This is a genomic window from Pseudomonas sp. B3G-3 (assembly GCF_028640915.1).
Lineage (GTDB): Bacteria > Pseudomonadota > Gammaproteobacteria > Pseudomonadales > Pseudomonadaceae > Aquipseudomonas > Aquipseudomonas chlororaphis_I.
On the sequence record NZ_JAQZAB010000133.1, the window covers coordinates 171,319 to 285,488 of the forward strand.

98 protein-coding genes and 1 tRNA gene (1 of these 99 running past the window's edge) are annotated in these 114,170 nt (G+C 63.1%); 43 read left to right on the forward strand and 56 right to left on the reverse strand.

Annotated elements, in window-relative coordinates:
- Positions 1-71: 71 nt before the first annotated feature.
- The 4 genes from PVZ80_RS30895 to choX form a co-directional block, all read right to left on the reverse strand.
- A complete protein-coding gene (locus tag PVZ80_RS30895; RefSeq protein ID WP_273829764.1) occupies positions 72-548 on the reverse strand; it encodes a thioesterase family protein in 477 nt (158 codons plus the stop codon).
- A gap of 149 nt (positions 549-697) precedes the next feature.
- A complete protein-coding gene (locus tag PVZ80_RS30900) occupies positions 698-1,663 on the reverse strand; it encodes an L-carnitine dehydrogenase (RefSeq protein ID WP_273864972.1) in 966 nt (321 codons plus the stop codon).
- Between the two features lie 198 nt (positions 1,664-1,861).
- A complete protein-coding gene (locus PVZ80_RS30905; RefSeq protein WP_009051243.1) occupies positions 1,862-2,749 on the reverse strand; it encodes a 3-keto-5-aminohexanoate cleavage protein in 888 nt (295 codons plus the stop codon).
- Between the two features lie 73 nt (positions 2,750-2,822).
- Complete coding sequence (gene choX / locus PVZ80_RS30910) at positions 2,823-3,767, reverse strand: choline ABC transporter substrate-binding protein (protein ID WP_009051242.1); 945 nt, start codon at positions 3,765-3,767, stop codon at positions 2,823-2,825.
- Positions 3,768-3,960: 193 nt separating this feature from the next.
- Here choX and PVZ80_RS30915 point away from each other — a divergent pair, with 193 nt between their 5' ends.
- Positions 3,961-4,908 carry a GlxA family transcriptional regulator gene (locus PVZ80_RS30915; RefSeq protein WP_016704212.1) on the forward strand — a complete coding sequence of 316 codons (948 nt, stop codon included), beginning with the start codon at positions 3,961-3,963 and terminating at the stop codon, positions 4,906-4,908.
- A 98-nt stretch (positions 4,909-5,006) separates the two neighbouring features.
- Here PVZ80_RS30915 and PVZ80_RS30920 read toward each other — a convergent pair whose 3' ends face one another.
- The 4 genes from PVZ80_RS30920 to PVZ80_RS30935 form a co-directional block, all read right to left on the reverse strand.
- A complete protein-coding gene (locus PVZ80_RS30920) occupies positions 5,007-5,423 on the reverse strand; it encodes a DUF3010 family protein (RefSeq protein ID WP_025807273.1) in 417 nt (138 codons plus the stop codon).
- Positions 5,424-5,456: 33 nt separating this feature from the next.
- Positions 5,457-5,825: a helix-turn-helix domain-containing protein gene (locus tag PVZ80_RS30925; RefSeq protein ID WP_050899134.1), complete on the reverse strand. Its 369-nt coding sequence runs from the start codon at positions 5,823-5,825 to the stop codon at positions 5,457-5,459.
- Positions 5,764-6,018 carry a type II toxin-antitoxin system RelE family toxin gene (locus PVZ80_RS30930; RefSeq protein WP_009051238.1) on the reverse strand — a complete coding sequence of 85 codons (255 nt, stop codon included), beginning with the start codon at positions 6,016-6,018 and terminating at the stop codon, positions 5,764-5,766. Before PVZ80_RS30930 ends, PVZ80_RS30925 begins: the two co-directional genes overlap by 62 nt.
- A 230-nt stretch (positions 6,019-6,248) precedes the next feature.
- Positions 6,249-6,650: a lysozyme inhibitor LprI family protein gene (locus tag PVZ80_RS30935; RefSeq protein WP_273864973.1), complete on the reverse strand. Its 402-nt coding sequence runs from the start codon at positions 6,648-6,650 to the stop codon at positions 6,249-6,251.
- Between the two features lie 227 nt (positions 6,651-6,877).
- On the opposite strand from PVZ80_RS30935, the gene PVZ80_RS30940 reads away from it, so the two are divergent.
- The 6 genes from PVZ80_RS30940 to etfB all read left to right on the forward strand — a co-directional run bounded on the left by PVZ80_RS30940 (position 6,878) and on the right by etfB (position 14,743).
- Positions 6,878-7,855: a dipeptidase gene (locus tag PVZ80_RS30940; protein ID WP_007926352.1), complete on the forward strand. Its 978-nt coding sequence runs from the start codon at positions 6,878-6,880 to the stop codon at positions 7,853-7,855.
- A gap of 162 nt (positions 7,856-8,017) precedes the next feature.
- Positions 8,018-8,548: a DUF5943 domain-containing protein gene (locus PVZ80_RS30945; RefSeq protein WP_003228980.1), complete on the forward strand. Its 531-nt coding sequence runs from the start codon at positions 8,018-8,020 to the stop codon at positions 8,546-8,548.
- Between the two features lie 15 nt (positions 8,549-8,563).
- Positions 8,564-10,624, forward strand: a complete 2,061-nt coding sequence (gene dgcA, locus PVZ80_RS30950; RefSeq protein ID WP_038575195.1) for a dimethylglycine demethylation protein DgcA — start codon at positions 8,564-8,566, stop codon at positions 10,622-10,624.
- Between the two features lie 163 nt (positions 10,625-10,787).
- Complete coding sequence (gene dgcB / locus PVZ80_RS30955; RefSeq protein ID WP_016704210.1) at positions 10,788-12,737, forward strand: dimethylglycine demethylation protein DgcB; 1,950 nt, start codon at positions 10,788-10,790, stop codon at positions 12,735-12,737.
- Positions 12,737-13,957, forward strand: coding sequence for an electron transfer flavoprotein subunit alpha (gene etfA / locus PVZ80_RS30960; RefSeq protein ID WP_009051234.1), 1,221 nt, complete (start codon positions 12,737-12,739; stop codon positions 13,955-13,957). The genes dgcB and etfA overlap by 1 nt, the downstream gene beginning before the upstream one ends.
- Before the next feature lie 15 nt (positions 13,958-13,972).
- On the forward strand, positions 13,973-14,743 hold the full coding sequence (gene etfB, locus PVZ80_RS30965) for an electron transfer flavoprotein subunit beta (RefSeq protein ID WP_273864974.1): 771 nt from the start codon (positions 13,973-13,975) through the stop codon (positions 14,741-14,743).
- A gap of 842 nt (positions 14,744-15,585) precedes the next feature.
- Here etfB and gbcA read toward each other — a convergent pair.
- On the reverse strand, positions 15,586-16,881 hold the full coding sequence (gbcA, locus tag PVZ80_RS30970; RefSeq protein ID WP_009051232.1) for a glycine-betaine demethylase subunit GbcA: 1,296 nt from the start codon (positions 16,879-16,881) through the stop codon (positions 15,586-15,588).
- A 284-nt stretch (positions 16,882-17,165) separates the two neighbouring features.
- On the opposite strand from gbcA, the gene gbcB reads away from it, so the two are divergent.
- Entirely contained in the window at positions 17,166-18,266 is a 1,101-nt protein-coding gene (gbcB, locus tag PVZ80_RS30975; RefSeq protein WP_009051230.1) for a glycine-betaine demethylase subunit GbcB, read from the forward strand.
- Positions 18,267-18,394: 128 nt separating this feature from the next.
- On the opposite strand, the gene PVZ80_RS30980 is transcribed toward gbcB, so the two are convergent.
- From PVZ80_RS30980 to PVZ80_RS30995, 4 genes are all read right to left on the reverse strand, one after another.
- A complete protein-coding gene (locus tag PVZ80_RS30980) occupies positions 18,395-19,219 on the reverse strand; it encodes an SDR family oxidoreductase (protein WP_028684188.1) in 825 nt (274 codons plus the stop codon).
- Between the two features lie 137 nt (positions 19,220-19,356).
- Positions 19,357-20,181, reverse strand: a complete 825-nt coding sequence (locus PVZ80_RS30985; protein WP_273864975.1) for a nitrilase-related carbon-nitrogen hydrolase — start codon at positions 20,179-20,181, stop codon at positions 19,357-19,359.
- Positions 20,178-21,623, reverse strand: a complete 1,446-nt coding sequence (locus PVZ80_RS30990) for a purine-cytosine permease family protein (RefSeq protein ID WP_124314437.1) — start codon at positions 21,621-21,623, stop codon at positions 20,178-20,180. The genes PVZ80_RS30985 and PVZ80_RS30990 overlap by 4 nt, the downstream gene beginning before the upstream one ends.
- A gap of 167 nt (positions 21,624-21,790) precedes the next feature.
- Entirely contained in the window at positions 21,791-22,831 is a 1,041-nt protein-coding gene (locus tag PVZ80_RS30995; RefSeq protein WP_009051226.1) for a threonine aldolase family protein, read from the reverse strand.
- A 224-nt stretch (positions 22,832-23,055) separates the two neighbouring features.
- On the opposite strand from PVZ80_RS30995, the gene PVZ80_RS31000 reads away from it, so the two are divergent.
- The 9 genes from PVZ80_RS31000 (at position 23,056) to PVZ80_RS31040 (ending at position 34,233) form a co-directional block, all read left to right on the forward strand.
- Entirely contained in the window at positions 23,056-23,799 is a 744-nt protein-coding gene (locus PVZ80_RS31000; RefSeq protein WP_016704206.1) for a TraX family protein, read from the forward strand.
- A 298-nt stretch (positions 23,800-24,097) separates the two neighbouring features.
- Positions 24,098-25,351: a serine hydroxymethyltransferase gene (gene glyA / locus PVZ80_RS31005; RefSeq protein WP_009051224.1), complete on the forward strand. Its 1,254-nt coding sequence runs from the start codon at positions 24,098-24,100 to the stop codon at positions 25,349-25,351.
- Between the two features lie 23 nt (positions 25,352-25,374).
- On the forward strand, positions 25,375-26,625 hold the full coding sequence (locus tag PVZ80_RS31010; RefSeq protein WP_009051223.1) for a sarcosine oxidase subunit beta family protein: 1,251 nt from the start codon (positions 25,375-25,377) through the stop codon (positions 26,623-26,625).
- A 156-nt stretch (positions 26,626-26,781) separates the two neighbouring features.
- Entirely contained in the window at positions 26,782-27,111 is a 330-nt protein-coding gene (locus PVZ80_RS31015) for a sarcosine oxidase subunit delta (RefSeq protein ID WP_009051222.1), read from the forward strand.
- On the forward strand, positions 27,108-30,125 hold the full coding sequence (locus PVZ80_RS31020) for a sarcosine oxidase subunit alpha (RefSeq protein ID WP_053270099.1): 3,018 nt from the start codon (positions 27,108-27,110) through the stop codon (positions 30,123-30,125). Before PVZ80_RS31015 ends, PVZ80_RS31020 begins: the two co-directional genes overlap by 4 nt.
- 133 nt (positions 30,126-30,258) lie before the next feature.
- Positions 30,259-30,891: a sarcosine oxidase subunit gamma gene (locus PVZ80_RS31025; protein WP_009051220.1), complete on the forward strand. Its 633-nt coding sequence runs from the start codon at positions 30,259-30,261 to the stop codon at positions 30,889-30,891.
- Between the two features lie 160 nt (positions 30,892-31,051).
- The gene (gene purU, locus PVZ80_RS31030) at positions 31,052-31,909 is read left to right on the forward strand and encodes a formyltetrahydrofolate deformylase (protein ID WP_009051219.1); all 858 of its coding nucleotides are present in this window, start codon (positions 31,052-31,054) and stop codon (positions 31,907-31,909) included.
- A gap of 181 nt (positions 31,910-32,090) precedes the next feature.
- Positions 32,091-33,290 (forward strand): formaldehyde dehydrogenase, glutathione-independent, encoded by a 1,200-nt coding sequence (fdhA, locus tag PVZ80_RS31035; RefSeq protein WP_009045939.1) that lies wholly within the window; start codon positions 32,091-32,093, stop codon positions 33,288-33,290.
- A 370-nt stretch (positions 33,291-33,660) separates the two neighbouring features.
- Entirely contained in the window at positions 33,661-34,233 is a 573-nt protein-coding gene (locus PVZ80_RS31040; RefSeq protein ID WP_009051218.1) for a DUF2780 domain-containing protein, read from the forward strand.
- Here PVZ80_RS31040 and PVZ80_RS31045 read toward each other — a convergent pair whose 3' ends face one another.
- A complete protein-coding gene (locus PVZ80_RS31045; protein ID WP_028684192.1) occupies positions 34,234-35,121 on the reverse strand; it encodes an acyltransferase in 888 nt (295 codons plus the stop codon).
- A 325-nt stretch (positions 35,122-35,446) separates the two neighbouring features.
- Between PVZ80_RS31045 and rloA2 the strand changes: the two genes are divergently transcribed.
- From rloA2 to creD, 4 genes are all read left to right on the forward strand, one after another.
- Positions 35,447-35,947, forward strand: coding sequence for a retropepsin-like aspartic peptidase RloA2 (rloA2, locus tag PVZ80_RS31050; protein ID WP_007926027.1), 501 nt, complete (start codon positions 35,447-35,449; stop codon positions 35,945-35,947).
- A gap of 69 nt (positions 35,948-36,016) precedes the next feature.
- Positions 36,017-36,697, forward strand: a complete 681-nt coding sequence (creB, locus tag PVZ80_RS31055) for a two-component system response regulator CreB (RefSeq protein WP_041984848.1) — start codon at positions 36,017-36,019, stop codon at positions 36,695-36,697.
- Positions 36,697-38,118 (forward strand): two-component system sensor histidine kinase CreC, encoded by a 1,422-nt coding sequence (gene creC / locus PVZ80_RS31060; RefSeq protein ID WP_124302216.1) that lies wholly within the window; start codon positions 36,697-36,699, stop codon positions 38,116-38,118. Before creB ends, creC begins: the two co-directional genes overlap by 1 nt.
- 270 nt (positions 38,119-38,388) lie before the next feature.
- Positions 38,389-39,765, forward strand: coding sequence for a cell envelope integrity protein CreD (gene creD, locus PVZ80_RS31065; protein WP_101283779.1), 1,377 nt, complete (start codon positions 38,389-38,391; stop codon positions 39,763-39,765).
- 206 nt (positions 39,766-39,971) lie between these two features.
- Here creD and PVZ80_RS31070 read toward each other — a convergent pair whose 3' ends face one another.
- Complete coding sequence (locus tag PVZ80_RS31070; RefSeq protein WP_273864976.1) at positions 39,972-40,601, reverse strand: glutathione S-transferase; 630 nt, start codon at positions 40,599-40,601, stop codon at positions 39,972-39,974.
- Positions 40,602-40,712: 111 nt separating this feature from the next.
- Between PVZ80_RS31070 and PVZ80_RS31075 the strand changes: the two genes are divergently transcribed.
- Positions 40,713-41,135 (forward strand): hypothetical protein, encoded by a 423-nt coding sequence (locus PVZ80_RS31075; RefSeq protein WP_028684196.1) that lies wholly within the window; start codon positions 40,713-40,715, stop codon positions 41,133-41,135.
- On the opposite strand, the gene PVZ80_RS31080 is transcribed toward PVZ80_RS31075, so the two are convergent.
- From PVZ80_RS31080 to PVZ80_RS31110, 7 genes are all read right to left on the reverse strand, one after another.
- Entirely contained in the window at positions 41,113-41,301 is a 189-nt protein-coding gene (locus tag PVZ80_RS31080) for a hypothetical protein (RefSeq protein WP_273864977.1), read from the reverse strand. The two genes, PVZ80_RS31075 and PVZ80_RS31080, sit on opposite strands and share 23 nt — an antisense overlap.
- The gene (locus PVZ80_RS31085) at positions 41,298-42,431 is read right to left on the reverse strand and encodes a PepSY-associated TM helix domain-containing protein (protein ID WP_124309711.1); all 1,134 of its coding nucleotides are present in this window, start codon (positions 42,429-42,431) and stop codon (positions 41,298-41,300) included. The genes PVZ80_RS31080 and PVZ80_RS31085 overlap by 4 nt, the downstream gene beginning before the upstream one ends.
- Before the next feature lie 64 nt (positions 42,432-42,495).
- Positions 42,496-44,925, reverse strand: coding sequence for a TonB-dependent siderophore receptor (locus PVZ80_RS31090; RefSeq protein WP_053270092.1), 2,430 nt, complete (start codon positions 44,923-44,925; stop codon positions 42,496-42,498).
- A gap of 217 nt (positions 44,926-45,142) precedes the next feature.
- Positions 45,143-46,129, reverse strand: a complete 987-nt coding sequence (locus PVZ80_RS31095) for a FecR domain-containing protein (protein ID WP_273864978.1) — start codon at positions 46,127-46,129, stop codon at positions 45,143-45,145.
- Positions 46,126-46,644, reverse strand: a complete 519-nt coding sequence (locus PVZ80_RS31100; protein ID WP_273864979.1) for an RNA polymerase sigma factor — start codon at positions 46,642-46,644, stop codon at positions 46,126-46,128. The genes PVZ80_RS31095 and PVZ80_RS31100 overlap by 4 nt, the downstream gene beginning before the upstream one ends.
- A 274-nt stretch (positions 46,645-46,918) precedes the next feature.
- Entirely contained in the window at positions 46,919-47,626 is a 708-nt protein-coding gene (locus PVZ80_RS31105) for a 3'-5' exonuclease (RefSeq protein ID WP_273864980.1), read from the reverse strand.
- A complete protein-coding gene (locus PVZ80_RS31110) occupies positions 47,623-49,563 on the reverse strand; it encodes a putative nucleotidyltransferase substrate binding domain-containing protein (RefSeq protein WP_053270090.1) in 1,941 nt (646 codons plus the stop codon). The genes PVZ80_RS31105 and PVZ80_RS31110 overlap by 4 nt, the downstream gene beginning before the upstream one ends.
- Before the next feature lie 253 nt (positions 49,564-49,816).
- On the opposite strand from PVZ80_RS31110, the gene PVZ80_RS31115 reads away from it, so the two are divergent.
- Entirely contained in the window at positions 49,817-50,263 is a 447-nt protein-coding gene (locus tag PVZ80_RS31115; protein ID WP_009045922.1) for a response regulator, read from the forward strand.
- 117 nt (positions 50,264-50,380) lie between these two features.
- On the opposite strand, the gene PVZ80_RS31120 is transcribed toward PVZ80_RS31115, so the two are convergent.
- Positions 50,381-52,570 (reverse strand): malate synthase G, encoded by a 2,190-nt coding sequence (locus PVZ80_RS31120; protein WP_009051204.1) that lies wholly within the window; start codon positions 52,568-52,570, stop codon positions 50,381-50,383.
- Between the two features lie 495 nt (positions 52,571-53,065).
- Here PVZ80_RS31120 and PVZ80_RS31125 point away from each other — a divergent pair, with 495 nt between their 5' ends.
- A complete protein-coding gene (locus tag PVZ80_RS31125; RefSeq protein ID WP_009051203.1) occupies positions 53,066-53,584 on the forward strand; it encodes a glycine cleavage system protein R in 519 nt (172 codons plus the stop codon).
- A 225-nt stretch (positions 53,585-53,809) separates the two neighbouring features.
- On the opposite strand, the gene rarD is transcribed toward PVZ80_RS31125, so the two are convergent.
- The 5 genes from rarD to PVZ80_RS31150 all read right to left on the reverse strand — a co-directional run bounded on the left by rarD (position 53,810) and on the right by PVZ80_RS31150 (position 59,715).
- The gene (gene rarD / locus PVZ80_RS31130) at positions 53,810-54,697 is read right to left on the reverse strand and encodes an EamA family transporter RarD (protein ID WP_009051202.1); all 888 of its coding nucleotides are present in this window, start codon (positions 54,695-54,697) and stop codon (positions 53,810-53,812) included.
- Between the two features lie 220 nt (positions 54,698-54,917).
- Positions 54,918-55,892, reverse strand: coding sequence for a serine/threonine protein kinase (locus PVZ80_RS31135; RefSeq protein ID WP_009051201.1), 975 nt, complete (start codon positions 55,890-55,892; stop codon positions 54,918-54,920).
- Between the two features lie 148 nt (positions 55,893-56,040).
- The gene (locus PVZ80_RS31140) at positions 56,041-57,942 is read right to left on the reverse strand and encodes a PhoX family protein (protein WP_273864981.1); all 1,902 of its coding nucleotides are present in this window, start codon (positions 57,940-57,942) and stop codon (positions 56,041-56,043) included.
- A 203-nt stretch (positions 57,943-58,145) separates the two neighbouring features.
- Positions 58,146-58,910 carry a TOBE domain-containing protein gene (locus PVZ80_RS31145; RefSeq protein ID WP_273864982.1) on the reverse strand — a complete coding sequence of 255 codons (765 nt, stop codon included), beginning with the start codon at positions 58,908-58,910 and terminating at the stop codon, positions 58,146-58,148.
- 64 nt (positions 58,911-58,974) lie between these two features.
- Complete coding sequence (locus PVZ80_RS31150) at positions 58,975-59,715, reverse strand: ComF family protein (RefSeq protein WP_124315446.1); 741 nt, start codon at positions 59,713-59,715, stop codon at positions 58,975-58,977.
- Positions 59,716-59,806: 91 nt separating this feature from the next.
- Here PVZ80_RS31150 and bioB point away from each other — a divergent pair, with 91 nt between their 5' ends.
- The 10 genes from bioB to PVZ80_RS31200 all read left to right on the forward strand — a co-directional run bounded on the left by bioB (position 59,807) and on the right by PVZ80_RS31200 (position 72,271).
- The gene (gene bioB, locus PVZ80_RS31155; protein WP_007926062.1) at positions 59,807-60,862 is read left to right on the forward strand and encodes a biotin synthase BioB; all 1,056 of its coding nucleotides are present in this window, start codon (positions 59,807-59,809) and stop codon (positions 60,860-60,862) included.
- A gap of 134 nt (positions 60,863-60,996) precedes the next feature.
- Positions 60,997-62,175 carry an 8-amino-7-oxononanoate synthase gene (gene bioF, locus PVZ80_RS31160; protein WP_124302210.1) on the forward strand — a complete coding sequence of 393 codons (1,179 nt, stop codon included), beginning with the start codon at positions 60,997-60,999 and terminating at the stop codon, positions 62,173-62,175.
- Positions 62,168-62,899 carry an alpha/beta fold hydrolase gene (locus tag PVZ80_RS31165; RefSeq protein WP_009051196.1) on the forward strand — a complete coding sequence of 244 codons (732 nt, stop codon included), beginning with the start codon at positions 62,168-62,170 and terminating at the stop codon, positions 62,897-62,899. Before bioF ends, PVZ80_RS31165 begins: the two co-directional genes overlap by 8 nt.
- Entirely contained in the window at positions 62,892-63,704 is an 813-nt protein-coding gene (bioC, locus tag PVZ80_RS31170; protein ID WP_101283753.1) for a malonyl-ACP O-methyltransferase BioC, read from the forward strand. Before PVZ80_RS31165 ends, bioC begins: the two co-directional genes overlap by 8 nt.
- A complete protein-coding gene (gene bioD, locus PVZ80_RS31175; protein WP_016704081.1) occupies positions 63,701-64,381 on the forward strand; it encodes a dethiobiotin synthase in 681 nt (226 codons plus the stop codon). The genes bioC and bioD overlap by 4 nt, the downstream gene beginning before the upstream one ends.
- A 107-nt stretch (positions 64,382-64,488) precedes the next feature.
- Positions 64,489-64,785: a hypothetical protein gene (locus PVZ80_RS31180; protein ID WP_009051193.1), complete on the forward strand. Its 297-nt coding sequence runs from the start codon at positions 64,489-64,491 to the stop codon at positions 64,783-64,785.
- Between the two features lie 302 nt (positions 64,786-65,087).
- Positions 65,088-66,893 (forward strand): phenylacyl-CoA dehydrogenase, encoded by a 1,806-nt coding sequence (locus PVZ80_RS31185; RefSeq protein ID WP_009051192.1) that lies wholly within the window; start codon positions 65,088-65,090, stop codon positions 66,891-66,893.
- A gap of 218 nt (positions 66,894-67,111) precedes the next feature.
- Positions 67,112-68,404: a GGDEF domain-containing protein gene (locus PVZ80_RS31190; protein WP_016704080.1), complete on the forward strand. Its 1,293-nt coding sequence runs from the start codon at positions 67,112-67,114 to the stop codon at positions 68,402-68,404.
- Positions 68,405-68,494: 90 nt separating this feature from the next.
- Positions 68,495-70,291, forward strand: coding sequence for an acyl-CoA dehydrogenase C-terminal domain-containing protein (locus tag PVZ80_RS31195; RefSeq protein WP_273864983.1), 1,797 nt, complete (start codon positions 68,495-68,497; stop codon positions 70,289-70,291).
- A gap of 201 nt (positions 70,292-70,492) precedes the next feature.
- The gene (locus tag PVZ80_RS31200; RefSeq protein WP_016704078.1) at positions 70,493-72,271 is read left to right on the forward strand and encodes an acyl-CoA dehydrogenase C-terminal domain-containing protein; all 1,779 of its coding nucleotides are present in this window, start codon (positions 70,493-70,495) and stop codon (positions 72,269-72,271) included.
- Between the two features lie 237 nt (positions 72,272-72,508).
- On the opposite strand, the gene PVZ80_RS31205 is transcribed toward PVZ80_RS31200, so the two are convergent.
- Positions 72,509-73,417: a LysR family transcriptional regulator gene (locus PVZ80_RS31205; RefSeq protein ID WP_009051188.1), complete on the reverse strand. Its 909-nt coding sequence runs from the start codon at positions 73,415-73,417 to the stop codon at positions 72,509-72,511.
- A gap of 102 nt (positions 73,418-73,519) precedes the next feature.
- On the opposite strand from PVZ80_RS31205, the gene PVZ80_RS31210 reads away from it, so the two are divergent.
- The 5 genes from PVZ80_RS31210 (at position 73,520) to PVZ80_RS31230 (ending at position 76,734) form a co-directional block, all read left to right on the forward strand.
- Positions 73,520-74,218 (forward strand): MOSC domain-containing protein, encoded by a 699-nt coding sequence (locus PVZ80_RS31210; protein WP_041984805.1) that lies wholly within the window; start codon positions 73,520-73,522, stop codon positions 74,216-74,218.
- Entirely contained in the window at positions 74,215-75,498 is a 1,284-nt protein-coding gene (locus PVZ80_RS31215) for an aspartate aminotransferase family protein (RefSeq protein WP_041984803.1), read from the forward strand. The genes PVZ80_RS31210 and PVZ80_RS31215 overlap by 4 nt, the downstream gene beginning before the upstream one ends.
- Positions 75,499-75,775: 277 nt before the next feature.
- A complete protein-coding gene (locus PVZ80_RS31220; RefSeq protein WP_009051185.1) occupies positions 75,776-76,147 on the forward strand; it encodes a type II toxin-antitoxin system RelE/ParE family toxin in 372 nt (123 codons plus the stop codon).
- A complete protein-coding gene (locus PVZ80_RS31225) occupies positions 76,125-76,445 on the forward strand; it encodes a helix-turn-helix domain-containing protein (RefSeq protein ID WP_009051184.1) in 321 nt (106 codons plus the stop codon). The genes PVZ80_RS31220 and PVZ80_RS31225 overlap by 23 nt, the downstream gene beginning before the upstream one ends.
- 130 nt (positions 76,446-76,575) lie before the next feature.
- Complete coding sequence (locus PVZ80_RS31230; protein ID WP_003228885.1) at positions 76,576-76,734, forward strand: YqaE/Pmp3 family membrane protein; 159 nt, start codon at positions 76,576-76,578, stop codon at positions 76,732-76,734.
- A 50-nt stretch (positions 76,735-76,784) separates the two neighbouring features.
- Here PVZ80_RS31230 and PVZ80_RS31235 read toward each other — a convergent pair whose 3' ends face one another.
- The 10 genes from PVZ80_RS31235 to PVZ80_RS31280 all read right to left on the reverse strand — a co-directional run bounded on the left by PVZ80_RS31235 (position 76,785) and on the right by PVZ80_RS31280 (position 87,865).
- A complete protein-coding gene (locus tag PVZ80_RS31235) occupies positions 76,785-78,626 on the reverse strand; it encodes a S9 family peptidase (RefSeq protein ID WP_273864984.1) in 1,842 nt (613 codons plus the stop codon).
- Complete coding sequence (gene pqqE, locus PVZ80_RS31240; RefSeq protein WP_009051182.1) at positions 78,592-79,764, reverse strand: pyrroloquinoline quinone biosynthesis protein PqqE; 1,173 nt, start codon at positions 79,762-79,764, stop codon at positions 78,592-78,594. Before pqqE ends, PVZ80_RS31235 begins: the two co-directional genes overlap by 35 nt.
- Positions 79,736-80,011 (reverse strand): pyrroloquinoline quinone biosynthesis peptide chaperone PqqD, encoded by a 276-nt coding sequence (gene pqqD, locus PVZ80_RS31245; protein WP_016704072.1) that lies wholly within the window; start codon positions 80,009-80,011, stop codon positions 79,736-79,738. Before pqqD ends, pqqE begins: the two co-directional genes overlap by 29 nt.
- Positions 80,008-80,760 carry a pyrroloquinoline-quinone synthase PqqC gene (gene pqqC / locus PVZ80_RS31250; RefSeq protein WP_009051180.1) on the reverse strand — a complete coding sequence of 251 codons (753 nt, stop codon included), beginning with the start codon at positions 80,758-80,760 and terminating at the stop codon, positions 80,008-80,010. The genes pqqD and pqqC overlap by 4 nt, the downstream gene beginning before the upstream one ends.
- 136 nt (positions 80,761-80,896) lie before the next feature.
- Entirely contained in the window at positions 80,897-81,808 is a 912-nt protein-coding gene (gene pqqB, locus PVZ80_RS31255; protein ID WP_016704070.1) for a pyrroloquinoline quinone biosynthesis protein PqqB, read from the reverse strand.
- Positions 81,809-81,879: 71 nt separating this feature from the next.
- Positions 81,880-81,954, reverse strand: coding sequence for a pyrroloquinoline quinone precursor peptide PqqA (gene pqqA, locus PVZ80_RS31260; protein WP_009045898.1), 75 nt, complete (start codon positions 81,952-81,954; stop codon positions 81,880-81,882).
- A 156-nt stretch (positions 81,955-82,110) separates the two neighbouring features.
- Entirely contained in the window at positions 82,111-84,576 is a 2,466-nt protein-coding gene (pqqF, locus tag PVZ80_RS31265) for a pyrroloquinoline quinone biosynthesis protein PqqF (protein WP_273864985.1), read from the reverse strand.
- 48 nt (positions 84,577-84,624) lie between these two features.
- Entirely contained in the window at positions 84,625-85,419 is a 795-nt protein-coding gene (locus PVZ80_RS31270) for a carbon-nitrogen hydrolase family protein (protein ID WP_009051177.1), read from the reverse strand.
- A 104-nt stretch (positions 85,420-85,523) separates the two neighbouring features.
- Complete coding sequence (locus PVZ80_RS31275) at positions 85,524-87,221, reverse strand: flavin monoamine oxidase family protein (protein ID WP_009051176.1); 1,698 nt, start codon at positions 87,219-87,221, stop codon at positions 85,524-85,526.
- 182 nt (positions 87,222-87,403) lie between these two features.
- A complete protein-coding gene (locus tag PVZ80_RS31280) occupies positions 87,404-87,865 on the reverse strand; it encodes an Lrp/AsnC family transcriptional regulator (RefSeq protein WP_009051175.1) in 462 nt (153 codons plus the stop codon).
- 214 nt (positions 87,866-88,079) lie between these two features.
- Here PVZ80_RS31280 and PVZ80_RS31285 point away from each other — a divergent pair, with 214 nt between their 5' ends.
- Entirely contained in the window at positions 88,080-90,446 is a 2,367-nt protein-coding gene (locus PVZ80_RS31285; protein ID WP_273864986.1) for a glucose/quinate/shikimate family membrane-bound PQQ-dependent dehydrogenase, read from the forward strand.
- An 85-nt stretch (positions 90,447-90,531) separates the two neighbouring features.
- Here the strand turns inward: PVZ80_RS31285 and PVZ80_RS31290 are convergent, their stop codons facing one another.
- The 6 genes from PVZ80_RS31290 to rpsU all read right to left on the reverse strand — a co-directional run bounded on the left by PVZ80_RS31290 (position 90,532) and on the right by rpsU (position 100,130).
- A complete protein-coding gene (locus PVZ80_RS31290; RefSeq protein WP_080768765.1) occupies positions 90,532-91,335 on the reverse strand; it encodes a lipopolysaccharide biosynthesis protein in 804 nt (267 codons plus the stop codon).
- A 272-nt stretch (positions 91,336-91,607) separates the two neighbouring features.
- Positions 91,608-91,684, reverse strand: a tRNA-Ile gene (locus tag PVZ80_RS31295).
- A gap of 15 nt (positions 91,685-91,699) precedes the next feature.
- A complete protein-coding gene (locus tag PVZ80_RS31300) occupies positions 91,700-95,443 on the reverse strand; it encodes a bifunctional diguanylate cyclase/phosphodiesterase (protein ID WP_009051172.1) in 3,744 nt (1,247 codons plus the stop codon).
- A gap of 122 nt (positions 95,444-95,565) precedes the next feature.
- A complete protein-coding gene (rpoD, locus tag PVZ80_RS31305; protein WP_007926106.1) occupies positions 95,566-97,413 on the reverse strand; it encodes an RNA polymerase sigma factor RpoD in 1,848 nt (615 codons plus the stop codon).
- 67 nt (positions 97,414-97,480) lie between these two features.
- Positions 97,481-99,445 (reverse strand): DNA primase, encoded by a 1,965-nt coding sequence (dnaG, locus tag PVZ80_RS31310; protein ID WP_009051170.1) that lies wholly within the window; start codon positions 99,443-99,445, stop codon positions 97,481-97,483.
- Between the two features lie 469 nt (positions 99,446-99,914).
- The gene (gene rpsU, locus PVZ80_RS31315; RefSeq protein ID WP_002551877.1) at positions 99,915-100,130 is read right to left on the reverse strand and encodes a 30S ribosomal protein S21; all 216 of its coding nucleotides are present in this window, start codon (positions 100,128-100,130) and stop codon (positions 99,915-99,917) included.
- Between the two features lie 200 nt (positions 100,131-100,330).
- On the opposite strand from rpsU, the gene tsaD reads away from it, so the two are divergent.
- On the forward strand, positions 100,331-101,356 hold the full coding sequence (gene tsaD, locus PVZ80_RS31320) for a tRNA (adenosine(37)-N6)-threonylcarbamoyltransferase complex transferase subunit TsaD (protein WP_124315442.1): 1,026 nt from the start codon (positions 100,331-100,333) through the stop codon (positions 101,354-101,356).
- 41 nt (positions 101,357-101,397) lie between these two features.
- Here tsaD and plsY read toward each other — a convergent pair whose 3' ends face one another.
- Entirely contained in the window at positions 101,398-101,967 is a 570-nt protein-coding gene (plsY, locus tag PVZ80_RS31325; protein WP_009051169.1) for a glycerol-3-phosphate 1-O-acyltransferase PlsY, read from the reverse strand.
- 74 nt (positions 101,968-102,041) lie between these two features.
- Here plsY and folB point away from each other — a divergent pair, with 74 nt between their 5' ends.
- Complete coding sequence (gene folB, locus PVZ80_RS31330) at positions 102,042-102,395, forward strand: dihydroneopterin aldolase (RefSeq protein WP_007926118.1); 354 nt, start codon at positions 102,042-102,044, stop codon at positions 102,393-102,395.
- Complete coding sequence (folK, locus tag PVZ80_RS31335) at positions 102,386-102,904, forward strand: 2-amino-4-hydroxy-6-hydroxymethyldihydropteridine diphosphokinase (RefSeq protein ID WP_009051167.1); 519 nt, start codon at positions 102,386-102,388, stop codon at positions 102,902-102,904. The genes folB and folK overlap by 10 nt, the downstream gene beginning before the upstream one ends.
- Positions 102,905-102,986: 82 nt before the next feature.
- Here folK and PVZ80_RS31340 read toward each other — a convergent pair whose 3' ends face one another.
- The 10 genes from PVZ80_RS31340 to surA form a co-directional block, all read right to left on the reverse strand.
- A complete protein-coding gene (locus PVZ80_RS31340; RefSeq protein ID WP_124315440.1) occupies positions 102,987-104,216 on the reverse strand; it encodes a multifunctional CCA addition/repair protein in 1,230 nt (409 codons plus the stop codon).
- Between the two features lie 64 nt (positions 104,217-104,280).
- Entirely contained in the window at positions 104,281-105,843 is a 1,563-nt protein-coding gene (locus tag PVZ80_RS31345; protein ID WP_009051165.1) for a SpoVR family protein, read from the reverse strand.
- Entirely contained in the window at positions 105,840-107,111 is a 1,272-nt protein-coding gene (locus PVZ80_RS31350; protein WP_009051164.1) for a YeaH/YhbH family protein, read from the reverse strand. The genes PVZ80_RS31345 and PVZ80_RS31350 overlap by 4 nt, the downstream gene beginning before the upstream one ends.
- A gap of 188 nt (positions 107,112-107,299) precedes the next feature.
- On the reverse strand, positions 107,300-109,222 hold the full coding sequence (locus PVZ80_RS31355) for a PrkA family serine protein kinase (protein ID WP_007926124.1): 1,923 nt from the start codon (positions 109,220-109,222) through the stop codon (positions 107,300-107,302).
- Positions 109,223-109,517: 295 nt separating this feature from the next.
- Positions 109,518-109,847, reverse strand: coding sequence for a thiosulfate sulfurtransferase GlpE (gene glpE, locus PVZ80_RS31360; protein WP_009051163.1), 330 nt, complete (start codon positions 109,845-109,847; stop codon positions 109,518-109,520).
- 32 nt (positions 109,848-109,879) lie between these two features.
- Positions 109,880-110,761, reverse strand: a complete 882-nt coding sequence (locus tag PVZ80_RS31365) for a symmetrical bis(5'-nucleosyl)-tetraphosphatase (RefSeq protein WP_009051162.1) — start codon at positions 110,759-110,761, stop codon at positions 109,880-109,882.
- A complete protein-coding gene (gene apaG, locus PVZ80_RS31370; RefSeq protein ID WP_007926128.1) occupies positions 110,761-111,141 on the reverse strand; it encodes a Co2+/Mg2+ efflux protein ApaG in 381 nt (126 codons plus the stop codon). The genes PVZ80_RS31365 and apaG overlap by 1 nt, the downstream gene beginning before the upstream one ends.
- A gap of 122 nt (positions 111,142-111,263) precedes the next feature.
- Entirely contained in the window at positions 111,264-112,082 is an 819-nt protein-coding gene (gene rsmA, locus PVZ80_RS31375) for a 16S rRNA (adenine(1518)-N(6)/adenine(1519)-N(6))-dimethyltransferase RsmA (protein ID WP_009051161.1), read from the reverse strand.
- The gene (gene pdxA, locus PVZ80_RS31380) at positions 112,079-113,068 is read right to left on the reverse strand and encodes a 4-hydroxythreonine-4-phosphate dehydrogenase PdxA (RefSeq protein WP_273864987.1); all 990 of its coding nucleotides are present in this window, start codon (positions 113,066-113,068) and stop codon (positions 112,079-112,081) included. Before pdxA ends, rsmA begins: the two co-directional genes overlap by 4 nt.
- Positions 113,065-114,170 carry the 3' portion of a peptidylprolyl isomerase SurA gene (surA, locus tag PVZ80_RS31385; protein WP_273864988.1) on the reverse strand. The gene runs 211 nt beyond the window's last position, so only the last 1,106 of its 1,317 coding nucleotides appear in the window; its start codon lies off the right edge, out of view — the gene reads right to left on this strand; the stop codon is at positions 113,065-113,067. Before surA ends, pdxA begins: the two co-directional genes overlap by 4 nt.

Here is a 114,170-nt window from a genome sequence, read left to right on the forward strand (position 1 = left end):
CTCCGCTTCCTCGCCTGTTTTTGCCTTGCCTGACCTTCGCTCGCCGACTTTTCGTACAGACCCAGGGGTGGTTATTTTTCCGGCGGCAAGGCAATCACCCGGCCGATCCAGGCGGGGGCGGGGAGGTCGGCCTGCTCGGCGGCGATGGCTCGCAGCCTGTTCAGCACCGGCTCGCTGAACGGCGCCGAACGCGGGCCGGCGAGGTCGACGTGGAGCAGCATCTGCTCGTTGCCGGCCAGTTCCAGGTCGCCACCGACCTTGTGCAGGCTGTGGTACAGGTGCAGGCGCTTGCGGTCGTGGCCGATGATTTGGGTGCGCACTTCGACCTCGGTATCGAGCTTCACTTCATGCAGGTAATTGAGGTGCAGCTCCAGGGTGAACAGCGAGTTGCCGCTGGCTTCGCGGTGGTTGCTGTCCATGCCCAGCTGGTCCATCAGGGCGTCGGTGGCGTAGCTGAAAATCAGCAGGTAGAAGGCGTCCCGCAGGTGACCGTTGTAATCGACCCAGTCGGGGATGATGCGGGTGGTGTAGGTGGTGAGTGCAGGCATGTCATGGGCTCACGAAAATGGCGGGCTGAACCTGTAGCCGCTGCCGCAGGCTGCGATAAGGCTCGAAGAGCCTTCCGAGGGCCGCAAGAGCGCGTCTCCTTCGGAGTCGATCGCAGCCTGCGGCAGCGGCTACAGGGGGGGCGTCAGGGTTACTCGCTGAAGCTCATGCCGTGTTTGACCTTGGTGGTTTTCACCGCTTCGAGCACGGCGAGCAGGCAGTCATCACGATAGCGTTCCAGCGCCGAAATGCTGTGTGTGCCGAGCTGCTCGGCAGTGCCTTCGACCACGTCGTCGATCAGCTTGTCGGTCAGCTCCGGGGCCGGCAGGTAGGTCCACGGCAGCTGCAGGGCCGGGCCGAACTGGGCCATGAAGTGCCGCATGCCGGCATCGCCCCCGGCCAGGGTGTAGGTCAGGAAGGTACCCATGAACGACCAGCGCAGGCCGGCGCCGAAGCGGATCGCGTCGTCGATTTCGCCGGTGGTGGCGACGCCGTCGTTGACCAGGTGCAGGGCCTCGCGCCACAGCGCCTCCAAAAGACGGTCGGCGATAAAACCCGGGACTTCCTTGCGTACATGCAGCGGGCGCATGCCGAGGGATTCATAGACCTTGATCGCCGCCTGCACGGCTTCTGGCGCGGTGTTCTTGCCGCCAACCACTTCCACCAGCGGCAGCAGGTACACCGGGTTGAACGGGTGGCCGACCACGCAGCGTTGCGGGTGGGTGGAACTCTCGTAGAAGTCGCTCGGCAGCAGGCCGGAGGTGCTGGAGCCGATCAGCGCATCGGGCTTGGCCGCGGCGCTGATCCTGGCGTGCAGCTCGAGTTTCAGTTCCAGGCGTTCCGGGGCGCTTTCCTGGATGAAGTCGGCGTCTTTCACACACTCTTCGATGGTCGCGACAAAGCGCAGGCGATCCTGGGACGCGCCCGGTGCCAGGCCCTGTTTCTCCAGGGCGCCCCAGGCATTGGCCACGCGCTTGCGCAGGGCCGCCTCGGCGCCGGGCGCCGGATCCCAGGCCACCACGTCCAGGCCGTGGGCGAGGGCGCGCGCTACCCAGCCGCTGCCGATGACACCGCTGCCCAGGGCGGCGAAGGTTTTGATCTCGGTGATAAAGCTCATGACAGGTTTCCTGAAAGTCAAAAGTGAACATATCTGTCGCCGCTGCCGAGCAACGCGAGGCTGCGTACGGCTGCGCAGCAGTCGTAAGGCCGGTCGGCGCGGTGGATCAGGTAACTCGTGGTCGCCCTTGTGGCGGCTGCATTGCAGCCGTGCGCAGCCTCGCGGGCTCGGCAGCGGCTACAGGCAACCGCCTTCGGGTCAGCCGCGCTTGCTCAGGCCCATCTTGGCCCGGCCCTCGGCCGGGGTCAGGACGCGGGCGCCGAGGCGGCTGAGGATCTCGCTGGCGCGTTCCACCAACTGGCCGTTGGTCGCCAGCACGCCCTTGTCCAGCCACAGGTTGTCCTCCAGGCCGACCCGCACGTTGCCGCCCAGCAGCACCGCCTGCGCGGCCATTGGCATCTGCATGCGGCCGATACCGAAACCGGCCCAGACCGCGCCCGCCGGCAGGTTGTCGACCATGGCCTTCATGGTGGTGGTGTCGGCCGGCGCGCCCCAGGGAATGCCCAGGCACAGCTGGAACAACGGGTCGTCCAGCAGGCCTTCCTTGATCATCTGCTTGGCGAACCACAGGTGGCCGGTGTCGAAGATTTCCAGCTCGGCCTTCACCCCCAGTTCCTGGATGCGCTTGGCGCCGGCGCGCAGTTGCGCCGGGGTGGACACGTAAATGGTGTCGCCGTCGCCGAAGTTCAGGGTGCCGCAGTCCAGGGTGCAGATTTCCGGCAGCAGCTCCTCGACGTGGGCCAGGCGGGTCAGTGGGCCGACCAGGTCGGTATTGGGGCCGAACTCCATCGGGTTTTCGCCGGCGCCGATCTCCAGGTCGCCGCCCATCCCGGCGGTGAGGTTGACGATGATGTCGACGTCCGCTTCGCGGATACGCTCCATCACCTCCCGGTACAGCGCGACGTCGCGGCTGAACTTGCCGGTTTGCGGGTTGCGCACGTGGCAGTGGACCACGGTGGCGCCGGCCTTGGCCGCTTCCACCGCGGCGGCGGCAATCTGTTTCGGGGTGACCGGCACGTGGGGGCTCTTGGCGGTCGTGTCGCCAGCACCGGTGAGTGCGCAGGTGATGATGACGTCGTGGTTCATGGTGCGGGTTCCTTACAGGCGTGGTGAGTCGCTGCGCAGCGGTTTGGCGCTGCGCAGAGGGAGTTCGGGGTGGTTATTGGCTAGTCAGTTTCAGGTTGCCGGCGGCCGGCTTGCCATCGAAGGTGGTGACCCCTTCGAGCCAGCGCGCCTTGTCCTGCGGATGGTCGGCCAGCCATTGCCTGGCCGACTCCAGGGCGTCCTTGTGGTCGAGCAGCGGCTGCATCATGCGGCTCTCGTCCTCGGCGCTGAAGGTCAGGTTGCTCAGCAGCCGGCTGACGTTCGGGCACTGTTCGGCATAGGTCGGCGCGGTAACGGTCCATACCGTGGCCATGCCTTCGTTCGGGCCCAGGGCGTCGTCGCTGCCGGTGAGGTAGGTCATCTGCACATTGACGTTCATCGGGTGCGGCGCCCAGCCGAAGAACACCACGGCTTCCTTGCGTCGTACCGCGCGATCCACCGCCGCCAGCATGCCGGCCTCGCTGGATTCGACCAGTTGGAATTTGCCCAGGCCGAACTGGTTCTTGGTGATCATGGCCTTGATCTGGGTATTGGCGCCCGAGCCGGGCTCGATGCCGTAGATCTTGCCGCCCAGCTCTTTCTCGAACTTGGCGATGTCGGCGAAGGTCTTCAGGCCCTTGTCCGCCAGGTAGGTGGGTACCGCGAGGGTGGCGCGGGCGTCCTTGAGGCTGGGCTCGGCCAGCACCTTGACCTGCTTGGCGTCGACGAACGGGGTGATGGTCTGGGTCATCAGCGGGTTCCAGTAGCCGAGGAACAGGTCCAGGCGTTGGTCGCGGATGCCGGCGAAAATGATCTGCTGCGAGGCGCTGGTCTGCTTGGTCTTGTAGCCGAGGCCGTCGAGCAGCACCTGGGCCATGGCGCTGGTGGCGATCACGTCGGTCCAGTTGACCACGCCGAGGCGCACGTTCTGGCAGCTGGCGGCGTCGGCGGCCATCGCGCCGGAGCTGAGAAAGACGGTACCGCTGAGTGCAAGGACGCAACTGCTGATCAGTCGTTTCATGAAGGTTTCCTCGGCAGGTCGTTATTGTCGGTCCCGGCGTCTATGTGCGCCGGTGATGCCACGTTACGCAGCCGGCGGGCGCTGAAAACGCACAGCGGCGACCGGCTCTTGCACTGCAGCGACCTTCGTCTTGAACACGGCGTGGAAACGGCGTATCACAGTGGCCACGCTGCCCGTCATCCGAGTGCGTTCCATGTCCCAGGATTTCTATTTCTTGCTGATGCCGGGCTTCTCGGCCATCGGGTTCATCTCGGCCATTGAGCCGCTGCGGGTGGCCAATCGCTTTCGCGGCGAGCTGTATCGCTGGCATGTGCTGAGCGCCGATGGCGGCGCGGTATTGGCGAGCAACGGCATGTCGGTCAACGCCGATGCGGCGCTGGAGCCGTTGAAGAAGGGCGCGACCCTGCTGGTGGTGGCTGGCTTCGAGCCACTGAAGTTCGTCACCCCGGCGCTGGTGCACTGGTTGCGACGCCTGGATGTGGAAGGCGTGACCCTGGGCGGCATCGACACCGGCAGCGTGGTCCTGGCCGAAGCCGGGCTGCTCGAAGGCCACCGCGTGACCCTGCACTGGGAAGCGATCGAGGCGTTCAAGGAGTCCTATCCGCAGCTCAGCGTGACCCAGGAGTTGTTCGAGATCGACCGGCGGCGCATCACCTCGGCCGGCGGCACCGCGTCCATCGACATGATGCTCGACCTGATCGGCCAGGCCCACGGCCCGGAGCTGGCGATCCAGGTCAGCGAACAGTTCGTGCTCGGGCGCATCCGCCCGCGCAAGGACCACCAGCGCATGGAAGTCGCCACCCGCTACGGTATCCGCAACAAGAAACTGGTGCAGGTGATCGGCGAGATGGAGCAACACAGCGAGCCGCCCCTGAGCACCCTGCAACTGGCCGAGTCGATCAAGGTCACCCGACGCCAGCTCGAACGCTTGTTCCGCCTGCACCTGAACGACACCCCGAGCAACTTCTACCTGGGGCTGCGCCTGGAAAAGGCCCGGCAACTGCTGCGCCAGACCGACATGAGCGTGCTGGAAGTCAGCATCGCCTGCGGCTTCGAATCACCCTCGTATTTCACCCGCAGCTATCGCGCGCGTTTTGCCCAGTGCCCGCGAGAAGACCGGCGCCAAAGCCTGAAGGCCTGAGCGACCTGATCCTGTAGGAGCGAAGCTTGCTCGCGATGCAGGCAACGCGCAGCGTCAGACAAACCGCCATCGCGGGCAAGCCTCGCTCCTACGCAGGGTTATTTTTTCAGCAGCGCCGCACAGGCGGTCTTGTACGCCTCATGCTGATACTTGTTCAGCGTCGCCGGCAGGTCGAAGTTGTGCTTTTTGTTCTGCGCATTGATGGTCTGCGGCGACAGCAGGGTCACTTCGCAATTGTCCAGCAGCTGGAACACGCCTTCGATCTTGAAGGTGGTCGGGCCGCCGGCGAATTCGCCTTTTTTGCTGCGTTTCTTGATGGCGATGCGGCTGATGCCGTTGTCGCGGACGAAGGCGGCGACCTGGGTGGCGAAGGCTTTGACGTTGGCGGCCTCGTCATCGTCGTCCAGGGCGATTTTCTTGCAGGCGTTGGCCAGGTGCTGCGCCGTGCCGTCTTGCAGGGTGGCCATGGCGAAGATGGCTTCGCTGCCTTTGATTTCGATGCCGCAGATGCTCATGGAAAGACCTTTTCTCGGTGAATGGCGTGCAGCTTACAGTTCCAGCTGGTCGGCGCGAATGCCAAAGGCCGCGGCGATCTTCTCGCGGGTGGCGCGCCGGGGCTTGGCGACGCTTTCCTGCTGGGCAAAGGCCGGCTGGGAAATGCCCAGGCGCCTGGCGACCTCGTCCTGGGTCAGGTGCAGGTGTTCGCGCCAGGCGCGGATCGGCGTGGCGCCGTCAACGATGCGGCTGACCACGTCATGGGGGATCAGGTCCGGCTCCTGCTGTTGCGCCACATAGTGCGCATAAGGGATCACCACGAACGCCGGCTTGCCGTCCGTGCCATTGATGATCTGGATGTCAGTAGGTGCGTTCGTCACGTTTCTTGACCTCTTGGATACTGACCACTCGGATAGCGCCATCCCAGTCGAACAGGATTCGATAGTTGCCCACTCGCAGGCGGTAGGCATAGGTGTGGCCGCTGAGTGCCTTGACGTTGCCGGTATCGGGCATGTCGCCGAGCAAGGTCACCGCATCGCGGATCTGTACCTGATGGGCGCTGTGCAATCGCAGCAGTTGTTTGACGGCCTTGCGGGTCCACAGGATGCTGTTCATGAACGAATATAAGCCTTTTATAAGATTAAGCAATCTTTGCTTATATTCGCTTGCGGGCCAAGGCGAGAACCTTGTCCGGGTATTGCTCATGGTTTGTTACAGCTGGGGGGAGGGGAAGGTCAGGGGATTTTCGCGAGCAAGCTCGCTCCTACAGGCGTTGCGCCATACCTGTAGGAGCGAGCTTGCTCGCGATGACGTCATGACGGTTGCCGCAGAGGCATCGGTCGGGCCTATTCCTGCCCGATCGACTCCAGAAATTCCGACCGCTCATCGCTCATGCGCGCCAGGCAATCGGCCTGGGCAATGGCGTAGGCCTTGCTGCCGGGTTTGGCGGGGAAGGTGTCGATGGTGCAGTCGGCGTCGCGCTGTTTCTGCCACAACTGCTGGGCGTTCTGGACCTTGGCGGTGATGTCGGCCAGCTGCGCCTTGTCGCTGCCGTATTGCGTGCCCAGGCGTTCGAGCAGGCCCTGCAGGTTGTCGCTCAGCAGTTGCTCGGCGGTGGTTTTGTTGAAAGTGGCGCATTCCAGAGTCTGTTGGTCCTGTTCGACGCTGTCGCACGGGGAGTTGTCGGCTTCTTCAGCCGCCTGTGCGCCAGTCGCCAGCAGTGCCAAAGCCAGGAAGATCGATTTCATTGCGTCGCAGCCCCCTCTAATCCAGTGATGCGGCGGATTCTGGCCCATGCGCATGACAAAGAACAGATGGGGCAAGGGACGCCCGGCAGACCCTTTGTCGCGGATTGACGCTTTCGGCAATTCCCCTGTCGTTTTTGCACCCGGCTGCCCGGGCACCGAGGCATATGCTGACCCCAAAGCGCCGGCAGACGATTCGGCGCATGAATTGCCAATAAGGGGACTGCCTGATGAGCCCAGCCGAATTGCACGCCGACAGCATCGTTATCGACGGGCTGATCATTGCCAAGTGGAACCGTGAGCTGTTCGAAGACATGCGCAAGGGCGGCCTGACCGCGGCCAACTGCACCGTGTCGGTGTGGGAGGGCTTCCAGGCCACGGTCAACAACATCGCCTCCAGCCAGAAGCTGATCCGCGAGAACAGCGACCTGGTGATGCCGGTGCGCACCACCGCCGACATCCGCAAGGCCAAGGAGCTGGGCAAGACCGGCATCCTTTTCGGCTTCCAGAATGCCCACGCCTACGAGGACCAGATCGGCTACGTCGAGGTGTTCAAGCAGCTGGGCGTGGGTATCGTGCAGATGTGCTACAACACCCAGAACCTGGTGGGCACCGGCTGCTACGAGCGCGACGGCGGCCTGTCGGGCTTCGGTCGCGAGATCGTCGCCGAGATGAACCGCGTCGGCGTCATGTGCGACCTGTCCCACGTCGGCTCCAAGACCAGCGAGGAAGTCATCCTCGAATCGAAGAAACCGGTCTGCTATTCCCACTGCCTGCCGTCGGGCCTCAAGGAGCACCCGCGCAACAAGTCCGATGAAGAACTGAAATTCATCGCCGACCACGGTGGTTTCGTCGGCGTGACCATGTTCGCGCCGTTCCTGGCCAAGGGCATCGATTCGACCATCGACGACTACGCCGAAGCCATCGAATACACCATGAACATCGTCGGCGAAGACGCCATCGGCATCGGCACCGACTTCACCCAGGGCCATGGCCAGGACTTCTTCGAATACCTGACCCACGACAAGGGCTACGCCCGTCGCCTGACCAACTTCGGCAAGATCATCAACCCGCTGGGCATCCGCACCGTGGGCGAGTTCCCCAACCTCACCGAGACCCTGCTCAAGCGCGGTCACTCCGAGCGTGTGGTGCGCAAGATCATGGGCGAGAACTGGGTCAACGTCCTCAAGGACGTCTGGGGCGAATAACGCCAACCTTCCACTGCACACACCAGTAGCCGCTGCCGAAGGCTGCGATCGGCTCCGAAGGAGACGCGTTCTTGCGGTCCTCGGAAGGCTCTTCGAGCCTTATCGCAGCCTTCGGCGGCGGCTACAGATGCACCAATCCAAAGAATTCTGGAGTTTTTACCCATGGCCAAGATCGCCCCGCAACTGCCCATCGAAGTCGACAGCGAAACCGGTGTCTGGACCTCCGACGCCCTGCCGATGCTGTACGTGCCGCGTCACTTCTTCGTCAACAACCACATGGGCATCGAGGAAGTGCTGGGCGCCGAGGCCTATGCCGAGATCCTCTACAAGGCCGGCTACAAGTCCGCCTGGCACTGGTGCGAAAAAGAAGCCGAATGCCACGGCCTGGAAGGCGTCGCGGTGTTCGAGCACTACATGAAGCGCCTGTCGCAGCGCGGCTGGGGCCTGTTCAAGATCCAGGACATCGACCTCGACAAGGGCACCGCCAGCGTCAAGCTCGAACACTCGGCCTTTGTCTATGTGTACGGCAAGGTCGGGCGCAAGGTCGACTACATGTTCACCGGCTGGTTCGCCGGCGCCATGGACCAGATTCTGGCCGCCCGCGGTAGCAAGATCCGCACCGTCGCCGAACAGGTCTACGGCGGTTCCGAAGAAGGCCACGACGATGGCCTGTTCACCGTCAAGCCGTTGTAAGCGGAGTTAAGAAAAATGGCTTTCGAAGCGATGTTCCAGCCGATCCAGATCGGCAAACTGACCATCCGCAACCGGGTGCTCAGCACCGCGCACGCCGAGGTCTACGCCACCGACGGCGGCATGACCACCGACCGCTACGTGAAGTATTACGAAGAGAAAGCCAAGGGCGGTATCGGCCTGGCGATCTGTGGCGGCTCGTCCGTGGTGGCCATCGACAGCCCGCAGGAATGGTGGAGCTCGGTGAACCTGTCCACCGACCGCATCATTCCGCACTTCCAGAATCTGGCTGATGCCATGCACAAGCACGGCGCCAAGATCATGATCCAGATTACCCACATGGGCCGCCGCTCGCGCTGGGACGGTTTCAACTGGCCGACCCTGATGTCGCCGTCGGGCATCCGTGAACCGGTGCATCGCGCCACCTGCAAGACCATCGAGCCGGAAGAGATCTGGCGGGTGATCGGCAACTACGCCCAGGCCGCGCGCCGGGCCAAGGCCGGCGGCCTGGACGGCGTCGAGCTGTCCGCCGTGCACCAGCACATGATCGACCAGTTCTGGAGCCCGCGGGTCAACAAGCGGACCGACGAATGGGGCGGCAGCTTCGAAGGCCGGATGAAGTTCGGCCTGGAAGTGCTCAAGGCAGTGCGCGCCGAAGTCGGCGACGATTTCTGCGTGGGCATGCGTATCTGCGGTGACGAGTTCCACCCGGACGGCCTGTCCCATGAGGACATGAAGCAGATCGCCAAGTATTACGACGACACCGGCATGCTCGATTTCATCGGCGTCGTGGGTTCGGGTTGCGACACCCACAACACCCTGGCCAACGTGATTCCGAACATGAGTTATCCACCGGAGCCGTTCCTGCACCTGGCCGCCGGGATCAAGGAAGTGGTCAAGGTTCCGGTGCTGCATGCGCAGAACATCAAGGACCCGAACCAGGCTACCCGTATCCTGGAAGGCGGCTATGTCGACATGGTCGGCATGACCCGCGCGCACATCGCCGACCCGCACCTGATCGCCAAGATCAAGATGGGCCAGATCGACCAGATCAAGCAGTGCGTGGGCGCCAACTACTGCATCGACCGCCAGTACCAGGGCCTGGACGTGCTGTGCATCCAGAACGCCGCGACCTCCCGTGAATACCTGGGCGTGCCGCACATCATCGAGAAATCCACCGGGCCGAAACGCAAGGTGGTGGTGGTCGGTGCCGGCCCTGCCGGCATGGAATCGGCACGGGTGGCGGCCGAACGGGGCCATGACGTGACCCTGTTCGAGAAGAAAGAGGCCATCGGCGGGCAGATCACCACCGCCGCGAAAGCGCCGCAACGCGACCAGATCGCCGGTATCACCCGCTGGTACCAGCTGGAGCTGGCACGGCTGAAGGTCGACCTGCGCCTGGGCACCGCGGCCGATGCCGAGACCATCCTCGACCTGCGTCCGGACATCGTGGTGCTGGCCGTCGGCGGGCATCCGTTCCTCGAGCAGAACGAACACTGGGGCGCCGCCGAAGGGCTGGTGGTCAGCAGCTGGGACGTGCTCGACGGCAAGGTCGCGCCGGGCAAGAACGTGCTGGTCTACGACACCATTTGCGAGTTCACCGGCATGTCGGTGGCCGACTTCCTCGCCGACAAGGGCAGCCAGGTCGAGATCGTCACCGACGACATCAAGCCGGGCGTGGCCATCGGCGGTACGTCCTTCCCGACCTACTACCGCAGCATGTACCCCAAAGAAGTGATCATGACCGGCGACATGATGCTGGAAAAGGTCTACCGCGAAGGCGACAAGCTGGTGGCGGTGCTGGAGAACGAATACACCGGCGCCAAAGAGGAGCGGGTGGTCGACCAGGTGGTGGTGGAAAACGGCGTGCGGCCTGACGAAGCGATCTACTACGCGCTCAAGGAAGGCTCGCGCAACAAGGGCCAGGTCGACGTCGAAGCGCTGTTCGCGATCAAGCCGCAGCCTTCGTTGAGCCAGGCGGGCGACGGTTATCTGCTGTTCCGCATCGGTGACTGCGTGGCGCAGCGCAACACCCACGCGGCCATCTATGACGCCCTGCGGATCTGCAAGGATTTCTAAGCGCTTGTGGATAACCCTGTAGGAGCGAGGCTTGCCCGCGAAAGCAATGGATCTGCCGACATCCACGGTGAATGTCAGCACGTCTTCGCGGGCAAGCCTCGCTCCTACAGAGGACGAGCAAGTCATCCAGGTAGTTAAGCCCGAGGTCTTTGGGAGCTCCACCATGTTGAACACCCTTCTTCCCATCCTGCTGTTCGCAGCCATCGGCCTGGCTGTCCTGGGCGCGTTGCGGCGGGTGGCCATGTGGCGCCGGGGCCGTGCGTCCAAGGTCGACCTGATCGGCGGCCTGCTGGCCATGCCCAAGCGCTACATGGTCGACCTGCACCATGTGGTGGCGCGGGACAAATACATCGCCAACACCCACGTGGCCACGGCCGGTGGCGCGGTGGCGTCCATCGTGCTGGCGATTCTGGTGCACGGTTTCGGCCTGCATAACCGCATCCTCGGCTACGCCTTGCTGCTGATGTCGGCCGTGATGTTCGTCGGCGCGATCTTCGTCTACCTGCGCCGCCGCAACCCGCCGGCGCGCCTGTCGAAAGGCCCGTGGATGCGCCTGCCGAAAAGCCTGCTGGCGTTCTCGGCGTCGTTCTTCCTGGTGACCCTGCCAGTGGCCGGGATCCTCCCGGAAAACTTCGGTGGCTGGGTACTGGCGGTGATCCTCGGCATCGGTGTGTTGTGGGGCGTGTCCGAGCTGTTTTTCGGCATGACCTGGGGCGGCCCGATGAAGCACGCCTTCGCCGGTGCCCTGCATTTGGCCTGGCACCGCCGCGCCGAACGCTTCGGTGGCGGCCGTTCCACCGGCCTCAAGCCGCTGGACCTGGAAGACCCGAATGCGCCGCTGGGCGTGGAAAAACCCAAGGATTTCACCTGGAACCAATTGCTGGGCTTCGACGCCTGCGTGCAGTGCGGTAAATGCGAAGCCGCGTGCCCGGCCTTTGCCGCCGGCCAGCCGCTGAACCCGAAAAAGCTGATCCAGGACATGGTGGTTGGCCTGGCGGGCGGTACTGACGCCAAGTTCGCTGGCAGCCCGTATCCGGGTAAACCGATTGGCGAACACAGCGGCAATCCGCACCAGCCGATCGTCAACGGCCTGGTGGACGCCGAGACCCTGTGGTCCTGCACCACTTGCCGCGCTTGCGTCGAGGAATGCCCGATGATGATCGAGCACGTCGATGCCATCGTCGACATGCGTCGTCACCTGACCCTCGAGAAGGGCGCCACCCCGAACAAGGGCGCCGAAGTCCTGGAAAACCTGATCGCCACCGACAACCCGGGCGGTTTTGCCCCGGGCGGGCGGATGAACTGGGCGGCGGACCTCAACCTGGCGCTGCTGGGCGAGAAGAAGACCACCGACGTGCTGTTCTGGGTTGGCGACGGTGCGTTCGACATGCGCAACCAGCGCACCCTGCGCGCCTTCGTCAAAGTGCTGAAAGCGGCCAAGGTCGACTTCGCGGTACTCGGCCTGGAAGAGCGCGACAGCGGCGACGTGGCCCGGCGCCTGGGCGACGAGGCGACCTTCCAGCTGCTGGCCAAGCGCAATATCCAGACCCTGGCCAAGTACAGCTTCAAGCGCATCGTCACCTGCGACCCCCACAGTTTCCATGTGCTGAAAAACGAATACGGCGCCCTCGGTGGCGACTACGTGGTGCAGCACCACAGCACCTACATGGCCGAGCTGATTACCGCTGGTGCCCTGAATCTGGGCCAGCACAAAGGCAACAGCGTGACCTATCACGACCCGTGCTACCTGGGCCGCTACAACGGCGAGTACGAGGCGCCGCGGGAAGTGCTGCGGGCGCTGGGGATCGAGGTCAAGGAAATGCAACGTTCCGGTTTCCGCTCGCGCTGCTGCGGCGGTGGCGGCGGCGCGCCGATCACCGACATCCCGGGCAAGCAGCGGATCCCCGACATGCGCATGGACGACATCCGCGAAACCGGCGCCGAGCTGGTGGCCGTGGGTTGTCCACAATGCACCGCGATGCTCGAAGGCGTGGTCGAACCACGACCGCTGATCAAGGACATTGCCGAACTGGTGGCCGACGCCTTGCTGGAAGACGCCGCGCCCGGCAAGCCGGCGACCCCGGCCAAACGTGAACCTGCGGAGGCCCACTGATGAGCGACATTATCCGCCGCGACCCGCGGGCCGAATGGATCGCCCGTAACCGCCTGCACCCGCTGCACGCGGCCATGCAGCCGGCGCAGCACAGCTGGATGGGGCCCAACGGCATCATCCGCAAGAACCCCCACGGGGTCGGTTTCATCGGCCCCAACGGCATCAAGCGCATCGACCGCAGCGGCGCCCAGCAGGGCGGGGCGGTCAAGCGCAGTGCTGCGGTCGAAGTCCAGCTGCCGCTGCATCAGGTGGCGCAGCCGGCGTTCTACATCAGCGTGGTGCCGGACATGGTCGGCGGCCGCCTGAGCAGCCACGACCGCGACCTGCTGGGCCTGGCCCATCAGCTGGCCGGCAAGGACGGCGCGGTGCTGGCGGTGGTGTTCGGCGAGCACAAGGAAAACGCCTTCGCCACGGCCGGCGTCGACCGCCTGCTGGTGCTGGAAGGCAACGAATTCAGCGGTTATGCACCGGAACAACGGGTCCAGGGCCTGCGGGCTGTGGATAACCAGTTCAGCCCGCGCCACTGGCTGCTGCCCGACAGCCGCACCGGTGGCGGCGAACTGGGCCGACGCTTTGCCGCGGCCCTGGGCGAACGCCCGGCCACGCGGGTCTGGCAGGTCAAGGACGAGCAGTGCATCGGCCGCGCCGGTGCCGGCTTGCAGGACCTGGCCCGGCCGCTGGCACGCTTGATCCTGGCCGCCGCCGAATGCGCGGAACCGGTCAGCGAAACCCGCCACGAAGCCCTGCCGGTGGAGTTATCCACAACGGTGGCGCGCAGCCTGGCGCGGATCGAAGACCTGGGCGCGGTGGCGGTGGACCCGGCGGCGATTCCCATGGCCGAGGCCGAATTCATTTTCTCCGGCGGCAACGGGGTCAAGGACTGGGAGCTTTTCCACAGGACCGCCGCGGCCCTGGGCGCCACCGAAGGCGCGTCGCGGGTGGCGGTGGACGACGGTTTCATGGCCCGCGACCGTCAGGTCGGCGCCTCGGGCACCTGGGTTACCGCCCGGGTGTACGTGGCGGTGGGGATTTCCGGGGCGATCCAGCACCTGCAGGGCATCGGTGCCTGCGACAAGGTGGTGGCGATCAACCTCGATCCGGGCTGCGACATGATCAAACGCGCCGACCTGTCGGTGATTGGCGAAAGCGCCGAGCTTCTTCAAGCCTTGATCGCGGCGGTAGAGGCCTACCGCAACGGCGCCAAGCGCGATGCGGCTTAAGGGAAGGATAGGGTTATGAGTACTAATGTGATCAGCCTGGTGTCCATCGGCGCCCACCCGACTTCCGGCCGGCCACGGCGTGCCGAGCAGGATGCGCGGGCGGTCGAGCTGGGGCTGCAACTGGCCGGGGACAGGCTGCAGGTGCTGCATGCCGGCGATATCGCCGAACCGGCCCTGCGCGCGTACCTGGGCATGGGCCTGGAACAGATGCACGTGCTGGAGCAGTCGGCCGGTGCCGACGCGCTGCCGGCGCTGACCGATTATCTGCGCGATGCCGGGGCGCAAGTGGTGCTCACCGGCAGCCAGGCGGAAACCGGCGAAGGTTCGGGCATGCTGCCGTTCCTGCTGGCGGAAAACCTCGGCTGGCCGCTGGTGGTGGGCCTGGCCCAGGTGGAATCCATCGACAGTGGCGTGGCCCTGGTGCTGCAAGCCCTGCCGCGTGGCCAGCGCCGTCGGCTGAAGGTGCGCCTGCCGTTCCTCGCCACTGTGGATAACGCCGCGCCCAAGCCACGGCAGAGTGCCTACGGCCCGGCCCGACGCGGGGTGCTGCAGGCGCGGCAGGTGGAAGTGCTCGACGATGAGTTGTTCACCAGCGCCACCCTGCAACCGGCCAAACCCCGGCCCAAGCGCCTGAAAGTGATCAAGGCCAAGAGCGGCGCCGACCGCATGAAAGCCGCGACCGCCAAGGCCAGCGGCGGTGGCGGCCAGGTGCTCAAGGGCATCAGCGCCGAAGCCGGGGCCGAGGCCATCCTCAAGCTGTTGATCGAAGAAGGTGTGGTCCGTTAGGGCCAGGCCTGTCGCTCCACCGTTATCGCCAGCAAGCTTCGCTCCTATAGGGGCGCGGCTTGCTTGTGACTGATTCCCCTCCTGCATCCACGGTTACCCACAATCCCTGTGCGCGCCTCTGTGGATAAGATGTTCGTCCCTCTCTGCAAGCCTCGCCAATCAAGCGCTGCAGCGCGTTGTACGAAAAATGATCAAGCTAAGTCGAGGTTTTTCCGAAGGTTTTTCTGTGGATAAGGAATTCCCTCGCTCCTCTGCTGCTGCCGACTTGCCCCCAAAGTCTGTTGGCCTCTTTGTGGATAAGATGTTCGCTGTCCGCTGAGAGCCATATAAACAGCGGTCTGCAAGGGGTTGGTCAAAAAATAGGCAAATCCGGGGTTTTGCCTTGCCGGCGGTACTGAAGCCTCGATATTTCGCGCTATTCGGCGGTTTTCCACAGCCCGATGCCTTTCACTGCGAAGTTGCCCCCAAAGTCTGTTGGCGCTTCTGTGGATAAGGTGTTCGCCTTCGTCTATGGCCCTTTAAATACGTGGCTTACAGGCTGATGATCAAAAAACGATCAAAGCTGTATGGAAAAGGCCTTTCTGGATAAGTCACGGATTTTCTTCAGGTTCTGACAATGAATCAGCTGGCTGAAAGCCGAGTTGCCCACATTTGCTGTGGGTGGAGATGTGGATAACTTGTTCGCGGAAGGCTGGGGGCCTTGTCGGCCATGGCCGGGAAGGGGGTAGATCAGATTTTGTACAGCGACTTCGTCCTGGTAGGAGCGAAGCTTGCTCGCGATGAACGATAACCCGGTGTGTCAGATGCACCGTGTCGCGGTCATCGCGAGCAAGGACTCGGGGTCAGCCGTGAACCGGCACGCCCTTGAGGTACGGAGCCGGTTCGGCGCCGAGGTTGCTCAGCATGCGCTCGCTGTACCAGTCCACGAAGTTGACCACGCCGAACTCGTAGGTCTTGGAGTACGGGCCTGGCTGGTAGGCCGTGGAGTTGATGCCACGCTGGTTCTCTTCGGCCAGGCGACGGTCCTGGTCGTTGGTGGCGTCCCACACCTGGCGCATACGCTCGACGTCGTAGTCCACGCCTTCGACCGCGTCCTTGTGCACCAGCCACTTGGTGGTGACCATGGTTTCCTGGGCGCTGATCGGCCACACGGTGAACACGATGATGTGGTCGCCCATGCAGTGGTTCCACGAGTGCGGCAGGTGCAGGATGCGCATCGAGCCCAGGTCCGGGTTCTTGATCCGGCCCATCAGCTTGGCGCAGCCCTGCTTGCCGTCCATGGTCATGGACACGGTGCCCTTGAGCAGCGGCATGCGCACGATGCGGTTACGCAGGCCGAAGCTGGCGTGGGCGTAAGGGATCTTCTCGGCTTCCCAGGCGGTGGCGCAGGCGCTCACGTGGTCCTTGAACGCCTGGTCGGCGCGCGGGTCGGTGACGTCGTCCCACTCCAGCAGGGTTTTCAGCAACTCCGGGTGCGAACCGCCGCAGTGGTAGCACTCGCGGTTGTTCTCCAGCACCAGCTTCCAGTTGGCCTTTTCCATCAAGGTGGTTTGCACCGCCACCTTGGTGTTCTCCATGTCGTAGGGTTCCATGTAGTGCGTCAGGGTCGCCAGGAAGTCATCGATGGCCGGCGGGTTTTCCGCGAGGCTGATGAAGATGTAGCCACCGGCGGTCTTCACGTTCACCGGCTTGAGGCCGTACTGCTTCATGTCGAAGTCGGCGCCCATCTCAGTGCCGGCGAACAGCAGGCGGCCGTCCAGCTCGTAGGTCCACTGGTGGTAGTGGCAGACCAGCTTGGCGACCTTGCCCTTATCGCTGGTGCACAGGCGCGAACCGCGGTGGCGGCAGACGTTGTGGAAGGCATGGACCACGCCGTCGGCGCCACGGATCACGATGATCGGGTTCTTGCCGACCTGCAGGGTCATGTAGTTGCCCTTGGTCGGAATCTCGCAGGTCATGCCGGCGATCAGCCATTCCTTCTGGAAGATCTCCTGCATGTCGATATCGAACAGGCGCTCGTCGCAATAGAACGGCTGCGGCAGGGAAAAGGTCCGCTCGCGTTCTTGGAGCATTTGTGCGGTGGCCTTGCGTGCGGGTTCCAGCGGATCGCCCAGGCTCAGGGTTGCGGTGACGTCCATCGTTTTGGTCCTCATGGCCATCTGTGTGGCCGGCGAAAGTGACTACGGTTGCTACGCAAGGCTGAAAGAAAATCAGCGGTTATCAGTTGAGGCGAGTGTGGGGCCGGCGCGGTCCAGAACCTTATCCATGGGCGACATGGCCCAATCTGTTCCCGACGCGCAAGCCCCGGTGGTTGGGGGCTGGTCGCGATAAGTATGTGAATGTCGCAGATAGGTAAATGGGTGTTTATGGGCCTGCGCACAATCGCCACCATAAAGGCCGGCAGTCGGCCGTGGAGATCAGCATGTCCAACAACTTCCTGAACCCGGTAACCACCCAGACCTGGGCCAATGGCCGACACATCGTCCGTTGCGTCAAAGTCATCCAGGAAACCTGGGACGTGCGCACCTTCTGTTTCATGGCCGACCAGCCGATCATGTTCTTCTTCAAGCCGGGGCAGTTCGTCACCCTGGAGCTGGAGATCGAAGGCCAGCCGATCATGCGTTCCTACACCATTTCCAGCTCGCCCTCGGTGCCCTACAGCTTCTCGGTGACCATCAAGCGCGTCCCTGGCGGCAAGGTGTCCAACTGGCTGCACGACACCCTGCACGAAGGCCAGGAGCTGGCGGTGCACGGGCCGGTGGGGCTGTTCAACGCCATCGACTTCCCGAGCCCGAAAGTCCTCTACCTCAGCGGCGGCGTCGGCATCACCCCGGTGATGTCCATGGCGCGCTGGTTCTACGACACCAACGGCAATGTCGACATGGTGTTTATCCACAGCGCGCGCTCGCCGAAGGACATCATTTATCACCGCGAGCTGGAGCACATGGCATCGCGGATCGACAACTTCAGCCTGCACCTGATCTGCGAGAAACATGGCCTGGGCGAGCCCTGGGCCGGTTATCGCGGCTACCTGAACCACAAGATGCTGGAGCTGATGGCGCCGGACTTCCTCGAGCGCGAGGTGTTCTGCTGCGGCCCGACCCCTTACATGAACGCGGTCAAGCGCCTGCTCGAGGCCAGTGGCTTCGACATGTCGCGCTACCACGAGGAATCCTTCGGCGCGACGCCACCGGAAGCCCGTGCCGACGCCGTGGAACAGGCCGAACAGGCCGCCGAGGCGCCGGAAATCGACGTCGCCGACCTGCACCAGGTGGAGTTCACCGCTTCCGGCAAGAGCATCCGCGTGGCGCCGGGCGAGACCGTCCACGCCGCCGCGGCCAAGCTTGGCCTGATGATCCCCAAGGCCTGCGGCATGGGCATCTGCGGCACCTGCAAGGTGCTCAAGCTGGGCGGTGAAGTGGAGATGGACCACAACGGTGGCATCACCGAGGAAGACGAAGCCGAAGGCTACATCCTGTCCTGCTGCAGCGTGCCGAAGGGGGATGTGCGGGTCGAGTATTGAGCGAACGTTTCCGGTCCCGGGCGTGGCTTGGGATCGCGTTATCGTTCATCGCGAGCAAGCTCGCTCCTACAGGTTCTGCACCTGACCTGTAGGAGCGAGCTTGCTCGCGATTGGCGCCCTGCGTTTTTTCAATCGATAAACAGATCCGTCATCAGCGCTTCGCTGCTGTCGGGATCGAAGCGGTAATGGGCGAAATCGCTCACCCCCTGTTCGCGCAGTATTTCCTCGTCAATCAGCAAGCGCCCGGTGATGCGGCGCTGGCTGCTGGAGAGGATCGCATGAGCCGCGTCGGCCATGATCGCAGGCGTGCGCGCATGCTTGAACGACTCGCGCGAACCCAGCTGGAACTCGATGGCGGCGGTGGCGATCATGGTCTGCGGCCACAGCGAGTTGACGCTGATGCCGTAGTTCTTGAATTCCTCGCTCATGCCCAGGGTCAGCATGCTCATGCCGTATTTGGTCACGGTGTAGGGGCTGTACTGGGCGAACCATTTGCTCGCCAGGTTCAGCGGCGGCGACAGGTTGAGAATGTGGCCGCCGCTGCTTTTCAGGTAGGGCAGGGCCGCCTGGCTGCACAGCAGCACGGCGCGGGTGTTGATCTGGTGCATCAGGTCGAAGCGCTTGAGCTCGATGTGTTGCACCCCGGTCAGCTTGATTGCCCCCGCATTGTTGACCAGCGCATCGATGCCGCCGAACTGCTCGGCGGCCTTGGCCAGGGCCTGGCGCACCACCTCTTCGTCACGCACGTCCACTTGCAGGGCCAGGGCCTTGCCCCCCAGCGCCTCGACCTCGCGGGCCACGCTGAAGATGGTACCGGGCAGCTTGGGATGAGGGTCGGCGCTTTTCGCCGCGATCACGATATTGGCCCCGTCCCGCGCCGCCCGCAGGGCGATCTCGCGGCCGATGCCACGACTGGCGCCGGTGATGAACAGGGTCTTGCCTTGTAAGGACATGGAGACGCTCCTGATTATTGTCGTTATCCGAGCGGGTACAGCGGCTCGCCAGTCAATCTAGTTCATGTCTGGCGCGTGTGCGGGGCGGGGGCGAAAAGGCGCTGGGCCGCGGGCCTTGCCCGCGGCAGGGGGAGGACTCAGTACAGCGCCGGACGGCGATCCAGGTGCACGTGGTTATGGGCGCTGATGTGTTTGTGCCGGGCGTCCGCCAGGGGCAGCTCCGCCAGCAGCAGTTGCTGCTGGGGATGACGGGCGCTGCCGGCCAGCGGATAACCGTCGGCGTCGACGATCAGCGAGCCGCCGACCCAGGCCACGCCACGCTCGTCGCCGCAGCGGTCGCAGGCGGCGATGAACATGCGGTTGACCGCGGCGTTGGCCTGGACCCGGACCATTTCCGCCGGGCGTTCGCCCGCGGGGCGCGGCCCGTCCGGCCAGTTGACCGGGGCACAGAGCAGGGCGGCGCCGGCCAGCGCGGGCAGGCGCACCCATTCCGGGAACTCCAGGTCGTAGCAGATCAGCATCGCGATCGCGCCAAAACGGGTCTCGACCACCGGTGGCGGCTGGTCGCCGACCGTGAATACCAGCTTCTCCCGGTCCCACAGATGGGCCTTGCGATACACCGTCACCCGCCCTTCGGGCTCGACCAGCGCGGCGCTGTTGGCCACTTGCCCGGCATTCAGGCGCTCGCAGAAGCCGCCGACGATCACCACCTGCAGTTCCGCAGCCAGGGCCTTCCACAGGGTCAATGTCGGCCCGTCGAGGGGCTCGGACAGCGCCAGCGCCTCTTGCCGGTCGGCGAACACATAGCCGCTTTGCACCAGTTCCGGCAGCACCACCACCTGGGCGCCCTCGGCGGCGGCCTCGCGAATGGCCCGCTGGCCCAGGTCGCGGTTGTAGTCGAGCTCGCCCACTCGTGGGGCGAGCTGTTGACAGGCGACTTTCAGGGTAGGCAGTCCAGTCATTGGCCGGCTCCTTCCAGTTGGCGTTCGCTGGCCTGGATCGCCAGGCGCTCGGCGTCCAGGTCCAGGCCGCGGGTCAGCGCCCAGTAGGCCACGCCGGCCACGGCCAGGCCGATGACAAAGGCAATGTCCGCGCCCTCCAGCGCCCGGGAAACCGGGCCCTGGTAGAAGCTCAGGGACATGAACGGAATCATCGCGATCAGGCCGAGGAAATAGGCGACCAGCCCGGGCATGGCCCAGCGGCCATAGATGCCGGACGGGTTGAAGATGTCGCTGATGGCGTAGTGACCTTTGCGCACCACGTAGAAGTCCGCCAGGTTGACCGCGGTCCAGGGCACCAGGAAATACAGCATCAGCAGCACGAAGGTGTTGAAGCTCGCCAGGTAGCTGTCGGGGATGTTCATGGCGATCAGGAAAATCACCACCGCCACCAGGGCAATGCCCACCACCCGGCTCTTGAGGTTCGGCTGGATCTGCAGGAAACCGTCGATGGCACTGATGCCGGTGAGCATCGCGCCGTAGCAGTTGACCGCCATGATGCCGACCAGGGCGGGCACGGCGATCAGCACGGTAAAGGTGCCGAAGCCCGGGATCATCTGGTTGCCGACTTCGCGGACGCTGCCGATGGCGTCCGGGGACGGCAGGGCGGACGCCAGGAAGGCGCCCAGGGACATCAGCCACAGCGCCGAACCCGCGGCGCCCAGGTAGGTCCAGAAAATCACCTGGCGCGACGAGGTCTTGTGCGGCAGGTAGCGCGAGTAATCCGAGACATACACCGAGTAGCTGATCTGGTAGCCGGCGGCCGCCGACAGCTGGATCAGGAAGGCCGACCAGGAAAAATGCGCGTCGGCCACGGCGGCATCGGCCTGCAGGGTCATCAGCGCGCTGACGGTCAGTACGCTGAACACGCTGATCATGATGTAGGTCAGCCAGCGCTGCACGGCGTGCAGCAGGTCATGGCCGACCACGGCGATGATCACCGCGAGGATGATCATCAGGCTGTACCAGGGCGCCCGCGCGCCGGGTACCACAGTGTTGATCGCATCGGTGGCGAGGATCACGTTGAACACATTGAAGCCGATGTAGACGAAGACCACGGCGGTGAACGGCACGATGGCGCCGCGCAGGCCGAATTGCGCCCGCGACTGGATCATCTGCGGCAGGCCCATGCGGGGTCCCTGGTTGGCGTGGAAGGCCATGCAGAAGGTGCCCAGGCAGACGCCGAGGACGATGGCCAGGATCGAGTAGTGCAGGCTCAGGCCGAGGGCGGCGCCGGTGAAGCCGGTGACCATGGTGGTCAGGACGAAGTTGCCGGTGAACCAGAACGGTCCCTGGTGCCAGACCTTGCCGTGGCGCTCGTGGCGCGGCACGTAGTCGATGGAGCGGGTTTCGATCTTGAGGCTGGGTGACGGGGCTTTTTCCGTTGCCGCGGGCAGGCTGGTCATGGGGTATTGCCTTGTTTTTATAAATTGACCCCGGAGTCTCGGATATACGCCTGTGATGTTGAATCAGTGGAGGGAAATAATCAGTTCAGGAATCTGTGAACTGATGTCACGCAGCGCCGGCCCGCCGCTCCTGGTCGCGACAGGAAGCAGCGGGCCGGCGAAGGCGCTTAGCCGGCCATGACCTGGCGAATGTCCGCGGCCAGTTCGCGGACCCGCGCTTCTTCGGTGTCCCACGAGCACATGAAGCGCGCGCCGCCTTTACCGATGAAGGTGTAGAAGCGCCAGCCCCGGGCGGTCAGTGCGGCGATGGCCGGTTCCGAGAGTTGCAGGAACACGCCGTTGGCCTGCACCGGGAACATCAGCTCCACCCCAGGAATGTCCGCCACCAGCTCGGCCAGCAACTGCGCGCAATGGTTGGCGTGGCGGGCGTATTTGAGCCAGGCGTCGTTTTCCAGCAGGCCGACCCAGGGCGCCGACAGAAAACGCATCTTCGAGGCCAACTGGCCGGCCTGTTTGCAGCGGTAGTCGAAGTCTTCGGCCAGCTTGTGGTTGAAGAACAGGATCGCCTCGCCCACCGCCATGCCGTTTTTCGTGCCGCCGAAGCACAGCACGTCGACCCCGGCTTTCCAGGTCAGGTCGGCGGGCGAGCAGCCGAGGAAGGCGCAGGCGTTGGAGAACCGCGCGCCGTCCATGTGCAGGTTCAGCCCCAGCTCCTTGCAGGTGGCGCTGATGGCGCGGATTTCTTCCGGGGTGTAGACGCTGCCGACTTCGGTGGCCTGGGTCAGGGTCACCACCCGTGGCTTGGGATAGTGGATGTCCTGGCGCTTGAGGGCGATGTCGCGGATCGAGTCCGGGGTCAGCTTGCCGTTCTCGGTGCCGGCGATCAGCAGCTTGGAACCGTTGGAGAAGAATTCCGGAGCGCCGCATTCGTCGGTTTCGACGTGGGCGGTTTCCGAGCAGATGACGCTGTGGTAACTCTGGCACAGCGACGACAGGGCCAGGGAGTTGGCGGCGGTGCCGTTGAAAGCGAAGAACACCTCGCAGTCGGTCTCGAACAGTTTGCGGAAATAATCGGCGGCGCGTGCGGTCCACTGGTCGTCGCCGTAGGCGCGTTCGTGGCCGCGATTGGCCTGTTCCATGGCCGCCCAGGCCTCGGGGCAAATGCCGGAATAGTTGTCGCTGGCGAATTGTTGGCTCTTGTCGGTCATGGCCGTCTTCCGTGCTAAGGGTCCGAAAGGGGAGTCCTTCGATAAAGGGCTCCGGATAAGGCGCTCCTGGGTAAGGAGCCCTTGGGTAAAGCGTTTGCAACGAGGTCTGGGCCAGCAGGACAGCGCAGGCCTCGCAGAGATCGGTGGAGCGCCACTTTACCCAAGATTGACGGGGGAGCACACGCTCTGTTTATGGGTGAAAAATGCACAGGCCATGAGGATATATGCCAGACCCGATGCTGACCCCGCTGGCCGCCCGGCGCGATGGCGCCCTGGACCTGCTCAAGTGGCTGGCGCTGCTTTGCATGGTGCTCGATCACCTGCGCTACGTCGGCTGGAACCTCGATCTGCTGTATGTGCCCGGGCGCCTGGCGTTTCCCTGGTTCTGCCTGGCGCTGGCGGCCAATGTGGCGCGGGCCGGCGCGGTGGAGCGCGAGGGTGCGGGGCAATGGCGTTACCTGGGCTGGCTGCTGCTGTTCAGCCTGCTCAGCGAAGTGCCGTACCGGCTGTACATTCCCGACCCCGACACCCTGAATGTGCTGCCGACCCTGGCCCTGGGCCTGCTGGTGGCCCGTGCCTGGCAGCGCCGCGGTGGCCTGGCGCTGTGGCTGGGGATCGTCGCGGCCTTGCTGGGCGGGCTGTTCGACCGCTACCTGATGTTCGGCCTGTTTGGCGTATTGCTGCCGCTGGCGCTGTTAATAGTGCTGCAGCGCCGCTGGTACTGGGCGCTGCTGCCGGGGTTGCTGTGCCTGGCGGCCAATCAGTGGGAAAGCCTGCTGCCGGCGGCGCGCCAGGGCAACCAGGTGGCGGCCTGGGCCTTGGTCACCTGCGTATTGGCGCCGTGGCTGGGGCTGGCGATCCTGCGGCGGTTGCGCGGTTTTTCGCCGCCACCGATGCGGCGCTGGGCCTATCTCCTGTATCCCGGGCATTTTCTCCTGCTGCTGGCGCTGCGCAATCTCCTGGCCTGATGGCGAGCATTGTCGCTGCGGCTACAGGGGCGACGTGCGCGCAGGAAACCTGCAGCGCCACTGGTCGGCACCAGCGGCTTGCGGTCCGGGGCAAGCCGTGGATATAGAGCCTTCGGCTTGTGGCGCCGGGAAGCATTTGTCTCTCTGCGCCAGGCCATGTCGTAAACGCACCTTTGCGTGGCGTCCATAGGCATTTGACCGGTCAGCGCCGGTCATACCATCGCATCCAAAGGGCACTACCGCAGGGTACGTGCCTCACCGAGACGAAAGGCGCACCGCCGCCGCTGGGAGAGACGCGATGTTCAGCAAGCAAGACCAAATCCAGGGTTATGACGATGCACTGCTGGCGGCCATGAATGCCGAGGAGCAACGTCAGGAAGATCACATCGAGCTGATCGCGTCGGAGAACTACACCAGCAAGCGCGTGATGCAAGCGCAAGGCAGCGGCCTGACCAACAAGTACGCCGAAGGTTATCCGGGCAAGCGTTACTACGGTGGCTGCGAGCACGTGGACAAGGTCGAGGCCCTGGCCATCGAGCGCGCCAAGCAACTGTTCGGCGCCGACTACGCCAACGTCCAGCCGCACTCCGGTTCCTCGGCCAACAGCGCCGTGTACCTGGCCCTGCTGCAAGCCGGCGACACCATCCTGGGCATGAGCCTGGCCCATGGCGGCCACCTGACCCACGGCGCCAAGGTGTCGTCCTCGGGCAAGCTGTACAACGCCGTGCAGTACGGCATCGATACCAATACCGGGCTGATCGACTACGACGAAGTCGAGCGCCTGGCCGTCGAGCACAAGCCGAAGATGATCGTCGCTGGCTTCTCGGCCTATTCCAAGACCCTCGACTTCCCACGCTTCCGCCAGATCGCGGATAAGGTCGGCGCGCTGCTGTTCGTCGACATGGCTCACGTCGCCGGTCTGGTCGCCGCTGGCCTGTACCCGAACCCGCTGCCTTACGCCGACGTGGTCACCACCACCACCCACAAGACCCTGCGCGGTCCGCGTGGCGGCCTGATCCTGGCCAAGGCCAACGAAGAAATCGAGAAGAAGCTCAACGCCGCGGTATTCCCTGGCGCCCAGGGCGGCCCGCTGATGCACGTGATCGCCGGCAAGGCGGTGTGCTTCAAGGAAGCGCTGGAGCCTGGCTTCAAGGCCTACCAGCAGCAAGTGATCGAGAACGCCCAGGCCATGGCCGGCGTATTTATCAAACGCGGCTACGATGTAGTGTCCGGCGGCACCGACAACCACCTGTTCCTGGTCAGCCTGATCCGTCAGGGCCTCACCGGCAAGGATGCGGACGCCGCCCTGGGCCGCGCCCACATCACCGTGAACAAGAACGCTGTCCCGAACGATCCACAGTCGCCGTTCGTGACCTCCGGCCTGCGTATCGGCACCCCGGCGGTGACCACCCGCGGCTTCAAGGTTACCCAGTGCGTGGAGCTGGCCGGCTGGATCTGCGACATCCTCGACCACCTCGGCGACGCCGATGTCGAGGCCAATGTCGCTCGTCAGGTATCGGCCCTGTGCGCGGACTTCCCGGTTTATCGCTGAGTGCGGTTTTGGAGTAAATGACTATGCAACGCTACTCGGGCTTCGGCCTCTTCAAGCACTCCCTCAGCCACCATGAAAACTGGCAGCGCATGTGGCGCACGCCGACCCCGAAAAAGGTCTACGACGTGGTCATCGTCGGCGGTGGCGGGCATGGCCTGGCGACCGCCTACTACCTGGCCAAGGAGCACGGCATCACCAACGTCGCCGTGGTCGAGAAAGGCTGGCTGGGCGGCGGTAATACCGCGCGCAACACCACCATCGTGCGTTCCAACTACCTGTGGGACGAGTCGGCGCACCTGTACGAACACGCGATGAAACTGTGGGAAGGCCTGTCCCAGGACCTCAACTACAACGTGATGTTCTCCCAGCGCGGCGTCTACAACCTGTGCCACACCCTGCAGGACATCCGCGATTCCGAGCGTCGGGTCAGCGCCAACCGCCTCAACGGCGTGGACGGCGAGCTGCTCAACGCCAAGCAGGTGGCGGACGAGATTCCGTACCTGGACTGCTCCAAGAACACCCGCTACCCGGTGATGGGCGCCACCGTCCAGCGCCGTGGCGGCGTGGCCCGCCACGACGCCGTGGCCTGGGGCTTCGCCCGTGCCGCCGACGCCCTGGGCGTGGACCTGATCCAGCAGACCGAAGTGATCGGCTTCCGCAAGGAAAACGGTGTGTGCATCGGCGTGGAAACCAACAAGGGTTTCATCGGCGCCAAGCGCGTCGGCGTGGTCACCGCCGGTAACTCCGGGCACATGGCCAAGCTCGCGGGCTTTCGCCTGCCGATCGAATCGCACCCGCTGCAAGCACTGGTGTCCGAGCCGATCAAGCCGATCATCGACAGCGTGATCATGTCCAACGCGGTGCACGGTTACATCAGCCAGTCCGACAAGGGCGACCTGGTGATCGGCGCCGGTATCGACGGCTGGGTCGGCTACGGCCAGCGCGGTTCGTACCCGGTGATCGAACACACCATCCAGGCCATCGTCGAGATGTTCCCGATCCTTTCGCGGGTGCGCATGAACCGCCAATGGGGCGGCATCGTCGACACCACCCCGGACGCCTGCCCGATCATCTCCAAGACTCCGGTGCCGAACATGTTCTTCAACTGCGGTTGGGGTACCGGCGGCTTCAAGGCCACCCCGGGTTCGGGCAACGTATTCGCCGCGAGCCTGGCCAAGGGTGAAATGCACCCGCTGGCCGCACCTTTCTCCATCGACCGTTTCCACAACGGTGCGCTGATCGACGAACACGGCGCTGCAGCTGTCGCCCACTAACAAAGGCCTCATGAAAACTACTGCGCTCGGCAATACGGCGTTAAAAACAGGCTCGAAATGCTCACTTAGTAAACTAAGCTCCGCTTTCTCCCCTGTTTTTGCCTTGTCTTGCCTTCGCTCGCTACGTTTTCAAGAGGCTTGATAGGAGAAATCCCTATGTTGCACATCTTCTGTCCTCACTGCGGCGAACTGCGCTCCGAAGAGGAATTCCATTCGTCCGGCCAAGCGCATATCCCGCGTCCGCTGGATCCGAACAACTGCACCGACGAGGAGTGGGGCAACTACATGTTCTTCCGCGATAACCCTCGCGGTCTGCACCACGAGCTGTGGATCCACGCCGCCGGCTGCCGTCAGTACTTCAACGCCACCCGCGACACCGTGACCTACGAGATTCTCGAAACCTACAAGATCGGTACCAAGCCGCAATTCACCGACAAGACCGATAGCCCGAAAGCGGCCACGCAGGCTCTGGGAGAGAAGGTATGAGCCAGTCCAATCGCCTGTCCAACGGCGGACGCATCGACCGCAACAAAGTCCTCAGCTTCACCTTCAACGGCCAGACCTACAAAGGCTTCGAAGGCGACACCCTGGCCGCTGCCCTGCTGGCCAACGGCGTGGACATCATCGGTCGCAGCTTCAAGTATTCCCGGCCGCGCGGCATCTTCGCCGCCGGTGCCGAAGAGCCGAACGCGGTGCTGCAGATCGGCGCCACCGAAGCCACCCAGATTCCTAACGTGCGCGCCACCCAACAGGCGCTGTACCAGGGCCTGGTCGCCACCAGCACCAACGGCTGGCCGAGCGTCAACAACGACATGATGGGGATTCTCGGCAAGGTCGGCGGCAAGCTGATGCCGCCGGGCTTCTACTACAAAACCTTCATGTACCCGCAATCGTTCTGGATGACCTACGAGAAGTACATCCGCAAGGCCGCGGGCCTGGGTCGCTCGCCGACCGAGAACGATCCGGACACCTACGACTACATGAACCAGCACTGCGACGTGCTGATCGTCGGCGCCGGCCCGGCCGGCCTGGCCGCGGCCCTGGCTGCCGCGCGCAGCGGTGCGCGGGTGATCCTCGCCGACGAGCAGGAAGAATTCGGCGGCAGCCTGCTGGACAGCCGCGAAAGCCTGGACGGCAAGCCGGCGGCCGAGTGGGTCGCCACCGTGGTCGCCGAGCTGAAGTCGCTGCCGGACGTGACCCTGCTGCCACGAGCCACCGTGAACGGCTACCACGACCATAACTTCCTGACCATTCACGAGCGCCTGACCGACCACCTCGGCGATCGCGCGCCGATCGGCCAGGTACGCCAGCGCATCCACCGGGTGCGCGCCAAGCGCGTGGTGCTGGCCACCGGCGCCTGCGAGCGTCCGCTGGTCTACGGCAACAACGACGTGCCGGGCAACATGCTGGCCGGCGCGGTTTCGGTCTACGTGCGCCGCTACGGCGTGGCGCCGGGCAAGAAGCTGGTGCTGAGCACCAACAACGACCATGCCTACCGTGTGGCCCTGGACTGGCTCGACGCCAGCCTGCAAGTGGTGGCCATCGCCGATGCCCGTCACAACCCACGCGGCGCGCTGGTGGAAGAAGCCCGCGCCAAGGGCATTCGCATCCTCACTTCCAGTGCGGTGATCGAAGCCCGTGGCAGCAAGCATGTGACTGGCGCCCGCGTCGCAGCGATCGACGTCAAGGCGCACAAAGTCACCAGCCCGGGCGAGTGGCTGGACTGCGACCTGATTGCCAGCTCCGGCGGCTACAGCCCGGTGGTGCACCTGGCGTCGCACCTGGGCGGCAAGCCGATCTGGCGTGAAGACATCCTCGGTTTCGTACCGGGCGAAGCACCGCAGAAACGCGTGTGCGTCGGCGGCATCAACGGCGTCTACAGCCTCGGCGATTCCCTGGCCGACGGTTTCGAAGGTGGCGTGCGCGCGGCCAGCGAAGCGGGTTTCAAGGCCGTGGAAGCGGTCCTGCCCAAGGCCCTGAGCCGTCTGGAAGAACCGACCTTGGCGCTGTTCCAGGTGCCCCATGAAAAGGGCACCGCGCGGGCACCCAAGCAGTTCGTCGACCTGCAGAACGACGTCACCGCCGCCGCCATCGAACTGGCGACCCGCGAGGGCTTCGAGTCGGTCGAGCACGTCAAGCGCTACACCGCGCTGGGCTTCGGTACCGATCAGGGCAAGCTCGGCAACGTCAACGGCCTGGCCATCGCGGCCCGTTCGCTGAACGTGAGCATCCCGCAGATGGGCACCACCATGTTCCGTCCGAACTACACGCCGGTAACTTTCGGCGCCGTGGCCGGTCGTCACTGCGGGCACATCTTCGAGCCGGTACGCTTCACCGCGCTGCACGCGTGGCACGTGAAGAACGGCGCCGAGTTCGAGGACGTCGGCCAGTGGAAGCGCCCTTGGTACTTCCCGAAGAACGGCGAAGACCTGCACGCCGCGGTCAAGCGCGAGTGCAAGGCGGTGCGTGACAGCGTCGGCCTGCTCGACGCCTCGACCCTGGGCAAGATCGATATCCAGGGCCCGGACGCCCGTGAGTTCCTCAACCGCATCTACACCAACGCCTGGACCAAGCTCGACGTGGGCAAGGCGCGCTACGGCCTGATGTGCAAGGAAGACGGCATGGTCTTCGACGACGGCGTGACCGCCTGCGTCGGCGAGAACCATTTCATCATGACCACCACCACCGGTGGCGCCGCGCGCGTCCTGCAATGGCTGGAGATCTATCAGCAGACCGAATGGCCGGACCTCAAGGTGTACTTCACCTCGGTCACCGACCACTGGGCGACCATGACCCTGTCCGGGCCGAACAGCCGCAAGCTGCTCAGCGAAGTCACCGACATCGACCTGGACAAGGACGGCTTCCCGTTCATGACCTGGAAAGAAGGCCTGGTGGGCGGCGTGCCGGCGCGGGTGTTCCGTATCTCCTTCACCGGCGAGCTGTCGTACGAAGTCAACGTCCAGGCCGACTACGCCATGGGCGTGCTGGAGCAGATCGTCGAGGCTGGCAAGAAGTACAACCTGACCCCGTACGGCACCGAAACCATGCACGTACTGCGGGCCGAGAAGGGCTTCATCATCGTCGGCCAGGACACTGACGGCTCGATGACCCCGGACGACCTGAACATGGGCTGGTGCGTCGGTCGTACCAAGCCGTTCTCGTGGATCGGCTGGCGTGGCATGAACCGCGAAGACTGTGTGCGCGACCAGCGCAAGCAGCTGGTGGGCCTGAAGCCGATCGACCCGAACCAGTGGCTGCCGGAAGGCGCGCAACTGGTGTTCAACACCAAGCAGGCGATCCCGATGAGCATGGTCGGTCACGTGACCTCCAGCTATGCCCACAACTCCCTGGGTTATTCGTTTGCCATGGGTGTGGTCAAGGGCGGCCTGAAGCGGATGGGCGAGCGGGTATTCGCGCCATTGGCCGACGGCACGGTGATCGAGGCGGAAATCGTTTCTTCGGTGTTCTTCGATCCGAAAGGCGATCGCCAGAACGTTTAACCCTACAACCTTGTAGGAGCGAGGCTTGCCCGCGATAGGCATCACGCGGTGCCTCAGACAGACCGCGACGTATTCATCGCGGGCAAGCTCCGCTCCTACGGGTGTGATGCAAGAATTTGAAGACAGGTGCTCTATGACCGCAGTCAACGTTTACCAACAGCGCCCGACCACTGGCGCCAAAGCCGAGTCGTCGCTGCACCATGCCGACCTCGCCAGCCTGGTGGGCAAGGGCCGCAAGAACGCAGGCGTGACCCTGCGCGAGAAGAAACTCCTCGGCCACCTGACCATCCGTGGCGATGCCCATGACCCGGCCTTCGCTTCCGGCGTGCACAAGGCCCTGGGCCTGGAACTGCCGGTGGCCCTGACCGTGGTTGCCAAGGGCGAAACCAGCCTGCAGTGGATGGGGCCGGACGAATGGTTGCTGGTGGTGCCGAGCGGTGAAGAATTCGCCGCCGAGAAAAAACTGCGCGAAGCGCTGGGTGACCTGCATATCCAGATCGTCAACGTCAGCGGCGGCCAGCAAATCCTCGAGCTGTCCGGCCCGAACGTGCGCCAAGTGCTGATGAAGTCCACCAGCTACGACGTGCACCCCAACAACTTCCCGGTGGGCAAGGCCGTCGGCACCGTGTTCGCCAAGTCGCAACTGGTGATCCGCCGCATGGGCGAAGACACCTGGGAACTGGTGATCCGCCGCAGCTTCTCCGATTACTGGTGGTTGTGGCTGCAGGATGCCGCCGCCGAATACGGCCTCAGCGTTCAGGCCTGACGCGAATCCCTGTAGCCGCTGCCGCAGGCTGCGATCGACCCCGCAGGGGGCGTCGCTCTTGAGGGCGCTGGAAGGTCCTTCGGACCTTATCGCAGCCTTCGGCAGCGGCTACAGGGATGTGCCGCTTCACCGAGAGATCAATGAACAGGAGTCACCCCGCATGAGCCGCGCACCCGATACCTGGATTCTGACTGCCGACTGCCCCAGCGTGCTCGGCACGGTGGATGCGGTGACCCGCTTTCTGTTCGAGCAGGGCTGCTATGTCACCGAGCACCATTCGTTCGATGACCGGCTTTCGGCGCGTTTTTTCATTCGTGTGGAATTCCGCCAGCCCGAGGATTTCAACGAGCAGGGCCTGCGCGACGGTCTGGCCGAGCGCGCCCGGGCTTTCGACATGAACGTCGAACTGACCCCGCCGCAGCATCGGCCGAAAGTGGTGATCATGGTCTCCAAGGCCGATCACTGCCTCAACGACCTGCTCTACCGCCAGCGCATCGGCCAGCTGGCGATGGACGTGGTGGCGGTGGTGTCCAACCATCCGGACCTCAAGCCCCTGGCCGACTGGCACCAGATCCCGTACTACCACTTCCCCCTGGACCCCAACGACAAACCGTCCCAGGAGCGTCAGGTGTGGCAGGTGATCGAGGAGTCCGGCGCCGAACTGGTGATCCTTGCGCGCTACATGCAAGTGCTGTCGCCGGAGCTGTGCCGCAAGCTCGATGGCAAGGCGATCAACATCCACCACTCCCTGCTGCCCGGTTTCAAGGGCGCCAAGCCTTATCACCAGGCCTACAACAAGGGCGTGAAACTGGTGGGCGCCACCGCGCACTACATCAACAACGACCTGGACGAAGGCCCGATCATCGCCCAGGGCGTGGAAGTGGTGGACCACAGTCACTACCCCGAGGACCTGATCGCCAAGGGGCGCGATATCGAGGGCCTGACCCTGGCGCGGGCCGTGGGTTATCACATCGAACGGCGGGTGTTCCTCAACGCCAACAGGACGGTAGTGCTTTAACACAGGCCGCTGCGCGGCCATCGCGGGCAAGCCTCGCTCCTACAGATGCACGCAATCCTTTGTAGGAGCGAGCTTGCTCGCGAAGCGATTTTGAAGACGAAACAGCATCTGTACCCGAGCACTCTACGCGCTGCCTTTTTCCGGCAACGCGGTTTCATAAAAACAACAGCGAGGTGAAAGCATGTCTGGTAATCGTGGTGTCGTGTATCTCGGCAATGGCAAGGTCGAAGTACAGAAAATCGACTATCCAAAAATGCAGGACCCGCGCGGCAGGAAGATTGAGCACGGCGTCATCCTGCGCGTGGTATCCACCAATATCTGCGGTTCGGACCAGCACATGGTGCGTGGCCGTACCACCGCCCAGGTCGGCCTGGTCCTGGGTCACGAAATCACCGGCGAGGTGGTGGAGAAGGGCAGCGACGTCGAGAACCTGAAGCTCGGCGACCTGGTCTCGGTGCCGTTCAACGTGGCTTGCGGGCGCTGCCGTTCCTGCAAGGAGCAACACACCGGGGTCTGCCTGACCGTCAACCCGGCTCGCGCCGGCGGTGCCTACGGCTACGTCGACATGGGCGACTGGACCGGCGGCCAGGCCGAATACGTGCTGGTGCCGTACGCCGACTTCAACCTGCTGAAACTGCCGGACCGCGACAAGGCCATGGAGAAGATCCGCGACCTGACCTGCCTGTCCGACATCCTGCCGACCGGCTATCACGGCGCGGTGACGGCCGGCGTTGGCCCGGGCAGCACCGTCTACATCGCCGGCGCCGGTCCGGTAGGCCTGGCCGCGGCTGCGTCCGCTCGTCTGCTGGGCGCGGCGGTGGTGATCGTTGGCGACGTCAACCCGGTGCGCCTGGCCCACGCCAAGGCCCAGGGCTTTGAAATCGCCGACCTGTCCAAGGACACCCCGCTGCACGAACAGATCGCCGCGCTGCTCGGCGAGCCGGAAGTGGATTGCGCGGTCGACGCGGTGGGCTTCGAGGCCCGCGGCCATGGCCATTCCGGTGCCCAGCACGAAGCGCCGGCCACGGTGCTCAACTCGTTGATGGGCGTGGTGCGGGTCGCCGGCAAGATCGGTATCCCAGGCCTCTACGTCACCGAAGACCCAGGCGCGGTAGATGCCGCGGCCAAGATGGGCAGCCTGAGCATCCGCTTCGGCCTCGGCTGGGCCAAGTCCCACAGCTTCCACACCGGCCAGACCCCGGTGATGAAGTACAACCGCCAACTGATGCAAGCCATCATGTGGGACCGCATCAACATCGCCGAAGTGGTCGGCGTGCAGGTCATCAGCCTGGACGACGCCCCGCGTGGCTACGGCGAATTCGACGCCGGCGTGCCGAAGAAATTCGTCATCGACCCGCACAAGCTGTTCAGCGCGGCATAAGCCTTCAGCGCAGCAAAAAGGGCGACCCTTGGGTCGCCCTTTTTTATGGCTGACTCGGGCAAAGCCCGACCATGCACCCTGTAGCCGCTGCCGCAGGCTGCGATAAGGCCGGTAGGCCTTGGTTCCCGATTTTTAGCCAAACCCCCAGCACCCTTCAGATCGCTACGACCGTTCCGGTCGATCGCAGCCTGCGGCAGCGGCTACAGATATCGGCGTTGGAATAACGGTTGTCCATCTGCGAGGTTCCGGGTATATCCGGGTCGGCTAAATATGGATATGCCGGTGCGGAACATTGATCCGGTTTTCCCGGTCAAATCCGCAGTTTTCCCGCCGTTGTCACGATGTATTTCTGGTTCAAGAGGTTGTCTCGATGAAAATTTCCCGCAGTGTTGCACTGGCTACGTTGCTGACCCTGGGTGCCAGCCCGGTTTTTGCCGCAGGCTTCAGCCTGAGCGATGCCGCCAATGCGGTGTCCAGCATGCAGGGTGGCGACAAGGCCGCCGCTGCCGCTCCAACCTCGCAGACCGCCAATCTGCTCAGTGCGCTCTCGCAACTGGATGTCACGCCGGAGCAGGCCATCGGCGGCACCGGTGCGATGCTGGGCCTGGCGAAGAACCAGCTGAGCAGCACCGACTACTCGCAACTGAGCAAAAGCGTTCCGGGGCTGGACAAGCTCTCGGGCGGCAACGCGCTGGGCAGCCTGGGCGCCTTGAGTGGCCTGCTGGGGCAGAGCGGTGGCAGCAAGACCGCCGGCCTGGAGAGTGCGCTGGGTAACGTGCAGAACACCAATGACCTGAACAGCGCGTTCAGCGCCCTGGGCATGGACAGCGGCATGATCGGCCAGTTCGCCCCGGTGCTCCTGCAGTTCCTGGGTCAGCAGGGCGTGGGCGGTTCGCTGCTCAACAGCCTGGGCGGGATCTGGGGCGTCGGCAGCGGCAGCTGATCAACCGCGCTCGGCGCGCAAGGCGTCGATGCGCTGGTCCTTTTCGGTCCAGAGCTGGTTGACCCAGTTCTGGACGGTCTGGCGAAACGCCGGATCGTTTTCGTAATCTCCCTGCCACAACGCGGGATCCAGCTCACGGGTCTGGATATCGACGATCACCCGCGGCACGTTGCCGCTGATCAGGTCCCAGAACCCGGGAATTTTCTGCTGCGGATAGACCACCGTTACATCGAGGATGGCGTCGAGCTGTTCGCCCATGGCCGCCAGGACGAATGCCACGCCGCCGGCCTTCGGCTTGAGCAGTTGCTTGAAGGGGGATTGCTGCTGCTCGCGCTTGGCCGGTGTGAAACGGGTGCCTTCCAGGTAGTTGACCACGGTGACCGGCTGGCGCTTGAACAGCTCGCAGGCGGCCTTGGTGATTTCCAGGTCCTTGCCTTGCAGCTCCGGGTTCTTGGCCAGGAAGGCCTTGCTGTAGCGCTTCATGAAGGGGTAATCCAGGGCCCACCAGGCGAGGCCGAGGAAGGGCACCCAGATCAGTTCTTTCTTCAGGAAGAACTTGAAGAAGGGGGTACGACGGTTGAGGGTCTGGATCAGCGCCGGGATGTCGACCCAGGACTGGTGGTTGCTGATCACCAGGTAAGAAGTGTCGCCTCGCAGGTCGTCGCCGCCACGGATATCCCACTGGGTGGGAATGCACAGGGCGAAGATCAGCTTGTCGATTTCGGCCCAGGTTTCGGCAATCCACATCACCGCCTTCGATGCGTGGTCGCGCAGGCGCCCCGGCAGGACCAGCTTGAGCAGGGCGAACACCACCAGCGGCCCGAACAGGACCAGGGTGTTGAGCAACAGCAGCAGGGTGACGAAACAGCCGGTGAGCAGGCGGCGCATAAGGAACTCTTGCAAGCGTTTGGGCGCGCCATGATAAGCACCTTCGCCAGGCAGGCCAAATCCTGATGTGCTGACGAATGTTTCACTTCTATGGAGGTATGGTGCACTCAGCCGAACAGACCGCAGCTGCGCATCGCCACGAACCGGTAGGAGCGAGGCTTGCCCGCGATGGCGTCGGTTCAGACAGCGCGCGGCGTCTGTATCGCTGGCAAGTCGGATCGCCGCCCACTCGCTCCTACAGAAGCATGGCCAATAAACGGTAGCGAACCAATTGCCCGGCCACGGTCTAAAATCCTGCTGCCCACTTCCCAAGGAACCTGCTCACGTGAAATCCGTCCTTGCACTCCTGTCCCTGCTGGCGCTGCCGGTCATGGCCGCCGAGCCGACCCTCTACGGGCGCTACGAATACATTCAACTGCCGGAAATCGGCGAAACCCTCAAGGCCAAGATGGACACCGGCGCCCTGACCGCCTCGCTGTCGGCCAAGGATATCGAGACCTTTACCCGCGATGGCGAGGAATGGGTGCGCTTCCGCCTGGCGACCAAGGATGCCGACGGCAAGGTCTACGAACACAAGGTGGCGCGGATCAGCAAGATCAAGAACCGCGCCGATGAAGACGAAGACAAGGAAGAGGCCCAGGTGGCCAAGCGTCCGGTGGTCGATCTGGAAATGTGCCTGGGCAACGTCAAGCGCACCGTCGAAGTCAACCTGACCGACCGCAGCAGCTTCAACTACCCGTTGCTGATCGGCGCCAAGGCCCTGCGCGAGTTCGGTGCGGCGGTGAACCCGGCCCGGCGTTACACCGCCGACAAACCCGACTGCTGATCAGACCTGATTGACGGCGCATGAGGCATCCGGCACCGTTCTGGCACTTACTTCCCGTGCTTGGATGCCATGCCTCATATCCTGATTGTCGAAGACGAAGCGGCGATTGCCGATACGCTGATTTTTGCCCTGCAGGGTGAAGGGTTCAGCACCACCTGGCTGAACCTCGGGCAGGCGGCGCTGGACTATCAGCGCCATACGCCGGCGGACCTGCTGATTCTCGACATCGGCCTGCCGGACATCAGCGGCTTCGAAACCTGCAAGCAACTGCGGCGCTTCAGCGAGGTGCCGGTGATGTTCCTCAGTGCCCGGGACGGTGAAATCGACCGGGTGGTGGGCCTGGAAATCGGCGCCGACGATTATGTGGTCAAGCCCTTCAGCCCGCGCGAGGTCGCCGCAAGGGTCAAGGCCATCCTCAAGCGCATGGCGCCGCGGATGGTGGTCGAGGCGCCGGCTACGCCGTTCCAGGTCGATACCGACAAGTTCCAGATCAGCTACCGCGGCCAGTTGCTGAGCCTGACCCGCCACGAATTCCGCCTGCTGCATTGCCTGCTGGAGCAACCCGAGCGGGTGTTCAGCCGCGAGCAGTTGCTCGACGCCCTGGGGGTGGCGGCGGATGCCGGCTACGAGCGCAGCATCGACAGCCATATCAAGAGCCTGCGGGCCAAGCTGCGCCTGGTGGCGGCCGACGCCGAGCCGATCCAGACCCATCGCGGCCTGGGTTACAGCTACAGCCCGGGGCACAGCTGATGCCGTTGGGAATCCGGATTTTCCTGGTCTACGTGTTGTTCGTCGGCCTGACCGGCTATTTCGTGCTCAGCACGGTGATGGAAGAAATCCGCCCGGGCGTACGCCAGTCCACCGAGGAAACCCTGGTGGACACCGCCAACCTGCTGGCGGAAATCCTGCGTGACGATTTCAAGGCCGGCACCCTCAGCGAGAACCGCTGGCCGGAACTGCTCAAGGCCTATGGCGAGCGGCAGCCGGCGGCGACTATCTGGGGCCTGCCGAAAAACCAGGTCAACCACCGCATCTACGTCACCGACGCCGAGGGCAAGGTGGTGCTGGACTCCAGCGGCCTGGCGGTCGGCCAGGATTATTCGCGCTGGAACGACGTGTACCTGACCCTGCGCGGCCAATACGGCGCGCGTTCCTCGCGCAGCGTGGCCGATGACCCGAGCTCCTCGGTGATGCATGTCGGCGCGCCGATTCGCGACAACGGCCGGATCATCGGCGTGGTCACCGTGGCCAAGCCCAACAGTTCGCTACAGCCCTACGTCGACCGTACCGAGCGCCGCCTGCTGTGGTACGGCGCCGGCCTGATTGGCCTCGGCCTGTTGTTCGGCGCCTTGCTGTCCTGGTGGCTGAGCGTCGCCCTGCGCCGCCTGACCGGCTATGCCCAGGCGGTCAGCGAGGGTCGCCGCGCCGAGCTGCCGCACTACCGTGGCGGCGAGCTGGAGCAACTGGCCACGGCGGTGGAGCACATGCGCACCCAGCTGGAGGGCAAGGCTTATGTCGAGCGTTATGTGCACACCCTGACCCACGAACTGAAAAGCCCGCTGGCGGCGATTCGTGGGGCGGCGGAGCTGTTGCAGAGCGAAATGCCCGGCGAACAGCGCGCCCGTTTCGTCAGCAACATCGACAGCGAAAGCGCGCGCATGCAGCACCTGATCGAGCGCTTGCTGAACCTGGCGCAGGTCGAACAGCGCCACGGCCTGGAAGAGCGCGAGGCGGTGCCGCTGGCGGACCTGGCGAACCAGGTGCTGGACAGCCAGAAGGCGCGGATCGAGGGCAAGGGCTTGCAGGTCGAACAGCGCATCGAGCCGGGGCTGAAGCTGTCGGGCGAAGCGTTCCTGTTGCGCCAGGCCCTGGGCAACCTGCTGGAAAACGCCCTGGATTTCACCCCCGCCGGTGGCGTGTTGCGCTTGAGCGCCAGCAGAGCGGGCGACCAGCTGCGGTTCAGCCTGTTCAACCAGGCCGAGCCCATCCCGGATTATGCCCTGGCGCGCCTGACCGAACGTTTCTATTCCCTGCCACGGCCTGACAGCGGGCGTAAAAGCACCGGCCTGGGGCTGAACTTCGTCGAAGAAGTGGTGCAACTGCATGGCGGCCAGATGCGGATCGGCAATGTGGAAGGCGGTGTTGAAGTCAGCCTAGTGTTTCCCGCCTGATTCACCGGGTGCGCCGGTTGCGGGTGCTACGCCCCCGATCGCAGCCTTCGGCAGCGGCTACAGGGTACACGCAATCCATGTAGCCGCTGCCGAGCCCGCGAGGCTGCGATCGGGGGCGTAGCGACCGCAGACCCTGAATCCGCGATTTACCTGGAAAAACGCACCGGCTGCCTCCCACAAAGCCAATCTCCACACAGTCTCCACATTGCCCCCATAAAACCCCCACATGGGCTGCCCAGACTCTCCCTCATTCGAACAGGGAGAGACTCCATGAACCGCAATCTGACCATAAAGCTGGGGGCGATCGCCCTTTTGATCCTGGGGCTGCTGGTGCCGTTGTTGATGATCGACGGGCTGATCCAGGAGCGCCAGGAACTGCGCGACGGTGTGCTGACCGATATCGCCCGCAGCTCCAGCTACAGCCAGCAACTGAGCGGCCCGCTGCTGGTAGTGCCTTATCGCAAGGTGGTGCGCACCTGGAAAACCAACGAGAAGACCAACACGCGTTACCAGGAACAGGGTGAGAGGAGCGGGCAGCTGTATTTCCTGCCGGAGCACTTCGAACTCGATGGCCAGGTGCGGACCGAGTTGCGCGCCCGGGGGATCTACCAGGCCCGGCTGTTCCATGCCAACAACCGCATCAGCGGCCAGTTTGCGCTGCCCGAGCAATTGGGGATCAAGGAAGACTTCGCCGACTACAAGTTCGAGCAGCCGTTTCTCGCCGTGGGCATCAGCGACATTCGCGGCATCGAGCAGGCGCTGGCCCTCGAGCTGAACGGGCAGAACCTGCCTTTCGCGCCCGGCACCCGGGTTGACTGGCTGGGGGAGGGGGTACACGTCAACCTGCCGCTGCTGGACGGCAAGCGCAGCACCGACCTGGACTTCGCCTTCGACCTGCAATTGCAAGGCACCGGCCAGTTGCAGGTGCTGCCGGTGGGCAAGACCAGCAAGGTACGCCTGCGTGCCGACTGGCCCCATCCGAGTTTTATCGGCAACTACCTGCCGGCGCAGCGGGAGATTTCCGACCTGGGTTTCGCCGCCAACTGGCAGACCTCGTTCTTCTCCACCAACCTGGAAAGCGCCTTGACCAATTGCCTGGCCAGCGGACAGTGCAAGGAGTTCAAGAACCGCTCCTTCGGCGTGAGCTTCATCGATCCGGTGGACCAGTACCTCAAGAGCGACCGGGCGATCAAATATGCGCTGCTGTTCATTGCCCTGACCTTTGCCGGCTTCTTCCTCTTCGAGGTGCTCAAGAGCCTGGCGGTGCACCCGGTGCAGTACGCCCTGGTGGGCGTGGCCCTGGCGTTCTTCTATCTGTTGCTGCTGTCGCTGTCGGAACACATCGGCTTCGCCCTGGCCTACCTGCTGTCGGCTGGTGCCTGTGTGACGCTGATCGGTTTCTACGTCTGCCATGTGCTGCGCAGCCTGGGACACGGCCTGAGTTTCGCCGCCAGCCTGGCTGCCTTGTATGGCCTGTTGTACGGCTTGCTCAGCGCCGAGGATTACGCGCTGCTGATGGGTTCGCTGCTGTTGTTCGGCCTGCTGGGTGTGTTCATGGTGCTGACCCGCAAGCTCGACTGGTACGGCGTAGGCCAGGCCAAACCGGCCCAGCCGCTGACGTTCGAAGCGCAGGTGGCCCATGAGTAGGTCGTTGGGCTTGCGCGAGGACCAGCAGCAAGCAGAGGCCTTGTTGGCATGGATAGTCGGGTTGTTGCCTGAAGCACCGTGGGGCGACCATCGCGAGCAAGCTCGCTCCTACATAGGGCGCCGCGAAACCTGTAGGAGCGAGCTTGCTCGCGATAGGGCCGGCCCGGCCAGCACCCTGCTTCAGGTGATGGTCGCGCCCGGAGGCTTCAAGCCGGCGGCTGGGTCGCCAGCATCGAAGGGCGTTGACTGACCTCGGCGTACCAGGCCGCCAGTTGGGGCTGGGCATCGCGCCATTGCAGGTCGGGATGGCGGAAGTCGAGGTAACCCAGGGCACAGGCGACGCTGATGGCGGCGACATCGAAGTGGCTGGCCAGTTCGGCGATCGCATCGGCCTCGAGCACGGTCAGGGCGCGGCGGATCTTGTCGCGCTGGCCGTCGAGCCACAGCTCCCAGTGTTTCTCGGGGGCGCGCAGGGCCAACTCGTAACGGATCAGCACCGAGGCATCCATGACCCCGTCGGCCAGGGCCGCCAGGGTCAGGCGCCGCCAGCGCGCCGAACCTTCGCGGGGGATCAGCGGATTGCCGACATGCTGCTGGTCGAGGTAATCGAGGATCACCCGGCTGTCGTACAGCACGTTGCCGTCGGCCAGGCGTAGGGCGGGAATCTTGCCCAGCGGGTTGTCCTGGTTGAGGGCGGCGTCCGGATTCACCGGGGTCAACTGGCTGGCGTGCAGGGCCACGCGGTCCAGCTGGCCGGTCTCGTGCAGCAGCACCATGACTTTGCGCACATAAGGTGATGCCGGGTTGTGGAACAGCGTCATGCTGGGGGTGGACATGAATATTCCTCGCGGGTGGAAGTGGAGCGCAGGCTCGCAACCCGGGGGATCTTAACGCAGCCCCTGGCCCCGGCCACAGGGGCGGCATGCAGCACAGACAAGGAGTGATGAATGCGCAGGTCCTATCTTCGACACGGCTTGTACAGCCTGGCCCTGACCCTGTTGGGCGCGCTGGCGGTGTACCTGGCCTTGCAGTTCGAGTTTCGCCGCCACGGCGAGGGTGAGCCGGAGCTGATCATGGCGTTCGCCTACATGGCCTGGTACTGGGCGCTGCCGGCGCTGGCCCTGCCAGCCCTGGGCTGTGCCCTGCTGAGCCTGCGCGGCCCCGAACCGCTGACCCGGCCCTGGCGCTGGAGCCTGGCGGCAAGCTATGTACCGCTGCTGGGGCTGGCGCTGTTCTGCGTGCTGGTCGCCGCCGAGGCGCAGCAGGAAAACCGCGTGTTCATCCCGGTGCTGGCGATCGGCCTGGGGCTGTCGCTGTACCTGTGGCGCGGCTTCCCCGCCGCCGGGGTCAGGCCGGAGGCGGGCGGTTGAACAAACCCCGCAGGGCGATCAGCGCCGGAGCGCCCAGGCCGAGCCAGCTCAGGGCGTCCCAGATGCCGTCGCCGAGCAGCGCGGAGAACAGCCCCGCGGCACAGAGCACGGTGATGAACAGCGGCGCGCCGAAGACCTTCCAGAAGTTCGATTGCCGCGGCCTCATGGCGTCACTCCAGAGTGTTCACCCAGCGCCGGCCTGGCCGCGCGGCGGCGGACTATCCACAGGTACAGGCCGCTGCCCAGGACAATGATGGTCAGCCCATCCAGGGTCGCCCAGAGGATCTTCATCGGCATGCCGCCGTAGTCGCCGAAGTGCAGCGGTTGCGACATGCCCATGGCGTCCATGTACCAGGGACGTTCGGCCACCGCCGTGACCTCCAGGGTGCTGGCGTCGATCAGCACCGGGGTCAGCAGGTGCGAGGTCAGGTGGGTGCTGCCTTTCATGAACACCGCGTAGTGATGCTCGCTGGAAAAGCGCGTGCCGGGGAAGGCGATGAAGTCCGGCTGCATGCCCGGTGCCACCTCCTTGGCGATCTCCAGCAGGCGGCTGGCCGGGGCCAGTTGGGTCAGTGGCGGCGCATCGCGGTACGGCTCGATCATCGCGCTGAGGCTGTCGTTGCGCCAGGCGGCGATCAGCAGGTCGGCGCAGGCGCTGATCACCCCGGTGACGCCGACCACCAGGGCCCAGGTCAGGGTCACCACGCCGATCAGGTTATGCAGGTCCAGCCAGCGCAGGCGGGTGGATTTGTCCTGGCGCACCGTGGCGAATGCCAGCCGGCGCATGAACGGCAGGTACAGCACCACGCCGGAGACGATCGCCAGCACGAACAGCAGCCCCATGAACGCCAGCAGCAGCTTGCCCGGCAGGCCGGCGAACAGGTCCACGTGCAGGCGCAGGATGAACATCATCAGCCCACCGTTGGCCGAGGGCGTTTCCACGGCTTCGCCGGTGCGGGCGTCGAGCATGAAGGTATGGGACGAGTTGGGCTCGGTGCCGGCGGTCCTGGCCATGATGGTGAGCACGCCGTTGGGGTCTTCCTCGTCCCAGCCGAAATACTGCATGACCTCGCCCGGGCGATGGGCCTCGGCGGCGCGCACCAGCTGCTGCAGGTCGAGCTGCGGAGTGTCGGCGGGCATTTCCCGCAGCTGCGGCGCGTCACCCAGCAGGTGATCGATCTCGTGGTGAAAGATCAGCGGCAGGCCGGTCAGGGCCAGCATCAGCAGGAACACCGTGCAGATCAGGCTGGTCCAGGTGTGGATAAAGGACCAGCGGCGGATGGTTTTGCTTTTCATTTCTTAGCCTTCAGACACAGCAAAGCCGTCCTCGGCAGGACGGCCCGGTGGTTAACTCAGCCGATTACCACTGGTAGGTGGCACTGGCGACCACGCTACGCTGATCGCCGAAATAGCAGTAGGAACCATCGCAGGTGGACAGGTAGTCCTTGTCGAACAGGTTGGTGGCGTTGAGTTTCAGCGACGCGCCTTTGAGGCTGCTGTCCAGGCGGCCCAGGTCGTAATGCACGGCGGCATCGAACACCGTGTAGGCATTGGCCTTGCCCAGCCAGGTATTGGCCTGGTCGCCATAGGTATTGCCGGTGTAGCGGGCGCCGGCGCCAATGCCGAAACCGTCGAGCACGCCGCTGTGCCAGGTGTAGTCGGTCCACAGCGAGGCTTGCTGGTTTGGCATCAGTTGCAGGCGGTTGCCTTTATAGATGCCTTTTTGCACCTCGGACTTGGCCAGGGTGTAGGCGGCGATGACCTTGAGGTTGTCGGTCACGTCGGACACCGCTTCCAGCTCCAGGCCTTTGACCTTCACTTCGCCGGTCTGGTTGGTCACCGACTCGCCACCGGCACCGATGCTGGTCACCAGCACGTTTTTCTGCGTCAGGTCGTAGACCGCCGCGCTCAGCAGGGTGTTCGAACCAGGTGGCTGGTACTTGATGCCCAGCTCCCATTGCTTGCCCTCGGTGGGTTTATACGACTCGGTGGGGGAGACGCTGGCGTTGCTGGCTGGCTGGAACGATTCGGCGTAGGAGAGGTACGGCACCAGTCCCGAGTCGAACACATAGCTCAGCGCCGCGTTGCCGCTGAAGTTCTTGCTGCGGTCGGTGTTGGTCACGTCGTTCTTGTTGAAATAAGTGGTGCCCTGGTGCACCCAGTCTTCACGACCGCCCAGGGTCAGGCGCCATTGGTCCAGGGCCATCTGGTCCTGCACGTAGAGGCCGGTCTGCACGGTTTTCTGGTTGTAGTCGTAGTAGGCGCTGGAGCGCGCCGGGCGCACGATCGGCTTGCCATAGACCGGGTTGAAGATGTTGGTGGTCCCGCCGTCGCCGTAAATCGACAGATAGGAGGTGTCGGTGCGTTGGTGATCCAGGCCGATCAGCACGGTGTGGGTGATGTCGCCGGTGGCGAAGTCAGCCTGGAAGTTATTGTCGACCGCGAACTGGCTGATGTCCTCGTCCACATTGGTCGAGGTACGGCTGATATTGCCTGCCGCATCGGCCGGGGAGTAGGCGTAGGAGCCTACGGTCAGCTGCTGGAAGGACAGCTCCGATTTGGTGTAGCGCAGGTTCTGGCGGAACTGCCAGACATCGTTGAAGCGGTGCTCGAAGGCGTAGCCCAGGGCGTAGTAGGTGCGGTCGTAGAACTCGTAGTCCGGATCGCCCAGGTTCTTGTGATGGGAGACGTCGCCCAGTGGCGACTTGATCTTGGTGCCCTGGATCGGCATGAACTGGCTGGTCGCGCCGGTATCGTCGCGGGTGAACTGCGAGAGCAGGGTCAGCCTGGTATCGGTGTCGATGTTCCAGGTCAGGCTGGGGGCGATGTTGTAGCGCTTGTTGTCGATGTGGTCGACCTGGGTACCGGCGTCTCGCACCACGCCGCTGAGGCCGTAGAGGAACTGGCCTTCGTCGTCGATCTTGCCGGTGCTGGCGAAGTTGATCTGGCGGTAGTTGTCACTGCCGTACTGCAACTGGATGGCATGGCTCGATTCAGCGCTGGGGCGCCGGCTGACCATGTCCAGCAGGCCGCCCGGCGGGGTCTGGCCGTACACCGACGAGGCCGGGCCGCGCAGCAGGGCAAGGCGGTCGAGGTTCCAGGTTTCCGCTTTCGGGTTGGCATACACGCCGCGGGGCAGAGGCAGGCCGTCGAGGAACTGGGTGGGCTCGAAGCCGCGCACGCGCATCCAGTCATAGCGGGTGTCGCTGCCGTAGCTGGCGGAAACGATACCGGGCATGTAGCGCACGGCATCATCCAGGTTCTGCACGTTGCGGTCTTCCATCTGCTGGCGGGTGGCGACGGAAATCGAACGCGGCGCTTCAACCAGCGAGGTGTCGGTCTTGGTGCCGGCGGCGGTGCGCGTGGCGAGGTAACCGTCCACCGGCCCCCAGGCACTCTCATAAGCCTGCTGGCCAGTAATGCTGGTTTCCGGCAGGGCCACCACACCGTCGGGAATCGCCACTAGGCTGTAGGTGCCGGCGCTGCTTTGTTCCAGTTGCAGGCCGGTGCCGCGCAGGGCTTCGCGCAAGGCGCCGGCGGCATCGAACTGGCCCTTGACCGGGGCCGAGGTCTTGCCGGCGGCCAGGCTCGGGTTGAGGCTCAGGGCCAGGCCGGCCTGGCTGGCGATCTGGTTCAGGGTACTGGCCAGGGGCGCGGCCGGCAGGTTGTAGGCGCGCACGCCGGACGCCTGTTCGGCGGCGATCAGCGGGGTGCTGGCCAGCGGGGCGCAGAGGGCAATGGCCACGGCCAACAGGCTGGGGCGCAACAGGGTGTCTAGCGAGCGGGACATACGGCGGCTCCTGGATGGAAACATTTCTCAATTGCCTATGTGCCGGACGAGATTCAAAAAGTGATAGGGCGGATTGAAAATAATTTCGATTTACGAAAATAAGGGGGGTATTTCAGGTTGGGCAGGCGTTTTCGCGAGCAAGCTCGCTCCTACAGGAACGGCGCCACCCTGTAGGAGCGAGCTTGCTCGCGATAAAAACCGCACCGACACCGCAGGGTTATGGTTTGTCTCTACCCTCGGCCCGCGCCACCAGGGTGACCCACCAGGGTGTGTGCCGCTCGATGGCCACGGGCAGGGTGGGCAGCAGCGCGCTCAGGGCCAGGTCGGTGTCGTGCAGCGGGAAGCTGCCGGTGATGCGCAGGTCGGCCACCTCGTCGGCCACTCCCAGATGGCCACGGCGGTAGCGCCCCAGCTCGCTGACCAGGTCCGCCAGGCGCGCGTTGTCCACCACCAGCATGCCGCGGGTCCAGGCGTCGGCACCGGGGCTCAGGGCCAGCAGCGGGCCGAGGCCGTCGCGGCGCATCAGCACCTGCTGGCCCTCCTTGAGGATCTGTTCGTCCTGGCCGGACTCCGGCCGCGCGGCCACGGCCGATTGCAGCACGCTCAGGCGGGTGCCCTGTTCCTCGCGCTTGACCAGGAACCGTGTACCCAGCGCGCGCATATGGCCCTCGCGGGTCTCGACGATAAAGGGCCGGGCATCGTTGTGGCCGGTCTCGACCAGGATCTCGCCTGCCTGCAACACGATGCGCCGCTGTTTTTCGTCGAAACGCACATCCACGGCGCTGTGGGTATTGAGGTTGATCAGCGTGCCGTCGGCCAGGCGCAGGGTGCGTTGCTCGCCGGTGGCGGTGCGCTGGTCGGCGAGCCAGTAATCCAGCTGGCCGTAACGTTCGCCGGCGAACAGGGCCAGGCCCAGCAGCAGGGCGACGCTGGCCAGCCCGCTGCCGAGCTTGCGCACGCGGCGGCGGAGGCTGTCCCGCGATTGCAGCAGGGCGCTGCGGGCCGGGCCGCTGGCAACGCTGAAACGCTGGTCGAGCATGCCCAGCTGGCGCCAGGCGCGGGCGTGTTCTTCATCGGCGGCATGCCATTTGGCGAATTCTTCGCGGGCCATCGGGTTGCCTTCGCCGGAGTCCAGCGACAGCTGCCAGGCAATCGCCGCGTCCAGCACCCGGGCGGACACCGGCTTGGCGTTGAGCGGGCTCATAGCGGCTCACCGTACAGGGCGATGTAGCACTGGCGAATGCCCTGGGCCAGGTACTGCCTGACCCGCGGCACGGACACACCGAGGCGTTCGGCGATTTCCGCGTGGCCGAGGCCGTCGAGGCGGTTATAGAGGAAGGCCGCGCGAGCCTTGCTCGACAGCTTGCCCAGCAGGCGGTCGATGGCCTTGAGGTCTTCGAGGATCGATTGCTGTTCTTCCGGGGAGGGTTGTTCCTCTTCCGGGATCAGCATCAGTTCGGTGAGGTAGGCCTGTTCCAGCGCGGCGCGGCGGAAGTAGTCGAACAGCAGGCCCTTGGCGATGGCCACCAGGAACGCCCGCGGCTCGCGCGGGGCTTTCAGTTCGTCGCGGCCCAGCAGGCGGACGAAGGTATCCTGGCTCAGATCCTCGGCCCGTTGTGGGCAGGCCACGTTGCGTCGCAGCCAGGCCAGCAGCCAGCCGCGATGGTCGCGATACAACGCGCCAACGAGGTCACTGTGGGGGTTTTGGGCTGACGACACCTGGGTATCCCAATCGAGAAGTTGAAACTAACGAGAATTATTCGCGATTGTGGCAGGGCGCAAAGAGCCGCGCAATGGGCGCTGGTCGGCTGCGATTTATCGGATCCCTGTAGCCGCTGCCGAGCGCCAGCGAGGCTGCGATCGGTCTGGGCGGCATTCCGACGTAGTGGCCGCAAAGCCTGAGTTTGCAGTCTGTCAGGCGGAACGCGCTGTCTGGATGGCGAGCGCTACGCGCTCGATCGCAGCCTCGCTGGCGCTCGGCAGCGGCTACAGATCAGAAGGAGTGGGTTTGCTGCCGGCGCTTCCATTGGCTGAGCCGCTGTTGCAGGTTCAGCGGGCTGTGGATCTGCTGCTGGCGGGCGCGGCTGAACAGGATCAGCGCCAGTTCGGCGGTGGCCAGGGCGTCGGCGGCGGCATGGTGGCGTTCGCCGGCCTGCAGCTTGAAGTAACCCATCCAGTCATCCAGCCCGGCTTCGCGGATATGCGCCTGGGGGCAGAGCAGCGGGGCCATTTCGGCGACGTCGAGGAACGGATGCTGCAGGCGATAACCCAGGCTGTCCTTCAGGGCCCGGCCGAGCATGTGCTGGTCGAACGGCGCATGGAAGGCCAGCAGCGGGCTGTCGCCAACGAACTCCATGAAATCCAGCAAGGCCTCTACCGGGTCGCTGCCCGCGGCGATCGCGCTCGGGCCGAGGCCATGAATCAGCACACTGGGGCTGAGCTTGTGGTCGGTACGCTGCAAGGTGCGTTCGAACTGCTGGCCGAAGTCGATGGCGCCGTCTTCGATCACCACCGCGCCAATGGACAGCACCTGGTCGCGGTTGAGGTTGAGCCCGGTGGTTTCCAGGTCCAGCACCACCCAGCGCTGTTCGCGCAGGCTGCATTCGCCCAGCGGCGGTGCGACAGGCAGGCGCTCGCGGCGTTGTTGCTGTTCGGCGTTGAGCGCCGCGTTGGCCGGGCGCAACCAGGCGAACAGGCTCATAGCTGGTACCTCAGTGCCAGGCTGCTTTGCAGGCGCTGGGCCTGGCGCAGCGACTCGCGCAGGATGCGCCGGTCCAGGTGGTTGAGGCTGTCCGGGTCGACGCGGTTGGAGTAGGGCAGGTTCTGCCGGGTCTGCAATTGGTGCTGTTGCATGCGGGTCTGCTGGATGAAGTGATAGGCCTCTTCATACGCGGCGCCGTCGAGGGTTTCGATGACTTCCCTGGCCACCAGCTGGCGCAGGCGCTCCAGGGTGTTGTTGGCGTCGATGCCGTTGGCCAGGGCCAGCAGGCGGGCGCCGTCGACGAAGGGGGTGAGGCCCTGGACCTTGAGGTCGAGGGTGGCTTTTTCGCCGTTCTTCCTGGCCAGGACGAATTCACGGAAACGCCCTACCGGCGGGCGCTGGCGCAGCGCGTTCTCGGCCATCATGCGCTGGAACAGGCGGTTGTCGCCGACCTGGTCGAGGATGCCACGGCGCAGTTGGGCACAGCCTTGCTCGTCGCCCCAGACCACCCGCAGGTCGAAATAGATGCTCGAACCCAGCAGGTTCTCCGGCGTGGCCTCCCGGATGAAGGCGGCGAAGCGCCGTGCCCACTCGGCGCGGGACAGGCACAGCTCGGGGTTGCCGGCCATGATGTTGCCCTTGCACAGGGTGAAGCCGCACAGCGCCAGGCTCTGGTTGATCTGCTGCGCCAGGGGCAGCAGCTTGCCGCGGATCTGTGCCGCATGGGCCGCATCGCGGGCTTCGAACAGGATGCCGTTGTCCTGGTCGGTGTGCAGGGTCTGCTCGCGCCGGCCTTCGCTGCCGAAACACAGCCAGCTGAACGGCACGCCCGGGTCGCCCTTGTCGGCCAGGGTCAGTTCGATGACCCGGCACACCGTGTGGTCGTTGAGCAGGGTGATGATGTGGGTGATCTGGGTCGAGGACGCGCCATGGGCCAGCATGCGCTCCACCAGCTGGCCGATCTCGCCGCGGATCGCCACCAGGTTGTCGATGCGTGGCGCGTTGCGGATGGTCCGCGCCAGGTGCACCAGGTCGACCCGCTGCAGGGAAAACAGGTCGCGCTCGGAAACCACGCCGCACAGGCGCTGCTCTTTTACCAGGCAGACGTGGGCGATGTGCCGCTCGGTCATGGCGATGGCGGCGTCGAATGCGCTGTGGTCCGGCGAGAGGGCGAACGGTGCCTGGGTCATGTGCCGTTCGATGTCCTGGTTGAAGTCGCTGGTGCCGTCGGCCACCACCTGGCGCAGGTCGCGCAGGGTGAAGATACCGAGCGGTGCCTTGTGTGCATCCACCACCACGATGCTGCCGACCTGCTGCTCGTGCATCAGGCTCACAGCTTCGCGCAGCGGGGTGGATGGGCTGCAGGTCACCGGGTGGCGCATCGCCAGTTCGCCCAGCCGGGTGTTGAGGGAGTACTGGGTGCCGAGGGTTTCCACGGCCTTTTGCTGGACCTGCTGGTTGACCTGGTCCAGCAGGCTGCTGACACCACGCAGGGCGAAATCGCGAAACACCGCGCAGAGGGCGAACAGCTTGATGAAGGCCGGCTTGTTCAATTGCAGGCAGAAGGTGTCCTCGGCCGCCAGGTGTTCGGTGCGGGTGGCGCGCTCGCCCAGCAGCGCGGCGAGGGGGAAACACTCGCCGGCGGTGATCTCGAAGGTGGTTTCGGTACCGCCCTTGAGGGCGTGCTGGCGCTCGCCGACCACCCGGCCCTGCTTGACGATATAGAAGTGTTCGACCGGTCCGTCGGCGGGTTTGATGATGCTCTCGCCGGGGCCGTAGAAACGCAGTTGGCATTGCTCGACCAGGTACGCCAGGTGAGCGTTTTCCATCTGATTGAAAGGGGGGAACCGCTGGAGAAACTGCATCGTGCCGTGGATGTTCTGCAACACCGCGGTTTTCCCTGCCTGGGTGAAGGCATCCGCTTTACTCATAACCATTACCGCAGTCTTTTTGGATTTGTTGTGGTCGGGTCTTGGGTCATGGTCGGTCCCACGCTGCCGGGTGCCCATTGGACGTAAGTCTAGGTAGCGGGTCTGCACCTGTTAATTCGCTTCAAGCAGGTGTCAAAACCGTGAAAAAAGTACTTATCCGGCCTCTTGGAAAAAAATCCGACGAAGTGCACATTGGAGGCCTGCTTAGCGATGTCTGACCACTGTGCTAGGGGATCGATTTGAATATGTAGAGAACGCCATGTCCGACCACGATATTTTGAGTGATGCCGAGCGCGAGGCGCTGAACGCCGTGATGCTCGAGCCTGATCTGCCGCCCCAGCGCGTGTTGATTGCCGACGATGACAAGGATGCCCGTGAGTTGCTGTCGGAAATTCTGGGGCTGGATGGCATTCGCTGCATGACCGCAGCCAGTGGCAAGGCCGCACTTGAACTGTTGAACTCGAACAAGTCGATCGGACTGCTGATCACCGATCTGCGCATGGCCCCCTGCAACGGCCTGGACCTGATCCGCCAGGTGCGAGAGTCGGAGCGGGCGGCGCTGCCGATCATTATCATTTCCGGGGATGCCGATGTGCGTGACGCCATCGCGGCCATGCACCTGAGCGTGGTGGATTTCCTGCTCAAGCCGATCGACACCGGCAAGCTGCTGGCGCTGGTCAAGCATGAGCTGGGGGTGGTGCGCTAAGTATGTGCCCCACGTCCCCTGTAGGAGCGAGCTTGCTCGCGATAGCTGCCTCGGCCCCAAACAAAAAAGCCCTGATCGTGCGACCAGGGCTTTTTCTTTTACCGCGTTAACGCAGGATCACAGGCCGTTGCGGGCCTTGAACTCGCGACGACGACGATGCAGTACCGGCTCGGTGTAGCCGTTCGGCTGCTTGGTGCCTTCGATCACCAGTTCGACCGCCGCCTGGAAGGCGATGTTGCTGTCGAAGTTCGGGGCCAGCGGACGGTACAGGGTGTCGCCGGCGTTCTGCCGGTCCACCACGGGCGCCATGCGCTTGAGGCTTTCCATGACCTGGGCTTCGGTGACGACGCCATGGCGCAGCCAGTTGGCGATGTGCTGGCTGGAGATGCGCAGGGTGGCGCGGTCTTCCATCAGGCCGACATCGTTGATGTCCGGCACCTTGGAGCAGCCGACGCCCTGGTCGATCCAGCGCACCACGTAGCCGAGAATGCCCTGGGCGTTGTTGTCCAGTTCGTTCTTGATCTCTTCGGCCGACCAGTTGGTGTTGCTGGCCAGCGGAATGGTCAGGATGTCGTCCACCGAAGCGCGGGCGCGCTTGGCCAGCTCGGCCTGGCGGGCGAACACGTCGACCTTGTGGTAGTGCAGGGCGTGCAGGGCCGCGGCGGTGGGCGAAGGTACCCAGGCGGTGTTGGCGCCGGCCAGCGGGTGAGCGATTTTCTGTTCGAGCATGGCAGCCATCAGGTCCGGCATGGCCCACATGCCTTTACCGATCTGCGCGCGACCTTGCAGGCCGGTGCTCAGGCCGATATCGACGTTCCAGTTCTCGTAGGCGCCGATCCACTTGGCGGCCTTCATCTCGGCCTTGCGCACCACGGCGCCGGCTTCCATGGAGGTGTGGATTTCGTCGCCGGTACGGTCGAGGAAGCCGGTGTTGATGAACACCACGCGCTCGCTGGCGGCCTTGATGCAGGCCTTGAGGTTGACCGTGGTGCGGCGCTCCTCGTCCATGATCCCGACTTTCAGGGTGTTGCGCGGCAGTTCCAGCACGTCTTCGATGCGCCCGAACAGCTCGTTGGTGAACGCGGCTTCTTCCGGACCGTGCATCTTCGGCTTCACGATGTACACCGAGCCGGTGCGGCTGTTGGTGCGCGAGGTGTTGCCGTTGAGGTTGTGGATCGCCGCGAGGCTGGTGACCAGGCCGTCGAGGATGCCTTCCGGCACTTCGTTGCCTTGGCTGTCGAGGATCGCGTCGATGGTCATCAGGTGGCCGACGTTACGCACGAACAGCAGCGAACGACCGTGCAGCTTCACACTGCCGCCGTTGGGCGCGGTGTATTCGCGGTCGGCGTTCATGGTGCGGGTGAAGGTCTGGCCGCCCTTGGCCACTTCTTCGGCCAGGTCGCCCTTCATCAGGCCGAGCCAGTTGCGGTAGATCACCACCTTGTCATCGGCGTCGACGGCGGCGACCGAGTCTTCGCAGTCCATGATGGTGGTCAGGGCCGCTTCCATCAGCACGTCTTTTACGCCGGCGGCGTCGGTCTGGCCGACCGGGCTGCTGGCGTCGATCTGGATCTCGAAATGCAGGCCGTTGTGTTTCAGCAGGACCGCGGTCGGGGCCGCGGCATCGCCGTGGTAGCCGATCAGCTGGGCGTCGTCGCGCAGGCCGCTGTTGCTGCCACCCTTGAGGGCGACCACCAGCTTGCCGTCGACGATTTTGTAGCCGGTGGAGTCGACATGGGAGCCGGCAGCCAATGGCGCGGCCTCGTCGAGGAAGGCGCGGGCGAAGGCGATGACCTTGTCGCCGCGCACCTTGTTGTAGCCTTTGCCTTTTTCCGCGCCGTCGGCTTCGCTGATGGCGTCGGTGCCATAAAGCGCGTCGTACAGCGAGCCCCAGCGGGCGTTGGAGGCGTTGAGGGCAAAACGGGCATTCATCACCGGGACCACCAGCTGCGGACCGGCCGTGCGGGCGATCTCGTCATCGACGTTTTGCGTCGTGGCCTGGAAGTCCGCCGCTTCTGGCAGCAGATAACCGATGTCTTGCAGGAAGGCTTTGTAGGCGATCGGGTCGTGGGCCTGGGCTTTCTCAGGAGCTCTACGGGATTGGTGCCAGGCATCGATACGCGCCTGGAAATCGTCGCGTTTGGCGAGTAGGGCTTTGTTCTTCGGCGCCAGGTCGTGGATGACCTTGTCGGCGCCGGCCCAGAACTTGTCGGCGGTGAGGCCGGTACCGGGAATGGCTTCGTTGTTCACGAAGTCGAACAGGACTTTGGCGACCTGCAGGCCACCGACTTGAACGTGTTCAGTCATTGCTTGCCTCACTCTGCTCAGCTATTTCGCTTTTCAGCTCTTCAAATTAACAATGAAGCCTCTGGCCATTTAAACCACAAACCCCTCTACCAGTACATGCCATCGCGGGCGGCTGGGATGGTTCCAATCAACGGCTTGAAGCCTTGCTGACAGGGCTTTCAGGGTTGCGACTGCGCCTTGGCAGACATCGATCCAACGTTATGTAGTGCGCGCTGCGGCATACTACATGATGAATTGCGGTTGTGAAAATTAGACTAAATACGTCGTTCCGCGACCCAAGTTCGCGGAGCGGTCACGCTGGGGAACAGGATGTTCTCAAAAAACTATTGAATTGTTCCATATAAATCTAAGGAGTTGTACACGATTTATATTCCGGCAGCGGCAGCGCGCTGTTTTCATGCTTTGCGCCTTGCCTGTAGGCGCAAGGGAAGCGGCAGGACGAGCCTTGCCTATACTTGATTTTCTATAACAAAAGTCCTGACAGAGGGTTGCGCCATGGACCACCTCGTACTCACCGTATTCGCCCCGGACAAGCCCGGACAGGTCGAGCGCATCGCCCAATGCATCGCCGCGCACGGCGGTAACTGGCTGGAGAGCCGCATGTCGCGCATGGCGGGGCAGTTCGCCGGCATCCTGCGGGTCGGTGTGCCGGCGGAGGCCTACGACGAGCTGGTGGACGCCTTGCAGGGCTTGGCGGCCCAGGGCATTCGGGTGCTGATCGCCGAAAGCGGTATCGAACAGTCCTGCACCTGGAAGCCGATCTCCATGGAGTTGGTGGGCAACGACCGGCCGGGCATCGTGCGCGACATCACCCGCCTGTTGAGCGAGCAGGGGGTGAACCTGGAGCGACTGGTGACCGAAGTGCGCCCGGCGCCCATGAGCAGCGAGCCGCTGTTCCACGCCGAAGCGATCCTGGCGGTGCCGCTGACCTTGTCCCTCGACGTCCTGCAGTCGCGCCTGGAAACCCTGGCGGATGATTTGATGGTGGAGTTGGTGCTGCGCAGCGAGGTGTGAACCTGAAAGGGCAGGTTATCCAGTTTTAGCGTGCATGCGCCTGTGGATAACCTGTAGAGACTCGCCTCTGGCCCAAGCCGGCCGCGGCTTTTCAAAATCTGATCAAAAAACCAGCAGTTTCAAGGGCTTGTGCACAAACGGCGGGGATCACGCTGTGGATAACCTTGGGAAGGATAGATGCAGGCCACGCCAACCGTGGCCTGTAGAGGTTTGTACGTTTATTGATCAGCTGCGTTTGCGCAGGCTCAACCAGGCATCCACGCTGTACACCGCCAGGCCGGCCCAGATAAACATGAACGCCACCAGGGTGCTCGATGACAGGTGTTCGCCGAACAGCAGTACCGCCTGCAGCAGCACCAGGGTCGGCGCCAGGTACTGCAAGAAGCCCAGGGTGGTGTAGGGCAGGTGACGGGCGGCGGCGTTGAAGCACACCAGCGGCACCAGGGTGACGGGGCCGGCCGCCACCAGCCACCAGGCTTCGGAGCTGGTCCAGAAGGCCGCCTGGGCACTGGTGGCGGTGGGGTTGAACAAGAGCCAGGCGAAGGCGATCGGCACCAGCATCCAGGTTTCCACCACCAGCCCCGGTAGCGCCTTGACCGGCGCCTGCTTGCGGATCAGCCCGTAGAAACCGAAGGTCAGCGCCAGTACCAGCGAGACCCAGGGCAGGCTGCCGACCTGCCACACCTGCTGCGCCACGCCGACCGCCGCCAGGCCCACCGCCAGCCACTGCAGGCGCCGCAGCCGCTCACCGAGGATCAGCATGCCCAGCAGCACGTTCACCAGCGGGTTGATGTAGTAGCCCAGGCTGGCTTCGAGCATGCGCCCGTTATTCACCGACCAGACATAAGTCAGCCAGTTGGCCGCGATCAGGGTGCCGCTCAGGGCCAGGATCGCCAGGCGCTTGGGGTTGTCCCGCAGCTCGCGCCACCAGCCGGGATGCTTCCAGACCATCAGCAGCAACGCGCCGAACAGCGCGGACCAGAGCACCCGGTGGATGATGATTTCCACAGCGGGCACGTTGGCGATGGCTTTGAAGTAGATCGGGAACAGGCCCCAGATGATGTAGGCACTCAGGCCCAGGATGTACCCGCGACGCGGGTTGGCGGCTTGCATGCAGAATCCTTGCTTAGGCAGCTAACAAAGGCAGTGATTGTAAGGAGGTTTATCAGGCTGTGTCTTTGTCGGCGTAATCGCGGAGACCTGCTTTGGTGATCGATCCGGTTTCTGTAGGAGCGAGGCTTGCCCGCGATAGGTTCGCCACGGTGGATCTGATGCACCGCGGTGTCTTGATCGCGGGCAAGCCTCGCACTTACAGACCCGATAAAGGCTGGGCTCAGAACAGCTTCAAGGGTTCTTCGTTGAGCGCCGAAAGTTGTTCGCGCAACGCCAGCACCTGGTCGCCCCAGTAACGCTCGCTGCCGAACCAGGGGAAGCTGCGCGGGAACGCCGGGTCGTCCCAGCGCCGCGCCAGCCAGGCGCTGTAGTGCATCAGGCGCAGGGCGCGCAGCGGTTCGATCAGCGCCAGCTCGCGCGGGTCGAAGTCGTGGAACTCGCTGTAGCCATCCATCAGTTCCGACAGCTGCCCCAGGCATTCCTGGCGATCGCCGGCGAGCATCATCCACAGGTCCTGTACCGCCGGGCCCATGCGGCAGTCGTCGAGATCGACGATATGGAACACCTCGTCGCGGCACATCATGTTGCCGGGATGGCAGTCGCCATGCATGCGGATGTTCTGGTGCGGCGTGGCCTGGTAGACCTCTTCTACCCGCTTGAGCAGGTCGCGGGCCACCGACTCATAGGCCGGCAGCAGGCTCTTGGGCACGAAATCGCCTTCCAGCAGGGTGGTCAGCGAGTCGTGGCCGAAGTTCTTCACCCCCAGCGCTTCGCGATGCTCGAACGGGCGGGTGGCACCGACCGCATGCAGGCGGCCGAGCAATTGCCCCAGGCGATACAACTGGTCGAGGTTGCCGGGTTCCGGCGCCCGGCCGCCACGGCGCGGGAACAGGGTGAAGCGGAAGCCTTGATGCTCGAACAGGCTTTCGCCCTGGTGAATCAGTGGCGCCACCACCGGTACTTCGCATTCGGCGAGTTCGAAGGTGAAGCGGTGCTCTTCGAGAATTGCCTCGTTGGTCCAGCGCTGCGGACGGTAGAACTTGGCGATCAGCGGCTCGCCGTCTTCGATGCCGACCTGGTAGACACGGTTTTCGTAACTGTTGAGTGCCAGGACACGGGCGTCGCTGAGAAAACCGATGCTTTCGACGGCATCGAGGACTAGATCAGGGGTAAGGGTTTCGAACGGGTGAGACATGCTGACTCCTGCGCGCAGCAGGCTGCTGCGTCCGGCCAAGCATGGTAGCGCACGAAGGATGACAGGTGGTGACTGTGAGGTCGCTATCGCGGGCAAGCCTCGCTCCTGCAGGTCGGTGCAGGAGCGAGCTTGCTCGCAAAGCGGTGGATCAGGCGCCGACGATGCCGCCGTCTTCCCGGGTGATCACCATCACCGAGGAGCGCGGCTTGCCGTTGGGCAGGTGCTCGGGGAAGGTCGAACCGCCGTTCTCGCCCGGATGCTGGATGCCCACGAACAGGCTGCGCTGATCCGGCGAGAAGGTGATGCCGGTGACTTCGCAACCCACCGGCCCGACCATGAAGCGGCGGATCTCACCGGTGTCCGGGTCGGCGCAGAGCATCTGATTGTTGCCCATGCCGGCGAAGTCGCCGGCGTTGCTGGAGTCGCCGTCGGTGAGGATCCACAACCGGCCGGCCTTGTCGAAACCCAGGCCGTCGGGGCTGTTGAACATGTTCTGCGGGGTGATGTTCGACGAACCGCCTTTCGGCTGGCCGGCATGCACGGCCGGGTTGCCGGCGACCACGAACAGGTCCCAGGTGAAGTCCATCGAACCGTGGTCGCCACGGCCGGTCTGCCAGCGCAGGATCTGCCCGTAGACGTTTTTCTCCCGCGGGTTCGGGCCGCCCACTGGCTGGCCGTCTTCACCGCGTTTGGAGTTGTTGGTCAGGGTGCAGTAGACCTGGCCGTCTTTCGGGCTGACCACGATCCATTCCGGACGGTCCATGCGCGTGGCCTTGACCACGCTGGCCGCCAGGCGGGCATGGATCAGCACTTCGGCCTGGTCGGCAAAACCGCTGCTAGCGTCGATGCCGTTCTTGCCATGGCTCAGCTCGACCCATCTGCCCTTGCCTTTCGGGTGGTCCGGGTTGCCGTCGCCATTGTCGAAGATCGCCACGTACAGGGTGCCGTGATCCAACAGGTCGCGGTTGGCCTTGGGGTTGCGGTGGTTGATGCGGTCGCGGCTGACGAACTTGTAGATGAACTCACCACGCTCGTCGTCGCCCATGTAGACCACGGCGCGTCCGTCGCGGGTTTCGGCCAGGGCGGCGTTTTCATGCTTGAAGCGGCCCAGGGCGGTGCGCTTGATCGGTTTGGACTGCGGGTCGAACGGGTCGATCTCCACGACCCAGCCATGACGGTTGAGCTCGTTGGGGTTTTTCGCCAGGTCGAAGCGCGGGTCGAACTGATGCCAGTTGATGTCGCGGCTGCTCGCCGAAGCGCCATAACGCTTCTGCGCGGCATCGAAGGTCTGCTGGGCGTTGCTGCTGCCGAAGCAGTCGGTGAAGTTCTCTTCACAGGTCAGGTAGGTGCCCCATGGCGTCTTGCCGTTGGCGCAGTTCTGGAAGGTGCCGAGGACTTTCCTGCCGCTCTTGTCGGCTCTGGTTTTCATCAGCGCGTGGCCGGCGGCCGGGCCGCTCAGGCGAATCGGCGCGTTGCCGTGGATGCGCCGGTTGTAGCGTGAACCCTGGACGAACTGCCATTGGCCGCTGCGGCGCTGCACTTCGATCACCGACACGCCTTCGCTGGCCAGGGCCTTGCGCACGTCTTCCGCCGACTGCGGCATGCCGCCGTGGGGGTAGAGGTAGCGATAGTTGGTGTATTCGTTGTTGATCGCCATCAGCGCGCGATTTTTGTCGTCCGGGAAGGCGAACAGGCTCATGCCGTCGTTGTTGTCACCGAACTGCACTTCCTGGGCCGCGGCGGTGCCATTGCCGCTCGGGTCGAAGGCCGGGCCGTTCTTCTGCAGGGGCTGGCCCCAGCTGATCAGCACCGAGGACTTGTAGCCCGGCGGCAGGGTGATGGTGTCGCTGGTGGCGGCGGCAATGCCTTCAAAACCCAGCAGCTTGCTGGAGCCGGCGCTGACGCTGGCGGCCAGCACGCTGCGGCTCAGCAGGTTGCCACCGAGAAACATAGCCGCGCCGCACAGGGCACCGGCGCTGATGAAACCACGGCGGCTGAGGCCGACCATCTTTTCGAGGTCGGTAGGTTGGTCTTCTTCTAGTAGGCTCATCACAGGCTTCCTGCAGGATTTTGCAGCCACCTTAATCAGCGTCGATGACGAACATATTGCAGCGACGAAAGCATTTCGCCGCTTGTGTAGTCGCGCCGAAGGCTGCGATCGAGCCGAGGGCTCACAGGGAGCTTGAGTCAATCAAGGTCCTGCGGACCTTATCGCAGCCTGCGGCAGCGGCTACAGAGCGGTGATCAGTCTGGTTACAGCGGCGTGCCGAGCAGCACATTGGATGGCGAGAACTGCACCCGCACCGGCTTGCCGGCGCTCAAGCCAAGGTTTCGCAGGTGCAGCGGTTCGGCCAGGGCGCAGAGGGTCTGGCCGCTGGGCAGGACGATGCGGATTTCGCTGGGGCCGTCGTCGGCGTCGAGGATCGCTTCCAGGGTGCCTTGCAGGCAATTGTGTCCGGGTGTTGCAGGCTGATCGATGGCCAGCAGTTCCAGCCAACCAGCCTTGATCAAGGCCACTACTCCGGTGCCGGGTTCCAGTTCCAGATGCAGGGTGCTGTCATGGGTGATTTGCGCCTGGATCACCAGGTCTTCCGCGAGCGCCAGGCGCACCAGGTCGTTGCGCCCTTGCGCTTCGACGGTCTGCACCGTGCCGTGCAGCTGGTTGCGGGCGCTGGTCCGGAGCATCAGGCGCCCCAGCAGATCGAGGTCGGCGGCGTCTTCGGCGGCTTCCAGCACCTGGGCCTGCAAGGCCTGCAAACGCTGGTAGAGACGCAGCACCCGCTCGCCCTCTGCGGAGAGCCTGGCGCCACCGCCGCCTTTGCCGCCGACACTGCGTTCGACCAGGGGTTTTTGCGCCAGGTTGTTCAACTCATCGATGGCATCCCAGGCTGCCTTGTAACTCAGGCCGGCGCTTTTCGCGGCACGGGTGATCGAGCCCTGTTCGGCGATGTGCTGTAGCAAGGCAATGCGCTGCGGGCGCCGGGCGATGTGCTGGGTCAACAAGGTGGGCAAGGGCATGGCTGGACGCTTTGAACGCTGGGAATGGAAAGGGAGTTTGCGGCTTGAGGGCCGAGAGTCAAGTTCAGTCGGGCTCGCCAGGTTTTGGCGTGCGTGCCAGGCAGTAGACATCGACCCGCCGCGCCCCGGCCGTGAGCAACAGCCGCGCCAGGGCGTGGGCGGTCGCGCCGGTGGTGAGTACGTCGTCCACCAGCGCCAGGTGCCGGCCATGGACCGCCGCCTCGGGCATCAGGGCGAAGGCGTGACGCAGGTTGCGTTGCCGCGCCCTGGCATCCAGGCCTTGTTGCGATGGCGTGTCCTGGGTGCGCAGCAACGAGGTTTCGTCACAGGGGATCTGCAGGATCTCGCCTAGCCAGCGCGTGAGCATCGCCGCCTGGTTATAGCCGCGTTGGCGCAGGCGCTTGCGGGCCAGGGGCACTGGCAGCAGGGCATCGGGCTGTGGCAGGTCCTCACTGAAACGATGTTGCAGCGATTGCGCGAGAAGTTCGGCCAAAAGTCGGCCAAAGGGCCATTTGCCGTTGTGCTTGAAACGGCTGATCAGGCTGTCGACCGGAAAGCCATAACGCCAGGGCGCCACCACCTGGGCAAAGGCCGGCGGTCGCTTGAGGCACTGGCCGCAGGTCAGGCCGGCCGCGGGCAGGGGCAGGGCGCAGACCTGGCAATGATCGCCGAGCCACGGCAGTTCGGTTTCACAGGCGGTGCAAATGGCTTGGGGCGTGTCGGTCGGCTCATCGCAGAGCAAACAGGTTTGTTTGTTTTTTAACCAGATGTAAACCGGTCCTTGGTAATGTGGTTGACACTGCATGGCGCTTCCTTAAATATGCCCAACATCCGTGTCGCGGCTGTGGGTATTCCCTTCCCATCGCCGCTTGCCAAGCATAATCAAGGAATCGCCCATGAGCGCCAGCACCACCGCCAATCTGCGTCATGACTGGACTTTGGCTGAAGTCAAAGCCCTCTTCGTCCAGCCGTTCAATGACTTGCTGTTCCAGGCGCAGACGGTGCACCGCGCACATTTCGACGCCAACCGCGTCCAGGTTTCCACCCTGTTGTCGATCAAGACCGGCGCCTGCCCGGAAGATTGCAAATATTGTCCGCAGTCCGGTCACTACAACACCGGCCTGGAAAAAGAAAAGCTGATGGAAGTGCAGAAGGTCCTCGAAGAGGCTGCGCGCGCCAAGGCCATAGGTTCGACCCGTTTCTGCATGGGCGCGGCCTGGAAACACCCGTCGGCCAAAGACATGCCGTACGTGCTGGAAATGGTCAAGGGCGTGAAAGCCATGGGCCTGGAAACCTGCATGACCCTCGGTCGCCTGGACCAGGACCAGACCGAAGCGCTGGCCAAGGCCGGCCTGGACTACTACAACCACAACCTCGATACCTCGCCGGAGTTCTACGGCAGCATCATCACCACCCGTACCTACAGCGAGCGCCTGCAGACCCTGGCCTACGTGCGCGATGCCGGGATGAAAATCTGCTCCGGCGGCATCCTCGGCATGGGCGAGTCCCTCGATGACCGCGCCGGCCTGCTGATCCAGCTGGCCAACCTGCCGGAGCATCCGGAATCGGTGCCGATCAACATGCTGGTGAAAGTGGCCGGCACGCCGCTGGAAAACTCCGAAGATGTCGACCCGTTCGACTTCATCCGCATGCTTGCCGTGGCTCGCATCCTGATGCCGAAATCCCATGTGCGCCTGTCCGCCGGCCGCGAAGCGATGAACGAGCAGATGCAGGCCTTGGCATTCTTCGCCGGCGCCAACTCGATCTTCTACGGCGAGAAACTGCTGACCACCGCCAACCCGCAGGCCGACAAGGACATGCAACTGTTCGCGCGCCTGGGCATCCAGCCGGAAGCCCGCGAAGAACACGCCGACGAGGTGCACCAGGCCGCCATCGAGCAGGCGCTGGTGGAACAGAAGAGCAGCGAGCAGTTCTACAACGCTGCCGTCTGATCTGCTGCCTCTGTAGGAGCGAGGCTTGCCCGCGAATGGTTCACCGCGTGAGCCAGGGACACAGAGGTGTCTGGATCGCGGGCAAGCCTCGCTCCTACAAGGATGATGTTTCTTTTCTTGCCTGCGAGGCCTGCATGTCTTTCGATCTCCGCGCGCGTCTCGCTGCCCGTCGTGCCGAAAACCTCTACCGTCAGCGCCCACTGCTGGAAAGCCCGCAAGGGCCGCAAGTGGTGGTCGACGGCCAGCCATTGCTGGCGTTCTGCAACAACGATTACCTGGGGCTGGCCAATCATCCGCAAGTGATCGAAGCCTGGCGCGCCGGTGCGTCCCGCTGGGGCGTGGGCGGTGGCGCCTCGCACCTGGTGATCGGCCACAGCACGCCCCACCACCAGTTGGAAGAAGCCCTGGCCGAGTTCACCGGCCGCCCGCGAGCACTGCTGTTCACCACCGGTTACATGGCCAATCTCGGCGCAGTCACCGCGCTGGTGGGGCAGGGCGACACGGTGCTGGAAGACCGCCTCAACCACGCTTCGTTGCTGGACGCCGGCCTGCTCTCCGGCGCGCGCTTCAACCGTTACCTGCACAACGATGCCGAGAGCCTGGCCAAGCGCCTGGAGAAAGCCACCGGCAATACCCTGGTGGTCACCGATGGCGTGTTCAGCATGGACGGCGACCTGGCCGACCTGCCGGCCCTGGCTCGCGAAACCCGGGCCAAGGGTGCCTGGCTGATGGTCGACGACGCCCATGGGTTCGGGCCGCTGGGGGCCAACGGCGGAGGAATCGTCGAGCACTTCGGTTTGAGCCAGGAAGATGTGCCGGTCCTGGTGGGCACCCTCGGCAAGGCGTTCGGCACCGCCGGCGCCTTTGTCGCCGGCAGCGAGGAACTGATCGAAAGCCTGATCCAGTTCGCCCGTCCTTATATCTACACCACCAGCCAGCCGCCGGCCCTGGCCTGCGCCACCCTGAAAAGCCTGGAGTTGCTGCGCAGCGAGCACTGGCGGCGTGAGCACCTGAACACGCTGATCCGCCAGTTCCGCCTGGGCGCCGAGCAGATCGGACTGACCCTGATGGACAGCTTCACGCCGATCCAGCCGATCCTGATCGGCGACAGTGCGCGGGCGATTCGCCTGTCACAAATGCTGCGCGAGCGCGGCCTGATGGTCACCGCGATTCGTCCACCGACCGTGCCCGCGGGGAGCGCCCGCCTGCGGGTGACCCTGTCCGCCGCCCACAGTGAGGCTCAGGTCCAGCTATTGTTGAATGCACTGGCGGATTGTTTTAGCGAACCAGGACCGGAGCCAAGCCATGCGTGATCGACTGATTCTGCTGCCCGGTTGGGGCCTCGGCGTATCGCCGCTGGAGCCCTTGGCGGCGGCTCTGCAGGGGCTGGACGAACACCTGCGGGTCGAGATCGAACCGTTGCCGGAGCTGGAGTCCAGCGACCTGAATGAGTGGCTCGACGAACTGGACGCCAGCGTGCCGGACAACGCCTGGCTCGGTGGCTGGTCGCTGGGTGGCATGCTGGCTTCCGAGCTGGCGGCGCGTCGTGGCGAGCGCTGCTGCGGTTTGTTGACCCTGGCCAGCAACCCCAGTTTTGTGGCTCACGCTGAGTGGGCGAGTGCGATGCCGGGGGAGACCTTCGACGGGTTTCTGGCCGGCTGCAACGCCGACCCGCGCACCACCCTCAAGCGCTTCAGTTTGCTCTGCGCCCAGGGCGCCGAAGATCCACGCGGCCTGTCGCGCCTGCTGTCGGGCGGCGCGCCGCATACCTCGGGCGCGGTGTTGATGGCCGGCCTGGAATTGTTGGCGCAGTTGGACACTCGCCATGCTCTGCAGGCGTTTCGTGGGCCGCAGTTGCATCTGTTTGCAGGGCTTGACGGACTGGTGCCGGCCGAAGCCGCGGGTGAATTGCTGGCGTTGTTGCCCGATGTCGAAGTTGGTCTGATCGAACAGGCCAGCCACGCGTTTCTTCTGGAGGATCCCCACGGTGTGGCGGGGGCGATCCAGGCTTTTTTGCATGAGTCCGGCGATGACTGATCTGTCCCTTCCCAAGCCCCCCGGCAGCTTGCCCGACAAGCGCCAGGTGGCGGCTTCCTTTTCCCGCGCGGCGTCCAGTTATGACAGCGTGGCGCAACTGCAGCGCGACGTCGGTCACGCGTTGCTGAGCCGCCTGCCGCAAGATCGCGAGCCTGGCCGCTGGCTGGACATGGGCTGCGGCACCGGTTATTTCAGCCGCCTGCTGGGCGAGCGCTTCCCGGCCAGCGAAGGGCTGGCGCTGGACATCGCCGAAGGCATGCTCGAGCACGCCCGTCCGCTGGGCGGGGCGCAGTATTTCATTGCCGGCGATGCCGAGCGTTTGCCGTTGCAGGGGCAGAGTTGCGAACTGATTTTCTCCAGCCTGGCAGTGCAGTGGTGCGCAGACTTCCGTTCGGTCCTCAGCGAGGCGCATCGAGTGCTGAAGCCGGGCGGCGTGCTGGCCTTTGCCAGCCTGTGCGTCGGTACGCTGTACGAATTGCGCGACAGTTGGCGTCAGGTCGACGGCATGGTGCATGTCAACCGCTTCCGTGAGTTCAGCACGTATCAACAGCTGTGTGCGGCGAGTGGCTTGCAGGTGCTGAGCCTGGAAACCCGTCCGCATGTGCTGCACTACCCGGATGTGCGCAGCCTGACCCATGAGTTGAAGGCCCTGGGAGCGCACAACCTCAACCCTGGACGGCCCGGCGGGCTGACAGGGCGGGCGCGGATCAAGGGCCTGATCGACGCCTACGAACAGTTCCGTCAAGCGCAGGGATTGCCCGCGACCTACCAGGTGGTCTACGCCGTATTGGAGAAGCCGCTATGAGCCGAGCCTATTTCGTTACCGGAACAGACACCGATGTTGGCAAGACCACCGTCGCCGCCGGCTTGCTGCATGCCGCGCGGCTTTCGGGGCTGAGCACGGCGGCCGGGAAACCGGTGGCTTCAGGCTGCGAGCTGACCCCCAAGGGGCTGCGCAACGCCGATGCACTGGCCTTGCTGGCCGAGTGCTCGTTGCCGTTGACCTACGACGAGGTCAATCCACTGGCCTTTGAACCGGCCATCGCTCCCCATCTGGCGGCCCGCGAGGCTGGCGTGGCGTTGACTGTGCAGGCCTTGCTGGCGCCCATGCGCCAGGTGCTGGCCAAAGGCGCGGACTTCACCCTGATCGAAGGGGCCGGCGGCTGGCGTGTGCCGCTGGCCGACCAGGACAACCTGTCCGACCTGGCCATGGCCTTGGATCTGCCGGTGATCCTGGTGGTGGGCGTGCGCCTGGGCTGTATCAACCATGCCCTGCTGACGGCCGAAGCGATTGCCCAGGACGGTTTGCAGCTGGCGGGTTGGGTGGCCAATATCATCGAGCCGAAGACTTCGCGGCTCGAGGAGAACCTCGCCACGCTGGCGGAGCGCCTGCCCGCGCCTTGTCTGGGGCGGGTCCCGAGATTGAAGGCGATCAGCGCCGAAGCGGTGGCCGAGCATCTGCAACTGGACCTGCTTGACTAGATTTTGCCTATGGTAAGGCACTGTGCCATTAGTGTTTTTGACGGGTCTTTTCCTGGCGTGTCTGCTTCAATAGCCGCTGTTCATTCCTTGCAGGGTCGAGTTCTCCCATGGAAATTTCCGGGAATACCGCTTTCTACGCCGGCCTGAGTACCGTGCAGACCGGGCAGAACCGTGTCGATCAGGCGGCCAGCCAGATCGCCAGCACGACCATCGAGCGTTCTGTCACCAGTCAGTCTTCCGAAGTCCAGGTCGAGCGCCTGCGATCCGTCGACCGCAGCCAGCAATCGGACCTGGCCAGCAACATGGTCGAGATGTCCATGGGCAAGATCCAGGCGGAGCTGGGCGTGAAAGTCGCCAAGGCCGCCGATGAAGTGCTCGGTACGCTGATCGACACCTACGCTTGACCCTCCCTCGGTAGCCCTGGCCGTTTTTGCGGGCAGGGTGGCCCGCGCAAGAACACCCTGCACATCCCCTTCTGCCGTCTTGCTGGCCTGCCAGCTCCTACACTCAATTTAGCTTCCGAATATTTCACGGCATTCGCTGTGGACCTTGGCGTGCAAGGCCTGCAGGGGATCGATGACGAACGGTGTTTGCGTGGTGCTTGACAAGGTTTGGGCGTAAACGTATGTTTCAAACAACTGTTTGACCGCCACAATAAATCAACGCGGTTGTTCATTCCCGGTTACATCAGCAGAGGTTTATCGCTATGCCTGACTACAAGGCCCCCTTGCGTGATATTCGCTTCGTTCGTGACGAGCTGCTCGGCTATGAAGCGCACTATCAGAGCCTGCCGGCTTGCCAGGACGCTACTCCAGACATGGTTGACGCCATCCTCGAGGAAGGCGCGAAGTTTTGTGAGCAGGTACTGGCCCCTCTGAACCGTGTGGGTGACCTGGAAGGCTGCACCTGGAGCGAATCCGGCGTTAAGACCCCGACGGGCTTCAAAGAGGCTTACAAGCAATTCGTCGAAGGCGGCTGGCCAAGCCTGGCTCACGATGTCGAGCATGGCGGTCAAGGCCTGCCGGAGTCCCTGGGCCTGGCTGTCAGTGAAATGGTCGGCGAAGCCAACTGGTCGTGGGGCATGTACCCAGGCCTGTCCCATGGCGCGATGAACACCATCTCCGAGCACGGCACGCCTGAGCAGCAAGAGGCTTACCTGACCAAGCTGGTATCCGGCGAGTGGACCGGCACCATGTGCCTGACCGAACCGCACTGCGGCACCGACCTGGGCATGCTGCGCACCAAGGCCGAACCTCAGGCCGACGGTTCCTACAAAGTCACCGGCACCAAGATCTTCATCTCGGCCGGTGAGCACGACATGGCCGACAACATCGTCCATATCGTTCTGGCCCGCCTGCCGGATGCACCGGCTGGCACCAAAGGCATCTCGCTGTTCATCGTGCCGAAGTTCCTGCCGAACGCCGATGGCTCCGTCGGCCAGCGCAACGCCGTGAGCTGTGGTTCCCTGGAACACAAGATGGGTATCCACGGCAACGCCACCTGCGTGATGAACTTCGACGCGGCCACCGGTTTCCTGATCGGCCCGGCGAACAAAGGCCTGAACTGCATGTTCACCTTCATGAACACCGCTCGCCTGGGTACCGCGCTGCAAGGCCTGGCCCACGCCGAGATCGGTTTCCAGGGTGGCCTGAAATACGCTCGCGATCGTCTGCAAATGCGTTCCCTGACTGGCCCGAAAGCGCCGGACAAGGCCGCCGACCCGATCATCGTGCACCCTGACGTACGTCGCATGCTGTTGACCATGAAGGCTTTCGCCGAAGGCAACCGTGCCATGGTCTACTTCACCGCCAAGCAGGTCGACATCGTCAAATACGGCGTGGATGAAGAAGAGAAGAAGAAAGCCGATGCACTGCTGGCCTTCATGACGCCGATCGCCAAAGCCTTCATGACCGAAGTCGGCTTCGAAGCCGCCAACCACGGTGTGCAGATCTACGGTGGCCACGGCTTCATCGCCGAGTGGGGCATGGAGCAGAACGTTCGCGACAGCCGCATTTCCATGCTGTACGAAGGCACCACCGGCATCCAGGCGCTGGACCTGCTGGGCCGTAAAGTGCTGATGACCCAAGGCGAAGCCCTGAAAGGCTTCACCAAGATCGTCCACAAGTTCTGCCAGAGCAACGAAGGCAACGAGTCGGTCAAAGAGTTCGTCGCACCGCTGGCTGCGCTGAACAAGGAATGGGGCGAGCTGACCATGAAGGTCGGTATGGCAGCCATGAAAGACCGTGAAGAAGTTGGTGCCGCGTCCGTGGACTACCTGATGTACTCCGGTTATGCCTGCCTGGCTTACTTCTGGGCCGACATGGCGCGCCTGGCTGCCGAGAAGCTGGCTGCCGGTACCACCGAAGAGGCGTTCTACACCGCCAAGCTGCAGACTGCGCGCTTCTACTTCCAGCGCATCCTGCCACGTACCCGCACTCATGTTGCGGCCATGCTGTCGGGTGCCAACAACCTGATGGACATGAAAGAAGAAGATTTCGGCCTGGCTTACTAAGCCTTACCGAGGTTCATTCAGAAGCCGCTTCTCCTTCGGGAGAAGCGGCTTTTTTGTGCGCGGAATGAATCTGAAAATAATCCGACTAAAACGTTAAGAAGAAGCCGATCCCTGCCGTTACAGAGGTGGCAATGTGACATGTGTCACATTTGTGCTGTTTAACTATGCCAGGTGAAGGCATAGTGCCATCAACTGTTTAGCCGCGTCGGAGCTTTACCTTGCCGCGTTCTTCTGCTGTACGTTTCAGCCATTTTCTTCCGTCATTGTTACTCCTGCTTGCGGGGCTTGCGGCCGCCTACGTCAAGGATCTCAACGTCTTCTTCACCTCGCTGTTCAACGTCCTGCCGACCCTGGTGCTGTTGCTCGGCGGTGCCTACTGCGCGGTGTATCGACGCCAGCGTGAACTGTTCCTGATGGTCACGGTGTACATCGCCTATTTCCTGCTCGATACCCAGACCGACTATTACCGCGACAACGGCAAGGTGCGCGAGGATGCGGCCGTGGTGTTCCACTTGGTCTGCCTGCTGCTGCCGCTGCTGTTCGGCCTGTTCGCGGCCTGGCAGGAGCGCACCCACCTGTTCCAGGACATGGTGGCGCGCTTTGCCGTATTGCTCGCCTTTGGCAGTGTGGCGTTGGGGCTGGAACAGAGTTATCCCCAGGCGCTGCTGGCCTGGCTGGCGGAAATCCGTTGGCCGGCCCTGCACGGCGCCTGGATGAGCCTGATCCAGTTGTCGTATCCGGTGTTTCTCGCCGCCTTCCTGTTGCTGACGATCCAGTACTGGCGCAACCCGCGCCCGCTGCATGCGGCGCAACTGGTGGGGTTGCTGGGGCTGTTCTGGATGCTACCCAAGACTTTCATCCTGCCCTTTACCTTGAACATCATGTGCAGCCAGGTGATGTTGATGATCGCCGCAGCCGTTGCCCACGAGGCGTATCAGATGGCGTTCCGCGACGAGCTGACCGGCTTGCCGGGCCGCCGCGCCTTGAACGAGCGCATGCAGCGCCTGGGCCGCAACTATGTGCTGGCGATGAGCGATGTCGATCACTTCAAGAAATTCAACGACACCCACGGCCACGACGTGGGTGACCAGGTGCTGCGCCTGGTCGCCAGCAAGCTGTCGAAAGTCAGCGGCGGCGGTCGCGCCTACCGTTATGGCGGCGAGGAGTTTGCTGTGGTGTTCGCCGGCAAGACCCTCGAGGAATGCATGCCGCACCTGGAGGTCATTCGCGAGACCATCGCCAACTACAACATCCAGTTGCGCAATCAGGAGAACCGCCCCCAGGACGACCAGCAGGGGCGTCAGCGCCGGGGCGCGGCCGCAGCGTCCAGCGTGTCGGTGACCGTCAGTATCGGTGTCGCCGAGCGGCAGATGGAGCACCGCTCGCCGGAAGAGGTGCTCAAGTCCGCCGACCAGGCGTTGTACAGCGCCAAGGGCGCGGGGCGTAACTGCGTCATGGCCTTCGGTCAGAACCGTCGTGGCGCGGTGCGCATGGACACCGCTGCGGGTTGAGTGATAGCGGCGCATTCAGCGTCTGGACTGTGATTGGCAGGTCGGATGAGCGGCAGTAGGTTGGATCGATCTGCTGCCGGAGAAACCACCATGCCCGAGTACAAAGCTCCCCTGCGCGACATGCGCTTTTTGATCGACCACGTCTTCGACTTTCACTCCAGCTATGCGGCTCTGGGGGCCAGCGATGCCAGCCCGGACATGGTGGCCGCGATCCTCGAAGAAGGGGCGAAGTTCTGTGAAAACGTACTGGCGCCGCTGAACCGCTCCGGCGACGAAGAAGGCTGCCATTTCGACAATGGCGTGGTCACCACGCCCAAAGGCTTCAAGCAGGCTTTCGCCCAGTATGTGGAAGGCGGCTGGCACGGCCTGGCAGCGGACCCGAGCTACGGTGGCCAGGGCCTGCCGCATTCACTGGGGTTGGTGATCAGCGAGATGGTCGGCTCCAGCAACACTTCCTGGGGCATGTACCCGGGCCTGACTCACGGTGCCATGTCGGCGATTCATGCCCACGGCAGTGAAGAACAAAAGCAGACCTACCTGAGTAAGCTCACCGCCGGCCAATGGACCGGCACCATGTGCCTGACCGAAGCCCACTGCGGCACTGACCTGGGCATCATCAAGACCCGCGCCGTGCCCCAGGCCGACGGCAGCTATGCGGTCTCCGGCAGTAAGATTTTCATCTCGGCCGGCGAGCACGACATGAGTGAAAACATCATCCATCTGGTGCTGGCCAAGCTGCCCGATGCGCCGGCGGGCACCAAGGGTATTTCGCTGTTCATCGTGCCCAAGTTCCTGCCCAACGCCGACGGCGAGGCGGGCGAGCGCAATGCTGTGAGCTGCGGCTCCATCGAGCACAAGATGGGCATCAAGGCCTCGGCCACCTGCGTGCTGAACTTCGATGGCGCCAAGGGGTTCCTGATCGGTGAGGCCAACAAGGGCCTGAACTGCATGTTCACCATGATGAACCACGCGCGCCTCGGTACCGGGATGCAGGGGCTGTGTCTGGGCGAGGCGAGCTTCCAGGGCGCAATCAAATACGCCAACGACCGTCTGCAGATGCGCTCCCTGACCGGGCCGAAGGCGCCGGACAAGGCCGCCGACCCGATCATCGTCCACCCCGATGTGCGGCGCATGCTGCTGACCATGAAAGCCTTCAACGAAGGCAATCGTGCCCTGGCCTATTTCACCGCGCAGTTGCTGGATGTGGCGCACCTGGCCGCCGATGAGACCCAGCGCCAGGATGCCGAGAACCTGTTGGCCTTCCTGACGCCGATCTGCAAGGCCTTCATGACTGAAACCGGGCTGGAAGTGACCAACCACGGCATGCAGGTGTTTGGCGGGCATGGCTTCATCCGCGAGTGGGGCATGGAGCAACTGGTGCGCGATTGTCGCATCGCCCCGATCTATGAAGGCACCAACGGCATCCAGGCCCTGGATCTGCTGGGGCGCAAGGTGCTCGGCAGCCAGGGCAAGCTGCTGATGGGCTTCACCAAGATCGTCCATAAGTTCTGTGCGGCCAATGCCGAGCATCTACAGCTCAAGGGGCATGTGGCGCAGCTCAATGGGCTCAACCAGCAATGGGGCGCGCTGACCACCAAGGTCGGGATGGCGGCGATGAAGAACCCCGATGAGGTCGGGGCCGCGGCGCTGGATTACTTGATGTACAGCGGTTACATCATCCTCGCCTATCTGTGGCTGCGCATGGCGCTGGTGGCCCAGGCCCGGCTCGATGCTGGTGAAGAGGATGCCGATTATTGCCAGGCCAAGCTGGCGACCTGCGAGTTCTACTTCAAGCGCCTGCTGCCGCGCACGGCGTCCCATCAGGCAGCGATCGAGGCGGGCAGTGATTGCCTGATGAAGCTGCCGGCGGAGCTGTTTTCGCTCTAGGTTTCCATGTAATCGTCCATCGCGGGCAAACCCACTCCTGCAGGCTTTTGCGGGGATGGGTTTGCCTGCGATTTTTGGTGACTAAAAATTACATAAAAGTCACTAGTTGACCCTATGTGTCGCAAAAGTTGTTCGGGTACACTCGAGCTTTCGTAAATGGGGCCGTTCGGGTCCACTTGTTTAGATCTTGCGAGGTTTGCCATGGCTGACTACAAAGCGCCCCTGCGCGATATGCGCTTCGTCCTCAATGAAGTTTTCGAGGTCGCCAAACTCTGGGCCGAACTGCCTGCTCTGGCCGACACCGTCGACGCCGAAACCGTCGAAGCGATTCTTGAGGAAGCCGGCAAAGTCACCGGCAAGAGTATCGCCCCGCTGAGCCGCGGCGCGGATGAAGAGGGCTGCCACTGGAGCGACGGCGCGGTCACCACGCCCGCAGGTTTTCCACAGGCCTACCAGACTTATGCCGAAGGCGGCTGGGTTGGCGTCGGCGGCGATCCGACCTACGGCGGCATGGGCATGCCCAAGGCGGTATCGGCCCAGGTCGAGGAAATGGTCAACTCGGCCAGCCTGTCGTTCGGCCTCTACCCGATGCTGACCGCGGGCGCCTGCCTGTCGATCAACGCCCACGCCAGCGAAGAATTGAAGGCGGCCTACCTGCCGAACATGTATGCGGGCGTTTGGGCCGGCTCCATGTGCCTCACCGAGCCCCATGCCGGCACCGACCTGGGCATCATCCGCACCAAGGCCGAACCGCAGGCCGACGGCTCCTACAAGGTCAGCGGCACCAAGATCTTCATCACCGGCGGTGAGCACGACCTGACCGAGAACATCATTCACCTGGTGCTGGCCAAGCTGCCGGATGCGCCAGCGGGGCCGAAAGGCATTTCGCTGTTCCTGGTGCCGAAGTTCCTGGTCAACGCCGACGGCAGCCTGGGTGCGCGCAACCCGGCGAACTGCGGGTCGATCGAACACAAGATGGGCATCCAGGCCTCGGCCACCTGTGTGATGAACTTCGACGAAGCCGTCGGCTACATCGTCGGCGAGCCGAACAAAGGCCTGGCGGCGATGTTCACGATGATGAACTACGAGCGTCTGGGTGTCGGTATCCAGGGCCTGGCCTCGGGCGAGCGTTCCTACCAGAACGCCGTGGAGTACGCCCGCGATCGCCTGCAAAGCCGCTCGCCGACCGGCCCACAAGCCAAGGACAAGGTCGCCGACCCGATCATCGTGCACCCCGACGTGCGGCGCATGCTGCTGACCATGAAAGCCGCGAACGAAGGCGGCCGCGCGTTCTCCACCTATGTGGCGATGCAACTGGATACCGCCAAGTTCAGCGAAGACGCTGTGGTGCGTAAGCGCGCGGAAGATCTGGTGGCCCTGCTGACGCCGGTGGCCAAGGCTTTCCTCACCGATCTGGGGTTGGAAACCACGGTTCACGGCCAGCAGATTTTCGGCGGCCACGGCTACATCCGCGAATGGGGCCAGGAACAGCTGGTGCGCGATGTGCGCATTACCCAGATCTATGAAGGCACCAACGGCATCCAGGCGCTGGACCTGGTCGGGCGCAAGATCGTCGGTAGCGGCGGGGCGTTCTACAAGCTGTTCGCGGACGAGATTCGCCATTTCACCGCAACCGCCAGCGCCGATCTGGCCGAGTTCACCAAGCCATTGAACGATGCGTTGGATAACCTGGACGAGCTGACTGCCTGGCTGCTGGATAGGGCCAAGAGCAATCCGAACGAAATCGGCGCGGCCTCGGTCGAATACCTGCAAGCATTCGGATACACGGCGTACGCCTATATGTGGGCATTGATGGCCAAAGCGGCCCAGGGCAAGGAGTCGCAAGACGATTTCTACGCCAGCAAGCTGGGTACCGCGCGCTTCTACTTCGCTCGGCTGCTGCCGCGTATTCACTCGCTGAGCGCATCGGTGAAGGCGGGTAGCGAATCACTGTTCCTGCTGGATGCGGCGCAGTTCTGAGTGTGTGTGCGTCATGTAAGCTTTCTCTTACATGACGTGCTGCTAATCACCCATATCGGCAGATTGGATCCAGAGCTAATCTACTTCACATGGACGTCGCGCAGGAAGCGCAAAGCAATAACACGGACACGTAGGATTCCGCCAGGATGGTGGAGTGAAAAGGATGTCAGGGAAACAGTCTGCAAAGCCCCGCTTCGGCGGGGTTTTCTTTTGCCCGCGTTTTTTATCTGCGCTTGTTCAACCAAGTCCTTCCAGCGTCGCCGGGCCGCTCATTTCTTCTTCCAGCAAGGTTCGCAGCAACGCCAGGGTTGCCTGCTGACGCTGTACATCACGACATACCAGCCCCACTTTCAACGGCACCCTCGGTTCGCTCAGCGGTTTCCATAGCAGGTCCGTATGACTGTGGGTCTGACGCGAGCGCCCCGGCAGGACCGTGGCCAGGCGGGTGTTGGGCAGGCTGTCGAGAATCCCCGCCATATTGTTCAGTTCCGCCTGCACCTGTGGCCGGCGCCCGAGGTTGGTCAGTTGCGCCTGCCAGATCTGGCGTATCTGGAACTCCTCGCCCAGCAACAGCATGGGCAGCTCCGCGGCCTGGCTCATGGAGACTTTCTTGAATTCGCGCAGGGGATGTTCGGCGGGAATCACCAGGGTCAACTCATCTTCGTAGAGTTGCACACCGTGTAGTCCCGGTTGGCGCGGGGGCAGATAACTGATGCCGATATCCAATGAGCCATTGAGCAGGCGCCGTTCGATTTCCAGGCCAGTCAGTTCATAGATCTGCACCACCAGATGCGGCTGGGCCTTGCGCACTCGTTCGAGCATCTGTGGCACCAGGCTGCTGTGCACGGTTTGCAGTACGCCGATTGCCAATGTGCGCAGGGCTTGGCCCTTGAAGTTGCCCAGGGCTTCGCGAGCTCGCTGCATACCGTCGAGCAAGGGCAGGGCATGGTTGTACAGGGTATGGGCCGCCAGGGTCGGTAACAGGCGCTTGCTGCTGCGTTCGAACAGGCTGACGTCGAGGTTCTGTTCCAGCTGACGGATCTGTTGCGAGAGCGCGGGTTGGGAGATCGACAGGCGCTCGGCGGCGCGTCCCACGTGACCTTCTTCATACACCGCGACGAAATAACGCAGTTGTTTAAAATCCATAAGTTCTGCTTATCGAAAAAGCTGGAAAATCGAAATGGCCCGATATGCCATAGAAGCCTAGTCTAACCCCTATTCACAGGGTTAACAGGGCCAGAAGGCGCGATGAATACCGTTTACGTGGATGGTGTTTACATAGGCAAGGCAAAAAACCTCGGACAGGGTTTGATCAGTGATACGGACAAACGTCCGGTTGCAAACCGACTCTGGTTATGGCCGCAGGGCCTGGGCAGCGACGAACACGGCGACCCGCGCTTTCATACCGGCCCGGAGCGGGCGCTGCACCATTATCCCGCCGAGCACTACTGCTACTGGCGCAAGCGTTATCCACAGATCGATTGGTGCGCCCCAGCCTTTGGCGAAAACCTGTCCACCCACGGCCTGAGCGAAGAGCAGGTCTGCCTGGGCGATATGTTTCGCTGGGGCGGCGCGCTGCTGCAGGTCAGCCAGCCACGCTCGCCCTGTTATCGCCTGAGCCACCGCTGGGGCATCCCCGAGCTGCCACAATTGGCGCAAAACAATGGTCGCTGCGGCTGGTTCTACCGGGTGCTCAAACCCGGCTTCGTCAGTGCCGATCAGCCTTTCGAGCTGATCCAGCGCAGTTATCCGGGGCTGACCGTGGCCTGGGCCCTGCGCTGTTTTTATAGAGAACCTCTGGAGCATGCGGGCTTGAAGAAATTGGTGGACTGTCCGGCACTGGCGTCGCGTTGGCGCGACATCGCGATCAAGCGCATGCGCACCGGCCTGGTCGAGGATTGGTCTTCGCGCCTGCTGGGCCTGCCGCTGGAAGGGTTGAGCGCATGAACCTGTTCAGCCTGCGTCGCCCTCAGCCAAGCCTCGATGACCTGACGGCCGAGCCCTACCTGTCGCCGATGAGCGACAACCTTTCCAGTGAGTGCCTGATGCCCAGTGTCCAGCGACCCCATCCAGTATTTGTCCGTGGCCAGGGCTCATGGCTGTGGGACAGCGATGATCGCGCCTATCTCGACTTCGTCCAGGGCAACGCCGCCAACAGCCTTGGCCATAGCCCCTCGGTGCTGGTCAAGGCGTTGACGGCTCAGGCCCAGTCGCTGATCAACCCCGGCTCGGGCTTTTACAACCGTGGCATGCTCAACCTCAGCGAACGCTTGTGCCGCAGTACCGGTAGCGACCAGGCCTATCTGTTAAGCAGTGGCAGCGAAGCCTGCGAGGCGGCGATCAAGCTGGCCCGCAAATGGGGCCAGCTGCATCGCGGTGGCGCCTCTAAGATCATCACCGCCAGCGGTAGCTGTCACGGTCGTAGCTTTGCGGCAATGTCGGCGTCGGCCAGCAGCAACATCGCCAATCGCTTCGAGCCACAGCTGGCGGGTTTCAGCCATGTTCCCTTCAACGATCTGCCGGCGTTGCATGCTGCGGTGGACGCGCAGACCGTGGCGATCATGCTTGAGCCGATCCAGGGCGAGGCCGGGGTGATTCCGGCGACCGAGCATTACCTCAAGGGTGTCGAGCGGCTGTGTCGCGAGCTGGGCATCCTGCTGATCCTGGATGAAGTGCAGACCGGCATCGGCCGCTGCGGCACCTTGCTGGCTGAACAGGTCTATGGCGTGCGCGCCGACATCGTTGCCCTGGGCAAAGGCCTTGGCGGCGGCGTGCCCTTGGCGGCCTTGCTGGCGCGTGGCAAGGCCTGCTGCTTCGAGGTGGGAGAGCTGAATGGCACCCATCACGGCAATGCCCTGATGACCGCGGCGGGCATGGCGGTGCTCGATAGCGTGCTGGACAACAGCTTTCTCGAGCATGTGCGGGACAACGGCCAGTATTTGCGCGAAGGGCTGGCCCGCCTGGCTAACCGTTATGCCCAGGGAGAATTGCGCGGGCAGGGCTTGTTCTGGGGGCTGAGCCTGGCCGACGACTCGGCCGAGGCCGTGGTCAAGGCGGCCCGCTACGAAGGTCTGTTGCTGGCCGCGACACAGCCGGACTGCCTGCGGTTTACCCCGGCGCTGACGGTGAGCAAGGCGAATATCGACGAAATGCTGCTGCGTCTGGCGCGGGCCTTTTCGCGAGTACGCACAGCGCAGTTGCAATGCCGCAAGGGGCTGGTGGTTTAAAGCCAGCCCTGGGCCCGCCATACCCGATCTTGCCCTGACAGAATTCCTGAACCGTCTCGCGGTATAACGCATCGCCCCGTGTCCGATTTTTCGCACGGGGCGTTTTTTTGTCTCGGGCTTTTGCAAAACCACTAGCAAGTCTTGAAGGCCATCATCCAGAGAGGATTCCTTAGGCTCATCCGCCAGGACGGTGGGGGCTGCATGGGATGAAAGACCACCGGGCAGCTTGGGTTGAACCTATATACCACTGAGTGGTATGTTTTTGGGAAAGGAAGCCATGACCATCCGGTTGTTCAAAACCAAAGGTTTTGCTGTCGCGGCGAAAAAGGCCTTGATTCATGACAATGAGCTGTTGGCCGCATTCAGCGAGTTATGCCGTGGCCAGGCTGATGACCTCGGTGGTGGGGTCTGGAAAAAACGCCTGAACGCCAACCGCCATCGTTCGATCGTCCTGGCCAGGGGCCGACGCTACTGGGTGTTCCAGTTCCTGTTCGCCAAGCAGGACCAGAGCAATATCAGCCACCAGGAGCTGCAGGCGTTCCGTGCGCTGGCCAAGGCTTACGAAGGGCTGGATGGCTGGCAGATCCAGCAGCTACTCGAGATGAAAGCGTTTGTGGAGATCAGACATGAGCAAGCCATTCAAGACTGAAGCCCTTGGATCGATACACGAGTCGGCCAGTGCCCTGCACGCCATCGGCGCCATCGGCAAAACCACCATGCGCCAGTTCGATGAGGCCTGTATCGCGCCAGTGCCGGCGAGCATTCCCGCGGAGCAGATCAAGCTGCTGCGCGAGCGGAGCAATGTCAGCCAGCCGGTCTTTGCCCGTTACCTGAACACCAGCGCGTCCACGGTGAAACAGTGGGAGTCCGGCGAGAAACACCCGAGCGGGATGGCGCTCAAGCTGCTGAGCATCGTGCAGAAACATGGCCTTGAGATACTGGCGTGAGCCGGTACTGAAACACCGGCTGCCTGAGGATAAAACTGGCCCTTGGCCAGAATCGACTGAACCCTGCCAAACGCCATGGGTCGATTAGCTGTGAGGCTCGTACGAGTCGATTTCTATCAGGAGCTGCCCCATGGACTTTATCCGCATCATCATCGCCATTCTGTTGCCGCCATTGGGAGTGTTCCTGCAGGTGGGGTTCGGCGGTGCGTTCTGGCTGAATATCCTGCTGACCCTGTGCGGCTACATCCCGGGTATCGTGCATGCGGTGTACATCATCGCCAAGCGCTGAGCCTGGCGCCTGCTCCTGCACAGGAGCAGGCTTGTCCCCTTGGGCGCCGACTACTGCGGTGTGCCCGTCAATTCCATTACCCGTCGATAAAACAGCCATTCCTGTTCCAGGGCGTGGGCCTGATTGGCGGCCTTGCGAAAGCCATGGCGTTCATCCGGGTAATAGTGCGCTTCGGCCGCAATGCCGTTGTCCTGCAAGGCCTTGAGCATGTCCCGGGTCTGCTGGGGCACCACCACGGCGTCGAGTTCGCCCTGGAAGAAAACCACCGGTACGCGGATATTGCCGGCATGCAACAGCGGGGTGCGGGCCTTGTAGCGTTCGGCATCCTGTTCGGGGTCGCCGATCAGCCAGTCCAGGTAGTCGCCTTCGAACTTGTGGGTGGCTCGCCCCAGGGCGACCGGGTCGCTGACGCCATACAGGCTGGCGCCGGCACGGAACACATCGGCAAAGGCCAGCGCGCAAAGGGTGGTGTAGCCGCCGGCACTGCCACCGCGGATGAACGCCCGGTCACCATCGATCAGGCCTTGTCGGGCCAGATAGGCGACCACCGCACAGGCGTCCTGCACATCCACCTCGCCCCAGCTCAGGTGCAGGGCTTGCCGGTACTCGCGGCCATAACCGCTGCTGCCGCGGTAGTTCAGGTCGGCCACGGCGAAGCCCCGCTGGGCCCAGTACTGGATGCGCGGGTCGAGTATCGGGTAACAGGCCGAGGTCGGGCCGCCGTGGATGAACACCACCAGCGGCGGCCGGTCGTCATCGCTCATGGCCGGGTAGAAAAAGCCGTGGGCCTCGCCCTGGCCGCTGGGATAGCGCAGGGTTTGCGGACGGCTGATCTGCTCGGGCGGCAGCGGCGTCACGCCGCCTGCCAGGACGGTGACCCGCTGCGACTGACGATCGATGGCAACCACCGCAGACGGGCTGACAGGTGAAGCCGCGACGCAATAGATAAACCGCTCATCCAGCGCCAGGTTGCGGAAGCGACTGTAGCCGCCGCTGAAGTCCTGCAGTGAACCCTCGGCCAGGCGCAACCCCAGGCGACCGAAGCCGCCTTGCGTCCAGGTGCCCAGCCAGCTGTCGCCACCCAGCGGCAGCCAGGTGCAGCCGCCCAATTGCCAGGGGGCCGGGGCGTGATCGGCAGCGGCGCAAGACAGCACTTGCAGGCCGTTGGGCGTTTCACCCCAGGGTTGCCAGAACCCAGCGCGGTCGGTCAGGCAATACAGGCGGCCGGCTTCATCGAAGCGTGGTTGTTGCAGCGACTCCTCTGCACCGTCGCCAGCCAGGCACTGTGGGTCATCCCAACGGCCATTGGCCAGGCGCGCGGCGACCATCAGGCGGGTCGAGGTCCAGGGCTGATGCGGTCGGTCCCATTCGATCCAGGCCAGGCGCTGACCGTCCGGGCTCAAGGTGGGAGCGGCATAGAAATCCGCCCCTTCGGCCAGCAGTTGGCGTTTGCCGTTATCGGAGTCGATGGCCACCAGGCGATGCCGGTTGTTGTGTTCTTCCACTGCCAGCACCTGGCCGGCGGCGAACTGCAGGTCGCCATAACGGCACTCGCCGGAGGTCAGGGCTATCGGCGTTTCGCCTTGCAGCGACTGTCGGTAGAGCTGCTGATCCGCTTCGTTGACGAACACCAGCCCGTCATCGCTCAGGCAAAAGGCGCCGCCGCCATATTCGTAGACCCGGCTGCGCACGCTGAAACCTTGCGGCGTCAGGCAGCGGGCCTGGTTGTCGCGCCAGTGCCAGATCCGGCAGGCGGCATCTTCGGGACGGTATTCGTTCCAGAACAGGCCGTTGGCGCCGAGCCGCAGTTCGGCGAAATCGATGCCGGCGGCGACGGCTTGGGCGGCGCTGAAGGATTCAGCCTTTGGCGATGAGGCGCGAGTTTCGTTCATTACGGAAGGCCAGTTGCTCGATGGTCTGGGTGGCGTGCTCGGCTTCTTCGCGGGCCTTGAGGATCACGCCGTGATGGGGCGACTTGCTGCACACCGGGTCGGCATTGCTGGCATCGCCCGTGAGCATGAAGGCCTGGCAGCGGCAGCCGCCGAAGTCCTTTTCCTTTTCATCGCAGGAGCGGCACGGCTCGGGCATCCAGTCGTAGCCGCGGAAGCGGTTGAAGCCAAAGGAGTCGTACCAGATGTGTTGCATGCTGTGGTCGCGCACATTGGGGAACTGCACGGGCATCTGCCGGGCGCCGTGGCAGGGCAGGGCGGTGCCGTCCGGGGTGACCGTGAGGAAGATGCTGCCCCAGCCGTTCATGCAGGCTTTCGGGCGTTCCTCGTAATAATCCGGGGTGACGAAAATCAGTTTGCACGGATGCCCTTCGGCTTCCAGCCTGGCGCGGTATTCGTTGGTGATGCGTTCGGCACGCACCAGTTGTTCCTTGGTCGGCAACAGGCCGACGCGGTTGAGCTGGGCCCAGCCGTAGAACTGGCAGGTGGCGAGCTCGACGAAGTCGGCTTCCAGGGCGATGCACAGCTCGATGATGCGGTCGATCCGGTCGATGTTGTGCCGATGAGTGACGAAGTTCAGCACCATCGGGTAGCCGTGGGCCTTCACCGCCCGGGCCATTTCCAGCTTCTGGGCGAAGGCTTTTTTCGAGCCGGCCAGCAGGTTGTTCACCTGCTCGTCGCTGGCCTGGAAACTGATCTGGATATGGTCGAGCCCGGCCTTCTTGAAGTCGCTGATCTTCTGCTCGGTCAGGCCAATGCCCGAGGTGATCAGGTTGGTGTAGAACCCCAGCTTGCGCGCCTCGCCGATCAGCTCGGCGAGGTCCTGGCGCACCAGTGGTTCGCCACCGGAAAAGCCCAGCTGCGCGGCGCCCATTTCCCGGGCTTCACGAAACACCTTGAGCCACTGCTCGGTGCTCAGCTCCTTGCCCTGCTCGGCGAAATCCAGCGGGTTGGAGCAATACGGGCATTGCAGCGGGCAGCGGTACGTCAGCTCGGCCAGCAGCCACAGCGGCAGGCCGACTTCCGGCTTGGGCGGTATCGGCGCTGGTGAATCAGCCAAGTTCGATCCAGTGCTGTGCACGGGCGACCTCCATGAATTGCTCGATGTCGTCACCGAGTTCGGGCACGTCGGGGAATTGGATCTCCAATTCCTTGATGATCGCCGCGACATCCCGTTCACCGTCGATCAACCCGCCGATCAGCGCGGCGCTCTCGTTGAGCTTGATCATGCCTTCAGGGTAGAGCAGTACATGGCCCTTCTGCGCCGGTTCGTACTGGAAGCGGTAGCCGGGGCGCCAGGTCGGGGTCTTGCTGCGATCGAAGCTCATAGGGTGATTCCTTTATGCCAGACCCGTTGTGCGGTGACGCTGTGGTACGGCGGGCGATTGAGTTCATAGGCCATGCTCATGGCGTCGAGCATGCTCCAAAGGATGTCCAGTTTGAACTGGAGAATTTCCAGCATGCGCTCCTGGCCGGCGCGGGTGGTGTAGTGCTGCAGGGTGATCGCCAGGCCGTGCTCGACATCGCGCCGCGCCTGGCCCAGGCGCGTGCGGAAGTATTCATAGCCGGCCGGGTCGATCCACGGGTAATGCTGGGGCCAGCTGTCGAGACGCGACTGATGGATCTGCGGTGCGAACAGCTCGGTCAGCGAGCTGCTGGCGGCTTCCTGCCAGCTGGCGCGGCGGGCGAAGTTGACGTAGGCGTCGACGGCGAAACGCACGCCCGGCAGCACCAGTTCTTGCGAGCGCAGTTGGTCCGGATCGAGACCGACAGCCTGCCCCAGGCGCAACCAGGCCTCGATGCCACCGTCTTCGCCGGGGGCGCCGTCGTGGTCCAGCAGGCGCTGAATCCACTCGCGACGAATTTCCCGGTCCGGGCAGTTGGCGAGGATCGCCGCGTCCTTGAGCGGGATGTTCACCTGGTAGTAGAAGCGGTTGGCGACCCAGCCCTGGATCTGCTCGCGGGTCGCCCGGCCTTGGTACATCGCCACATGGTACGGATGGTGGATGTGGTAGTAGGCGCCCTTGGCCCGCAGGGCCTGCTCGAATTCGGCGGGGGACATTGCTGTGTCAGTCATTGCGGTTCTCCGGGGAACAACCGTGGATAGTGTTGCCTGATCTGGCCTCATCGCGGGCAAGCCTCGCTCCTACGGACAGCGCTACCTGTAGGAGCGAGCGGGCGGCGATCCGACTTGCCCGTAATAGCTCCTGTGGTTACAGCTCGATACTCATGCCGTCGTAAGCCACTTCAACGTTACGCCGCGCCAGCTCCGCACGTTCGGCGGAGTCCTCGTCGAGGATCGGGTTGGTGTTGTTGATGTGGATAAGAATCTTGCGCTGCTCCGGCAGTTGCTCCAGCACTTCCAGCATGCCGCCGGGGCCGTTCTGCGCCAGGTGGCCCATTTCCCGCCCGGTCCGGGTGCCGACGCCGCGGCGCTGCATCTCGTCGTCTTCCCACAGGGTGCCGTCCACCAGCAGGCAGTCGCTGCCGTTCATGATTTCCAGCAGCGCTGCATCGACCTTGCCCAGTCCAGGGGCGTAGAACAATTTGCCGCCGGTACGCAGGTCTTCGACGATCAGGCCGATGTTATCGCCCGGGTGCGGGTCGAAGCGATGGGGCGAATAGGGCGGCGCGGCGCTGCGCAATGGCAGCGGGCTGAAGCGCAGGTTCGGGCAGGCCGGGATGGTGAAGCTCTGGTCGAGTTCGATGCGGTTCCAGTTCAGCCCGCCGTTCCAGTGGGTGAGCATGGTGAACAGCGGGAAACCGCTGCTGAGGTCTTCATGGACCATGTCGGTGCACCAGACCTGATGCGGGCAGCCTTCGCGCAGGCTGAGTAGGCCGGTGGTGTGGTCGATCTGGCTGTCCATCAGGATGATCGCGCTGATCCCGGTGTCGCGCAGGGCGCGGCCCGGTTGCATCGGGGCGAAGCTCTGGAGCTGGGCGCGGATGTCCGGCGAGGCGTTGCACAGGACCCAGTTCACGCCGTCATCGGAAATGGCGATGGACGATTGGGTGCGAGCCTTTGCCCGCAGGCTGCCGTCGCGAAAGCCCGCGCAGTTCGCGCAGTTGCAGTTCCACTGCGGAAAACCGCCACCGGCGGCGGAACCTAGAATCTGGACAAACATGGCCGCTCCATCAGGTTAAAGCTGAAAATAAAAACGCCCCGGCGAGCCGAGGCGTTGCACTGCGCAAGCAATCAACGGCTGGCGAAGTACATGGTGACTTCAAAGCCGATACGCAGGTCGGTGTAAGCAGGTTTGGACCAGGACATAGAGGTGCTCCTTCAGGTGGGTGGGACGGTTGAGATCTATACATATAGTCCACCTCCAACCGGAGATGTTCAGATGCTTAGGGGGCTATCTTACTAAATTCCCCCTGGGGAATGACCGTATTTGTTGAAGAAAGCTCGTTGCAGCCAGGGTAACGATCATTTTCCCGCTTGCCAGGGTTCGCCCGGATAGGCACCGCTTGCCAGGCAGCGCCAGCCGCCTTGCGCCTGCTGCAACTGTTCGGCTGCGAGCAACAGCTGTGGCCGGGTCGCCGCCATCATCTCCTGTTGCAATTGCTCCAGGTAATCCGACGGATGGCCGGCCAGTCGCCCCTGCCAGAGCAGCTCGGCCAGTTGCGCCACGGGCAATGCACGGGCATCGAACTGGGCGGCGAGGTTAGCTTTCAGATCGTCCAGTGAGCTGTCATCCAGTGTTTCGATCAACTCGGGCAACCGCGCCAGGAACGTCCGGATATGCTCGATGATTTCGCTCAGCGAAGCGCTGGGCGATTGCACGCCGAACAGCAGCCCGGTCTGGCCGTTGATCTGTCGCACGCCGCTGAACACCGCATAACCCAGTTGCAACTCGACCCGCAGGCGCTGATAGAACGGCATCTGGCCAAGTTGCCCCAGCAGCCGCCAGCGGGCTTCCTGCTGAAGGGTGCTGCCCGGTGCCGGGCAGAACAGCAGCAGGGCCTGCTCGCCGGAGCCGGTTGCGAGCTCATGCCAGTGCTGCTGCGCGGCTATCGAGGGCGGGGCTGAAAGCTGGCTGTCGGCGGTCCCGGGAGCTTTGCCCAATACCGCACCGATCGCACCTTGAGCATGGCCCAGGCCGATGGCAAGGCCGTCCCAGCGGGCGTCCTCCCACAGCGTTTGCCAGCCTTGTTCATCCAGTGGATGCGGCGCCTGGGAGGCGGGTATGTCCAGGCAGCGCTCGGGCAGCTCCTGGAGCAATTGGCGGATCGGCAACAGCGGCGTGGGAGCCGCCGGGGACATCTGCCAGAACGCCGCGTCGGGTTGGCTCAGTTCCAGCAGAGCCTGTTGGAGCATGGCCGGCATCGGCTCGGGAAGCCCTTTCAGCGTCAACAGACACTGGTTGCCCGAGACGCCGAAGGACAACTCGACGCCTGCTTGTAGTCCGTCGTCCCGCAGGTTGCGCAGGTGGTTTTGCAAGCGGCTGCGCAGCTCCTGCGGCAACCGGCTTTGCAGGCGCCAGCGCAAGTACAGGGCGGCTTCGCCGGTATCGTCGGCGATGGCTTGGCTGAAGGTCATCGCCGAGGATTCGCGACGCTGCCGCAAGCGGTCCTGGGCGAAGGTCCGCAAGCCACGGTGGGCGCTGGTTTGCCCGCGAATCAGGCCGGCCCGGGCGGCTGGCGCCGAGCTGCGCAGGAATGGATTGGGTGCAGGCAGTTGCCAGTGGATACCGCTGCTGGCGGCCTGCGGGGTTTGAAGTTGCGACAGCAAGGCCTTGAGGGCCGTGACGCCGAGGTCGGACAGTTGTGGTTCCAGCTGCTCGTTGTTCAGTCTTGCCAGCGCCAGTGCGCTGGCCACCTGGCGCTTGCGTTGTTGCAGCAGGGCGTACTCGTCGCGCAATGCCGGCCAGTCGTCCTGGCTGCTGAAAAAGGCCAGCCAATCGAAGAACAACTCACTCACCTGCTCCGGCTGTTGGGCGCCTTGCTCGGTCAAGTCGAACTGGATATGCAGCAGCGCCTGACCGGCGAACTGATACAGCGGCGCGGCCTTCAACCCCTCTACCAGCTTGCGCTCCTTGAGCGTGGCCAGCAGCCCGCCGGGTTTGCCGGAGGCCAGCCAGGTGCAGAGAAAATCCAGCGCTTCGCGGGCGGCCGTGGGCAGTTGCTCGCAGGCGAACAGCAGATTCAGGTGGTTCCCTTCGAGCTGCTGATAATGCTGCTGCGCAGATGTCAGCAAGGGTACTGGGGCGTCTTGCGGCTGCGCCTCAGCGACGGTGAGGGCCGCGCCAAAACGCTCTGCCAGGGCCTTCAGCTCTTCCAGCGACTGTGGGCCGGCCAGGCTCAGGGACATTTGCCCACTGTGGTAGTGAGCCTGATAGAAGGCCCGCAGCGCCTGCTGAAACGCCGGGCGCGGCACGTTGAGGCTGTAGCGATTGCCGGCATGGAACGCCCGCAGCGGGTGTTCCGCCGACAGGCCGTCGAGCAAGGCGAACTGCCGTTGCGCCGCGGCATCCCGCGACCAGGCGATGAACTCCGCATGCAGCACCTCGCGCTCGCGTATCTGGTCTTCCTGGCTCATGCGCGGGTGGGCGAGCATGTCGGCCAGGCGCTCCAGCCCGGCGGCGAAATCTGCGGGGGGCAGTTCGAAGAAAAAGTCGGTGTGGCGTTCGCTGGTGCTGGCGTTCACTTGGCCGCCGTGGCGTTGCACATAGGCCATCAGGCCCTGTTCCGCGGGAAAACGCTCGGTGCCGAGAAACAGCAAGTGTTCAAGAAAGTGCGCCAGCCCGGGCCAGGCCAGCGGTACGTCGTGACTGCCGGCCGAGACCCGCAGGGCCGCCGCGCAGCGCTTCAATCGAGGGACGTGGTGCAGTGAAACCCGCAGGCCGTTGGCCAGGGTTTCTTGATGAGGCAGGGGGTGGTTCAGCGCGGGCATGAGCACTTCCAGAACAGTGAAGCGTCCATGCTAGCGGATAACCCCGGATCAGCGCTTGTTCAGGTCGTCGTAAAGCTCCGGGCGCCGGTCATGGAAGTAGCGATTGGCGGCGCGCGAGTCGAGCATCAACTGGCGGTCCAGCGTGCCGGTTATCAGGGCTTCATCCAGCCCGGCGAGGGCAATCCGCTGGCCGTCGGGGGCGGCGATGCTGCTCTGGCCGCAGTAGTGAATCTCGTCTTCGTGGCCGCAGTAGTTGGCGTAGGCCACATAACATTGGTTTTCGAAGGCGCGCGAACGCACGGTGACATCGGCGATGAAGTCGTAGGGCAGCATGTTGGCGGTGGGCACCAGAATCAGCTCGGCCCCGGCCAGTGCCAGGCGCCTGGCATTCTCCGGGAACTCGATGTCGTAGCAGATCAGGAAACCGAGCTTCCAGCCATTGAGTTCCACCAGGGGGAAATCGTCCGGGCCGGCGCTGAACATCGAGCGGTCGAGATCGCCGAACAGGTGAGTCTTGCGGTAGTTGCACAGGCGCTGGCCGTTGCTGTCGATCAGTTGCACGGCGTTGTAGATCTGGCCGTCGTCGGCGCGCTCCGGGTAGCCATACAGGATCGCGATGCGCGCCGACTGGGCGACGTTGGCGATGTATTGCGCCGACGGGCCATCCTGGGCCTCGGCCAGGGCGCCCACGGCCTCTACGCCGATGTTGTAGCCGCTGAGGAACATCTCCGGCAGCACCAGCAGGTCGGCGCCGGAAGCTTCCACGGCGATTTTCTGCAGGCGTTGCAGGTTGCCGGCGACATCCAGCGGTTGTGGGGCACATTGATAAAGCGCGACACGCATGGTGATGACTCCTCTGTGCGCTGGACTGTCACTGTAGCCGTTGCCGCGGGCTGTTCAAAAGCCATGAGTGTTGCGCTCGATCGCAGCCCGCGGCGGCTACAGGTTCAGTCGGCCAGGGCGATGGGGCCGATTTCGTGGAACACGTCGCCCGGTCCCGGGTTCTCGGCGTGGGTCTGCCCGCCGAAGTGCTTCATGATGCCCCAGACCGCGTTGAGCGAGGTCTGGACCGCGCCTTCGACCCAGGCCGGAGTCCAGGACACGTCGTCGCCGGCGATGAAGATGCCGCGCTGTTCGGCGGGCAAGTCGTCCTGCATGAAGTGCGCGTACATGCGCTGGTTGTAGCGGTAGTGGCCGGGCAGCGCACCCTTGAATGCGCCGAGGAAGTGCGGATCGGCTTCCCAGGACACGGTGATCGGGTCGCCGATGATGCGTCCGGCGATATCGACTTTCGGGTAGATCTTCTTCAGCGCGTCGAGGGCCAGCTTGACCCGTTTTTCCACCGGGTGCGGCAGCATCTTCAGGGCGTCGCTCATCCACGAATAGGACAGGCAGATGACCCCCGGCTTGTCGTCGCCGTTGTCGAACTTGCCGTTATCAAAAAGGTACGTGCCGCGGGTCAGGCGGTCGGTGAGGGTCATGCTCATCAGGTCGCGACCGGTTTCCGGATCCTTGTCCTTCCAGAACGGCCGGTCGACCATGACGAAGGTCTTCGACGACTGCATGTAGCGGGTACGGTCCAGGGCCATCCACATCTTCTGCGAGAACAGCGATTCTTCGCATTCGATCTGGGTGGTCAGCAGCCAGCTCTGGCAGGTGGTCAGCACCGCCGCGTATTCGCGGGTATCGCCCCAGTTGTCGGTGACGCTGAAGCGGCCATCGGCGGCCCGGGCGATACGTTTCACCCCGGGACGCGGCGCGCCATGGTGCAGCGAACTGAGGCTGGTGCCTTGCGGCCAGTGGGCGCAGCGCTCCGGCACATGGCGCCAGATGCCCAGCGGCACCTGCTCCACGCCGCCGACCACCAGGTGCTGGTGATCGTCGCAGTTGGTCATTACCACGCGGAAGATTTCCAGCATCGAGTTGGGGAAGTCCGAATCCCAGCCGCCGGTGCCGAAGCCGACCTGGCCGAACACTTCGCGGTGATGGAACGACAGCTTGGCGAAGGCTTTCGAGGTGGCGACGAAGTCATAGAAGGTGCGGTCGTCCCACAGCGGTACCAGGGTGTTCCACAGTTCCTTGAGGCGCGGCACGTCACGCTCGCGAATGGCCTGCTGGATTTCGCTGAAGCGCGAACCGTCTTCCAGGGCATCGGCCCAGGCGTCGGCCACTTCCTGGAACAGCGCCGGCAGGTCGGCGAGCTTCTGTGCGTAGTGAGTCTGGCCTTCGAGGTCGATCACGGTACTGCCGGAAGCCGGCGTCAGCGGGTTGGGAAAGGGTTTGGTCTCCAGACCCAGCTTGTCGACGTAGTGATAGAAGGCCGTGGAGGACACCGGAAAGCGCATGCCGCCCAGCTCGGCGATGATCCCTTCGGCGCCTTCGAACGCCTGGGAGCGCAGCCGGCCGCCCATTTTCGAGGCTTCGTACACCACCGGTTTGAGGCCCAGTTTCATCAGCTCGTAGGCCGCCACCAGCCCGGCGATACCGGCCCCGACAATCGCCACTTCGGCGCCATGGTTGACCTCGGGGATGCTGCCCAGGCCGGCCGGGTGTTCGATCCAGTCGTCGAAGGCGAACGGGAAGTCCGGGCCGAAAATGGTGATGGGTTTCTTACCGTCTGCAGGATGGCGATTGTTCTTGTTCATGGCTGACCTTGCTGGCGACTCGAGCAGAGCGCTGAGTATAGGAAAAGATGGCTGCCATTCTAGGGAGCGTTGCGCACGTTAATAAGACGCAAAGTGTCGTCGTTTTGAATGATGGGCAATCAATATGACGATTGAGTTTTGCAGATTGACGAGTTGCGCATGTCGCAGCGAGGACAGACCCTTCAGACGGGGTGCCCACGGTCGATCTTGCTGCTGAGGATGATCGAGGTGGTGGTCTTTTCCACGCCGTCGACGCTGCCGATCTGGTCGAGCAACTGGTCGAGCTGTTCCGGCGAGTCGGTGCGCAGCCAGGCGACATAGTCGAATTCCCCACTTACCGCGCAGAGCTGCTGGACCTGGGCCATGGCGCTCAGGCGCCGCAGTACCTCCTTGCCGGAGCGCGGCTGGACCTTGATCCCCACGTAAGCCTGCAAGCCGCCATCAATGACCCGCTGACCCAGGCGCACGCCATAACCGGTAATCACCCGCGCCTTTTCCAGCCGCGCCAGGCGCGAGGTCACAGTGGTACGGGCGATCCCCAGCTGCCTGGCGAGCATGGCCACGCTTTCGCGGGCATTGATCTGCAGGGCCGCGATCAGTTGGCGGTCGATTTCGTCGAGGACGGGAGGGCGGCTGTCAGACAAGGTGAACTCCGGCGCGGGCAACGGTGGCCGAGCATGTTACAGGCTCGCTGGGGGCGATGCTCGTGGCATGGCCTATTGGCTGCGGGCTGTGCTGTGACGGCTAGGCTCAATGGCGCGCCTGAGATTTTTTGCCACGAATTGCCTGCGACAAGTTGTCATAAGTAACTGGTTAGTACATTCTCTCGCCACGTAAAGAATGGGAGAAATTTCCGACATGAATAATTCTGGGGCTGCCACCGGCAGCAAATGGCTACTGGGGGCGCTGGGTGTGCTGATCGCATTGATCGGCCTGGGACTGGCCGGCGGGGGCGGGTACCTGGTCAATCTGGGCGGCAGCTGGTTCTTCCTGCTGATGGGCCTGGCGATGATCGTTTCCGGGCTGCTGATCGCCCGGCGTAACCCACGTGGTGCCTGGCTGTACGGGGTGGCGTTGGTCCTGACCGCGATCTGGGCGGTCTGGGATGCCGGGCTGGAATACTGGCCGCTGGTTTCGCGGGTGCTGACCTTCGCCGTTATCGGCCTGGTGGTGGCGCTGATCTATCCAACCCTGGTACGTGCTTCGGGCGCGACCGCCGGTCGTGGCGCTTATGGCCTGGCGGGTGTGCTGGGCATTGGCGTCGTGGCGACCCTGGCCTACATGTTCGTGCCGACCCATGTGGTCAAGGCCAGCAGCGAGCCGGCCATCAAGCCTGTGGCTCCAGGTACCGAGCAGAAGGACTGGGCCCATTGGGGCAACACCACCGCCGGCAATCGTTTTGCCGCGCTGGACCAGATCAACAAGGGCAACATCGACCAGTTGCAGGTGGCCTGGACTTTCCGCACCGGCGATATTCCGCAAAGCACCGGCGCGGGCGCCGAGGACCAGAACACACCGCTGCAGATCGGTGACACGGTCTATACCTGCACCGCCTACGGCAAGGTGTTCGCCCTGGACGCCGACACCGGCGCCGAACGCTGGAAGTTCGATCCGCAAGGTTCGGCGCCTAACTGGCAGCGTTGCCGCGGCCTGGGTTACTTCGATGCCTCCGCCGAGCCTGCCGCCGAGGCAGCAGTCGCTCCGGCCGCCTGCACCAAGCGTTTGTTCCTGCCGACTGGCGATGCGCGCCTGATCGCGATCAACGCAGAAACCGGCAAACCGTGCGAAGACTTCGGCGACAAAGGCACGGTCGACCTGAAAACCGACATGGGCGAAGTGAAGCCTGGCTACTACCAGCAGACCTCGACTCCGCTGGTGGCCGGCAACGTCGTCATCGTCGGTGGCCGGGTAGCGGACAACTATTCCATCGGCGAGCCACCGGGCGTGGTCCGCGCCTTCGACGTGCGCAGCGGCGAACTGGTGTGGGCCTGGGATCCGGGTAATCCGAATACCACCAAGCGTCCACCGGCGGGCGAGACCTACACCCGCGGTACACCGAACGTCTGGTCGGCCATGTCTTATGACGCCAAGCTCGGTCTGGTCTACCTGCCGACCGGCAACGCCACGCCAGACTTCTTCGCTGGCCAGCGCACGGAATTCGACGACAAATGGAGTTCGTCGATCGTCGCCCTGGACGTGAAAACCGGTCAGGTGCGTTGGCACTTCCAGACCACCCACCACGACCTGTGGGACTTCGACCTGCCGGCGCAGCCGTTGCTGTACGACGTGCCGGACGACAAGGGCGGGGTACAACCGGCGCTGGCGCAGGTCACCAAGCAGGGTGAGATCTTCCTGCTCAACCGCGAAACCGGCGTGCCTATCGCCCGGGTGGAAGAGCGTCCGGTGCCGCAGGGCAATATGCCGGGCGAACGCTACTCGCCAACCCAACCGTTCTCGGTGGAGATGCCGTCGATCGGCAACCAGACCCTCACCGAGTCGGACATGTGGGGCGCCACGCCGTTCGACCAGTTGATGTGCCGTATCCAGTTCAAGGGCATGCGTCATGAAGGCGTCTACACCCCGCCGGGCATGGATCACGCCTTGCAGTTCCCGGGCTCCCTGGGTGGCATGAACTGGGGCAGCGTGTCGGTGGACCCGAACAGCAACTATATGTTCGTCAACGACATGCGCCTGGGCCTGGCCAACTACATGATCCCGCGGGCGAAGATCGCGGCCGGGGCCAGCGGTATCGAAATGGGCGTTGTACCCCAGGACGGCACGCCGTTCGGGGCGATGCGCCAGCGTTTCCTCTCGCCTGCCGGTATTCCGTGCCAGAAGCCGCCGTTCGGCACCATGTCGGCCATCGACCTGAAAACCAAGAAGCTGGTGTGGCAGGTGCCGGTCGGTACCGTGCAGGACACTGGTCCCCTGGGCATTCGCATGCACATGCCAATCCCGATCGGCATGCCGACCCTGGGCGCATCCCTGGCGACCCAGTCCGGCCTGCTGTTCTTCGCGGGCACCCAGGACTTCTACCTGCGTGCCTTCGATACCGGCAACGGTAACGAAATCTGGAAAGCCCGCCTGCCGGTGGGTAGCCAGTCGGGGCCCATGACCTACGTTTCGCCGAAGACCGGCCGGCAGTACATCCTGCTGACCGCGGGTGGAGCGCGTCAGTCGCCGGACCGTGGGGACTATGTGATCGCTTATGCATTGCCCGAATAACGGCTGATCCTGGCTTACAAAAAAACCGCGCCTAGCGCGGTTTTTTTTGTGGGCGGATATAGCCCGTCTGTTCACCTGCAACAACTCAGCGGTTAATCAGTTTGCCGAGTTCGTCGAGGCTGATGTTGGGAATGATCGACGTGGGAATACGCGACGTGGGGGACAGGTTGTACACCGAGAAGTCCTTGCCCATGACCTTGTCCGACATCAGCTTCAAGGACGGCAGGATCCGCGATTGCAGGTGCTGGTCCAGGCCGCAGGGCGACTTGAAGGTGTCTGGCGTTTCATAAAAACGCCCCTGGGCAGGACTCAGGTCGACGCCCACCAGGATCGCCGTATCGAAGCCGGCGTGATAGGCGAGTTGCAGCGCCAGATAGGCCACAGTACGGGCGTCGAAGAAACCCAGCTCGAGATTCTTGCTGAAGCCGATGGTCCGGCTCCTGTTGCCCGAGAGGAGGGGAGGGCGAACCAGGTCGCGGTTGCTCCTGAGCAACCGCTCCTTCCAGGTTTGTCGTGGCGCCTTCTTCAGCAGAAACAGCTCGCCATGAGGCTGGATCGGAATCGTCCGGGCATGTTCTTCCCAGAGCGCCACGCGCTGACTGATAGCCATCGCCTGGGCGAAGAGTTCGGGTTGCTGGAGGGAAAAGCTGGTGTCGGTGCAGGCATAAAAAAAAGGCCGTATGCCGGTCCCGCGGAACATCGAGATGGCCCCGTTCATGGTGATCATCGGGATGTTCGCAAAGGTTTCGATGGGGAAGTCCTTTGCCGAACTACCGGATGCAATGATGAAAACAGGGCCTTGCTGAATATTCCGGCAACGTGCGAACCCCGTTACCGGGCCAGGCGAAGGCGCCGTAGATACTACTTCCATGTGCTGTGTCCGAATCATCAGGCCACTCTGATTATTAGGGGGTGGCTTAGGTGGTGCATCACGCCGGGGAAAGGACAGGCTCTCCCCCATTGATAGAAATGCAGTCTAGGGTCAAACGGAGGTCATGCGCGACTTCCGCGCGGTTATGACCGTCGCGGTTTTTAATAGTTGTGCGCTAGGGCCGATTTCTTGGAAGAAATGATCGGCTGCTTTGCCGGCCTGGCGGCCTGATCGAGGGATTTGCAGCGCTTTAGATACGCAAAAGCCGCGCAATGCGCGGCTTTCAAGGATGGTGGGCCCACACGGACTCGAACCGTGGACCAAAGGATTATGAGTCCTCTGCTCTAACCGACTGAGCTATAGGCCCTCAGTAGGCCGCGGATTATAGCGACGGTTTCTCGGCTGTGCTATCCGAAAAATCCGAAACGGGAAGGCGCAGAAAGGTCGCGGCGAATTCGTCGGCGCTCAGCGGCAGGCTGATGATGTAGCCCTGGATCTGTTCGCAGCCTTCGTTCCCGAGAAATACCTGCTGGTCATGGGTTTCCACGCCTTCGGCGATCACGGTGAATTGCATGCTGCGGCCCAGGGCGATGATGGCCCGCACGATCGCCACATCGTGCGGGTCATCGGGCAGGCCGCGGACGAAAGATTGATCGATCTTGAGGAAATCCAGCGGCAGGCGCTTGAGGTAGCTCAGGGACGAGTAGCCGGTACCGAAATCGTCGATGGCCAGCTGAACGCCCAGGCGCTTGAGCTGGTGCAGCACCTCCAGGGCCTCCTCGGCCTGGCTCATGATGAAGTTTTCGGTAATTTCCAGCTGCAGGAAGCCGGGTTTGAGGCGGTTGTCTTTCAGCAGTTGTTCAATCCGCCCCAGCAGGTTCGGCTGGCGCAGCTGGGCGCCGGCGAGGTTGACCGAGAGCGGGCCGAAACTCTCGTAGCTCTCGTTCCACTTGCGCAGCTGCTGGCAGGCGTGTTCCAGCACCCAGTCGCCGATCTGCAGGATCATGCCGTTCTCTTCGGCCAGGGGGATGAAGTGCTCGGGTGGGACATCGCCGAAGGTCGGGTGATGCCAGCGAATCAGCGCCTCGGCACCCACCAGCGCCTGGTCGCCCAGCCTGATCTTGGGCTGGTAGTAGAGGTACAGCTCGTTACGCTCGATGGCTCGCCGCAGTTCATGTTCCAGGGCCACGCGTTCGCTGGCCTGGGCGGTCAGGTCGCGGGTATAGCTTTCGACCCGGTTGCGCCCCTTGGCCTTGGAGCGGTACATGGCGGCGTCGGCATTCTTGACCAGCGTGGCCACGTCGCAGCCGTCCTTGGGGTAGAGGCTGGTACCGATGCTGGCGCTGATGAAGAACTCATGCTCACCCGCCTGGAACGGGGCAGTGAAGCAGTTCAGCAGCTTGTTGGCGATGTGGTCGGCATCGCTGGGCTGCTGCAGCCCGGGCAGCAGGATGATGAACTCGTCCCCGCCCAGGCGGGCCACGGTGTCGATGTCCCGCAGCTGTTCTTTCAGGCGCACGGCAATGCCCCTGAGCAGCAGGTCGCCGACCGGGTGGCCGAGGCTGTCATTGATGTGCTTGAAGCGATCCAGATCGAGAAACAGCACGGCGCCCTGGCCGCCGTTCTCCTGCTGGCTGTTGAGTGCGGTCAGCAGGCGGCTTTCGAACAGGGTGCGGTTCGGCAGGCCGGTCAGCGGATCGTGGTGCGCCTGGTAGTCGAGCTTGGCCTGGGCGTGCTTGAGGCTGGAGATATCGGCGAATACCGCGACGAAGTGGGTGATAAAGCGGTCTTTGTTACGCACCGCGCTGATGGTCAGCCAACTGGGGTACAGCTCGCCGTTTTTGCGTCGATTGCAGATTTCCCCCTGCCAATGACCTTCGGCGGTCAGTTGGTGCCACATGGCCGCATAAAAGGCGCTGTCATGCAGGCCGGAAGCCAGCAGGCGCGGGGTGTGGCCCAGGGCTTCGGTTTCGCTGTAGCCGGTGATTTCGGTGAACGCCCGGTTGACCGCGCTGATGTGCTGCTGGGTATCGGTGATCAGTACGCCTTCGGCGGTGCTCTCGAACACGGTGGCGGCCTGTTGCAGCTTCTCCTGCATCAGGTGGCGCTCGGTAATGTCGCGGGCGATGGTCAGCATGCAATCCTCGTCGCCGATCGGCAGCGGCCGGCTGGAGAGCTCACAGAGGCGGATCTGGCCGTCATTGCGGCGAATGTGGCAGCTGAAGTCGCGCACGAAGCCATCCCGCTGCAGCAGGTCGAGCATCTGCCTGCGTTCGTTGAGGTTGACCCAGATGCCCAGCTCCAGCGTGGAACGGTCGACGGACATGGCGCTATTGAAGCCGGTGATACGGCTGAAACCTTCGTTGACCTCTATCAGCAAACCGTCGCGCTGACGGCTTAGCAGCAGGCCGTCGGGCGAGGCGTGAAATGCCTTGGCGAACTTCTCTTCGGAGGTTTGCAACTGCTGCTGGGTTTCCTTCAACTGAGTGATGTCGCGGACCACCACGACCAGGGCGGGCGTGGTGTCGAGGTCGAAGGGTTCGGCGGAGATCAGTCCGGTGAACAGCTGGCCATTGCTGCGCCGAAAGGGCATCTCCAGGTTACGGATACTGCCGGCCTGCAAGCGTTGCAGCAGCCCGGGGCCGACGCCCTGGATACCCCAGATGTTCAGCTCGGTAGCCGTTTGGCCGATGACTTGCTCGGCACTCAGGCCGATCTGTTCCTCGAACGCCTCGTTGACCTCCAGCAGGCAGCCATCCGACAGGCGGGCAATGACCAGGATGTCCGGGCATTGCTGGAAAACCGAAGCGAATTTCTGTTCCGAGAGTTGCAGGGCCTCTTCGGTGCGTTTGGTTTCGCTGATGTCGATCATCAGGCCGCGCATGATCGGTTCATGCCCGTGCTCGATCAGGCTGACGATGTCGCGCACCCACAGGCAGCGGCCATCGGCGGTGATCACCCGGTAATCCAGGCTGTGATCGCGCCCGGCCAGGACTTCGTGGTCGCAGAAGTGCTGGGCGCGCGTCAGGTCGGCGGGGTGGATGATGTTTCTCCAGAACCCCGGAATCAGCCAGTGCGAAAGGGGGTAGCCCAACAGTTGCTCGGCATGGGGCGACACGTAGCTGTAGGTGAAGTCGCTGATGCGCGCTTCCCAGGCGATCGCCGAAAGGCTTTCGACCAGGCCGCGGTAATGGTATTCGCTGCTGCGCAGTTCCTGTTCCAGGGCCACGCGGCGGGCGATCTCGGAGCTCAGCCGGCGGTTGATGCGGATCACCGCCGCCAGCACGGCAAACAGCAGGAGCAGCCCTGGCAGGCCATAGAACAGCAGGTCCGACCAGAACGAACGATGATCGAGCACATTGCCTACCCAGCGCTGCTGGATTTCGTTGACCTCCGCCGGGCTTATGTCGGCCAGCACCTTGTCGAGAATGCTTACCAGTATCTTGCTGTCGCGGGGGACACCCATGGCCAGCTGATAGCGGTAGGGCGTCTCGCCGCTGACGTAGAGCCCATCCAGTTTCAGTTGCCGCAGGCTCCAGACACTGGAAGCCAGGTCGCCGACCACGGCATCGACCTGATTGAGGGCCAGCGCCTGCAAGGCCGAGCTCACATTGGGCAGGGCGACCAGATTCAGGTCTGGATGGTGGGTGCGCAGCAGTTCGTGGGGGGCGTAATTCTCCACGACGGCGATCTTCAGGCCGTACAGGTCCGGGAGCTTGCGAGGTTGTGCGCCGCCTTTATGGGCCAGGATCACAATGGGGAAATCGAGGTACGGGCGGGTGAACGCCAGGTAGTTTTGCCGCTCCGGGGTCGACATGATGCCTGGCAGCAGGTCCAGATTGCCCTTTTTCGCGGTTTCGAGCACTTCGCTCCAGCTGGCGGGTTCTATCGGCTTGAGCGTGATCGCCAGGCGATCCTGGATCAGGTGGATATAGTCCGCCGCAAGGCCCTGGTAGCGCCCTTCCTCATCGCGATATTCGAAGGGCGGCCATGATGCATCGACGCCCAGGCGCAACTCCGGATGAGCGGAAAGCCAGCCTCGTTCTTCATCGGTGAGCGTCAGTGCGCCAGCCGTTGCGGTCCAGGCGAGCAGCGACAGCATCAGCACGGTCGGCAGTCTGGGCATAACGGTCTCGTTATGGCACGGGGGAATGTTTCGAGTGTAGACGGGCAATTCGGAGGGAGTGAGGCGCGGGGAGTTTTAAACTGCACAAAACAAAACCCCCAGCAGGGCTGGGGGGCTTGGTATTACTCGTCGAGGAAGGAGCGCAGGTGCTCGCTTCGCGTCGGGTGGCGCAGCTTGCGCAGCGCCTTGGCTTCGATCTGACGAATCCGCTCACGGGTAACGTCGAACTGCTTACCGACTTCCTCGAGGGTGTGGTCGGTATTCATGTCGATGCCGAAGCGCATGCGCAGTACCTTGGCTTCACGGGCAGTGAGGCCGGAGAGTACTTCGCGAGTCGCTTCTTTAAGACTCTCGACGGTGGCGACATCGATTGGCGACTGCATGGTCGAGTCTTCGATGAAGTCACCCAGATGGGAGTCTTCGTCATCACCGATCGGGGTTTCCATGGAGATCGGCTCTTTAGCGATCTTCAATACCTTGCGGATCTTGTCCTCAGGCATTTCCATGCGTTCGCCCAGCTCTTCCGGAGTCGGTTCGCGACCCATTTCCTGCAACATCTGCCGGGAAATACGGTTGAGCTTGTTGATCGTCTCGATCATGTGCACCGGAATACGGATGGTGCGGGCCTGGTCGGCGATCGAGCGAGTGATCGCCTGACGGATCCACCAGGTGGCATAAGTCGAGAATTTGTAGCCGCGACGGTATTCGAACTTGTCTACCGCTTTCATCAAACCGATGTTGCCTTCCTGGATCAGGTCGAGGAATTGCAAGCCACGGTTGGTGTACTTCTTGGCGATGGAGATCACCAGACGCAGGTTGGCTTCGACCATCTCTTTCTTCGCGCGACGGGCCTTGGCCTCGCCGATCGACATGCGACGGTTGATGTCCTTGATCTCGGCGATCGTCAGGCCGGTCTCGGTCTCGAGCGCGGTCAGCTTCTGCTGGCAACGGATGATGTCCGGCTGCAGGCGGCCGATGGCTTCGGCGTACTTGGCCTTGCCTTTGGCCAGCGCGTCGGACCAGCTTTCGTCCACTTCATTGCCAGGGAACTGGCGCAGGAAGTCGGCGCGTGGCATGCGGGCATCACGAACACAGAGCTGCATGATCGCGCGCTCTTGCTGACGCAGGCGATCCAGGGCGCTACGAACACGTTCAACCAGGCCTTCGAATTGCTTCGGAACCAGTTTGATCGGCATGAACAGTTCAGCCAGGGCCAGCATTTCAGCCAGGGCTTGCTTGTGTTCGCGACCGTGCTTCTTCAGCGCCTTGCGGGTGATTTCCATCTGGTCGGCAACGGCGCCAAAGCGCTGGGCTGCGATGACCGGATCCGGACCGCTTTCGGCTTCTTCTTCGTCGTCACTGGCTTCGGCGTCATCGTCGTCGGTGTCGTCGTCCGCTTTTGCGGCCTTGGCATCGACAGGCGGTGGTACTTCGGCGGCAGGCGGCGCGATGCCGTCGTCCGGGTCGATGTAACCGCTCAGGACGTCGGACAGGCGGCCACCTTCGGTGGTGACGCGAGTGTATTCGGAGAGGATGTGCTCAACCGTGCCAGGGAAGTGCGCGATCGCGCCCATCACTTCACGGATGCCCTCTTCGATACGCTTGGCGATTTCGATTTCGCCTTCACGTGTGAGCAGCTCTACCGTTCCCATTTCGCGCATGTACATACGCACGGGGTCGGTAGTGCGACCAATGTCGGTTTCCACAGCCGCCAACGCTGCGGCGGCTTCTTCAGCTGCTGCTTCGTCGGTATCGGCTTCGGCCAACAAAAGGGCATCCGCATCCGGAGCACTCTCGAATACGTTGATCCCCATGTCGTTGATCATGCGGATGATGTCTTCCACCTGTTCCGGATCTGAAATATCCTCCGGCAGGTGGTCGTTGACCTCCGCGTAAGTCAGGTAACCCTGCTCACGACCACGGCTGATCAACTCTTTGAGGCGAGACTGCTGTTGCGCTTTTCCGGACATAACACCCTATCCACTGAAGGTCTTGGCGGGCAAAAAACAAGCCGAGGATTATACCCGAGCTATGACCTCACGCGCCAGTTGAGGTCGGGTTTGATGCGGGAACATTGCGTTTTAAAAGCTCGAGTAGCTGAATTTTTTCTTCGCCACTCAATTCGCTTTGACGCGATTTCCTGAGAAGTTGTTCCAAAACACGCTCACGTTGACGAGCGGACAAGCTTTTAATGGTGTCGAAAAACTGTTGTTCAAGGTTGTCGCCCTCAATCAACCACTCCTTTTCTGCCAGCGCCTTGATCAGGCGGCCCTGTTCAGTGCCGTGCCAGCGCGCCATCAGTTGATGAATAGAGCGTAGCTTAGGATTTTTCTGCACGGCTTCGATCAAGGCGACCAGCAACTGGGTATTGGTGTTGTCGTCGGCAGCGAAATGCCCGGCGTCTTCAACTTTCTCGGCCAGTTGCGGGTGATGCAGCAATGTTCGAAGGGCTGACAGTGTTGGGGGTTCGACGGCGGCCGGGACGCGCGGGGCACGTGGCTGATCACGATCGCCATTGCGCTTGCCCTTTTTGTCCCAGGGCTTGTTCTCCCACTTCTTGCCGCCCGCGCCGCTTTTCTTCGGTGTCCATTCCTGCTGCGGCACATAGGCTTCTTGCGGCTCGTGGTAGTCGACATAGTCCGGTATGCCGTCGTAATCGATGCCAGCGTCATACACCGGAGGTGCTTCTTGTGGGGCGCTGTGCACCAACTGGTTGACGGTCTCGTTGTTGAGCCCGGTAATTTCACTGAGGCGCTGGCGCATCAGGGTCCGCAGGTTGGCTCCGGGGACCTTGTCGATCAACGGTGCGGCGAGAGTGGCCAGGTGAGCCTTGCCCTCGAGCGAGCGTGGATCCGCTTCGTCGGTCAGTTGCTGGAAGAAATAATCGGCCAGCGGTTGAGCGTGTTGATTGATGCGTGCGCGAAAGGCATCTGTGCCCTCGGAACGCACCAGGGTATCCGGGTCTTCCCCTTCGGGAAGGAACAGGAAGCGTGCCCGGCGACCGTCCTGCAGGCTGGACAGGGTCGCCTCCAGTGCGCGCCAGGCGGCCTTGCGTCCGGCCTGGTCGCCGTCGAAGCAGAACAGCACGCTGGGCACGATGCGGAACAGGCGCTTGAGGTGTTCTTCGCTGGTGGCGGTGCCCAGGGTCGCAACGGCGTTACGCAGGCCCTGTTGGGCGAGGGCAATCACGTCCATGTAGCCTTCGACGACGATGATTTCGTCGAGGTTGCGGTTGTTCTTGCGAGCCTCGAACAGGCCGTAAAGCTCCTGGCCCTTATGAAACACCGGAGTTTCCGGCGAGTTCAGGTATTTCGGTTTGTCGTCGCCCAGTACCCGGCCACCAAAGGCGATGATCCGGCCGCGGCTGTCGCGGATCGGAAACATCACTCGGTCGCGAAAGCGATCGTAGCGTTTACCGGTTTCGGCGTTTTCGATCAGCAGGCCGGCGTCGATCATGGCTTTCTGCTGCAAGGTGTCGCTGCTCAGGTGCTTGAACAGATTGTCCCAGCCGGGCGGTGCGAAGCCGAGGCCGAAATCGCGGGCGATCTCGCCGGTCAGGCCGCGGCCCTTGAGGTAATCGACTGCTGCCTTGCGGGCTGGGTGGCTTTTCAGAGCCTGTCGATAGTAATCGGCGGCGGCGGTCAGCAGCGGGTAGAGCGGCGAATCGGTCGGCTGCCGCGGTTTGTGCGAGCGACCGCTTTCCTCCCGCGGGATTTCCATGCCGGCGGCTTTGGCCAGTTCCTCGACCGCCTGGGGGAAATCCAGGTTGTCGTGGTCCATGATGAAGCCGAGGGCGTTCCCGCCCGCGCCACAGCCGAAGCAGTAATAGAACTGCTTGTCGGGGCTGACGCTGAAGGAGGGGGTTTTTTCCTTGTGGAACGGGCAGCAGGCGGTGTAGTTCTTGCCGGCCTTTTTCATCTGCAGGCGCGAGCTGACAACATCGACGATGTCGGTGCGGTTCAGAAGGTCGTCAATAAAGCTCTGGGGAATCAGCCCGGCCATGGCGTTCTCGTCATCACTGCGCGAAAGAATTGGACCAATGCGAAGGCTTCGAAAATGGGCTGTTCGAGACGCAACGGCTGCGCGTTCGACCATCTGTCGTCGGCTTGATCGCTATCGGGAAGTGTATCTGCCGAAAGTCCACTGACGTTAGTTTCAATCAGTCTTCGACTATTTGAAGATATTGCTCTGAGTCCGACAGGTCTCGGATGGCTCATAAGCGGGCGCTGGAGAAGGGCGCCTTGGGCTGAGTCTGTTGAGGAATCAGAATAAAAGTGTGCTCGTCAGTAGCCTTGGAAGGCTCGTCAGAAGAGACGTGCACCGCTGGCAGGAAGCCAGGTCTGACGTGGTGAAGCGGATTGTCTCGGTCGCATGCGCGGCGTTGACGGTGAAGCATCAAGCGTTGTCCGCAAATGCCATTAGCCCGGCTGAGGGCCGGGCTTGGCAGAAGCTTGCAGCGAACGTCTGTGTATTAGTACAGACGTACGGCGCGGCGCTGTTCGCGCTGAACTTTCTTGGCGTGACGCTTAACAGCAGCAGCTGCTTTGCGCTTACGCTCGGAAGTCGGCTTCTCGTAAAATTCGCGGCTACGAACTTCAGCCAGAACACCGGCTTTTTCGCAGGAGCGCTTGAAACGACGCAGAGCTACGTCGAAGGGTTCGTTCTCTTTAACTTTGACGGCTGGCATCCAGAGCTACCTTCATTCATTACCGGGGTCAACGTTCTCGTCGCAAAAATCGCGGCTGAGGTCGTCGGTTTTTAAGGGTTGCGGATGTTAACCCCTCATCGCTCGGAATGCAAAGCCTCTGATCGAAAACCGCTGGTCGGCTGAGGGAGTGGCGACTATTATGCGCGCCTTCGAATTTAGCCTCTACAAGGCGCAAACCCATGCTAGTACTGGGATTAGAAACTTCCTGCGACGAAACCGGCGTCGCGCTTTACGACAGCGAGCGGGGCCTGCTGGCCGACGCGCTGTTCAGTCAGATCGACCTGCATCGGGCCTATGGTGGCGTGGTGCCGGAGCTGGCCTCTCGCGATCACGTCAAGCGCATGCTGCCCCTGATTCGTCAGGTCCTGGCCGAGGCGGACTGCGTACCGACTGAAATCGACGCCATTGCCTATACCGCGGGCCCCGGCCTGGTCGGAGCCCTTCTGGTGGGTGCCTCCTGCGCCCAGGCGCTGGCCTTCGCCTGGGGTATCCCGGCGCTGGGTGTGCACCATATGGAAGGCCACCTGCTGGCCCCGATGCTGGAAGAACAACCGCCGGAATTTCCGTTCGTCGCTTTGCTGGTTTCCGGTGGCCACACGCAGCTGGTGCGGGTCGATGGCATCGGCCAGTACGAGCTGATGGGCGAAACCCTGGATGATGCTGCCGGTGAAGCCTTCGACAAGACGGCGAAGATGATCGGCCTGAATTATCCGGGTGGTCCGGAAATCGCTCGCCTGGCCGCACAAGGCGTGGCCGGGCGCTTTGTCTTCCCGCGGCCGATGACCGATCGTCCGGGGCTGGATTTCAGCTTCAGCGGCTTGAAAACCTTCGCCCTGAACACCTGGCAACAATGCATCAGCGCTGGGGACGACGGCGAGCAAACCCGTTGCGACATCTCGCTCGCCTTCCAGCAGGCGGTGGTGGAAACTCTGACCATCAAATGCAAGCGAGCCTTGAAGCAGGCGGGACTCAAGCGGCTGGTAATCGCTGGCGGCGTGAGCGCCAACAAGGCGCTGCGTGCGTCGCTGGAAAAAATGCTCGGCGAGATGAAAGGGAATGTGTTTTACGCCCGTCCTGAGTTCTGCACCGACAACGGCGCGATGATCGCGTTTGCCGGTTGCCAGCGTTTGCAGGCAGGTCAGCAGGAAAGCCTGGCGATCAGTGTGCAGGCGCGTTGGCCGATGGAGCAGCTGTCGCCGTTGTGAGTCGGTATCAAACTGACCTGAGCCCGGTTCATCTTCAGGATTCAGAAATGCCGTTCGCGCCCGGCAAACAGGTCGCGTAGATTGCCGCGGTGGCGCCAGACGATGAGCAGTGTGAGGACGCTCATCGGCAGCAGCGCTGCTGGTGCCTGCCAGGCCAGCAATGGCAAGGTCAGGGGCGTGGCGATCAGGGCCGCCAGCGAGCTGGTGCGGGTCAGGTAGAAGGTCAGGAGCCAGGCGGCAATGGCCAGGAGCGCCGCTGGCGGGTAAAGCCCCAGCAGCATCCCGGCGGCGGTGGCGACACCCTTGCCGCCGCGAAAGCGGAAGTACACCGGGAACAGATGGCCCAGTACGGCGTAGAGCCCGATCCAGGCCTGTTGTTGGAGCGAAAGGCCTGCGAGACTGGCGATCAGCACGGGCAACAGCCCTTTGAGCAGATCGCCGAGCAAGGTCAGTACCGCCAGTTTCTTGCCGGCCAGGCGCAGCATGTTGGTGGCGCCGGCATTGCCCGAGCCACTCATTCGCGGATCGGGTGTACCGGTCAGGCGGCTGAGCAAGATGGCGAAGGACAGCGAGCCGAGCAGGTAGGCGAAGATCGCCAGTAACCAAAACATGCTAACTATTCCGGGCGAGGACGCCCTGATTCTAACGGCGCATTGCGCCCTTGTCGTGCTGCGGAGAAGAGTGCTTGGACAGAGTGTTTATCGAGGGCCTGGAAGTCGACACGGTGATCGGTGCCTACGACTGGGAGCGAGGCATCCGGCAGTGCCTGCGCCTTGACCTGAGCTTCGCCTGGGACAACCGCCCGGCCGCCGCCGGTGACGACCTGACCCTGGCGCTCGACTATGCCAGCGTGTCTTCGCGGATCCAGGCGTTTGCCGAGCAGGCGCAATTCCAACTGGTGGAAACCTTTGCCGAGCGTCTGGCGGAGGTCCTGATGAGCGAGTTCCATATTCCCTGGTTGCACCTCAAGCTGACCAAACCCGGTGCTGTCGCGGCCGCCAAAGGTGTTGGCGTGGAGATCGAGCGCGGATGTCGCTAACTCAGGTATTTCTTGGGCTCGGCAGCAATATCGAGCGTGAAACCCATCTGCTGGCCGGGCTCGATGCCCTGGCGGGCTTCCTGCTGGATATGCGCTGCTCGGCGGTGTTCGAAAGCCAGCCGGTGGGGATCAAGAGCGGGCCGTTCTTCAATCTGGTGGTTTCGGGCTTTACCGATTTGCCGCTGATGGAGCTGGACCGTCGATTGAAGTTCATTGAAGCGGACAACGGTCGTTATGCCCCGGACCGCAAAGGCTTGCCGCTGGATATCGATGTGCTGTTGTACGGCGATCTGGTGGGCAATTTCGACGGTTTGATCCTGCCGCGTGCAGAAATTCTGAAGAACGCCTTTGTGCTTTGGCCCTTGTCGCTGATGGCGCCGGGGCGGGTTCATCCGCTGGCGGGGCAGGACTTCGCTACCCTCTGGCACGAGGCCCGGATCGACCAGGTGCTGGCGCCCGTGGCATTCGAGTGGCGGGGCAGGCAGCTGACGCCGCCGGAGCTGGGATAGCCCTGGCTGGCGCAGTTCTGGCTGACAGCGATCGGCTGGCGAGCAAGCTGGCTCCTATGACGGCGCTTGCTCGTGATGTTTCTTACTGTGAGTACTGCTCCTTGTAGGCCTTCAGCGCCTTCAGTCGTTCCCGTTTCAGCGCCTCCCCCAGCTCCGGCCCCTTGAATCCCTGCTCCAGCAGCGGTTGTACCGCGACTGTTCGCGCCGCCGTGGCCGCGCCGCGCAGATAGTCCGCCTGGGGATAGGCTCGCTCCTCCAGGCCGAGACGGCCACGAGCATCCATTTCACAGGCGGCGATAAACTCCTCGAAGCGTTGCGGCCGCCGGTACACGTCAAAGCTCTGCAGCAGTTCTGCCAATGTCGAAGGTTTCAGTTCGAGGGCGCGATGGCCGTGGGTGTGGTACTGACCCACCAGCAGCGCCAGTTCCTGACAGTCGCGTGGCGCCTTGAAGCGTTCATTGACCTGCTTGATCAGCTTCAGGCCCTTGTGCTCGTGCGCGATGTGTTGCGGCCATTCACTTTGCGGTGTCAGGCCCTTGCCCAGGTCGTGCAACAGGCACGCCCAGCGCACGCTCAATGGCTGCTTGTGCAGTGCCGCCTGCTCGAGAACGCTCAGTGTATGCACACCGCTATCGATCTCCGGGTGATGGACGGCGGGTTGCGGAACACCGAACAGCGCCTCCACTTCAGGCAGCAGGACTTTGAGCGCGTCACAATCACGCAGTACCTGGATGAACACTTGAGGGTGATCTTCCATCAGTGCGCGGGAGATTTCCTTCCAGCTGCGTTCCGGCGTCAGAGCTTCCAGCTCGCCTGATCCGCTGAGCTGGCGCATCAGCTCGAGGGTGTCAGGCGCTACTCGGAAGCCGAGTCCTGCGTAGCGGGCAGCAAAGCGGGCAACGCGCAGGACGCGCAGGGGATCTTCGGCGAATGCCGGGGAAACATGGCGCAGCAGGCGGTTTTCCAGGTCCTGCTGGCCGTGATACGGATCCGTCAGAACACCCTGGTCGTCTTCCGCCATGGCATTGATCGTCAGGTCACGGCGGATCAGGTCTTCTTCGAGAGTGACCTCGGGGCTGGCGTGAAAGGTAAAGCCACCATAGCCACGACCGCTCTTGCGTTCGGTGCGGGCCAGGGCGTATTCCTCGCCGCTCTTGGGGTGAAGAAAGACCGGAAAGTCCGAACCCACCGGGCGAAAACCCTTGGCGAGCATTTCTTCGGCCGTGGCGCCGACTACCACCCAATCGATGTCGGTTACCGGTTTGCCCAGCAGGCGATCGCGTACCGCACCGCCGACCTTGTAAATCTGCATAAAAAACCTCCGTTAGCCCGACAGAATAACCCTTGCGCCGAGCTTTCGGAGGTTTGTCATGCGCTCAGAGGTGGATGACCGCCAGGTCCAGGCGGCCATAGTCCCCTTCGTTGTGATCGCTTCTTGGCGGTACGTGATGGGTTTTCATCACCTGGTCGCCCTGCAGGGTTTCCAGATGGATGTCGAACCCCCACAGCCGGTGCAGGTGCTTGAGGACCTCGTCGGTAGAGTCGCCCAAGGGTTTGCGGTCGTGCTGTTGATGGCGCAGGGTCAGCGAACGGTCGCCTCGCCTGTCGATGCTCCAGATCTGCACGTTAGGCTCGCGGTTGCCCAGGTTGTACTGGGCGGCAAGGGTTTCGCGGATGATCCGATAGCCGCTTTCGTCATGAATGGCCGGTACCAGCAGGTCGTCTTTCTGGTCGTCATCCAGGATGCTGAACAGCTTGAGGTCGCGGATGACCTTGGGTGACAGGTACTGCAGGATGAAGCTCTCGTCCTTGAAGCTGCTCATGGCGAACTTGATGCTGGAAAGCCAGTCGGTCCCGGCCAGTTCCGGGAACCAGCGGCGGTCCTCCTCGGTTGGTTCTTCGCAGATGCGCCGGATATCGCGGTACATGGCGAAACCCAGGGTGTAGGGGTTGATACCGTTGTAGTAAGGGCTGTCGAAGCCGGGCTGGAAGACCACGCTGGTGTGGGAGGCGAGGAACTCCATCATGAAGCCATCGGTCACCAGGCCTTCGTCATACAGGTCGTTCATCAGGGTGTAGTGCCAGAACGTTGCCCAGCCTTCGTTCATCACCTGGGTCTGGCGTTGCGGGTAGAAGTATTGGGCGATCTTGCGCACGATCCGCACGATTTCCCGTTGCCACGGTTCCAGCAGCGGCGCGTGTTTCTCGATGAAATACAGGATGTTTTCCTGCGGTTCGGCGGGGAAGCGCGCGTTGTCCTTGTCGCTGAACTTGTCCGTGCCTTTGGGAATGGTGCGCCACAGGTCGTTGATCTGTTTCTGCAGGTGTTCTTCCCGATCCTTTTGCCGGCGCCGTTCTTCTTCCGCGGAAATCGGATAAGGACGTTTGTAGCGGTCCACTCCGTAGTTCATCAGGGCATGGCAGGAGTCCAGCAGGTCTTCCACGGCATCGATGCCATGGCGCTCTTCGCACTGCATGATGTACTGCTTGGCGAACACCAGGTAATCGATGATCGAGCTGGCATCCGTCCAGGTACGGAACAGGTAGTTGCCCTTGAAGAAGCTGTTATGGCCGTAGCAGGCGTGGGCCACCACCAGTGCCTGCATGCAGATGGTGTTTTCTTCCATCAGGTAGGCGATGCAGGGGTCAGAGTTGATCACGATCTCGTAGGCCAGCCCCATCTGGCCGCGGCTGTAGGACTTTTCGGTACTAAGGAAATGCTTGCCGTAAGACCAATGGTGATAACCCAGGGGCATGCCGACAGAGGCATAGGCATCCATCATCTGTTCGGCGGTGATCACTTCGATCTGGTTGGGATAGGTATCCAAGGCGTAGCGCGCTGCGATACGGCTGATTTCGCGGTCGTAGGCCTGGATCAGCTCGAACGTCCATTCCGAACCGGTGGAGATAGGCTGGCGTTTCTGCTCTCTGGCGGTCATGTCACTAACCTGCGCTGGAAGAGTTCACGGAAGACCGGATAGATATCTCCGGCCGAGACCAGTTGCTGCTGGGCGAAAGTATCGGAAAAGGCTTCGGCAATGCGCTCGTATTCGAACCACAGGGCCTGATGTTCGCGCGGGGTAATCTCCACGTAAGTGTAGTACTGCACGAAGGGCATGATCTGGTTGATCAGGATGTCGCGGCAGATCGGCGAGTCGTCGTTCCAGTTATCGCCGTCGGAAGCCTGGGCGGCGTAGATGTTCCACTCGTTGCTCGGATAACGCTCGGCCATAATCTCCTGCATCAGTTTCAAGGCGCTGGAGACGATGGTGCCGCCGGTTTCCCGGGAGTAGAAGAACTCCTCCTCGTCCACCTCGCGTGCGCTGGTGTGGTGGCGGATGAACACTACGTCGATCTTGTCGTAGTTACGCTTGAGAAACAGGTATAGAAGGATGAAGAAACGCTTGGCGATGTCCTTGGTGGCCTGGGTCATGGAGCCGGAAACGTCCATCAGGCAAAACATCACGGCCTTGGAGCTGGGGTTAGGCTGTTTGACCAGCAGGTTGTACTTGAGGTCGAAGGTGTCGAGGAATGGCACCCGATGAATGCGGGCGCTGAGACGCTCGATTTCCGCTTCCATTTCCTGAATATCGCCGAAGTTGTCCGGTTCTTCGCGTTTCAGGCGTTCAAGCTCTTCTTTGACTTCGCGCAGTTTTGCCCGGCTGCTGCCGGACAGGGCGATGCGCCGGGCATGGGCCGAGCGCAGCGTCCGAATGATGTTGATGCGCGAGGGATTGCCCTCGTTGCTGATCCCGGCCCGGACAGTCTTGAAGGTGTCGGTCCCGGTCAGGTTGCGCTTGACCAGGTTCGGCAGTTCCAGGTCCTCGAACATGAACTCGAGGAACTCCTCCTGGGTAATCTGGAAAACGAACTCGTCCATGCCTTCGCCGGAATTGCCCGCCTTGCCCCGGCCACCTCCGCCACCCCCGCCTTGAGGGCGTGCGATGTGCTCTCCGGCCGTGAACTCCTTGTTTCCCGGGTGCACCACGGTCTGTTTGCCGCCGCGCCCATGATGGAGCACGGGTTCATCGATATCCCGGCCGGGGATGCTGATTTGTTCGCCATGCTCCATGTCAGTGATGGAACGGCGGCTGACCGCCTCTTCGACGGCCTTCTTGATGTGATCACGATAACGCCGCAGAAACCGCTGGCGGTTTACCGTGCTCTTGTTCTTGCCATTGAGACGTCGGTCGATCACATAACTCATGACTGCTCCTTAGAAGCGGTCTTGAAGCTCGCAAGCGGCCCGGACGGGGAGAGGGTGCGGTAAGGTGTCTTGCCGCCGGTACTCTGCCCGAGCCTCGCTGCGAACGTTCAAACGCGCTTCCTGAAGCCTGTGTAGCAGAAATCGCTAAGACAGGCTCCTGGCTAACGACAACCGGTGCAACCGGCGGGTTACTGCGATTTTCTGACCCGCAGATACCACTCGGACAGCAGTCGTACCTGTTTGTCGGTGTAGCCGCGCTCGACCATTCGAGTAACGAAGTCGTTGTGTTTCTGTTGATCCTCTTTGCTGGCCTTGGCATTGAAGCTGATGACCGGGAGCAGATCCTCGGTGTTGGAGAACATTTTCTTCTCGATAACCACCCGCAGTTTTTCGTAGCTGAGCCAGGTTGGGTTCTTGCCGTTGTTGTTGGCTCGGGCTCGCAGTACGAAATTGACGATCTCGTTGCGGAAGTCCTTCGGATTGCTGATGCCGGCCGGTTTCTCGATTTTCTCCAGTTCTTCGTTGAGCGCGACCCGATTGAGGATCTCGCCGGTTTCCGGATCGCGGTATTCCTGATCCTGAATCCAGAAGTCCGCATACAGCACATAGCGGTCGAAGATGTTCTGACCGTATTCGCTGTAGGACTCCAGGTACGCGGTCTGGATTTCCTTGCCGATGAACTCGATGTAGCGCGGAGCCAGGTATTCCTTCAGGAAGCGCAGGTAGCGTTCGCGGGTTTCCGCCTGGAATTGTTCCTGCTCGATCTGTTGCTCGAGCACGTAGAGCAGATGCACCGGGTTGGCCGCGATCTCATGGGGATCGAAGTTGAAGACTTTCGACAGGATCTTGAAGGCGAAGCGGGTCGACAGGCCGTTCATGCCCTCGTCTACACCGGCGGCGTCACGGTATTCCTGAATCGACTTGGCTTTCGGATCGGTGTCCTTGAGGTTCTCGCCATCGTAGACGCGCATTTTCGAGTAGATGTTCGAGTTCTCCGGCTCTTTGAGGCGCGAGAGCACGGTGAACTGAGCGAGCATTTTCAAGGTGTCGGGAGCGCAATGCGCCTTGGACAGGGAGCTGTTGAACAGCAGCTTGTCGTAGATTTTGACTTCGTCGCTGACCCGCAGGCAGTAAGGGACTTTGACGATATAGATCCGGTCGATGAAGGCTTCGTTGTTCTTGTTGTTACGGAAGGTGTGCCATTCCGATTCGTTGGAGTGAGCCAACAGGATGCCGGTGAAGGGGATCGCGCCCAGACCCTCGGTACTGTTGTAGTTGCCTTCCTGGGTGGCCGTCAGCAATGGGTGCAGCACCTTGATCGGTGCCTTGAACATTTCGACGAACTCCATCAGGCCCTGGTTGGCCCGGCACAATGCACCTGAATAGCTATAGGCGTCGGCGTCGTTCTGCGGGAATTCCTCCAGCTTGCGAATATCGACCTTGCCCACCAGGGCGGAAATGTCCTGGTTGTTCTCGTCTCCCGGTTCTGTCTTGGCGACCGCGATCTGGTTGAGGATCGAGGGATAGAGCTTGACCACCCTGAACTGGCTGATATCGCCGCCGAACTCGGACAGGCGCTTGGTGGCCCAGGGCGACATGATGGTGTTCAGGTAACGCCGTGGAATGCCGAAGTCTTCTTCGAGGATTGCGCCATCTTCCGTGGCGTTGAACAACCCGAGAGGCGACTCGAATACCGGGGAGCCCTTGATGGCGTAGAAGGGCACCTTCTCGATCAGTTGTTTGAGTTTCTCGGCCAGGGATGATTTACCGCCACCGACGGGACCGAGGAGGTAGAGGATCTGTTTCTTCTCTTCCAGGCCCTGAGCGGCATGGCGGAAATAGGAGACGATCTGGTCGATGCATTCTTCCATTCCATGGAAGTCCTCAAAGGCCGGATAGCGACGGATCACTTTGTTGGAGAAGATCCGTGACAGTCTCGAATTGGTCGATGTGTCCAGCAGCTCTGGTTCACCAATAGCCAGAAGCAGGCGTTCAGCGGCCGACGCGTAGGCGCTACGGTCCTTTTTGCAGAGCTCCAGGTACTCCTGTAACGAGAACTCTTCCTGGCGTGTGGATTCGAAGCGTTGTTGGAAGTGGCTAAAAATACTCATGACGTCACCTCGCTCGATACGTGGAGCCGACGCCGGATCAGTCAGTCAAGTGCTGGCATGCAACCGGGAATCCGGCTGCTGTTTACCCCCCAGAACACTTTCAAAGCTATCGACCTTGAAAGCTAGTACCGATGACCCGCACGCCGGTGTACCGGCTCTCCCCTGATTGGATGGCCTGAGGCTAAGGATAGTTCGGAATCGGGGAGATAAAGGTGGAATACGCAATTTGTTCAAGTGACCGTTCGTCGGTCGCGGCGCCAGCCCGCGAATGACGCGGGCTGGAGCACAGAAAAAATTATTCGGCGTTGCCTTGGGCAATTTCCGCAGGGTAGGTGGTTCGCCACAGTTCGAAACCACCGTCCAGGCTGTAGACGTCGGAGAATCCCTGGCTGATCAGGTAGGCCGCCGCGCTTTGGCTGGAGTTGCCGTGATAGCAGACGACCACCAGCGGGGCGTCGAGATCGGCATTGCGGATGAAGTCGGAGATGGAGTGGTTGTCCAGATGCAGGGAGCCGCTGATGTGGTTCAAGGCAAAGGTCTGCGGATCGCGGATGTCGACCACCACGGCGCCTTGCTCGCGCAGTGCCTGGGCCTGTTCTGGGGGGATGCGTTTGAATTCGCTCATGGCGGGCTCCTGGGCCTGGTGGCAAGCGCCGTCTAGCGCTTGGCGGTGATTGGCATGGGTTCAGGGGAAGGTTGATTGGCCTGGGGCTTGATGTGGCCGTGGGCGTCGCACTCACATTCGAGGCGTTGGCCGGTGTCGACGTTCAGCAGGGTCAGGGCGCCGCCCCAGACGCAGCCAGTGTCCAGGGCGACGACGCCGGGCTGGTTGCAGTTGCCTTCAAGGGCGGCCCAGTGACCGAAGATGATTTTCACGTCCCGGGTCTTGCGTTCCTTGTGCTCGAACCATGGGGCGTAACCCGGTGGAGCGGTGTCCGGCCCTTCCTTGCCCTTGAGGTCGAGCTTGCCATCGCTGGTGCAGAAACGCATGCGAGTGAAATAGTTGGTGATCACCCGCAGGCGGGTCACGCCTTTGAGTTCGCTGTCCCATTTTATCGGATCGTTGCCGTACATACCGTCCAGATAGGGCTCGAAGCGGTTGTCGTCACGCAATGCCTCTTCGACTTCGGTGGCGTACTTGAGGGCCTTTTTCAGCGACCACTGCGGCGGTATCCCCGCGTGTACCAGGGCGACGTTGCGCTGTTCGTCATAATGCATCAGCTTTTGCTGGCGCAGCCACTGGAGCAATTCCTCGCAATCCGGCGCGTTGAGTATCTCGCTCAGGGTATCGGCTTTCTTCAGGCGCTCGATATTGCGCCAGACGGCCAGCAGGTGCAGGTCGTGATTGCCCAGCACGCACACCAGGGAATCGCGCATGGCATAAAGAAAGCGCAGGGTTTCCAGCGACTGTGGGCCGCGGTTGACCAGATCGCCAACCAGCCACAGGCGATCCTTGGCCGGGTCGAAAGCGACCTTTTCAAGCAGGCACTGCAACGGCCCCAGGCAGCCTTGCAGGTCACCGACGGCATAAGTCGTCATCAGTGCAGGGCTCCGGGCACCGCCAGGCGGAAGGGGGCGATGATGGCGTCGAAGTGTTTGCCGTCTTCGGCGAGCATCTGATAGCTGCCCTGCATATTGCCGACGCGCGTGGTCATGACCGTACCACTGCTGTAGGTGTGGCTTTTTCCTACGGCGATCAGCGGCTGCTGGCCGACGACGCCGGCACCGCGAACTTCTTCGACGTGCCCGTCGCCATCGGTGATCACCCAGTGCCGGGAGAGCAATTTGGCGGGCAGCAGGCCATTGTTCTGTACGGTGATGGTGTAGGCGAAGGCAAAGCGGTTCTGCTCGGGTTGCGACTGTTCTGCGAGAAAGCGGGTGACGACGCTGACGTCGATCTGATAGCGAGGATCGGACATGCAAGGGGCCTTAAAACGAAGCGGGACGCGGGATAAAACTGATGGAGGTCAGTCTAGGCCAAGTATCGGGTAGTAAACCAGACATGGCGCCTGGCGTCTTACCCGATAACGCTGGTGGCGTGTCAGCTGGCGCTGGCAGTGTCCGCGGCTTGTTCGCCGAGCTTGTCGGCCAGGCGAACGAAGGCTGCCAGGTCCAGTTGCTCCGGACGCAGGCTGCCATCGACACCGGCGGCTTCGATCTCGGCGCTGGAAAGCAGGGCCTTGAGGGTATTGCGCAGGGTCTTGCGGCGCTGGTTGAAGGCTTCGCGGACGATGCGCTCCAGCAGGCGATGATCCTTGGCCGGGTGCGGCAGTACCGCATGTGGCACCAGGCGGACGATCGCCGAGTCGACTTTCGGTGGCGGATTGAATGCGCCAGGGCCGACGTTGAACAGATGCTCCACGCGGCAGTGGTACTGGACCATGATCGACAGGCGGCCCCAGTCACCACCGCCCGGGCCTGCGGCGAGGCGCTCTACCACTTCTTTCTGCAGCATGAAGTGCATGTCGCGGATCAGGCTGGCGTTTTGCAGCAGGTGAAAGATCAGCGGGGTGGAGATGTTGTAGGGCAGGTTGCCGACCACCCGCAGGCTGCCGGGGGCGGCATTCAGGCTGTTGAAGTCGAACTTCAGGGCGTCGCCCTGGTGCAGGCTGAAATTGTCCCGGCCGGCGAACTGCTGGTTGAGGATCGGCACCAGGTCCTTGTCCAGCTCGACCACGTCCAGCTGGGCGCCGCTGTTGAGCAGGCCTTCGGTCAGGGCGCCCTGGCCCGGGCCGATTTCCAGCATGCGGTCGCCGGACTTGGCATTGATGGAGCGCAGGATGCGGTCGATCACGCCGGCGTCATGCAGGAAGTTCTGGCCGAAGCGCTTGCGCGCCCGGTGCTGGTATTGCTCGGTCATAAACGGGTCTCGGCCATCTGGTAGGCGGTTTCCAGGGCGACTTTCAGGCTGCCGGTATCGATCTTGCCGCTGCCGGCCAGATCCAGGGCAGTGCCGTGGTCGACCGAGGTACGGATGATCGGCAGGCCCAGCGTCACGTTGACCGCGGCGCCGAAACCTTTGTATTTCAGCACAGGCAGCCCTTGGTCATGGTACATCGCCAGCACTGCGTCGCAGTGCTCCAGATATTTGGGGGTAAACAGAGTGTCGGCGGGCAGGGGGCCGCGCAGGTCCATGCCTTCGTTGCGCAGACGCTCCAGGGTGGGTTCGATGATATCGATTTCTTCATGGCCCAGGTGTCCGCCTTCGCCGGCATGCGGGTTGAGCCCGCAGACCAGGATACGTGGCTGGGCGATGCCGAATTTGTTGCGCAGGTCTGCATGCAGAATGCGTGTAACCCGCTCCAGGCGCTCCGGAGTAATGGCGTCGGCAATGTCCCGCAGGGGCAGGTGAGTGGTCACCAGTGCCACGCGCAGGCCATGGGTGGCCAGCATCATTACCACTTGTTCGGTATGCGTCAGGTCGGCGAGAAACTCGGTATGACCGGAAAAGGCGATACCGGATTCGTTGATCACCCCCTTGTGCACCGGGGCGGTAATCATGCCGTCGAAATGCCCGTCCAGACAGCCTTGGCCGGCCCGGGTCAGGGTTTCCAGGACGAATGCGGCGTTGGCCTTGTCCAGCTGACCGGCGACGACCTTGGCCGACAGCGGGGTATCCCAGACATAGAGGCTACCGGCGGCGGCCGGCTGGTTAGGCCAATTGTCGGGGCCGACCGCAATCAGGCTGACGGCCACACCCAGCTGCGCGGCCCGCTCGGTAAGCAGGTCGCGGCTGGTGATGGCGATCAGGGGGTGTGGCTGTTCTTGCGAGGCGAGCAACAGGCACAGGTCGGGACCTATACCGGCTGGCTCGCCGGGGGTGAGCGCGAAACGCTTGGGTTTCACTGTGCCGCCTGGTCAGCGCCAGGAAGTTTGATCTCGACGTAGGCTTCGTCGCGAATCTGGCGCAGCCAGGTTTGCAGCTCTTCGTCGTATTTGCGGTTACGCAGCACAGTCATGGCTTGTTGTTCGCGAGCCTGGGTGGTGCTGTCGGTGGCGCGGCGGCCAAGGACTTCCAGTACGTGCCAGCCGTAGGGGCTCTGGAACGGCTTGGACAGTTGCCCTTGCGGGGTCTTGGCCATCACGTCGCGGAACTCGGGCACCAGGGCGTTCGGGTCGATCCAGTTGAGGTCGCCACCGTTGAGGGCGGAACCCGGATCTTCCGAGTAGCTTTTCGCCAGTTCGGCAAAGTCTTCGCCGGCTTCGATGCGCTCGTAGAGCTTCTGGGCCAGGCGCTTGGTTTCTTCTTCGCTGCGAATCTCACTTGGCTTGATCAGGATGTGACGGACATGCACTTCGTCACGCATCTGATTGCCGCCGCCGCGTTTTTCCAACAGCTTGAGGATGATGAAACCGCCTGGAGTGCGGGCTGGCTGGGTGATATCGCCCACTGCCATGGCGCTCAGTTCGCGGTCGAACGGAGGGGGCAGTTGAGCGGCTTTACGCCAGCCCATGTCGCCGCCTTCCAGGGCGTTGTCGCTACCCGAGCGGGCGATGGCCAGTTGAGCGAAGTCGGCGCCTTGCTTGAGCTGCTGATAGATGTCCATGGCCTGGCGCGCGGCGCTCTGAATCGCTTCGGAGTTGGCGCTTTCCGGGGTTGGAATCAGGATATTGGCCAGGTGCAGCTCTTCGGACAGCTGCATCTTGCCCAGGTCGGAGGCGAGGAAGTTCTTCACTTCCTGCTCGGAGACCTGAATGCGTTCGGCAACACGGCGCTGGCGCACATGGCTGATGATCATCTCGCGGCGGATCTGTTCACGGGCGTCCTGATAGGACAGGCCATCACGAGCCAGGGCGGCACGGAACTGATCGGGGGTCATGTTGTTGCGTTGGGCGATGGTGCCGACGGCCTGGTTCAGCTCTTCATCGGTAATGCGGATGCCGGAGCGTTCGCCGATCTGCAGTTGCAGGTTTTCGACGATCAGGCGTTCCAGTACCTGCTGGTTCA

Bases quoted from the DNA above. Each gene is read 5' to 3' on its own strand.
- PVZ80_RS30895 (WP_273829764.1), bottom strand. From the start codon at position 548: ATGCCTGCACTCACCACCTACACCACCCGCATCATCCCCGACTGGGTC.
- PVZ80_RS30900 (WP_273864972.1), bottom strand. From the start codon at position 1,663: ATGAGCTTTATCACCGAGATCAAAACCTTCGCCGCCCTGGGCAGCGGT.
- PVZ80_RS30905 (WP_009051243.1), bottom strand. From the start codon at position 2,749: ATGAACCACGACGTCATCATCACCTGCGCACTCACCGGTGCTGGCGAC.
- choX (WP_009051242.1), bottom strand. From the start codon at position 3,767: ATGAAACGACTGATCAGCAGTTGCGTCCTTGCACTCAGCGGTACCGTC.
- PVZ80_RS30915 (WP_016704212.1), top strand. From the start codon at position 3,961: ATGTCCCAGGATTTCTATTTCTTGCTGATGCCGGGCTTCTCGGCCATC.
- PVZ80_RS30920 (WP_025807273.1), bottom strand. From the start codon at position 5,423: ATGAGCATCTGCGGCATCGAAATCAAAGGCAGCGAAGCCATCTTCGCC.
- PVZ80_RS30925 (WP_050899134.1), bottom strand. From the start codon at position 5,825: ATGGCGCTATCCGAGTGGTCAGTATCCAAGAGGTCAAGAAACGTGACG.
- PVZ80_RS30930 (WP_009051238.1), bottom strand. From the start codon at position 6,018: ATGAACAGCATCCTGTGGACCCGCAAGGCCGTCAAACAACTGCTGCGA.
- PVZ80_RS30935 (WP_273864973.1), bottom strand. From the start codon at position 6,650: ATGAAATCGATCTTCCTGGCTTTGGCACTGCTGGCGACTGGCGCACAG.
- PVZ80_RS30940 (WP_007926352.1), top strand. From the start codon at position 6,878: ATGAGCCCAGCCGAATTGCACGCCGACAGCATCGTTATCGACGGGCTG.
- PVZ80_RS30945 (WP_003228980.1), top strand. From the start codon at position 8,018: ATGGCCAAGATCGCCCCGCAACTGCCCATCGAAGTCGACAGCGAAACC.
- dgcA (WP_038575195.1), top strand. From the start codon at position 8,564: ATGGCTTTCGAAGCGATGTTCCAGCCGATCCAGATCGGCAAACTGACC.
- dgcB (WP_016704210.1), top strand. From the start codon at position 10,788: ATGTTGAACACCCTTCTTCCCATCCTGCTGTTCGCAGCCATCGGCCTG.
- etfA (WP_009051234.1), top strand. From the start codon at position 12,737: ATGAGCGACATTATCCGCCGCGACCCGCGGGCCGAATGGATCGCCCGT.
- etfB (WP_273864974.1), top strand. From the start codon at position 13,973: ATGAGTACTAATGTGATCAGCCTGGTGTCCATCGGCGCCCACCCGACT.
- gbcA (WP_009051232.1), bottom strand. From the start codon at position 16,881: ATGGACGTCACCGCAACCCTGAGCCTGGGCGATCCGCTGGAACCCGCA.
- gbcB (WP_009051230.1), top strand. From the start codon at position 17,166: ATGTCCAACAACTTCCTGAACCCGGTAACCACCCAGACCTGGGCCAAT.
- PVZ80_RS30980 (WP_028684188.1), bottom strand. From the start codon at position 19,219: ATGTCCTTACAAGGCAAGACCCTGTTCATCACCGGCGCCAGTCGTGGC.
- PVZ80_RS30985 (WP_273864975.1), bottom strand. From the start codon at position 20,181: ATGACTGGACTGCCTACCCTGAAAGTCGCCTGTCAACAGCTCGCCCCA.
- PVZ80_RS30990 (WP_124314437.1), bottom strand. From the start codon at position 21,623: ATGACCAGCCTGCCCGCGGCAACGGAAAAAGCCCCGTCACCCAGCCTC.
- PVZ80_RS30995 (WP_009051226.1), bottom strand. From the start codon at position 22,831: ATGACCGACAAGAGCCAACAATTCGCCAGCGACAACTATTCCGGCATT.
- PVZ80_RS31000 (WP_016704206.1), top strand. From the start codon at position 23,056: ATGCCAGACCCGATGCTGACCCCGCTGGCCGCCCGGCGCGATGGCGCC.
- glyA (WP_009051224.1), top strand. From the start codon at position 24,098: ATGTTCAGCAAGCAAGACCAAATCCAGGGTTATGACGATGCACTGCTG.
- PVZ80_RS31010 (WP_009051223.1), top strand. From the start codon at position 25,375: ATGCAACGCTACTCGGGCTTCGGCCTCTTCAAGCACTCCCTCAGCCAC.
- PVZ80_RS31015 (WP_009051222.1), top strand. From the start codon at position 26,782: ATGTTGCACATCTTCTGTCCTCACTGCGGCGAACTGCGCTCCGAAGAG.
- PVZ80_RS31020 (WP_053270099.1), top strand. From the start codon at position 27,108: ATGAGCCAGTCCAATCGCCTGTCCAACGGCGGACGCATCGACCGCAAC.
- PVZ80_RS31025 (WP_009051220.1), top strand. From the start codon at position 30,259: ATGACCGCAGTCAACGTTTACCAACAGCGCCCGACCACTGGCGCCAAA.
- purU (WP_009051219.1), top strand. From the start codon at position 31,052: ATGAGCCGCGCACCCGATACCTGGATTCTGACTGCCGACTGCCCCAGC.
- fdhA (WP_009045939.1), top strand. From the start codon at position 32,091: ATGTCTGGTAATCGTGGTGTCGTGTATCTCGGCAATGGCAAGGTCGAA.
- PVZ80_RS31040 (WP_009051218.1), top strand. From the start codon at position 33,661: ATGAAAATTTCCCGCAGTGTTGCACTGGCTACGTTGCTGACCCTGGGT.
- PVZ80_RS31045 (WP_028684192.1), bottom strand. From the start codon at position 35,121: ATGCGCCGCCTGCTCACCGGCTGTTTCGTCACCCTGCTGCTGTTGCTC.
- creB (WP_041984848.1), top strand. From the start codon at position 36,017: ATGCCTCATATCCTGATTGTCGAAGACGAAGCGGCGATTGCCGATACG.
- creC (WP_124302216.1), top strand. From the start codon at position 36,697: ATGCCGTTGGGAATCCGGATTTTCCTGGTCTACGTGTTGTTCGTCGGC.
- creD (WP_101283779.1), top strand. From the start codon at position 38,389: ATGAACCGCAATCTGACCATAAAGCTGGGGGCGATCGCCCTTTTGATC.
- PVZ80_RS31070 (WP_273864976.1), bottom strand. From the start codon at position 40,601: ATGTCCACCCCCAGCATGACGCTGTTCCACAACCCGGCATCACCTTAT.
- PVZ80_RS31075 (WP_028684196.1), top strand. From the start codon at position 40,713: ATGCGCAGGTCCTATCTTCGACACGGCTTGTACAGCCTGGCCCTGACC.
- PVZ80_RS31080 (WP_273864977.1), bottom strand. From the start codon at position 41,301: ATGAGGCCGCGGCAATCGAACTTCTGGAAGGTCTTCGGCGCGCCGCTG.
- PVZ80_RS31085 (WP_124309711.1), bottom strand. From the start codon at position 42,431: ATGAAAAGCAAAACCATCCGCCGCTGGTCCTTTATCCACACCTGGACC.
- PVZ80_RS31090 (WP_053270092.1), bottom strand. From the start codon at position 44,925: ATGTCCCGCTCGCTAGACACCCTGTTGCGCCCCAGCCTGTTGGCCGTG.
- PVZ80_RS31095 (WP_273864978.1), bottom strand. From the start codon at position 46,129: ATGAGCCCGCTCAACGCCAAGCCGGTGTCCGCCCGGGTGCTGGACGCG.
- PVZ80_RS31105 (WP_273864980.1), bottom strand. From the start codon at position 47,626: ATGAGCCTGTTCGCCTGGTTGCGCCCGGCCAACGCGGCGCTCAACGCC.
- PVZ80_RS31110 (WP_053270090.1), bottom strand. From the start codon at position 49,563: ATGGTTATGAGTAAAGCGGATGCCTTCACCCAGGCAGGGAAAACCGCG.
- PVZ80_RS31115 (WP_009045922.1), top strand. From the start codon at position 49,817: ATGTCCGACCACGATATTTTGAGTGATGCCGAGCGCGAGGCGCTGAAC.
- PVZ80_RS31120 (WP_009051204.1), bottom strand. From the start codon at position 52,570: ATGACTGAACACGTTCAAGTCGGTGGCCTGCAGGTCGCCAAAGTCCTG.
- PVZ80_RS31125 (WP_009051203.1), top strand. From the start codon at position 53,066: ATGGACCACCTCGTACTCACCGTATTCGCCCCGGACAAGCCCGGACAG.
- rarD (WP_009051202.1), bottom strand. From the start codon at position 54,697: ATGCAAGCCGCCAACCCGCGTCGCGGGTACATCCTGGGCCTGAGTGCC.
- PVZ80_RS31135 (WP_009051201.1), bottom strand. From the start codon at position 55,892: ATGTCTCACCCGTTCGAAACCCTTACCCCTGATCTAGTCCTCGATGCC.
- PVZ80_RS31140 (WP_273864981.1), bottom strand. From the start codon at position 57,942: ATGAGCCTACTAGAAGAAGACCAACCTACCGACCTCGAAAAGATGGTC.
- PVZ80_RS31145 (WP_273864982.1), bottom strand. From the start codon at position 58,910: ATGCCCTTGCCCACCTTGTTGACCCAGCACATCGCCCGGCGCCCGCAG.
- PVZ80_RS31150 (WP_124315446.1), bottom strand. From the start codon at position 59,715: ATGCAGTGTCAACCACATTACCAAGGACCGGTTTACATCTGGTTAAAA.
- bioB (WP_007926062.1), top strand. From the start codon at position 59,807: ATGAGCGCCAGCACCACCGCCAATCTGCGTCATGACTGGACTTTGGCT.
- bioF (WP_124302210.1), top strand. From the start codon at position 60,997: ATGTCTTTCGATCTCCGCGCGCGTCTCGCTGCCCGTCGTGCCGAAAAC.
- PVZ80_RS31165 (WP_009051196.1), top strand. From the start codon at position 62,168: ATGCGTGATCGACTGATTCTGCTGCCCGGTTGGGGCCTCGGCGTATCG.
- bioC (WP_101283753.1), top strand. From the start codon at position 62,892: ATGACTGATCTGTCCCTTCCCAAGCCCCCCGGCAGCTTGCCCGACAAG.
- bioD (WP_016704081.1), top strand. From the start codon at position 63,701: ATGAGCCGAGCCTATTTCGTTACCGGAACAGACACCGATGTTGGCAAG.
- PVZ80_RS31180 (WP_009051193.1), top strand. From the start codon at position 64,489: ATGGAAATTTCCGGGAATACCGCTTTCTACGCCGGCCTGAGTACCGTG.
- PVZ80_RS31185 (WP_009051192.1), top strand. From the start codon at position 65,088: ATGCCTGACTACAAGGCCCCCTTGCGTGATATTCGCTTCGTTCGTGAC.
- PVZ80_RS31195 (WP_273864983.1), top strand. From the start codon at position 68,495: ATGCCCGAGTACAAAGCTCCCCTGCGCGACATGCGCTTTTTGATCGAC.
- PVZ80_RS31200 (WP_016704078.1), top strand. From the start codon at position 70,493: ATGGCTGACTACAAAGCGCCCCTGCGCGATATGCGCTTCGTCCTCAAT.
- PVZ80_RS31205 (WP_009051188.1), bottom strand. From the start codon at position 73,417: ATGGATTTTAAACAACTGCGTTATTTCGTCGCGGTGTATGAAGAAGGT.
- PVZ80_RS31210 (WP_041984805.1), top strand. From the start codon at position 73,520: ATGAATACCGTTTACGTGGATGGTGTTTACATAGGCAAGGCAAAAAAC.
- PVZ80_RS31215 (WP_041984803.1), top strand. From the start codon at position 74,215: ATGAACCTGTTCAGCCTGCGTCGCCCTCAGCCAAGCCTCGATGACCTG.
- PVZ80_RS31220 (WP_009051185.1), top strand. From the start codon at position 75,776: ATGACCATCCGGTTGTTCAAAACCAAAGGTTTTGCTGTCGCGGCGAAA.
- PVZ80_RS31225 (WP_009051184.1), top strand. From the start codon at position 76,125: ATGAGCAAGCCATTCAAGACTGAAGCCCTTGGATCGATACACGAGTCG.
- PVZ80_RS31230 (WP_003228885.1), top strand. From the start codon at position 76,576: ATGGACTTTATCCGCATCATCATCGCCATTCTGTTGCCGCCATTGGGA.
- PVZ80_RS31235 (WP_273864984.1), bottom strand. From the start codon at position 78,626: ATGAACGAAACTCGCGCCTCATCGCCAAAGGCTGAATCCTTCAGCGCC.
- pqqD (WP_016704072.1), bottom strand. From the start codon at position 80,011: ATGAGCTTCGATCGCAGCAAGACCCCGACCTGGCGCCCCGGCTACCGC.
- pqqC (WP_009051180.1), bottom strand. From the start codon at position 80,760: ATGACTGACACAGCAATGTCCCCCGCCGAATTCGAGCAGGCCCTGCGG.
- pqqB (WP_016704070.1), bottom strand. From the start codon at position 81,808: ATGTTTGTCCAGATTCTAGGTTCCGCCGCCGGTGGCGGTTTTCCGCAG.
- pqqF (WP_273864985.1), bottom strand. From the start codon at position 84,576: ATGCCCGCGCTGAACCACCCCCTGCCTCATCAAGAAACCCTGGCCAAC.
- PVZ80_RS31270 (WP_009051177.1), bottom strand. From the start codon at position 85,419: ATGCGTGTCGCGCTTTATCAATGTGCCCCACAACCGCTGGATGTCGCC.
- PVZ80_RS31275 (WP_009051176.1), bottom strand. From the start codon at position 87,221: ATGAACAAGAACAATCGCCATCCTGCAGACGGTAAGAAACCCATCACC.
- PVZ80_RS31285 (WP_273864986.1), top strand. From the start codon at position 88,080: ATGAATAATTCTGGGGCTGCCACCGGCAGCAAATGGCTACTGGGGGCG.
- PVZ80_RS31290 (WP_080768765.1), bottom strand. From the start codon at position 91,335: ATGATTCGGACACAGCACATGGAAGTAGTATCTACGGCGCCTTCGCCT.
- PVZ80_RS31300 (WP_009051172.1), bottom strand. From the start codon at position 95,443: ATGCCCAGACTGCCGACCGTGCTGATGCTGTCGCTGCTCGCCTGGACC.
- rpoD (WP_007926106.1), bottom strand. From the start codon at position 97,413: ATGTCCGGAAAAGCGCAACAGCAGTCTCGCCTCAAAGAGTTGATCAGC.
- dnaG (WP_009051170.1), bottom strand. From the start codon at position 99,445: ATGGCCGGGCTGATTCCCCAGAGCTTTATTGACGACCTTCTGAACCGC.
- rpsU (WP_002551877.1), bottom strand. From the start codon at position 100,130: ATGCCAGCCGTCAAAGTTAAAGAGAACGAACCCTTCGACGTAGCTCTG.
- tsaD (WP_124315442.1), top strand. From the start codon at position 100,331: ATGCTAGTACTGGGATTAGAAACTTCCTGCGACGAAACCGGCGTCGCG.
- plsY (WP_009051169.1), bottom strand. From the start codon at position 101,967: ATGTTTTGGTTACTGGCGATCTTCGCCTACCTGCTCGGCTCGCTGTCC.
- folK (WP_009051167.1), top strand. From the start codon at position 102,386: ATGTCGCTAACTCAGGTATTTCTTGGGCTCGGCAGCAATATCGAGCGT.
- PVZ80_RS31340 (WP_124315440.1), bottom strand. From the start codon at position 104,216: ATGCAGATTTACAAGGTCGGCGGTGCGGTACGCGATCGCCTGCTGGGC.
- PVZ80_RS31345 (WP_009051165.1), bottom strand. From the start codon at position 105,843: ATGACCGCCAGAGAGCAGAAACGCCAGCCTATCTCCACCGGTTCGGAA.
- PVZ80_RS31350 (WP_009051164.1), bottom strand. From the start codon at position 107,111: ATGAGTTATGTGATCGACCGACGTCTCAATGGCAAGAACAAGAGCACG.
- PVZ80_RS31355 (WP_007926124.1), bottom strand. From the start codon at position 109,222: ATGAGTATTTTTAGCCACTTCCAACAACGCTTCGAATCCACACGCCAG.
- glpE (WP_009051163.1), bottom strand. From the start codon at position 109,847: ATGAGCGAATTCAAACGCATCCCCCCAGAACAGGCCCAGGCACTGCGC.
- PVZ80_RS31365 (WP_009051162.1), bottom strand. From the start codon at position 110,761: ATGACGACTTATGCCGTCGGTGACCTGCAAGGCTGCCTGGGGCCGTTG.
- apaG (WP_007926128.1), bottom strand. From the start codon at position 111,141: ATGTCCGATCCTCGCTATCAGATCGACGTCAGCGTCGTCACCCGCTTT.
- rsmA (WP_009051161.1), bottom strand. From the start codon at position 112,082: ATGACCGAGCAATACCAGCACCGGGCGCGCAAGCGCTTCGGCCAGAAC.